The 115,343-nt window shown below is 46.9% G+C and carries 96 protein-coding genes and 1 tRNA gene (1 of these 97 running past the window's edge); 85 read left to right on the top strand and 12 right to left on the bottom strand.

From position 1 onward, the window contains the following. The 32 genes from G7Y37_RS03220 to G7Y37_RS03065 all read left to right on the top strand — a co-directional run. Nucleotides 1–572 carry the final stretch of a 2-hydroxyacyl-CoA dehydratase gene (locus G7Y37_RS03220; protein ID WP_241155983.1) on the top strand. 4,336 nt of this gene lie to the left of the window's left edge, so the window shows 572 of its 4,908 coding nt (coding positions 4,337–4,908); its start codon lies off the left edge, out of view; it ends in the stop codon at nt 570–572. Nucleotides 573–778: 206 nt separating this feature from the next. After that, entirely contained in the window at nt 779–1,267 is a 489-nt protein-coding gene (locus tag G7Y37_RS03215; protein WP_165061692.1) for a hypothetical protein, read from the top strand. A 7-nt stretch (nt 1,268–1,274) separates the two neighbouring features. Then, on the top strand, nt 1,275–2,129 hold the full coding sequence (gene rsmI, locus G7Y37_RS03210) for a 16S rRNA (cytidine(1402)-2'-O)-methyltransferase (protein WP_165061689.1): 855 nt from the start codon (nt 1,275–1,277) through the stop codon (nt 2,127–2,129). Then, the gene (locus G7Y37_RS03205; protein ID WP_165061686.1) at nt 2,126–2,686 is read left to right on the top strand and encodes a M48 family metallopeptidase; all 561 of its coding nucleotides are present in this window, start codon (nt 2,126–2,128) and stop codon (nt 2,684–2,686) included. Before rsmI ends, G7Y37_RS03205 begins: the two co-directional genes overlap by 4 nt. A gap of 159 nt (nt 2,687–2,845) precedes the next feature. Next, nucleotides 2,846–3,526 carry a transaldolase family protein gene (locus G7Y37_RS03200; RefSeq protein WP_165061683.1) on the top strand — a complete coding sequence of 227 codons (681 nt, stop codon included), beginning with the start codon at nt 2,846–2,848 and terminating at the stop codon, nt 3,524–3,526. Further along, nucleotides 3,527–5,515 carry a transcription termination factor Rho gene (gene rho / locus G7Y37_RS03195; RefSeq protein WP_241155982.1) on the top strand — a complete coding sequence of 663 codons (1,989 nt, stop codon included), beginning with the start codon at nt 3,527–3,529 and terminating at the stop codon, nt 5,513–5,515. It begins immediately after the preceding gene. 10 nt (nt 5,516–5,525) lie between these two features. Further along, nucleotides 5,526–6,533 carry a signal peptide peptidase SppA gene (sppA, locus tag G7Y37_RS03190; protein ID WP_165061680.1) on the top strand — a complete coding sequence of 336 codons (1,008 nt, stop codon included), beginning with the start codon at nt 5,526–5,528 and terminating at the stop codon, nt 6,531–6,533. A gap of 10 nt (nt 6,534–6,543) precedes the next feature. Further along, nucleotides 6,544–8,565, top strand: a complete 2,022-nt coding sequence (locus G7Y37_RS03185; protein ID WP_165061728.1) for a class I tRNA ligase family protein — start codon at nt 6,544–6,546, stop codon at nt 8,563–8,565. A 204-nt stretch (nt 8,566–8,769) separates the two neighbouring features. Beyond that, nucleotides 8,770–9,612, top strand: a complete 843-nt coding sequence (locus tag G7Y37_RS03180) for an ABC transporter ATP-binding protein (protein ID WP_165061677.1) — start codon at nt 8,770–8,772, stop codon at nt 9,610–9,612. 137 nt (nt 9,613–9,749) lie between these two features. Further along, the gene (gene rpsB, locus G7Y37_RS03175) at nt 9,750–10,550 is read left to right on the top strand and encodes a 30S ribosomal protein S2 (protein ID WP_370514595.1); all 801 of its coding nucleotides are present in this window, start codon (nt 9,750–9,752) and stop codon (nt 10,548–10,550) included. 47 nt (nt 10,551–10,597) lie between these two features. Further along, nucleotides 10,598–11,458 carry a translation elongation factor Ts gene (gene tsf / locus G7Y37_RS03170; RefSeq protein WP_165061671.1) on the top strand — a complete coding sequence of 287 codons (861 nt, stop codon included), beginning with the start codon at nt 10,598–10,600 and terminating at the stop codon, nt 11,456–11,458. A 48-nt stretch (nt 11,459–11,506) separates the two neighbouring features. Further along, on the top strand, nt 11,507–12,787 hold the full coding sequence (murA, locus tag G7Y37_RS03165) for a UDP-N-acetylglucosamine 1-carboxyvinyltransferase (RefSeq protein ID WP_165061668.1): 1,281 nt from the start codon (nt 11,507–11,509) through the stop codon (nt 12,785–12,787). A 3-nt stretch (nt 12,788–12,790) separates the two neighbouring features. After that, nucleotides 12,791–14,149: an LCP family protein gene (locus tag G7Y37_RS03160; protein ID WP_165061665.1), complete on the top strand. Its 1,359-nt coding sequence runs from the start codon at nt 12,791–12,793 to the stop codon at nt 14,147–14,149. Nucleotides 14,150–14,201: 52 nt separating this feature from the next. Beyond that, the gene (locus G7Y37_RS03155; protein ID WP_165061663.1) at nt 14,202–14,480 is read left to right on the top strand and encodes a NifU family protein; all 279 of its coding nucleotides are present in this window, start codon (nt 14,202–14,204) and stop codon (nt 14,478–14,480) included. Then, nucleotides 14,480–14,770 (top strand): hypothetical protein, encoded by a 291-nt coding sequence (locus tag G7Y37_RS03150; protein ID WP_165061661.1) that lies wholly within the window; start codon nt 14,480–14,482, stop codon nt 14,768–14,770. The genes G7Y37_RS03155 and G7Y37_RS03150 overlap by 1 nt, the downstream gene beginning before the upstream one ends. Before the next feature lie 53 nt (nt 14,771–14,823). Next, a complete protein-coding gene (locus G7Y37_RS03145; protein WP_165061660.1) occupies nt 14,824–15,063 on the top strand; it encodes a UDP-N-acetylmuramoylalanyl-D-glutamate--2,6-diaminopimelate ligase in 240 nt (79 codons plus the stop codon). Nucleotides 15,064–15,065: 2 nt separating this feature from the next. Further along, nucleotides 15,066–15,911, top strand: a complete 846-nt coding sequence (gene lgt, locus G7Y37_RS03140) for a prolipoprotein diacylglyceryl transferase (protein ID WP_165061658.1) — start codon at nt 15,066–15,068, stop codon at nt 15,909–15,911. 150 nt (nt 15,912–16,061) lie between these two features. After that, nucleotides 16,062–16,442, top strand: a complete 381-nt coding sequence (locus G7Y37_RS03135; RefSeq protein WP_165061656.1) for a desulfoferrodoxin family protein — start codon at nt 16,062–16,064, stop codon at nt 16,440–16,442. 384 nt (nt 16,443–16,826) lie between these two features. Further along, entirely contained in the window at nt 16,827–17,168 is a 342-nt protein-coding gene (locus G7Y37_RS03130; protein ID WP_206214075.1) for a hypothetical protein, read from the top strand. Between the two features lie 220 nt (nt 17,169–17,388). After that, on the top strand, nt 17,389–18,576 hold the full coding sequence (locus tag G7Y37_RS03125; RefSeq protein ID WP_165061654.1) for an ATP-binding protein: 1,188 nt from the start codon (nt 17,389–17,391) through the stop codon (nt 18,574–18,576). A gap of 84 nt (nt 18,577–18,660) precedes the next feature. Next, on the top strand, nt 18,661–19,485 hold the full coding sequence (locus G7Y37_RS03120) for an ATP-binding protein (protein WP_165061652.1): 825 nt from the start codon (nt 18,661–18,663) through the stop codon (nt 19,483–19,485). A gap of 98 nt (nt 19,486–19,583) precedes the next feature. Further along, on the top strand, nt 19,584–19,811 hold the full coding sequence (locus G7Y37_RS03115; protein WP_165061650.1) for a hypothetical protein: 228 nt from the start codon (nt 19,584–19,586) through the stop codon (nt 19,809–19,811). Between the two features lie 175 nt (nt 19,812–19,986). Continuing rightward, nucleotides 19,987–20,391, top strand: a complete 405-nt coding sequence (locus G7Y37_RS03110) for a hypothetical protein (RefSeq protein WP_165061649.1) — start codon at nt 19,987–19,989, stop codon at nt 20,389–20,391. Between the two features lie 355 nt (nt 20,392–20,746). Further along, complete coding sequence (locus G7Y37_RS03105; protein WP_165061646.1) at nt 20,747–22,792, top strand: leucine-rich repeat domain-containing protein; 2,046 nt, start codon at nt 20,747–20,749, stop codon at nt 22,790–22,792. 183 nt (nt 22,793–22,975) lie between these two features. Continuing rightward, a complete protein-coding gene (locus G7Y37_RS03100) occupies nt 22,976–24,808 on the top strand; it encodes a hypothetical protein (RefSeq protein ID WP_165061643.1) in 1,833 nt (610 codons plus the stop codon). Nucleotides 24,809–25,267: 459 nt separating this feature from the next. After that, on the top strand, nt 25,268–25,441 hold the full coding sequence (locus G7Y37_RS03095) for a hypothetical protein (RefSeq protein WP_165061640.1): 174 nt from the start codon (nt 25,268–25,270) through the stop codon (nt 25,439–25,441). A 205-nt stretch (nt 25,442–25,646) separates the two neighbouring features. Next, entirely contained in the window at nt 25,647–25,820 is a 174-nt protein-coding gene (locus tag G7Y37_RS03090) for a hypothetical protein (protein WP_165061638.1), read from the top strand. Between the two features lie 141 nt (nt 25,821–25,961). Further along, nucleotides 25,962–28,889 (top strand): InlB B-repeat-containing protein, encoded by a 2,928-nt coding sequence (locus G7Y37_RS03085; protein ID WP_165061636.1) that lies wholly within the window; start codon nt 25,962–25,964, stop codon nt 28,887–28,889. Nucleotides 28,890–28,964: 75 nt separating this feature from the next. Further along, on the top strand, nt 28,965–29,612 hold the full coding sequence (locus tag G7Y37_RS03080) for a flagellar protein FliS (RefSeq protein ID WP_165061633.1): 648 nt from the start codon (nt 28,965–28,967) through the stop codon (nt 29,610–29,612). Nucleotides 29,613–30,066: 454 nt separating this feature from the next. Next, nucleotides 30,067–31,092 (top strand): hypothetical protein, encoded by a 1,026-nt coding sequence (locus G7Y37_RS03075; protein WP_165061630.1) that lies wholly within the window; start codon nt 30,067–30,069, stop codon nt 31,090–31,092. A 35-nt stretch (nt 31,093–31,127) separates the two neighbouring features. Beyond that, nucleotides 31,128–32,039 (top strand): hypothetical protein, encoded by a 912-nt coding sequence (locus G7Y37_RS09280; RefSeq protein WP_165061627.1) that lies wholly within the window; start codon nt 31,128–31,130, stop codon nt 32,037–32,039. Between the two features lie 113 nt (nt 32,040–32,152). Beyond that, a complete protein-coding gene (locus tag G7Y37_RS03065) occupies nt 32,153–36,442 on the top strand; it encodes a hypothetical protein (RefSeq protein ID WP_165061624.1) in 4,290 nt (1,429 codons plus the stop codon). A gap of 18 nt (nt 36,443–36,460) precedes the next feature. On the opposite strand, the gene G7Y37_RS03060 is transcribed toward G7Y37_RS03065, so the two are convergent. Continuing rightward, nucleotides 36,461–37,381 carry an NAD(+)/NADH kinase gene (locus tag G7Y37_RS03060; RefSeq protein ID WP_165061725.1) on the bottom strand — a complete coding sequence of 307 codons (921 nt, stop codon included), beginning with the start codon at nt 37,379–37,381 and terminating at the stop codon, nt 36,461–36,463. Between the two features lie 98 nt (nt 37,382–37,479). On the opposite strand from G7Y37_RS03060, the gene murJ reads away from it, so the two are divergent. Beyond that, a complete protein-coding gene (murJ, locus tag G7Y37_RS03055) occupies nt 37,480–39,105 on the top strand; it encodes a murein biosynthesis integral membrane protein MurJ (protein WP_165061621.1) in 1,626 nt (541 codons plus the stop codon). A 209-nt stretch (nt 39,106–39,314) separates the two neighbouring features. Here murJ and G7Y37_RS03050 read toward each other — a convergent pair whose 3' ends face one another. Further along, nucleotides 39,315–40,223: a site-specific tyrosine recombinase gene (locus tag G7Y37_RS03050; protein WP_206214074.1), complete on the bottom strand. Its 909-nt coding sequence runs from the start codon at nt 40,221–40,223 to the stop codon at nt 39,315–39,317. A 36-nt stretch (nt 40,224–40,259) separates the two neighbouring features. On the opposite strand from G7Y37_RS03050, the gene G7Y37_RS03045 reads away from it, so the two are divergent. Then, on the top strand, nt 40,260–40,445 hold the full coding sequence (locus tag G7Y37_RS03045) for a hypothetical protein (RefSeq protein WP_165061618.1): 186 nt from the start codon (nt 40,260–40,262) through the stop codon (nt 40,443–40,445). Here the strand turns inward: G7Y37_RS03045 and G7Y37_RS03040 are convergent. Continuing rightward, on the bottom strand, nt 40,442–42,046 hold the full coding sequence (locus G7Y37_RS03040) for a CTP synthase (RefSeq protein WP_165061615.1): 1,605 nt from the start codon (nt 42,044–42,046) through the stop codon (nt 40,442–40,444). The genes G7Y37_RS03045 and G7Y37_RS03040 overlap by 4 nt on opposite strands. 186 nt (nt 42,047–42,232) lie before the next feature. Here G7Y37_RS03040 and G7Y37_RS03035 point away from each other — a divergent pair, with 186 nt between their 5' ends. From G7Y37_RS03035 to G7Y37_RS02980, 12 genes are all read left to right on the top strand, one after another. Further along, nucleotides 42,233–43,714 carry a DUF1846 domain-containing protein gene (locus G7Y37_RS03035; protein ID WP_165061612.1) on the top strand — a complete coding sequence of 494 codons (1,482 nt, stop codon included), beginning with the start codon at nt 42,233–42,235 and terminating at the stop codon, nt 43,712–43,714. Nucleotides 43,715–44,041: 327 nt separating this feature from the next. Further along, nucleotides 44,042–45,097 (top strand): rod shape-determining protein, encoded by a 1,056-nt coding sequence (locus G7Y37_RS03030; RefSeq protein WP_165061610.1) that lies wholly within the window; start codon nt 44,042–44,044, stop codon nt 45,095–45,097. Between the two features lie 23 nt (nt 45,098–45,120). Beyond that, a complete protein-coding gene (mreC, locus tag G7Y37_RS03025; RefSeq protein WP_165061608.1) occupies nt 45,121–46,050 on the top strand; it encodes a rod shape-determining protein MreC in 930 nt (309 codons plus the stop codon). After that, nucleotides 46,043–46,549 (top strand): rod shape-determining protein MreD, encoded by a 507-nt coding sequence (mreD, locus tag G7Y37_RS03020; protein ID WP_165061606.1) that lies wholly within the window; start codon nt 46,043–46,045, stop codon nt 46,547–46,549. The genes mreC and mreD overlap by 8 nt, the downstream gene beginning before the upstream one ends. A 37-nt stretch (nt 46,550–46,586) precedes the next feature. Beyond that, nucleotides 46,587–48,719, top strand: coding sequence for a penicillin-binding protein 2 (gene mrdA, locus G7Y37_RS03015; RefSeq protein ID WP_165061604.1), 2,133 nt, complete (start codon nt 46,587–46,589; stop codon nt 48,717–48,719). Further along, nucleotides 48,719–49,984: an FtsW/RodA/SpoVE family cell cycle protein gene (locus G7Y37_RS03010; protein ID WP_165061601.1), complete on the top strand. Its 1,266-nt coding sequence runs from the start codon at nt 48,719–48,721 to the stop codon at nt 49,982–49,984. The genes mrdA and G7Y37_RS03010 overlap by 1 nt, the downstream gene beginning before the upstream one ends. After that, complete coding sequence (locus G7Y37_RS03005) at nt 49,968–51,035, top strand: YcjF family protein (RefSeq protein WP_165061596.1); 1,068 nt, start codon at nt 49,968–49,970, stop codon at nt 51,033–51,035. Before G7Y37_RS03010 ends, G7Y37_RS03005 begins: the two co-directional genes overlap by 17 nt. Further along, nucleotides 51,032–52,921, top strand: coding sequence for a TIGR03960 family B12-binding radical SAM protein (locus G7Y37_RS03000; RefSeq protein ID WP_165061595.1), 1,890 nt, complete (start codon nt 51,032–51,034; stop codon nt 52,919–52,921). The genes G7Y37_RS03005 and G7Y37_RS03000 overlap by 4 nt, the downstream gene beginning before the upstream one ends. 1 nt (nt 52,922) lies before the next feature. After that, nucleotides 52,923–53,567, top strand: coding sequence for a TIGR03936 family radical SAM-associated protein (locus tag G7Y37_RS02995; protein ID WP_165061594.1), 645 nt, complete (start codon nt 52,923–52,925; stop codon nt 53,565–53,567). Nucleotides 53,568–53,633: 66 nt separating this feature from the next. Beyond that, nucleotides 53,634–53,710, top strand: a tRNA-Asp gene (locus G7Y37_RS02990). Between the two features lie 918 nt (nt 53,711–54,628). Further along, entirely contained in the window at nt 54,629–55,657 is a 1,029-nt protein-coding gene (locus tag G7Y37_RS02985) for an epoxyqueuosine reductase (RefSeq protein ID WP_165061593.1), read from the top strand. Between the two features lie 226 nt (nt 55,658–55,883). Then, complete coding sequence (locus tag G7Y37_RS02980; RefSeq protein ID WP_165061592.1) at nt 55,884–57,197, top strand: ATP-binding protein; 1,314 nt, start codon at nt 55,884–55,886, stop codon at nt 57,195–57,197. Here G7Y37_RS02980 and G7Y37_RS02975 read toward each other — a convergent pair. From G7Y37_RS02975 to G7Y37_RS02965, 3 genes are all read right to left on the bottom strand, one after another. Further along, nucleotides 57,194–58,348 carry an SLC13 family permease gene (locus G7Y37_RS02975; RefSeq protein WP_165061589.1) on the bottom strand — a complete coding sequence of 385 codons (1,155 nt, stop codon included), beginning with the start codon at nt 58,346–58,348 and terminating at the stop codon, nt 57,194–57,196. The two genes, G7Y37_RS02980 and G7Y37_RS02975, sit on opposite strands and share 4 nt — an antisense overlap. Before the next feature lie 92 nt (nt 58,349–58,440). Beyond that, nucleotides 58,441–59,316 carry a hypothetical protein gene (locus G7Y37_RS02970; RefSeq protein ID WP_165061587.1) on the bottom strand — a complete coding sequence of 292 codons (876 nt, stop codon included), beginning with the start codon at nt 59,314–59,316 and terminating at the stop codon, nt 58,441–58,443. 112 nt (nt 59,317–59,428) lie between these two features. Beyond that, complete coding sequence (locus tag G7Y37_RS02965) at nt 59,429–59,905, bottom strand: Panacea domain-containing protein (RefSeq protein ID WP_165061584.1); 477 nt, start codon at nt 59,903–59,905, stop codon at nt 59,429–59,431. Nucleotides 59,906–60,391: 486 nt separating this feature from the next. Between G7Y37_RS02965 and G7Y37_RS02960 the strand changes: the two genes are divergently transcribed. From G7Y37_RS02960 to G7Y37_RS02950, 3 genes are read left to right on the top strand one after another with little or no spacing between them, the layout of a single operon-like run. Beyond that, nucleotides 60,392–62,506: a DUF4012 domain-containing protein gene (locus tag G7Y37_RS02960; RefSeq protein WP_165061581.1), complete on the top strand. Its 2,115-nt coding sequence runs from the start codon at nt 60,392–60,394 to the stop codon at nt 62,504–62,506. Between the two features lie 7 nt (nt 62,507–62,513). After that, nucleotides 62,514–63,395, top strand: coding sequence for a decaprenyl-phosphate phosphoribosyltransferase (locus tag G7Y37_RS02955; RefSeq protein ID WP_165061578.1), 882 nt, complete (start codon nt 62,514–62,516; stop codon nt 63,393–63,395). A 17-nt stretch (nt 63,396–63,412) separates the two neighbouring features. After that, on the top strand, nt 63,413–63,979 hold the full coding sequence (locus G7Y37_RS02950; RefSeq protein WP_165061575.1) for a haloacid dehalogenase-like hydrolase: 567 nt from the start codon (nt 63,413–63,415) through the stop codon (nt 63,977–63,979). Here the strand turns inward: G7Y37_RS02950 and G7Y37_RS02945 are convergent. Both G7Y37_RS02945 and G7Y37_RS02940 read right to left on the bottom strand, forming a co-directional pair. Beyond that, entirely contained in the window at nt 63,958–65,097 is a 1,140-nt protein-coding gene (locus tag G7Y37_RS02945; protein WP_165061572.1) for a glycosyltransferase family 4 protein, read from the bottom strand. The genes G7Y37_RS02950 and G7Y37_RS02945 overlap by 22 nt on opposite strands. Nucleotides 65,098–65,174: 77 nt before the next feature. After that, on the bottom strand, nt 65,175–66,182 hold the full coding sequence (locus G7Y37_RS02940) for a glycosyltransferase (RefSeq protein ID WP_165061569.1): 1,008 nt from the start codon (nt 66,180–66,182) through the stop codon (nt 65,175–65,177). A gap of 208 nt (nt 66,183–66,390) precedes the next feature. On the opposite strand from G7Y37_RS02940, the gene G7Y37_RS02935 reads away from it, so the two are divergent. Next, nucleotides 66,391–67,740 (top strand): LCP family protein, encoded by a 1,350-nt coding sequence (locus G7Y37_RS02935; protein WP_165061566.1) that lies wholly within the window; start codon nt 66,391–66,393, stop codon nt 67,738–67,740. Nucleotides 67,741–67,748: 8 nt separating this feature from the next. Here the strand turns inward: G7Y37_RS02935 and G7Y37_RS02930 are convergent, their stop codons facing one another. Beyond that, nucleotides 67,749–68,108, bottom strand: a complete 360-nt coding sequence (locus G7Y37_RS02930; RefSeq protein ID WP_206214073.1) for an Hpt domain-containing protein — start codon at nt 68,106–68,108, stop codon at nt 67,749–67,751. A gap of 279 nt (nt 68,109–68,387) precedes the next feature. Here G7Y37_RS02930 and thyX point away from each other — a divergent pair, with 279 nt between their 5' ends. Then, a complete protein-coding gene (gene thyX, locus G7Y37_RS02925) occupies nt 68,388–69,068 on the top strand; it encodes an FAD-dependent thymidylate synthase (protein WP_165061560.1) in 681 nt (226 codons plus the stop codon). Between the two features lie 46 nt (nt 69,069–69,114). Next, nucleotides 69,115–70,338 carry a DUF1385 domain-containing protein gene (locus tag G7Y37_RS02920; protein ID WP_241155980.1) on the top strand — a complete coding sequence of 408 codons (1,224 nt, stop codon included), beginning with the start codon at nt 69,115–69,117 and terminating at the stop codon, nt 70,336–70,338. Nucleotide 70,339: 1 nt separating this feature from the next. On the opposite strand, the gene G7Y37_RS02915 is transcribed toward G7Y37_RS02920, so the two are convergent. After that, on the bottom strand, nt 70,340–70,795 hold the full coding sequence (locus tag G7Y37_RS02915) for a hypothetical protein (protein ID WP_165061557.1): 456 nt from the start codon (nt 70,793–70,795) through the stop codon (nt 70,340–70,342). A 128-nt stretch (nt 70,796–70,923) separates the two neighbouring features. Between G7Y37_RS02915 and G7Y37_RS02910 the strand changes: the two genes are divergently transcribed. The 22 genes from G7Y37_RS02910 to G7Y37_RS02805 all read left to right on the top strand — a co-directional run bounded on the left by G7Y37_RS02910 (nt 70,924) and on the right by G7Y37_RS02805 (nt 98,371). Next, nucleotides 70,924–73,404, top strand: a complete 2,481-nt coding sequence (locus tag G7Y37_RS02910) for a DNA topoisomerase I (RefSeq protein WP_165061554.1) — start codon at nt 70,924–70,926, stop codon at nt 73,402–73,404. 281 nt (nt 73,405–73,685) lie between these two features. After that, nucleotides 73,686–74,306, top strand: coding sequence for a hypothetical protein (locus G7Y37_RS02905; protein ID WP_165061550.1), 621 nt, complete (start codon nt 73,686–73,688; stop codon nt 74,304–74,306). Between the two features lie 206 nt (nt 74,307–74,512). After that, on the top strand, nt 74,513–75,358 hold the full coding sequence (locus G7Y37_RS02900; RefSeq protein WP_165061547.1) for a class B sortase: 846 nt from the start codon (nt 74,513–74,515) through the stop codon (nt 75,356–75,358). After that, on the top strand, nt 75,351–76,994 hold the full coding sequence (locus G7Y37_RS02895) for an LCP family protein (protein WP_165061544.1): 1,644 nt from the start codon (nt 75,351–75,353) through the stop codon (nt 76,992–76,994). Before G7Y37_RS02900 ends, G7Y37_RS02895 begins: the two co-directional genes overlap by 8 nt. A 183-nt stretch (nt 76,995–77,177) precedes the next feature. After that, nucleotides 77,178–77,648, top strand: a complete 471-nt coding sequence (locus tag G7Y37_RS02890; RefSeq protein ID WP_165061541.1) for an ATP synthase F0 subunit B — start codon at nt 77,178–77,180, stop codon at nt 77,646–77,648. 2 nt (nt 77,649–77,650) lie between these two features. Further along, nucleotides 77,651–78,184, top strand: a complete 534-nt coding sequence (locus tag G7Y37_RS02885; protein WP_165061538.1) for a DUF177 domain-containing protein — start codon at nt 77,651–77,653, stop codon at nt 78,182–78,184. A gap of 111 nt (nt 78,185–78,295) precedes the next feature. Then, complete coding sequence (rpmE, locus tag G7Y37_RS02880; RefSeq protein WP_165061535.1) at nt 78,296–78,766, top strand: 50S ribosomal protein L31; 471 nt, start codon at nt 78,296–78,298, stop codon at nt 78,764–78,766. Between the two features lie 153 nt (nt 78,767–78,919). Further along, the gene (locus tag G7Y37_RS02875; RefSeq protein WP_165061716.1) at nt 78,920–80,266 is read left to right on the top strand and encodes a glutamine synthetase family protein; all 1,347 of its coding nucleotides are present in this window, start codon (nt 78,920–78,922) and stop codon (nt 80,264–80,266) included. Continuing rightward, nucleotides 80,267–80,941, top strand: coding sequence for a winged helix family transcriptional regulator (locus G7Y37_RS02870; RefSeq protein ID WP_165061532.1), 675 nt, complete (start codon nt 80,267–80,269; stop codon nt 80,939–80,941). Nucleotides 80,942–80,987: 46 nt separating this feature from the next. Beyond that, a complete protein-coding gene (gene polA, locus G7Y37_RS02865; RefSeq protein WP_165061529.1) occupies nt 80,988–83,615 on the top strand; it encodes a DNA polymerase I in 2,628 nt (875 codons plus the stop codon). 78 nt (nt 83,616–83,693) lie between these two features. Continuing rightward, nucleotides 83,694–84,248, top strand: coding sequence for a 50S ribosomal protein L21 (gene rplU, locus G7Y37_RS02860; RefSeq protein WP_165061526.1), 555 nt, complete (start codon nt 83,694–83,696; stop codon nt 84,246–84,248). Between the two features lie 3 nt (nt 84,249–84,251). Continuing rightward, on the top strand, nt 84,252–84,509 hold the full coding sequence (gene rpmA / locus G7Y37_RS02855; RefSeq protein ID WP_165061523.1) for a 50S ribosomal protein L27: 258 nt from the start codon (nt 84,252–84,254) through the stop codon (nt 84,507–84,509). A gap of 94 nt (nt 84,510–84,603) precedes the next feature. Further along, on the top strand, nt 84,604–86,007 hold the full coding sequence (gene obgE / locus G7Y37_RS02850; protein WP_165061713.1) for a GTPase ObgE: 1,404 nt from the start codon (nt 84,604–84,606) through the stop codon (nt 86,005–86,007). 15 nt (nt 86,008–86,022) lie between these two features. After that, nucleotides 86,023–87,144, top strand: a complete 1,122-nt coding sequence (gene proB, locus G7Y37_RS02845; RefSeq protein ID WP_241155979.1) for a glutamate 5-kinase — start codon at nt 86,023–86,025, stop codon at nt 87,142–87,144. Nucleotides 87,145–87,152: 8 nt separating this feature from the next. After that, nucleotides 87,153–88,451, top strand: coding sequence for a glutamate-5-semialdehyde dehydrogenase (locus G7Y37_RS02840; protein ID WP_165061518.1), 1,299 nt, complete (start codon nt 87,153–87,155; stop codon nt 88,449–88,451). Beyond that, the gene (gene nadD / locus G7Y37_RS02835; RefSeq protein WP_241155978.1) at nt 88,452–89,162 is read left to right on the top strand and encodes a nicotinate-nucleotide adenylyltransferase; all 711 of its coding nucleotides are present in this window, start codon (nt 88,452–88,454) and stop codon (nt 89,160–89,162) included. 9 nt (nt 89,163–89,171) lie between these two features. Further along, the gene (yqeK, locus tag G7Y37_RS02830) at nt 89,172–89,795 is read left to right on the top strand and encodes a bis(5'-nucleosyl)-tetraphosphatase (symmetrical) YqeK (protein ID WP_165061515.1); all 624 of its coding nucleotides are present in this window, start codon (nt 89,172–89,174) and stop codon (nt 89,793–89,795) included. Then, entirely contained in the window at nt 89,792–90,235 is a 444-nt protein-coding gene (gene rsfS / locus G7Y37_RS02825; RefSeq protein WP_165061512.1) for a ribosome silencing factor, read from the top strand. The genes yqeK and rsfS overlap by 4 nt, the downstream gene beginning before the upstream one ends. A gap of 153 nt (nt 90,236–90,388) precedes the next feature. After that, entirely contained in the window at nt 90,389–93,022 is a 2,634-nt protein-coding gene (locus G7Y37_RS02820) for a BTAD domain-containing putative transcriptional regulator (RefSeq protein WP_165061490.1), read from the top strand. Between the two features lie 141 nt (nt 93,023–93,163). After that, nucleotides 93,164–95,950 carry a preprotein translocase subunit SecA gene (gene secA / locus G7Y37_RS02815; protein WP_165061487.1) on the top strand — a complete coding sequence of 929 codons (2,787 nt, stop codon included), beginning with the start codon at nt 93,164–93,166 and terminating at the stop codon, nt 95,948–95,950. Then, complete coding sequence (gene prfB / locus G7Y37_RS02810; protein ID WP_165061484.1) at nt 95,940–97,025, top strand: peptide chain release factor 2; 1,086 nt, start codon at nt 95,940–95,942, stop codon at nt 97,023–97,025. Before secA ends, prfB begins: the two co-directional genes overlap by 11 nt. A 50-nt stretch (nt 97,026–97,075) precedes the next feature. Then, nucleotides 97,076–98,371 carry an amidohydrolase gene (locus G7Y37_RS02805; RefSeq protein WP_165061481.1) on the top strand — a complete coding sequence of 432 codons (1,296 nt, stop codon included), beginning with the start codon at nt 97,076–97,078 and terminating at the stop codon, nt 98,369–98,371. A 4-nt stretch (nt 98,372–98,375) separates the two neighbouring features. Here the strand turns inward: G7Y37_RS02805 and G7Y37_RS02800 are convergent, their stop codons facing one another. Then, nucleotides 98,376–98,909, bottom strand: coding sequence for a helix-turn-helix transcriptional regulator (locus G7Y37_RS02800; RefSeq protein WP_165061478.1), 534 nt, complete (start codon nt 98,907–98,909; stop codon nt 98,376–98,378). Between the two features lie 326 nt (nt 98,910–99,235). On the opposite strand from G7Y37_RS02800, the gene G7Y37_RS02795 reads away from it, so the two are divergent. From G7Y37_RS02795 to G7Y37_RS02765, 7 genes are all read left to right on the top strand, one after another. Next, nucleotides 99,236–101,311: a translation factor GTPase family protein gene (locus tag G7Y37_RS02795; RefSeq protein ID WP_165061475.1), complete on the top strand. Its 2,076-nt coding sequence runs from the start codon at nt 99,236–99,238 to the stop codon at nt 101,309–101,311. Between the two features lie 91 nt (nt 101,312–101,402). After that, the gene (locus G7Y37_RS02790) at nt 101,403–102,332 is read left to right on the top strand and encodes a SpoVA/SpoVAEb family sporulation membrane protein (RefSeq protein WP_165061472.1); all 930 of its coding nucleotides are present in this window, start codon (nt 101,403–101,405) and stop codon (nt 102,330–102,332) included. 8 nt (nt 102,333–102,340) lie between these two features. Next, entirely contained in the window at nt 102,341–102,634 is a 294-nt protein-coding gene (locus G7Y37_RS02785; protein ID WP_165061469.1) for a hypothetical protein, read from the top strand. A gap of 225 nt (nt 102,635–102,859) precedes the next feature. Further along, complete coding sequence (locus G7Y37_RS02780; protein WP_165061466.1) at nt 102,860–103,414, top strand: hypothetical protein; 555 nt, start codon at nt 102,860–102,862, stop codon at nt 103,412–103,414. A 156-nt stretch (nt 103,415–103,570) separates the two neighbouring features. Then, the gene (locus G7Y37_RS02775; RefSeq protein WP_165061463.1) at nt 103,571–104,776 is read left to right on the top strand and encodes a glutamine amidotransferase family protein; all 1,206 of its coding nucleotides are present in this window, start codon (nt 103,571–103,573) and stop codon (nt 104,774–104,776) included. Then, complete coding sequence (locus G7Y37_RS02770) at nt 104,769–106,274, top strand: glutamate synthase-related protein (protein WP_165061460.1); 1,506 nt, start codon at nt 104,769–104,771, stop codon at nt 106,272–106,274. The genes G7Y37_RS02775 and G7Y37_RS02770 overlap by 8 nt, the downstream gene beginning before the upstream one ends. Further along, nucleotides 106,261–107,019, top strand: a complete 759-nt coding sequence (locus G7Y37_RS02765; protein ID WP_165061458.1) for a glutamate synthase — start codon at nt 106,261–106,263, stop codon at nt 107,017–107,019. Before G7Y37_RS02770 ends, G7Y37_RS02765 begins: the two co-directional genes overlap by 14 nt. A gap of 106 nt (nt 107,020–107,125) precedes the next feature. Here the strand turns inward: G7Y37_RS02765 and G7Y37_RS02760 are convergent, their stop codons facing one another. Then, nucleotides 107,126–108,379, bottom strand: a complete 1,254-nt coding sequence (locus G7Y37_RS02760; protein ID WP_165061455.1) for a glutamate-cysteine ligase family protein — start codon at nt 108,377–108,379, stop codon at nt 107,126–107,128. A 307-nt stretch (nt 108,380–108,686) separates the two neighbouring features. On the opposite strand from G7Y37_RS02760, the gene G7Y37_RS02755 reads away from it, so the two are divergent. The 4 genes from G7Y37_RS02755 to tyrS are packed head-to-tail and all read left to right on the top strand — an operon-like array spanning nt 108,687 to nt 115,174. Beyond that, the gene (locus tag G7Y37_RS02755; RefSeq protein WP_165061453.1) at nt 108,687–110,888 is read left to right on the top strand and encodes a transglycosylase domain-containing protein; all 2,202 of its coding nucleotides are present in this window, start codon (nt 108,687–108,689) and stop codon (nt 110,886–110,888) included. 34 nt (nt 110,889–110,922) lie between these two features. Then, nucleotides 110,923–111,423 carry a hypothetical protein gene (locus G7Y37_RS02750; RefSeq protein ID WP_165061449.1) on the top strand — a complete coding sequence of 167 codons (501 nt, stop codon included), beginning with the start codon at nt 110,923–110,925 and terminating at the stop codon, nt 111,421–111,423. Continuing rightward, entirely contained in the window at nt 111,420–113,912 is a 2,493-nt protein-coding gene (locus G7Y37_RS02745; RefSeq protein ID WP_165061446.1) for a DUF3656 domain-containing protein, read from the top strand. The genes G7Y37_RS02750 and G7Y37_RS02745 overlap by 4 nt, the downstream gene beginning before the upstream one ends. 50 nt (nt 113,913–113,962) lie before the next feature. Beyond that, the gene (tyrS, locus tag G7Y37_RS02740; RefSeq protein WP_165061443.1) at nt 113,963–115,174 is read left to right on the top strand and encodes a tyrosine--tRNA ligase; all 1,212 of its coding nucleotides are present in this window, start codon (nt 113,963–113,965) and stop codon (nt 115,172–115,174) included. The last annotated feature ends 169 nt before the right edge of the window (nt 115,175–115,343 follow it).

The raw sequence follows: 115,343 nt of genomic DNA, 5'->3' as shown, positions 1-115,343 counted from the left end.
AGTTTTTCCTGTTCGGCATAGCTGGTGGCATATTCCAGCGTCAAATTGGGAAATCGGCGAAAAGTGCGCTTGGCAGTCGTATAGGATTAGCTGCCATAGCCAAGCTGCGCAAGCCCGTTAACGATGCGCTAAAGCGCAGCCAACGTTTCCATCCGCCTGCCGATATATACGAGCTTGCCGAGTACGCAAGCCAAATACTTAGCCTCTGCAACTCTATGGGCGAGGGTTGGCTGCTTACAGCTGAAATGGTTGAACTTATTCGTTCGGGTTGCCCCAATATAGTGTGCACGCAGCCGTTTGCGTGCTTACCGAACCATGTAGTTGGGAAATCGGTTATTAAAGAGCTGCGCCGCCAATATCCAGAAAGCAATATTGTTGCGGTTGACTACGACCCGGGCGCTAGCGAAGTGAATCAGCTGAACCGCATCAAACTGATGATAGCTGTGGCGAAGGCAAACCTTGCCGCGAAAGAAGGGCAGGCTCGCGCCGTTCGCAAAGCTCATGTGCAGCCACAACCAAAAACTGACGATCTAGCATCTGAGGTAGCAATAGAGGAAGAGATATTGGCTTGAGTGAGTCGGTATCGCCTGCATCTAAACATTCGCGCACCGCGCACACCCGTGTCCATTTCGGGATAAGATGCAGGCTTCCTCTGCGCGACCTTCGGCTGTCTAAACGAAATCTAATATACAAAACCGGTCGCGGTAATTATCTATTTAAAGACAAGTGGCTTCGGTCTAACCGCAGGTTGTGGGCTAGTCACAAAAAGCGCTGCCTTTTGAACTACGATTTGTCCATGGCGTATTTCAAGCGCCTTTCGCACGAAGATTTTAATAACGCTCTCGAAAGGCTGCTAGCTAACTTTGCTCAATTACAGCCGGTATACGATTTGCGGGAACTTGACGGAGTGCAGGGCGTATACATGATGATTTTGGATAAATATTGCCAAATCTATGTTGGCAAGGCTTGCGGAAAACACGGCATAAAACATCGCATTCTTCGCCATTGGCACAATGCGGTTCCACTAGATAGGTTGCTTTCAGGCGAGCCAGAGGAATCAATCATGCCAATAGATGCGTTTCGGGCACTTGATACAACTCGTATATACGCTGCCGCTGCTTCTACGGCGGCAAATGCGGGGTCGCTTGAGCGCGCCCTAGCCGATGCGGTACCAAATTGTTACAGCTTAAACCGCACCAAAGCAGGCGATTTGGCAGGCGGCTTGCACGAAGCTATTCAGTATCGCCGCACGCGTTCTCTTCTATAATAAAGTCATGAATTCTGACGGAAAAATAACTATAGTTCCTACACCTATAGGGAATTTGGGCGATATAACTTTGCGCGCGCTTGAAACTTTGCGCGCATCCGATCTTGTGTGTGCTGAAGATACCCGCATAACTGCGAAATTACTGGCTGCATACGACATATCAAAGCCGCTTATGCGCCTAGATGAAAATTCGCTTTCCAAACGCGCTTTAGATGTAATAGCGCGCGCTGCACAAGGCGCAAACATAGCTTATTGCAGCGACGCGGGAATGCCGGGCGTGTCTGACCCCGGCTTGCGTCTTGTAAGGGCGGCGCGTGAAGCTGGTGTTTCAATAGAAGTGCTGCCGGGGGCAAGTGCAGCACTTGTTGCTTACGTTGCAAGTGCCACGGTATGTCCGCGTTTCTATTTCGGGGGCTTTTTTCCGCGCAAAGAAAACGAGCGCCAGCGCACGTTGGAAAATCTGCGCACACTAGATGCTGCACTTATTTTTTATGAAAGCCCAAACCGTCTTGTTTCGGCGCTGACTTCAATAGCGCGCACAATGCCTACGCGCCGAATGGCAGTTTGCCGCGAATTAACTAAGCTGCATGAAGAAATAGTTTGCGCAACTGCCGAGCAAGCGTGTAACATTTTTACAAAACGCGAAGCTGCCAGCTCTATAAAAGGCGAGATAGTTCTTGTTATAGATCCGCCAGATGAATCCGAAAATAAACCTAGTGCTGCCGATTTAGAGCAGCGTGCATCTGAGCTAATCAGCCAAGGTGCGCGCACGAAAGAAGCGGCAAAATGCCTTGCGACAGAATTTGGCATATCGAAAAATACCGCCTACGATTTGGTTATGAAGGCGGCAAATAGCAAATGAAAGCTAAGGAACAAGCGCAATTAGTTAATGTGGCAGGTTTTGATATATGGCTTAGTCGCAAACGAATTAAAAATATGAATCTTCGCATAAAACCACCTGATGGTCGCATAGAAGTATCTGCACCAATGCATATGCCTATGCGCGATATAGAGCGCTTTATTACCCAAAAACAAAACTGGATACGCCGCCAACAGCTGGCTGTTGTAAATTCGCCAGCGTTTCGTGCAGAACAAGCTAGTGCAGAAGAGCAGAAAGAATGGAAGGCGGTGGTTAGCGCCTGTGTGCCGCCGCTTGTGCAAGCGTGGGAGCCAATAATGGGGGTGCGCGCCACCAAATTGGTGTATCGAAATATGAAAAGCAGATGGGGTAGCTGTCAACCTGCTACTGGTCGTATTTGCATAAATACCCGCCTTGCGCTATATCCGCCGGAATGCTTGGAATATGTGGTCGTGCACGAATTGTGCCATTTGCTAGAGGGCGGTCATGGTAAACGCTTTCATAAGCTAATGGATTCTTTTATGCCTGATTGGCGCGACCGTCGCGCAAAGCTGCGCTAGCGGCTTAAAGTTGGTAAGCGCATAGATTTTCATTGAGGCTGGGCTTAACATGTGATATTGTGTTCGCGTTTCGAATTTCTAAAAGAATCAAACGATCAATTCATTCGATTCGCCTATAAGGGTCAAATTTACCTAGGCATTCATGACGAAGGGAACAATGTGAAATTCTTTCTCGATACTGCGGATTTGTCCGAGATTGAAGAAGCTGCGGCTTGGGGAGTGCTTGCAGGAGTTACAACTAATCCAACACTCTATTCTCGCATCGGCGGCAAATTGGCTGATTTTCCGAACCACATAAAGCGCATTTGCGAAACGGTAGGACCAGATTGCCCCGTATCTGCTGAAACTGTAGCTATGACGCGCGATGAAATAGTGCGCGACGGGCGCGAGCTTGCAGCTATAGCTCCTAATGTTGTTGTGAAAGTGCCAACTATTGTTGAAGGTTTAGCCGCTACGCGCACTTTGGCTAATGAAGGCATTCGCGTAAATATGACACTTTGCTTCACAGTGCCGCAAGCCATGTTAGCAGCGCGTTCTGGTGCGCGTTATATTTCTCCATTTATTGGTCGTTTTGACGATATATCGGAAGATGGTATAGATCAGGTGGCGCAGATTGTAGGAGCCATCAACAACTACGATTTTACGGGAAGCACCGTAAACGGTGAGCAAATAGAAGTTATAGCTGCCAGCATTCGCAGCGCAAACCATGTAACAAAATGCGCATTAATGGGTGCCGATGTAGCCACTGTTCCTTTTGCGGTGTTACAAAAAATGGTGAAGCATCCGCTTACTGATGCGGGTATACAAAGCTTCCTGAACGACTGGGAGAAAGTAAAGTAGATGGCAGACGAAACAAAAACTACAGAAGCACCGGCTGAGGCTCCTAAAAAGAAACGCGGTCGTCCTACGAAAGCGGAAATGGAAGCGCGTAAGGCGGCTGAAGCTGAGGCAACAGTTGTCGATAACGGCGAACAGGCAGCACCGCAGAAGAAAACTCGCACTAGAAAAACCGCTGCAAAAAAGGAAGAAGCAGCGCCCGAACCCGAAAAGAAAAAGACCACTAGAAGGGCGAAGGCTGCAACTAAAGAAACCAAAGAAGCTAAAGAGGCTGCGGAAGCTAAAGAAACTAAAGAAGCTGCGGAAACTGTAGCGGAAGTTGAGGAAAAGCCAAAGAGACGCGGTCGTCCTCGTAAAGCAGAAGCAGAAACAGAAGCAAAATCAACCGAAACCAAAGAAGCCAAAGAAACCAAAGAAACCAAACCCGAAGATAATTCCACTCAGGTTCCAGCAGAAAAACCTGCCGAAGCTGAAACTGAAGTTGCAGTTGCAGCAGAAACTATTGAGCCTGAGCAAAACCGCGAAGCAGATCAAACATCAGATTCAAGCGAAGAACGTTCTCCCAAGCGTTCTGTAAAAGCTGATAGCACACAGCAAAATCAGCAGAACAGCAATCAGGCAAACCACAGCAATCATAACAATCGAAATAATCGCAATCGCAATCGTCGCCAGCGCGACAATCGCCAGCGCGAATATACTCCAAGCGTTAGTCGCGAAGATTTAGAAGAGCTTAAACTTCCCGAATTGCGCGAAAAAGCTGCCGAGTTGAATATAGATGCATCCGGTATGAAAAAAGCCGATATGGTGGAGACGATATACAAAACTCTTGCCATAGCTGAAGGCTTTTTGGAGGTCGGCGGCATTTTGGACATACTGCAAGATGGCTACGGCTTCTTGCGCACCGATGGCTATTTGCCAAGCGAACACGATGTCTATGTTGGTCTTTCTACAATTCGCCGCAATGGTCTTCGCAAAGGCGATTTTGTTACCGGTCAGACACGTCCAGCTCGTGAGGGCGAAAAGTTTGCAGCCATTCAAAAAGTTCTAACTATTAACGGAATTCCTATTGAAGAGATTGAGCGTCGCCCGAAATTCTCAGAGCTTACGCCGGTATTTCCCGACGAGCGCCTTCTTATGGAGCACGGCAAAAATACAATTACCGCACGCGTTATCGATTTAGCGGCACCTATTGGCAAAGGTCAGCGCGGGCTTATTGTTTCTCCGCCGAAAGCGGGTAAAACTACCGTATTAAAAGACATTGCAGCTGCAATAACGGCGAATAATCCTGAAGCTCATCTGATGTATTTAGGCATAGATGAACGCCCCGAAGAAGCAACCGATATGGAGCGCTCAATTAAGGGCGAGGTTGTCTCTTCCACATTCGATATGCCTTCCGAAAACCATATTCAAGTGGCTGAACTTGTTATAGAACGCGCTAAGCGTTTGGTAGAGCAGGGCAAAGATGTTGTTATCTTGCTAGACTCTATTACTCGTTTGGCACGCGCTTATAACTTGGCTCAACCTGCAAGTGGGCGCGTGCTTTCCGGTGGCGTAGATTCCACGGCATTGTATCCGCCAAAGCGCTTCTTAGGCGCAGCCCGCAACATTGAAAACGGCGGTAGCCTTACTATTTTGGCATCGGCTCTTATTGACACCGGTTCTAAGATGGATGAAGTTATATTCGAGGAATTCAAGGGCACCGGCAACATGGAGCTGAAGCTAGATCGTTATTTGGCAGATCGTCGCATATTCCCGGCAATCGATCCTGTGTCATCTGGTACACGCAAAGAAGAATTGCTGCTTGATAGCCAAGAGGCACCACTTATTTGGGCTGTACGGCGCATACTTGCCAATATGAACAACACCGAGCGCGCGATGGATATGCTAATCAAATCGCTCAAGCAGACCGATACAAATACAGAATTCTTGCTGCGTACTGCGAAGAAAGCCCAGATGCATCAAGGCAGAACAGACGAGAACTTCGAATTCTAAGTGGGTTTATATGGAAACCGAAAACCGCAATCCATACAACGAGCAATACGGCGTACAACAGCCAGTTAAAGCCAAAAGTGGCAAGGGTTGGATAGTTGGCATAGTTGTAGCACTTGCCATTATGGTTGTATGTATTGTTTCTGTAGTGTCTTGCTCGGCTGCTATAGGAACAATTGCAAATCCGTTTTCATCGTTAGCATCTTCAAGCCCTACAGTTTCGATAAACAGTCCTAGCGTAGCTGTTATCGACATTGATGGAACAATTCAATACGACGGCACGTCTTGCAGCCCTGAGGGTTTGAAAGACATGCTTGATAGAGCTGCCGAAAACAACAATATAAAGGCTGTTGTTCTTCGCGTTAATTCTGGTGGTGGCGTGGCTACTGCCGGCGAAGAAATGACTGAATACGTGAAGAATTTTGAAAAACCAATAGTGGTTTCAAGCGCTGCCACAAATGCTAGCGCTGCATATGAAATAAGTTCGCAAGCCGATTACATATTTGTAGATAAGACTACTGCAATAGGTTCTATCGGTGTAATTATGCAGGTTACAGATTTGTCGGGTCTTTACGACAAGCTTGGAATCAATATAGATAACATTACGTCGGCAAATTCTAAAGATGCTGGCGGTGGTTCGCGACCTCTAACTGAAGAAGAGCGTAATTGGTACCAGTCAATGGTTGACCAAATTAACGATTTATTTATTCAAACGGTTGCCGATGGGCGCAACATGGATGAAGACGAAGTTAGAAGTTTGGCAACTGGTCTTCTATTTACGGGTGTAGATGCTGTTGAAAATGGGCTAGCCGACGAAATAGGGCTTTTTGAAGATGCTATTTCAAAGGCAAGTGAATTGGCTGGCTTTGACCATGAATTGCCAACCGTTTCGCTTGAGTCCGACACAAGCGATTTGATGGAGCTTCTTGATATGCTTGGAGCATCCGAGAAAAGCAACGACAGCGCTGTTGCGCTTCGCGCTATAGCTGATAGATTGGAAGTGAACGGTGCACTGGGATAAAGATGTCGAAATGGTGTGGCCGCATCGCGCTGTTGTAACGGCGGGCATGCCTTATGGCAATAAGCCTTTGCATTTTGGTCATATAGGTGGAGTTTTTATCCCTGCTGATGCTTTTGCGCGCTTTTTGCGCGATCGCATTGGTGCTGGCAATGTGCGTTTTGTCTGCGGCACCGACTGCTTTGGGTCGCCCATAAACGAGGGTTATCGAAAAGCGGTGGAAGCGGGCACTTTTAGCGGCACGATAGAGGAATATGTGCAAGCTAACCACGATGCTCAAGCTGATATTCTCAATAAATTCGATGTTTCTCTTGATATATTTCAGGGCTCAGGCATTGGACATGCAGGAGAGGTACACCAAGAGCTAACATATGCGTTTATACGCGGATTATACGAGCGGGGCACTTTAAGGCTTTTGTCCACATTGCAGTTCTTCGATACGCAGGCAAACACATTTCTAAATGGCAGGCAAGTGCAAGGGCATTGTCCTGTGCAGGGCTGTAAGTCGGAACACGGTTATGCCGACGAATGCGATTTAGGGCATCAGTATCAGCCAACCGATCTAATAAATCCTGTTTCTACTTTAAGCGGTACAGTTCCAGAAATGCGCCCGGTCAGCAATTGGTACTTCGACTTGCCGGCATTTCGCAACTTCCTTAAAGAATATGTTGCAGAACTTGAACTTGACGATGAAATTCGCAGCGTTGTTCCGCAAACTATAAAAGAGTTTCTCGGTGCTCCTGTTATTTTTATCAAAAACGAACTTTATTCCGAATACGAATCCGTTGCGGCTAACCTTCCTAAGCACGTTATGCATGAAGCTGAAGGTAACAAGCAAAGTTTCAGCTTAGAATTTGAAAACATTGAAGCGCGCGAGGAAGCTTGCGAGAAGCTGTCTGGTGCTGGTATACGTTTTCGCACATCTAAGACACTTGTACCGTTCCGTATAACTGGCAATATCGAATGGGGAGTTAAATCTCCTGTGCTAGAGGGTATTGAAGGGCTTACGGTTTGGTGTTGGCCCGAATCTTTGTGGGCACCTATTTCATTTACAATAGCTGCCAATGATGCGATGGGTCTTCCGCGTAATACATGGCGCGATTTTTGGTGCAGCGAAGATGCGCAAGTTTACCAATTTATCGGGCAAGATAATCTATATTTCTACGGCGTTGCGCAGCCAGCTATGTGGAAGGCATTGGGTTCTCGTGGCGTTTTTGGTCTGCCCGATTCCAAGCCACTTTGTCAAACAAAACTAATAGCGAATCATCATTTGCTATTTGGTAAGACGAAGGCATCATCTTCGGGTGCGGTTAAACCACCTAGCGGGGAAGATTTGCTGGAATATTACACTGTAGAGCAGCTGCGGGCGCATTTCTTAGCGCTCGGTCTAGATCAGAAATCGGTAGCGTTTGCACCAAAGCCTTTCGATCCCAAGCTTACAGACGAACAGCGTGCCGATACACGTGTGGCTGATCCTGTTCAAAAAGAAGGTGCGTTGCTGACAAATGTTTTCAATCGTTTGGCACGCAGTTGTCTTTATGAGGCGGCACGCAGTTTCGATGGCTACATGCCTGTGGGTCATGTTACAGAGGAATATAGGCTGCGCGCGCAAAGCACTATACATGAATACGATGCGCTTATGCATAAAGTTGAACTGCATTCTGTGATGCAATTAGCAGATGAGTTCATACGCTGGTCACAAAAGATTTGGGCGGATGGGGCAAAACGAGTATCTAGTATTGAAGGCGAGGGTGCAAGCACCCCAAGCAAAGAGCGCACCCAACTTCTTTGCGATTGCTTCTATTTATTGCGCGTAGCAACATTGTTAATGCATCCTATATGTCCAAAGGGCTGCGAGACTATATGCGACTATATGGATTTCGATGCGCACGAATTCTTTAGTTGGAACTTCGATTTCGATAGCAATGCAGAGTTATGTGAAGCGCACGAAATTGATACCGGGTTTCATAAGGTGCATTCGCTTCCACCCCGTTTCGATTTCTTCCCAAAGCATTCTTCGCAGATAAAGGGTTGAGCGCACCATTGGTTGAGCGCACCATTAATGGTTGCAGGCGAATCAATACGGCTGGCATAATGTTTCAATTGCAAGACATGCCATTGGGAACTGGGTATTGCTCTTCGAATAAATTATGGTCGTATGCGCAGCAATTTTTTAGCTGCAAGCGCGTCGGCGCGTGCGCTATGCGATAACCTGTACAATTAATTTGAGGTGTTATGTATGGAATTATCGCTAGAAAATATTGGGCTTCGGCTAAGCGGAAAGACAATCCTAGACGATGTCAGCTTCACTGTGGGCGATGGGCAGTTTATGTCCATCTTGGGCGAAAGCGGAGCGGGCAAATCTACCACGCTGAAAGTGATATCGGGGCTAATTTTGCAGGACAGCGGGCGCGTGCTTTTCGATGGCTGCTGCGTCGATGATATGCCTACGCACAAACGCGATATAGCCATAGTGTTTCAAGATATACGGCTTTTTCCCAACATGGATGTGGCGCAAAATGTTGCCTTCCCTCTAAAGATGCGCAAAGTGGCGAAAGCCGAGCGGATGCGTGTGGCTGAGGAAATGCTGGAAGCTGTGCAACTTGGCGGATATGGAAGTCGGCGCACTTACGAATTGTCGGGCGGACAGCAGCAACGTGTGGCGCTGGCGCGTGCTCTGGCGGCAAAGCCGCGTGCGCTTTTGCTAGACGAGCCCTTCAGCGGGCTTGATGAACAGCTGCGCGAAGAGATGCGCAAACTGGTTTCATCTTTGCACGAGCGCTTCAATATTACTTCTTTAATGGTTACGCACGACCCAGACGAGGCGCTTACCATGAGCGACTCTATAGTTTTTATGCGCGATGGCAAACTTGTGCAGGTGGGCACCCCGCGCGATATGCTTTTGCACCCAGCGCATAAGGCTGTAAAAGCTTGTTTCGGCGAAGCATCCGCAATAGAGGGCAGCGTAGAAGCTGGGGTTTTCACCAGCGGAAAACTTGTTATCCCGGCACCAGATGTGGTTGACGGCGCAGCTGTTCTTGTTCGCGCGCCAGACACGCCGCCATTTGTTCATTCGCTATAACTTTAACTTAGTGTTATAATTCTGCGGTTTCTACTATTACACATGCGTGTGCGACCTGCTGTCGCTAGTGGCCGCTTGAAAAAGGCTGCGGCTTGCGGGGAAGACCATACGCAGAGGACTAACGAATGGAGAAAAGTATGGCAACGCCTACGAAGGTAAGTATTCAATCGCTACTTGATGCCGGTGCACATTTCGGTCATCAGACTCGCCGCTGGAACCCTAAGATGAAGCCCTACATCTTTGGAAGCCGTGGCGATATTTATATCATCGACCTAAAGCAAACTCTAGTTGGGCTAGACAAGGTTTACAGCTACGTTTCCGAGCTTACTCGCAAGGGTGGCACCGTTTTGTTTGTGGGCACAAAGAAACAAGCTCAGGAATCTATTGCTGATGCGGCTAATCGTTGCGGTATGCCGTATGTAAATTCTCGCTGGTTAGGCGGCATGCTAACCAACTTTGCTACTATCCGCAGCCGCGTAAGCTACATGGAAGACCTTGAAGCGCAAGAAGCCGATGGTCGCATGGCTATGCTGCCCAAGAAAGAGCAAATCTTGAAGCGCAAAGAGCTAGCCAAGCTGCAAGCAAACCTTAATGGTATTCGCAACATGAAGCGTGTTCCCGAAGCTGTGTTTGTTATAGACACATGCCGAGAGGAAATAGCCGTCCACGAAGCTCATCGTTTGAACATTCCTGTGGTCGGCACTCTTGATACCAACTGCGATCCTGATGATGTAGATTATGGCATTCCTGCAAACGACGATGCCATTCGTAGCGTGAAGCTGCTGTGCGAATTTGTTGCCGATGCTGTTATAGCTGGTACAGGTGCCGATGTTAGCGCTGTGGAAATGGCGGCGCAGCCAGCCGATGCGCAAAACGCTGACGCGCAAACTGCCGACGCTCAGGGTGTCGATGCACAAGCTGCTAAGGAAGAGAAATAGTAATGTAGTTGGGCTTTTCTTGCCCAAACGATAGACCGGAGGAAACAATGGCGAATATAACCGCCTCTATGGTTAAAGATTTGCGCGAGATGACTGGCGCAGGCATGATGGAGTGCAAAAAGGCTCTGCAAGAAGCCGACGGCGATATGGATGCTGCTGTTGACGTACTGCGTACCCGCGGCTTGGCTGCTGTAGCTAAGAAAGCAGGTCGTGCCACCAACGAAGGCACCGTTATGGCTATCGTTGATGATTCTTGCACGAAAGGCGCTGTTATAGAGCTTAACTGCGAGACTGACTTTGTTGGTATGAACGAGAAATTCAAGGGCTATGCCGAGCGCATTGCTAAGGCTGCTCTTAACAACCCCGGCTGCGATGTAGAGCAACTAAAGGCAAGTGATGCCGATGGCGAAACGGTCGAAGCCGTGCTAACCGATTGCATTCACGTAATGGGTGAAAATTGCCAGCTTTCCCGCGTGGGTACAGTTGAAGCACCTGCTGTAGCAAGCTACATTCATGGCGGTGGCAAGATTGGCGTTTTGGTTAACTTTGAGGTAGAGGGTATAGATCCAACCTCTGAGGCGTTCCAAGTTTGTGGTCGCGATGTTGCAATGCAGGTTGCTGCTATTAACCCGGTTTCTGCTACTCGCGAAAGCGTTCCAGCCGACGTAGCGGCACACGAGATGGAAATCTATAAGGCTCAGGCAGCTGAATCTGGCAAACCAGCTAATATTCAAGAGAATATTGCAAAGGGTCGCATGGAGAAGTTCTACAAGGAAAATTGCTTATCAGAGCAGGCTTTCGTAAAGAATAGCGATATCACCGTGCGTGAATATGTTGACAATTGCGCTAAGGAAATGGGCGGCACTATTAAGATTGCTGGTTTCCTGCGCTTTGCGCTTGGTGAATAGGCGCTGTACTTCTCGCTAGCTTGTCTGGATGAGAGGTCTTTATATTTTATGAGTTCAAGTAATGAAGTCATAATTGTTCACGGAAACGGGCGGCTTCAAGGCGAAGTCGCCGTTTCCGGAGCCAAAAATTCAGCGTTGAAGCTAATGGCAGCTTCTATCTTAGGGCACGGCAAAACCGTGCTTAAAAACGTCCCCAGTATTGACGATATTGATGTTATGTGTGAAGTCCTTGAATATTTGGGCGCGCACATACAACGCGACGGGCATTCAATGTCTATAGATACATCCGATGTGAAATGTAACGAAACTCCGTACAAATTGGTTACTAAGATGCGGGCTAGCATAGCTGTGCTAGGTCCGCTTATTGGGCGTTTTGGCGAGGCGCGTGTGGCAATGCCCGGTGGGTGTCAGATAGGGGCACGCAATATAGACATGCACCTAGTAGGGCTAGAAGCTTTGGGCGTTCAATTCGATGTGGACCATGGTGTTATAGTCGCACACACGCCAAATGGCTTGCGCGGCACCGAAGTAACTCTGGAATTTCCTAGCGTAGGCGCTACTGAAAATATGCTGATGGCGGCTGTGTGTGCGCAGGGCTGCACGGTTATAGACAATGCTGCCCGCGAACCCGAAATAGCCGACTTGTGCAACATGCTTAACGAAATGGGGGCTTGCATAACCGGTATAGGCACGTCTAGCATCCACGTGGAAGGCGTTCCTTGCTCTAGTTTGCACCCGTGCGACCACGTTACAATTGGCGATCGCATCGAGGCTGGCACATTTTTAGCTGGAGGCGCTCTTACCGGCGGACCTGTGCGCGTAAGAGGGGTAGACCCGGCGTATTTGCGCATGGCAATAACGAAATTGCGCGCGTTTGGCTGCATTGTGGAAACGGGGCAAGATTGGATAAGTGTGCGCCGCACTCAGCCTTTAGGGGCAATAGAGATACAAACGCTTCCGCACCCCGGCTTTCCGACCGATCTTCAGGCGCAGTTTATGCTGTTGGCAGCTTTGGGGAATGGGCTTTCCGTTATAACTGAAAATGTATTTGAGAACCGTTTTATGTTCGCTGCCGAATTAATGCGTATGGGCGCTAGCATTGTTTTGGAAGACCATCATGCGGTTATTCGCGGTGTAGATAAAATACAGGGCGCGCCTGTGTCTGCAACCGATTTGCGCGCCGGTGCGGCACTTGTTTTAGCGGGCATTGTGGCTGATGGCTACACTACGGTGCACGGTGTTGGGCATATAGATCGCGGTTATGAGAACTATGTAGGAAAACTCTCGGCGCTAGGTGCCGATGTAATTCGAAGATCGACCGGCATTTAGCTTATGGCTAGAAGAAAGGTCAAGTCGAAGGTTAGGTCTGTTTCCTACGGTCGCCACGCTAGCGGACCTAGCGTTTCTGCTAGGCGACCAACCGCCACGCTTGTAGAAGACGTGCGGCGCAAACGCAAGCATCAAAACATTTTCTTCGGCATTATTGCGGCTGTTGTAGTTCTAGCCATTGCAATAGGTGTGGGCGTTTACGCTTATTTCGCAAACACAAACGCTAAGTTAGACTTGGCGCCGTCGAACGCCAAAGAAGGGCTTGTGGCGGCGGAAGCCAACAAGCCCTACTACATACTCTGCTCAGCCAATCTTGGTATATCGCCCAGCGCCCCTAAAAGCTACGATACGCCCGAGCATACTTTAGGCTACATATTAGTGCGCGTAGACGAATCTGCCCACAGCATAATTTTCGCAACAATTCCATCAAATACCTTGGTGCGGTTTAGCAATGGCGAATATCACCCCTTATATAAGGCGCAAGAGAGTGGCGGTGAAGCCGAGCTAGTGCGTCGTGTGGCAGACTTCGCCGGTGTAAGCATTAATCATTATGTAACCACCACGGCGGGCGGCATAGAAGCTATGGTTGACATGATGGGCGGCGTTATGGTGAATTTAGCCACCGAAATTGACGACCCTTATTCGGGCACAAAAGTGCTACCTGCTGGCGAAATTAGACTAGATGGCGCGCAGGCGCTGCAATTTTTGCGCGCTATAAATGTGCCGGGTGGTCTATCTAGTGTGTCGGCGAATCGCGTCAGTTTCATCTGTACGCTAATTCAGCGCGCAACGGAAGGGCAGGGGCTAGACTTAGCCTCAATGGTTAGCGATGCTAGTAAATATATCGATACCGACCTAACAGCTTCCGATTTGTTGGAATTGTCTGAAACCTTCAGTCCGTTTAATGAAGCCAGCGTTTGGCAATGCGTTGTTCCCGGTAGCGATATGACCACATCGGATGGCTTGGCTGGATATAATCCGAGCACATCTGAATGGGAAAAGATGATGGAAAAAATAAAGTCTGGCGAAGACCCGAATGCACTTGATGCAGCGGTGCAAAATGTTGATACAGGTCAGACAACTGTAGAAGTTCGCAACGGTACGCTTACAACAGGTGCCGCATCTCAGATGGCTGACATATTGCGAGGCGCAGGGTATCAAGTAACCGGCGTGGGCAACACAAATGACAATACGATATATAAAGAAACGCTGGTTGTTTACACTTCGCCCGACAAAGCAAGCGCAGCCAAAGCTGTGGTAGAGGCGCTTGGATGCGGTCGCGTTGTGAATGGTGGCGACTTTTATCATTCCAGTGCCGATGTGATTTCCATCGTGGGCTCCGATTGGACTCCTGCGGCGTAGCCGTCTGTGTTATGATTCCCGAGAAAAGCATCTACATTTGATTGGAGTTAATATGCTAGATAGAGAAAAAGTTTCGGAAGTTCTTGACCAGATTCGTCCCAGCCTGCAGGCTGATGGTGGCGATGTTGAACTTGTTGACATAACCGACGATGGCATTGTTGTTGTGGAATTGCAGGGCGCTTGCAAGGGTTGCCCCATGTCGCAAATAACGCTGGCTAATGGCGTTGAGCGCATTTTGAAGGATCGCATTCCCGAGGTAAAGGGCGTGCGTTCATCAGATATTCCAGCCGACTTTGATGCTGCGTCGTTTTTCGGAGGTCAGCCTGCATAGTGGCAGCTTGTTGGGAAATACGCGGTTGTGATGACGAAATGCAGGGCAGGTGCCCGCATAATATACCCGGAGAACCCTGCCCTGCCGATTGTCATTTTGCCGCATGTACGCGCCCGTCGCATGTTGTTTGCGACGATTTAGATTTACTGCTGAACCCAGATCGCGACTACGATTTTGCCAATAAGGAAATATGCCGGTTTTGCGAATTCTTTTTAAAGAATGGTCCCAATGTGGCTGACCGCCCAGAGGGCTATGTGCGCAAAGGCAATCCGAATCGGTTTATACTTTAGTAGTTGGCGTTTAGTAGTTGGCGCAATGCTGGCGTAATTAAGGAGGTGTGCAAATGGCTAACGAGATGTATTCTTTTGTATGTCCGCATTGTGCATCTGCGCACCTGAATATGTTAGATTACGAATCTTTGATGGTCTTGCGTGCCGGTTTAGGGCTATTTACAATTCATTGCTCTGCGTGCGGTCGCAAGATTTCTCTTTTGCGTCCCATTCCATCGTGTCTTGCTAATGAAGTTACGCATGCGGCTGAAAAAGTTAATGCCGGTATGGGTCATAAGCGTGCGCAGGGATAACTATGCTTAATGCCCTTTATCACGCTATAGATCCTATTGCTTTTCAGATAGGGCCTATTGCTGTACGTTGGTATGGTATTGCGTATGTGCTGGGTTTTGCGCTTGCTGGCTTTTTGATATATCGCACAGCTAAACACTGGAAGCTGAATTTCACTATTGAAGATATACTGACCATAATGTTGTGCGTGATGATTGGTATTATTGTGGGCGCTCGTTTGGGGTACTGCCTGTTTTATGGCGAAGGCTATTATTTCACGCATCCGCTAGACATTTTGGCGGTAAATCAGGGCGGCATGAGCTTCCACGGTGGGCTTATAGGTGCGCTTCTTGCGGGAATAGTAGTGGCAAAAATTACGCATATTCCTTATCTTACATTGGCAGACTTGGGTGTTATAGCTGCGCCTCTTGGTTTGTTTTTCGGCAGGTTTGCAAATTTCATTAACGGAGAGTTGTGGGGTGCGCCAACCGATTTGGCTATTGGTGTTGTGTTTGGTGGTGCGGCTGGCAATATTCCTAGGCATCCGACACAGCTGTATGAAGGTGTGCTTGAGGGATTAGTTATTTTTATTGTGCTGTTTGCTCTTTCGCGCAAGCTGCCGCCGCGTCCGCGCGGAACGTTTCTAGGTTGCTTTCTGGTAATGTATGGCGTTTTCCGCTTCCTAATAGAATTTGTACGACAGCCCGATATTCATCTCGGCTACATTTTTGGCGGCTGGCTAACTATGGGGCAAATTCTAAGCGTGCCGCTTATTTTGGCGGGTGTGATATTTCTTGTGTATGCCCGAAAGAAACAACTTGCGCAGCTGGGGTCGCAAGGGATGCCGGAAGAATCTGAGGAAGCCGCGTAAATTAATGCGTAATGCGGCAAATTTGGCGCTAACAAAGTTGAACGTGGCATAAATTAACACGAAGCTAACAAAGCTGAATGCATGCTGCATTTACGCAGACGTTCAGGATAAAATAATCAGGTTATTACATCAAAGCGAAAAGAGGCAGTTATGGAGATTAAATTTTATAAGTGTGAGCATTGTGGGAATATAGCGCTGAAAGCTGTAGATAGCGGAGTGCCGCTGGTCTGCTGTGGCGAGCCAATGGTGCTGCTTGTGCCTGACACTACCGATGCAGCGCTTGAGAAGCACGTTCCAGAGGTAAGCATTGAAGGTAATTGCGTGCACGTAAACATTGGCAGCGTTGATCACCCGATGACTCCCGAACATTACATCCAGTTCATTTGCTTGGTAAAAGATGCATCGTATGAAATTCATCCACTTGCTTCTAGCGATGCTCCTTGTGCAGATTTTTATCTTGGCGAAGGTGAGCGCGCTGTGTCGGTATATGAGTATTGCAACATCCACGGGCTATGGAAGAAAGACCTGTAAAAAGGCTATTTTTCATACCGCTTCAAACTACAACGACCACCTTCGGGTGGTCGTTTTGTTCTTTCTTGAGAAAACTTCTTGAAGGCATAAAGAATATTTTTATGGCGTTGTTGCTGTTGAGCAGGTTGCATATACAGGCCGCTTATGAAACAATACTTTTTGGAGGTACGAATAGTGCTTCTACCAAGTCGCCGAAGGTTATCCTTCGGCATCTTGCTATCTGAGAAGGAATTTAGTGCGAGAGCTATCAATATTTTGTGATGAATCAGGCGGGATGGGCGGTACATCTAAATATCGTCTTGTTACTCTTGTCTTCCATTTCGATATACATTCTTTGCATATAAGCGAAGTGAGGTGCAGGGGGAGAACAAGTATATTGCTCGTTTGAAAAAAGATCTTGTTGTTTTTCTTTCCAATAATCTTGATTATTTTCAGTCGTTCGACAAAGTAAAGATCTATTACGATGATGGTCAGCAGACAATCACCAATGCGCTGCATGCTGCGTTCGAATACGAACTTTCCAAGCAGGCTCTTATGTATAGAAATGCTTCGCCGAAAGAGTATAGGCTAAGTCAGGTGGCGGATTATTTGTGCACGCTTGAACTTACGGCTTTAAAGTTTGATGCTTGCGAAATTACCTCCACCGACGAGGTGTTCTTTGGATTATCTGCTACTACTTTCAAGCGTGATTACCTTAAAAAAGTTAGAAAAAAGCTTGCAAAATAAGCGAAGCCTTCCGTGTGATCGTCGTTTTCTATAATATATAAACAGTTACGACGGGGCGTGCGCGAACGGAGAGATACCTAAGCGAAAGCCCTATTTTTACGTAAAAAATCTTCCGCAAGTCTGTAATGCCGCGTGCTTTTTCAATTTTGTGCATCGTGTGTATACCCTATTGAACAAATTTGTTTTACTATTGAACAAATTTGTTCAATAGGAGGACAAAATGACGGTATGCCTATATGAACGTTCAGTCGTAAACACTTTGGTAGACCGCCTAGAAGCGCCTCGGCGATTCATCCAAATGCTTGTGGGACCTAGGCAAACCGGTAAAAGCACCGCTCTTCGGCAAGCTGTCAAAAAGATATCTATCCCTCAGCACATAGCACTTGCCAGTATCGATTCATCCAGTCGAGATTGGTTGCGAGCTCAATGGACGCAGGCGCGCAACATGATATCGCCTGATAATCCTGTCGCCTTATTAATAATTGATGAAGTGCAGTTGGTTGACCAATGGTCTGCAGTGGTAAAAGAGCTTTGGGATGAAGATTCTTGGTCGGGAATAGACCTTCGTGTTGCGCTTAGCGGGCCGTCGTCTCTTTTGCTGCAAAAAGGGTTAAAAGAAGGGCTTACTGGCAGATTTGAAATTATTCGTAGCACGCACTGGGATTATTTGGAATGCCGTTCTGCTTTTGGGTATTCTCTTGACGATTTCCTTTTCTTTGGGGGTTATCCTGCCAGTGCGCAGCTTATTTCGGATAAGTCTAGGTGGCTGGATTATATGAACGATGCCGTTATAGAGCCCAGTATTTCTCGTGATGTAATTTCGCTTGATGAAGTGCGTAAGCCGGCTCTTATGCGGCGGCTCTTTTATCTGGGCGCTCCTTATTCTGGGCAAGAGCTATCGTATCGCAAAATGCTTGGGCAGCTGGACGATGCGGGCAATGCGACCACACTTGCCCATTATCTCGAATTGCTAAACGGCGCAGGTCTTCTTTGCGGTTTGCAGAAATACGATCCAAAATTGCTGCGCCAGAAAGCCAGTTCGCCTAGATTGATGGTATACGACACTTCTCTTATGACTGCCGTTTATGGGCTTAATCGCGAATATCTATTAACCGATCCTGAACGCAGAGGTCATCTTGTTGAAAGTGCGGTAGGCGCCTATCTTTTGGCAAGGTCAATCAAGGAGCGCTTCGATGTTTACTGGTGGCGCGAGAATAACAGCGAAGTAGATTTTGTTTTACATAACGGAGAGGCTGTAACCGCTATTGAGGTTAAGAGCGGACGTGTTAAATCGCTAAAAGGTACAACCGAATTTCTGCGTCAATATCCACATGCAAAACTGATTGTAGTAGGTTCAAACGACGCGCCTTTAGAGCAGTTTCTTTTAGGAAATACTTCTCTTTTTTAGGAGACGAATTAAAATATTCTAATTTGCTATGGAATTATCTGATAGCATTAAAATAATTTAATACTATCAGGGAGGCGGCTGTGGTTGCTCGGGAGCTTTAACTTTCGCGAGTTTATGATGTATCGAGAGTGGGAACTTAGCGAAGGTGCGGTGGGTAATCAGCATCAGAGCAGGGAAGATCTTCTGCAGGAATATCTTATATGGGGCGGCTTTCCTTTGGTCTGCGCTCAGCACGAGGACGAGTCGCGGCGAGTGGTCTTGGATAATCTGTACAGTTCGATTGTTCTGCGGGATATTATCCAGTGCAACCATATCGCATCGCCGACCGCATTGGAGAACGTGCTCGATTTTTTGATTGGTAACTCTTCTGCGACGGTATCGGGAAACAACATTGCCAAGGCGCTCTCTGATTCTGCCAGAAGCGTTTCTGCTCCTACGGTTTACGACTTGCTAAGGGCGATTGAGGAATCGTATGTGGTGAACAGAATCGAGCGCTACGATATTCGCGGCAAGAAAAAACTGGCTTTCGAGACTAAGGAATACGTCTGCGATCTGGGTTTCTTTCACATGAGAAAAAACCGGATTAAGGATGAATGGAGTTGTGTCATAGAAACAGTTGTTCTTAACGAGCTTCTTTCGCGGGGTATGCGCGTTTATATTGGGAAGACCCACCGTGGCGAGATTGACTTCATAGCGGAAAGCGATGGTGGACGCTGTTATATTCAGGTGGCATATCTTATGTCAGATAAATATACGATCGAGCGCGAGTTCGGCGCCTACGATTACGTTAACGACAACTATCCGAAGTACGTTGTGTCTATGGATCCCATTGCGTTGAGCCGAAGCGGTATTGTTCATCTGAGATTGGTGGACTTTTTAAGCGATGAGTCGCTTTTGAGGTTCGGGTAAACAGGGCGCAACCTTTTGCAGTTGCTTTAGGAAATTGGCAAAAGTGGTCAAAACTTCCGACTTTCCACGGTCGGATTGCCGTATAGCTGGCTTGAATTGTGGAGAACACTGGGCAAACAGCATTTGGTGATGCATCTATAGGGGCTATTTTGCGTTTTTCACAGTGGAAAGCTGGAAGTTTTGACCATTTTTCTAACTTTTTTGAACTAGGAAGCTTCAACCGACTTTATATTTGTATTTCTGCGGCGGAAGGGGGGCTTGGATTGCAGTTGAGCTGCGAAGTTTCTGGTGTTAATAACACACATATTTACGCTTTTCGTTTATGAGTTAATTATGAATTTGAAACTTCACTCCTGTCAGGAAAGGGCGGGGCGTGTTATTTTACGGACTGGCGATGCCTAGCATCGTTGAAGTATCGGGAAAAGCACCGCTTCATTTTTCGGGAAAATAGCGCTTCGGCGCAATGAAGCAGCGCAGCACATAAAAGGGACGAGTTTCACTATGCCTACCTTGAGTATGCCCTCTAGGGTCATATCTGGCATGCTTGCAATGTCGTTGGCATGCGGGTTTATGCCTATTGCAGCTTTTGCTGATAGCGCTGATTCTTCTAGCGAAGTTGATGACCAAAGGGTAGCGTCTAATGTCACGCTTCATCAGACCGACGCTGAACCTGAAATAGTTTCTGGCAATATTGCTCTTACCAATGAAGCCGAATTGCAGCAAACTCTGATTAGCTACAACGGTTTGAATTTTGAAATTAACCAAGATGTGCCGGATACGGTTTCATTAGTTGGCTGGTCAACAGCTGCGCCGAAGGGCGAATTTGTCATCCCGCAGGTTGTGAAATACGGCAGCAAGTCCTTTACGGTTACATCTGTCGAAAATTGCTGGGGGGGGGTTCAGTGAATTAACCTCTGGTCAGGTTGATCCCCAAAATTCCAAAAATTTTTCGACCGCTAACGCGGCAACTACCAATGAAGGTACGGGTGAAAATGCGCCCGCCGCAAATGTAACCGCTGCGAATGCGCCCGCCGCGAATGCAGCCGCCGCGAATGCGCCTGCCGCAAATGGCGAAAACGCTGCGGAACCCAATCCTTACACAACCGAATATTTCACCGATGCGGAAAAAGCACCTGAAGTAACCTCAATTACAATTCCGGCTACAGTCGAAGAAATCGACCTAGCTTTCTTCCAATTATTCCCTAACGCTCAGGCAATAACTGTTGCCGAGGGCAATCAAAACTACAAAAGCAATAACGGCATGCTGCTAGACGCAGCGCAAACTTGCCTCCTCCTTGTCCCAGAGGGTATGGAGGGCATCGCCGTGCTCCCTGAATCTTTGGCCGCTGTCCCTGCTTGCGTAATTACCCGTTGCATAAAGCTTTCTGGCCTTAGTTTTCCTGCAGGGAGCACGCTTGATGCGTCTCTGGTAACTCGAAATGGGATTTTATATAGCAAAAATATCAACTCTGCCGGCGCAACCGACGGCACGCTTACTTTGCTTGCCGTGCCCGCCGGTATAGGCACAAGCGTTGTAATAGACGCTAATTGCACTGCCATAGCTGAAGGCGCTTTTTGGGGTTGTCCCAATTTGGCTACCATCGTGGCTGGCGGTAATGTGGGCAGCATTTTCAGCCCGCAAGGTGGCGAAAATGGCGAAGGTGGCGAAGGCGCTAAAACCGGCGGAACCAGCGAAACCGGCGAAGGCATCCCTGCGTTCAACTCGCAAACTATAGAAAACGCCAACGTTGCGCTAGGCGTTTCGGCAGACAATTTTGAATCCGCAGCCGCTGCATGGCGCGCTGCAGGCTTTACCAAGTTCACCGAACCCGCCCAGCCCGGCGACACCATTGTGCCAGAAGACGGGCAGTCGGGTTTCGCGTTCACAATGCTGCCCGACTACACGCTCTCTGTCGGATGGGTGGGCGAAAGCAAGCCCGATGCAGCAATGCAAGTGCCTGAATACGGCATCTTAAACGGCGTGGAATATACAGTGTCGGCTGTGCAGAACGCCGCATTCCAAGGTTGCGAAAACTTGGTAACGGTGAACCTGCCGGCAACTGTAACCTCTATTGGTGCCTCTGCCTTCGAGAATTGCGCCAGCTTAGCAACAGTGCAGTTTCCGGGCGGTCTTAGCAGCATTGGCGCAAACGCATTCGCGAATACTGGGCTGTGCAGCGTAGTGCTGCCCACGGGCCTTGAGACTGTTGGCAGTCAGGCGTTTGCGGGTCTTGCCGACACGGTAATTGTGGCTCTGAATAACAACGCGAAAGATGTTGCTGCCGATGCGCTGGCTGGGTGCCGCAATGTGTCGGTTTATGTGCCGCACAGCACAACCGGCGAATACGCATGGAAGACCGGCTTAACTGCAAGCGGCAATCATCTGTATCCGTATGGCGTGAAGTTTTCCGATTCGCTGTCTAACTTGGCGGTAGGAGATCAGCTGCCAATGTTTGGTGAAGATGGCTACTTCGAAGCGCCGGGCAATATAGAGGTTGCGTTTAGTTATAAAGCTGCCGCTATCAGCATAGATACTGAAAACTACACGGTGTCTGCCAAGCGCGAAGGCGAGTGGCGCATAGATATCGACTTGCGCTTGCAGGTGCCAGAAGTGGTGGCTGGTCAGCAGCAAATGCGCAACTTGCAGCTGTCTCCTGCGGCTTTACGTATGGGGCAGGATGCAACCCGCGCCGCAGCACCAGCGCCAACATTTTCTACCGTGCAGCGCCAGCTAAAGAATTTGGGCGCAGCGCAAGAAACAGGCACTTATTCTGTTGGGGGTACAGTTCGCTCTGCCGCACAAATTACTGTGGCTGTGCCTATGCGTGCTGTGTTTGACACAACTGCAACAAGCACCAACGGATACGATGTAAACGCCAACACAGATACTGAAGGCGCCGTGCTTGTTGCCAATTGCTACTTTGAAAACCGCTCGACCGATGGACAGAGTGTCCAACTTACAAATGTGAAATGCGAAGGCACCGATGAAGGTGTTGGCGCAATCTTGCAGCCGCGCACCGGTACGGCGCTTAACCAGACAGAAATGTTTGGCTTAAGAACTGCCGATAGCACTACCGATGCAATCACATTTGGCTACGGCGACACCGTTAATTCTAAACCTGTCACCGCCGGTAGTTTCGTGGTTCCATCGGGCGAAAACAACAAGCTAGACGTGCAATTTACGCTAGATCTTGCAACAAAAACCAAGCTAACCGAGCCGTTCAAAAGCGGCATAGACGCGCATACAACCGAGCACGACATCGTGAAGGTCATCTATACATTCCAAGCTGATAGTTCTATAGGTTAGGGGTTGCCATTGGTAAATAGCATTTTTCAGCGGCGCAAAAGAAGCCGCGCAGCTCCAATGTGGCTGCTTGCAATCCGCCGGCGGTAATGGCGGGTTCGGAAATTTAAGCATCGGGAAAAGTTCGATTGTATCGCTTGGGAAATTGACATAAGTCAAGGCGTAACTTTCGAAGAAGGGAACAAGATGAAAGCAACAGCAATACCAAAGAAAGTGGCTTGCATAGCGTCAGCGTTGGCGTTGTCGCTTACTATGGTGCCCGTGGTGCCTATGGTGGGCGGTGCAGATACGCAAGCGCTAGCTGCCGAAGGTGGCACGGACACACCGCCTGTAATAAGCGTTACTGCGCCTTTCAAAGTTACATTTGGTAGCAAGGAAAACCCATACGACATTAATAACCCTACCAACTTCATGAGTACTACCAGCTATTTCCAAAATGGTGGCACACTGGGGCTTAGCGTGTATGAAGTTGAGTGTAATGCGCCGGCAAATTATTCAAATAATAAAACTGGCGGTTCTGTAGTGGTGACAACTAATGATAAAACTATAGACGACGCAAGCCAAAAACTGTTCAGCGTGTGGGATGCTAACGCGTCTGATACCGAAGCCATAAACTTTGGATACGCGAACAATGGTGCTAGTAAGTTAAGCATTCAAGATTATTCATTAAACAAGCTTATTGCTGTTCCTCAAGGCAGTACTACAAATGTGAACTATCGTTTGAACTTGGGATACAACGGTTTATCTAATGCCAAGATTGATGAAAATGCTGCTCAAGATTATGACAGCCGTGTCCGTCAAGACCTTGGCACAGTAAAATTCACATTCGGTCGCTGCGCCCCAATTGGTGATGAAACATTAACTAAAGCTGCCATTAATGTTGGTGAATCTGTTGATAATTATCAGGGTACACTACTGAAAGATAGTACGGTATTTTACTTACGCGACGCTGCAACGAAACAGGTTTATTCACTTGATCAGGTAAAAAACTCTGCAACTCAGCTGTCGGAGCTAAATGCTAGTGGTGGAAAAGAAAAACAGTCTCCATATTACGATATGTATCAGCAATTTATTGAAAGCGACGAAGGCGAAGACTACGAATGCCGCACTAAGTGGACAGTGCCTGAAGATGCTCCACTTGCCGATTCTACAAAGACTGGATTTGTTGTTGGGGATACTCTTACAAAAGAAAAAGAATCAGTTTATCGTTTACGTATTCTTGATACTCTTTACGATTATGATACTGCCAACAACAGAAAAGCTGGCATTACTTTCCAGTTTAGAAATGCGTATAACAAACTGCTATTAAATTTGCCTATGTATAAATCGCCTCAAGCAGCTATTGATAACGGTTATCTAGGATGTTGGATACGTGCAATTATGAATCCGGGTGCCCAGTATGAAAATGAAAGTGACTGTGGTACAGATACTAATGAAATTTGGAACACAATCCCAGAATCCATGCAGTCTAAAATTGCACAAATTGGAAAGCAATATAGTACAACTTGCGAAGCTACTGATCAAAGTGCGGCTCCAAGCGCGATGTCTGCTTTGAACAATGAGCGATTATTTATGTTGAGTTATGCGGAAACTTTTGGCAATGGAAATAGGTATCTATTATGTGGAAATATTTATACAGATGATTATGCTTGGTTGAGTTATGAGGGTGCTGTCGATGGCGCGGGCTCTCCATCGAAAGTGGAAAAACCTTATAAATTCTATAGCGGCATTGGTGAAATACCTGAAGACAGTGGATCTGGCGTTGCTCTAGAATGGTATAACAAAAATATAGGACTATTGAGTTATGATAGCCAAATTACCGTCGTTAATAATGGACTGATGTTGAGAACTCGATATCCGTTTGTTGCTGGTGACAATACTGGGTACGGATACGGATACGTGGGTGGATCCGGGGCAGGATTAATGAATTTAATCCCGAATGAACCACGTATTATTATTGATGATACTAATTTTATTGGTGATTATGGCAGATCGTTATATCCCTGCTTCTGTTTCTAAAGGTGGCAACAACAAGTAGCAATTTAGCAATCTTATAAAAATTGAACCTATCGGTCGGGTAGGGATGGGTTAGTAAAACTCTACCCGACCAACAATCTAATAACAGTGCTCTAGCGGGCATTTTAGGTAAACACATGCATGTGGGTAGGGCAAAGTGCGCCAAAATCCAACCTTCGCCCACCCCGCATCGGAAATGTTTCACATGAAACATTTCAACAACAAGCACTTTGACAATCGAATAGAAGATTTCGAATCAAGCATAAAAGTAAAGCACCGACCCAAGGGAAACTACATCCCCATGCCAGTGCTTCACTAAATATTACCTTATTGCATGCATGTCTTCTATTCGGTTGCCACATATAAGCACTTTGACAATCGAATAGAAGACAAGGTTTAATTTGTCCGTTTTTCGCAAACTATCTACAATGTGGGTAAGCATTCGGAATCAAGGAGTTAATCATGACGCAAACTGATGAATCGCGAATGCGGGAATCTGAGTTAAAGAGCGAACCGGAAATCAATTGGGATGACCCTGCCATGATCAGACCGGATGAAAAAACTGGCATTACCATTCTTCCAGCAGAATTATATTTCCCTGAAGATGATGGTTTATATGACGACTTAATAAAATAATGCCTGTCGCGTAGTTTCTTTAACTAAATATTTGTCTTCTATTCGGTTGTCAGAAATGGCAGCCGTTTTTGTTGCGCGGTATTGGCAACAAAGGCGATGCCAAAAGAAATGTTTCACATGAAACATTTTGACAACAAGCACTTTGACAATCGAATAGGCATGCAAGTAATCTTATGCAATAAGCTAGGCATGAGAGGTGGATACAATGGAGCCAATTAAAACTATGGACGGCAAAATAGTTACCGAAGAAATGCTTGACGGTTTTGAAGCTGCATTAAGTCAAGACGACTGGGCGGATAATTGGCAATTCACCGGATCAATAATAGAGGGTGCACCGCCTCTAAATACTGCTAATGAAATGCTAGCTGAAACTGTTTAAGTAAACTCAATATATTAAAGCGTCGCGCTGCGGCGCATATGTCCTTGCATTCCTATTCGGTTGTCAGAAATGGCAGCCGTTTTTGTTGTGCGGTATTGGCAACAAAGGCGGCATGGGAACACCAAGCGGGCTAGGTGCCCGATGACGAAGGAAGCGAATGGCATGTTAAGGACAGCAACCTTGCACGATATTCGAAAACCGATAGCGGCCGTTATTGCAAGCGTAATTGCGCTTGTTTGCGCATTGGTTGTGGTGGCTTGGGCACCATCGGGCGCATTTGCAACGGAAATAGAATACACGCAGGACTTGGGTGTTTTTGTTGGCGCTAACAAAGTGGAAGATGGAAGTGCGGGGCTTGACGAAGAGCATTTCCGCGACCCGTCTAGCGTGGGCGCTTCTGCCAATGTTGACTTAGGCATTTATGTTGGGTCGCCTTCTGAAAGCGAGCAGATAACCGGTTCCGACAACAAAGATACCGACCATTTCCGCGACCCGTCTACTGTTGGCGCTTCTGCCAATGTTGACTTAGGCATTTATGTTGGGTCGCCTTCCGAAAGCGAGCAATCGACAGGTGCCAAAGACGAAGAGCATTTCCGCGACCCGTCTACTGTTGGCGCTACGGCTGATGTAGATTTGGGAATTTATGTAGGTGGCGCAAGTGACCCTGCAGATAGCCAGATGCAAAATGTTACCGACGGTGGCACTGGCGATGGCAACCCGTCCGAAGCCGGCAAAATTCAGACAAGCACCGACCTTGGCATATACGTTGGCGATAATGGCTTAACAATAACTCGCCCGGGCACAACGGATGCAAGTGGTAATACCAGCGTTGGCATAACTACCGACTTGGGTATATACGTTGGCAATGGCGCAACCGATACCAATATCACTGGCACCGATACTCCGAATTTGGACGAGTACAGCACAACAACAGATTGCAATGTTGACCTTGGCATATATGTTGGCGAACTTAGCGGCGAAACTGAAGTTGGCACCGATACTCCGAACCCGGACGAGTACGGTACAACCATAGACCACAACGTTGACTTGGGTATATACGTTGGCGACGGCGCAACCGATCCTAATATCACCGACACCGATACTCCGAAGTTGGACGAGTACAGCACAACTGTAGACCGCGAAGTTAACCTAGGTATTTATGTGGGCGGCACCATTGATTCCGAAACTGGCACAGGTGCGGTTAACCCATCGACCACGCTGGCGATACGTGTTGTTAACCCCGAAGTTGAGCCTGACGTTACAGAAGCCGACACGGCGCGCACAACTTGGCAGCTTGGCGATGCAAGCGGTGCCAAGTGGGCTGACAATACAACTAATGTAAAGAGCAGCTTTGTGAAAATTCCCGCTGGCGGCAGCGTGGCGGCTGGCTCTGAACTGCCGGGTGGTGGCAACCCTGTGGCAACGTATCAACATGTGTCTGGTTGGCAGGTTGTAGATAAGAATGATGGCGCTACCAACACTAGCACGGTTGCGGCTGATGGATTAGGTACATTAACACTTCAAGGCAAGCACGACTACACATTTACGCCGCTTTGGGAAGGCAAGGAATACAGCGTTACGCTTAACCCGAACGGTGGCAATGTTTATGGCTCTACATCTTCTGTAACCAAGACATACAAATATCCTGATGCGTTCACTACTCCAGCATACCCGGATGTGTGGCGTGCGGCTAAGGATGCTAATACCGCTTACGAGTTTGCGGGTTGGTATAAGTCACTTGACGATTCTGGCAAGGGTGTAGGCTCTGCTGTTACCAGTGTTACAGCTGAAAGTGGAATAACCAATCTGCATGCAGCTTGGAATGAGATAACTATTAGCCCGGATGATCCGCCTACTTCCGGGGAATACGCAATGATTAAGTTCGTAATAAGCGGCGGACCAGCCGGCGCACCAAGCGCGCCGCCGGATATGTATGTGAAATATGGCAACAAACTTGCTGTAAGCAGTTTGCCGCAGCCCGCATCTGTTGAGGGCTATACATTCAAAGGCTGGTATACAAACGAAGCTTGCACGGCGGATGCTGTAGATATAGATAGCGTTACTGAAAACATCACTTTCTATGGTAGATGGCAAAATAACAGCAATGCAACAGTTACATTTAATGCAAATGGCGGAAGTTTCGATGGTGGTGCACCCACTACTACGGTTGATGTTCCTATTGGTGATGCGCTAGACAGCGTTGTGGGCTTCACTTATCCCAAAGTTACGCGCACAGGTTATCTGTTTGCAGGTTGGTACACAGGAACGCCAAGCGATGGCGGCGTGCAGCTTGGAAGCGAATGGGATATTTCCACCCCAATCAATAGCGATTTAACCCTGTATGCCAAGTGGATTGCGCTTGTAAATGTAGATGTTCCGGTAGAAGCGCAGATACAGCTGGTGCATACAGGCACCGGGGCTGCTGGCGATGAGTTTGTGGTTAACGCAAAGACATTCGGTCAGTTCCAGAACAGAAGCGATGTGAACATTGGTATATACGATGTGACCAGCGTGGACGACACCGCTGCTGCGTTAGCTGAGCTGGATAAAGGCGCAACGAATGCTACCGACGCTAATAGCAACTACAGCAAGTCGTATCTGACCATACTTGCTAAGAAGGATGGCAGCGCGGTTGTGTCGGGCGAATCCGGCTTTGCGGAATTGAAAACGACAACTCTTGAAGACAAGCTGACTTATACGGACGAGGTTGGCGAAACTCACACTGTCGATCTACCGGCTTCTGCTTACCAAATAAGCACCGATTTAAGCCAGTTCAGCGACAACTTCTGGATTTACAAGTACCAGCTGAATGCTGAGATGGCGAATGGCCCCGGCGACTTGCGCTTAACTTCACGCAATAGCGAAGTCATGTACATAGAGCCTGCCACTGGCGAAGGCACGGCGCTTGTGCCCGGAGTGTTACCGGTGTACTACGGCGTAACTTTCGACACCGGTTTCGACATTACGAAAGCCGATTTGGAAGATTTGAACGGTCTGAAAAAGATTGCAACTTTGAAATACACGATAGGCGTATACGAGCCGCCGGCTTCGGCAGGATCCGGCAGCTAGGGCTAGCAACTGTAGGGCGCTGTGGGCGCGAAGAATGTAGAAGCGCATTGCGCTAAGACAAGAAAAAGGACAGAAATGACAAACGACAACAACAATCAGCGACTAAGCGGAAAAGTGAACATGCGGGTGCCCGGCGGGAATTCCGAGCAGGCTCCGGGCAGACCTAGCGCCAGCAGACGACCAAGTGCGCAGGGCGCTACTGCTACCGCTGCGGCATCTGGGGAAAATCGCAAGAAACGCACCGTGATTATTGTAATAGCGTGCGTTGTGGTGGCGCTGGCTGCATGGTTGCTTATCTGGCTGTTCGCGTGCAACGGAAACAGCTTGCTAGACCCGAATGCGCGGACTGGTCAGGCGCCTTACAAGAGCCAAGAAGAAATGCAGGCGGAAATTGACCGCGTGGTTGAGGAAGGCATGTTCAACATTTCTATTGCCAGCGTTATTGAGTTTGCCGACGGCACATCGAACGGGACGGCATACATTGAGAACGTGCCGGGCAATCAGTACAACATGCAGGTTGTGATAACTGACGATACGACCGGTGAGGTGCTCTACGAAAGCGGAATGCTGCAGCCGAATCAGTACATCGAGAACATTACGCTGACAAAAGATTTGGACGCTGGCACTTATGCTGCGACTGCCACATTCACGGCGCTTGACCCCACAACATACGAGGAAGTAGGGCAAGCCGCCGCAAAGATAACGCTGAACGTGGCAGCTTAGGGACTGAATGAAGGGAGAGAGCGGGGATATGCTTAGTCGCGCAATGTTTCACGTGAAACATTTTTGAAGTCACCAAGAACGTAAGAGCAGTTAGGGGTGGCTGCGGAATGCTCAGTCGCTCTGCAGTCCTCGCTCGGCAGAAATGTTCACAGAACATTTCTGTTCGCTGCGGAACTCGCTTTGTGAGCACACCCCCGCTCTCTTCAGTTCCTTGGAGCAACTGAAAGAAAGGTTTTAGAAGAGATGCATTACAGGCAAAGACAGTGAGGGCTTCTGTGACGTTTCAGATTGGCGCGAAAGACATGCACCGCACGCCTCTGTGCGGCGGTGTATGGCTTGAACGCCAAGGTGAAATGTCACAGAAGGTCGCAACGTCGGCCCGTTCCGGACGCCGATAGGCGTGCGGAACACAAAAAGCAGGACGAAATGGCTGATAACTAAAGGAGGAAAAGCCATGAAGAAGACTAGTAAGGTTTTGAGCGCTATAGGGCTTAGCGCTGCGCTGGCTGTAGGAACCGCACTGCCGGCATTTGCTGTTGCACCAACAGACCCGTTCGACGAGATAGGTGAAAGTACTGAAGATAATCCTGCACCAAAGGTCGATGAATACGGTCAAGTGGATAATGGTGCAATAGAAAACTTTAAAGACAAAAACGATGGTGACGATGTAGAAAAGAAAGAAGCTACAGCAAGCACGGAAGCATATCTGGGTGCTGTCACCTATCAGATAGATGCAACGCTTCCTCTGAAGATAGTTATGGTGGGAGATATGGGTGGCGGTAACCTAATGACTCCGCACCCGGGTATTTATACCATTACCAACAATAACGATCAGGCTGGTCTTGTAGTTACTAACATCGCAACTGAATTGTATGCAGGCAAAACTATTGCAACTGACATTACTTCAGTTGACTGGTTACCAAGTAAGTTGGCATCTGACGGAAAATCTGATGGCGTACAGGAAGATCCAAGTACTTTTAGCGCAAATATAAAGAATCCATCTGATGTTAGTGGTAGTGACTTTATTCAGACTGCTAGTGCAGTTTCTGCAAATTATGGCATTATTGAAGCTAATATGACTGCAGGTTATTTTGATAGTAGCGCTCCTCATTCTAATGCTACTGAAAAGGCAGCTCGCGAATTTGTAAAAACCGAAAATGCTGTCAATATTGTTGGCAGTGATAGTACAAATAATATTGTATCGACAATGAAATCCGTTCCTGTGGCATATACCATTCCGCGCGAGGGCAACAATAGCGATAAAGTTACAGTTAGCGGGAGTGAAAAAGTATTGGCTAATGAGTTAGGTCTACGGCTTGATGCAGCCAATTCGAAGCTACTAAATTATAACGAGAAAACAGGATTTGTTCAGGCTTTCACAATTACGTTCACCGTGCGTGCGCCGCAATATAACGCAGATATGGCGGATGGTAATCCTGACGGTTTCTTCGATCAATGGAATATGTACAAAAGCGCATAAGCCACTAACGCCCTACAACAAAAGGAACACTCGATATGGCACCGAATAGCAATAACTCGCAAAACCCTTACAACGACCCAAATCTTGGGGCGACGTGCGGCGATGCGCAAAACGGTGCCACTAGGGTGCATGGCTATGGCATGGGGAGAGGCGCTAATCAAGCGCCTCAACCCGGCTCTTTGCCGTATGGGTATCAGCCGCAGGCAGGTCAGCCGCAAGCAGGTGGTCAGCCCTACGCTGGTCAACCTAGCGCCGCCAATCAGCCCTACGCTGGTCAGCCACATGCGGGTCAGCCCTATGCGGGTCAACCCTACGCTGGTCAGCCGTACACACAGCAAGGCAGTGCAGCGGCTTATCAGCAGTACGCGCCGCAGTATGCGCAGTACATTGCAGCGCAACAAATGGGCTATCAAGCGCCGACCACAAGTCAAACCACAAACGACAACGGCAAGAAACGCAAGCGCGGACCCGTATTCTGGATTGCAATTGTGGTGGCAATACTTGCTGTTATAGCGGCTGTGATTATAGGCATGCAAATGTGCAACGGCGGCAAAAATCGTGCGGGCGATTTAGGTCAGCTAGAAGGCAAAACAGCCGACGAAATTCAGGCAGAACTTGATAGAACTGTAGATGAGGGAATGTTCAACATATCCATTGCGTCAATAGTGCAGTTCCAAGATGGCACAAGCGCAGGCGAAATAAAAATAGAAAATGTGCCCGGAAACAGATATTTGATGCAGGTTGTTTTAACGCTAGACAGCGATGGACAGCAAGTGTACGAAAGCGGAATTATAGAGCCGAACCACCACATACAAAGCGACAAGCTGGCTGTAGATTTGCCCGCGGGCACTTACCCGGCAACAGCCACTTTCACAGCGCTAGACCCTGAAACCGAGGAAGAAATAGGGCAGGCTGCGGCGAAAGTAACGCTAGTGGTGCTGAGTTGATTGCTCGTCATTCCAAACAAAATTGGTGGGCGTGGCATCTAGTTTAAGCCAGACCTATCGCGCGTAGGTTTTGTTCGGAATGGCGATCTAAAGGGATTTGCTGGGAAAGGGATTTGGAAAAGGAATTCGCTATGAAATGCTTCACGAAAAAGATTCTGAGCGTGTTCGTTGCGGTGGCACTATGCGTTGGCATGGTGCCAATTATTGCGAATGCGTCCACGGCGGACGGCTTGGACAAAACTGCCGACGAACAGGCTGTAGACGACAGCTTTGGCAGCGTAGGCGGCAACTCGGTTGAGGAAACGCAGCAGCAAATTGACGAGTTTGCTGCCTCGCCATCGAATGCGGGTAGCACGCCGGCGGGTGCCGAGAAGCATGACCAAATTTCCACAACAGCATACATTGCAGCCACCGAGCTTGGTTTTCGGTTCACCCAGATAAGCAACGACGTGGTGTTTACGGGCGCGGATACGGAAACGTTGCAGTTCAGCACCGAGGGCGCGTCGCTTTCCGGCGATAAATATTTGTACAGCTATGTTTGGTATGTAGACAAAAACGACGGTGCGGGCGCAACGGAAATTACCCGCGCCTCTACATTCGACGGCACCGACAAAGATGGCAAGCACACCTTCGAGCTGCCTATAAGCAGCGCTGGTATGCAGCCAGATGACGTATGGACATACTGGTTAGAGGTAACAAACGATGCCGGTTCGCTTTCAAAAACGCTGAACGGCGAGGCGGACACTAGGCGCGTAGTTAGCGTTTCTTATAATCCCGAATTGCGCACACAACCGCTGTATTGGAACAAAACCGACAGGCAAGACGCAACTGAGGATAACTACATATGGAAAGCTGAAGGCAACATTCTAAAGGAATCTATTTTAGATGTGGACGAAGTTGCTGCCAGCAAAGAAATGGGCGATTTTGCAACCGGGCTTGATGCGGTAATAACTGAGGGCTCGGTGTGGCTTCCAAAAATTGTGAACGATTCAGAGAAAGACGTATATAGCGACACGCTTGCGCTGACTTATGACATATCTGGTTATGCTGTAAGTGATGATGGTGCCTCGGGCGCATCAATTTTGGATACTGTTAGCGCTTTAAGCGATAAGTCGCCCGAAAACATAGCCAAAACGCTTGACGCGGCGGGCGTTCATCTGCTGTGGCAAAAAGACGCGGAAACAAGCCCTGTGCTGGCATCTTCCGATGCAAGTTTAGATGGTGTTCAATATGTATATGAAAACGCAGTATCGGGTAAGCCGGCGCGCGTTGTTGCAGTAATTGGTGTGCCTGCGGGTGCGGGTCGCGTGTTTGGCACTTTCGCGCTAACTCATAAGGTTGTAAAGCCAAGTGAAGACGATGTTGCGTTTACATTCACGCCTGAAGTAAAGGTTGAAGGTGCTGCTGAAGATGCCGAAACCGATGGCAATGTGGTGCTGCCTGCCGAGGGCTATAAGCGCAATTTAGGTGCGACCGATGTTCAGTTCACCATGCATCCAAACATTAGTGCCGAGCCGCCGTACTACGTTAGCAATGTTGCAATCTTCAAAGGCGGCGCAGGCGCGGGCGGCGCGGGCACGGGCGGCGCAGGCGGCACGGAAATTTCGCTTACCCCCGAGCAGCTTACTATTCAGGGCAATGTAATCAAATTCGCCAAACTAAGCCGTGAAATGTTCGGCTTAGATGCAGACGACATTTCATGCAATATAACTGTGCAGGTTACTTTTGCGAAAAAGGCTGTCGCACCCGAAAACCCCGATGAATTGGTCGATGTAGAAATTATTAAAACTGGTGAAGAGCCAGATTTAAGTCAGGTGATGGTTTTAGTAGGCGGTGCGGAGGTTGCGCCTAAAGGCGGTTCTGGCAATACGTATCAAGTCCCCAAAGATGGCGCGTTTCAGCTTAGCTTCAACACCGACAAGGGTAAGCGCGTAGAGTCGGTTACGGCAACTCCCGTGAACCCGGATGGCAGCTTAAACGATGCAGATGCGAAAATTTACACTGTAGATGGCGACAACCTGTCCATTTCCAACTATTCAACGCCGCTTCAAATTACAGTGAATTATGTGGCAGGAACTATTGTGGTGCCCCAGCATACAGTTAGCGTTATGCAGGCTGGCGACACGAACCCTGTAGCGCTTAGCGCAGGCAGCGTAAATGGCGGCACCGGACCGTTCACCGTGAAAAACACCGATAACATAACTTTGAATGCTGCGCCGAATTTGGGATACGAAATAACGGGCGCAAAAGCCACCTTTGCTAGCGGAAACATTGTTAACTATTCCGCGGAAGAAGCGCCGTCTATTACATTGCTGAATGTTGTTGAAGATGTTGAGGTGGTGTATAGCTTCCGCGCGCTCGACTACAAAATAGACGTTGTGGTGGATGGCAACAGCACGCCCGATTCAAAAGGCAATGTGAGCGGCGGCGATTCTGCGGGAGATATAGTTGCCACTATGCCTAGCGTTAAAGGCGGTCAGACGTACATTTCCCACGACAACCAGCTTGTAATAAAAGCTTCGCCCAACAGTGGCTTCGATATCAAAAAAGATGCGGGCGGCAACCCTGTTATAACCCTGAAAGGGGAAAACGGTAATGTGTTAGACGTTACGGGCAAGCCTGCAGGTGATGGATATTCGTTTAGTGTGGGTTTGACCGAATTGCTGTCTAGCAACATTATCAGCAGTACCACGCCCGATGCCGCCCAAGAAATTGAGGTTCTTTACAGCTTTGAGCGCGTGCCTTCTTCGGTCAAAAGTTTTGTGGTAGAAACGAAAGTTGAGGGCAATGGCGGCAAAATAACGCCTACACAAACTGTAACTCAGGATGCTGATGGCGTTGCGTCGGCGCGAGTATATTTCTATCCGGCAGAGGCGCAAGATGGTAAATATTGGGCTGTAGATGCCGTTACGGTAGATGGCTTGGACGCAGCATCTTCCGACGCGGCGAAATATGGCGATGTATCTAGCGTAGATCTTACCGGCAAGCGCCCAAATATAGTTTTTGAAAACCTAACCGCTGACCATACGGTAGTTGTTAAGTTCAAGCAGGTTAGCGAAGACCCGGGCTATGACAGCAGCACCGAAATAAGCGGAGACGTGGGTGGTAACGGAGAAGGAACCATTACCGGCGGCGGTAGCGATGTCCCCGTTTGGAGTGGTGACGGCGACACATCGAACGACTTTGACGGCGAAGGTGATGGCGATGGTCGCGATTGGACCGCAATTCCCAAGCCCGGCAAAAATGAGGATGGCACATATAACGTAGTAGACAGCGTAGTTGTAAATGTTGACGGCACCGACTTCACCATTTACTGGACAGATCGCAGCCAGCCGGCAACAGGAGATGGGTTTAACCCGCACGACTATGTGTTATCGCCCGATGGGCTTGATAGGGAAGGCGCGGATGCGGATGGCTTGTACACGTACTACTATCCGAACAAGGAAGGCGCTACTACCATCTTCACGTTCGATCCCGTTACAAAAACGGTTAACTTTTTGCGGCTGGGGAATAGTGTTAAACCGCAGTTCGGAATAGAAAAAGCACGCCAAATACAGGTAGTTATAGATACTGGTGGCGGTGAGGGCATAGCCACGCATGGCGGGGTTTATTCGTGGCTTGTGGGCGATAGTGGCGCAGAGGATTTAATGATTGTTATAACGCCCTTAGAAGGTAGCGACTTAGATTATGTGCGTCTAAACGATAGCGAAGTGCCCGATGGATGGCTTGAAGACCGCACAGAAAGCGGGCTTTCTGAGAAAGGCAAGCAAACACTTGCTAATGCGGAAAACAAAAACATACGCGTTGCTTCCGTAACGCCGCAGGTTAATGAAAGTCGCTCTATAGCTGCACTGTTAAGCGGGGCTGAATATGCTTACGCTGACGAGGCGCAGGTGAAGCAGAAATTGTACGAGCTTACTGTTCCGTCAAAGAATTTGCGCGAAATGACAGACGATTTAATTGTGCATGTGCGATTCAAGTTGATGGGCGAGGATACTTTTACCCTTGTAGCTAGCGTGGCTAATGACAATTATGGTTCTATTGTTGAAGAGTCTGTGCAGTCTGTGAAGCGGGGAGGCGAATTTACATTCCATTTCAAGCCTAAGAATGAAAGCTGGCGCGTGGCTAACATTGTCGTTGATGGCAAAAAGCAAGATTGGAATATGTCTTCTTACACGTTTAGCAACGTGCAGGCAGACCATACTTTAGTTGTAGAGTTTGGACCGGTGCCGTATTCGGGCAGCAATACCAAGGCTTCGCGCGAAATACGTCGTTTGCAGGCGCTAGCCAAAACAGGAGACTTAAATGCGCCTGCATGCACGCTTCTTATGGCGCTTGCATGTGGAGCGGCTGGCGTAGCGGTTCTGTCTGGCAACCGTAGCCGCCGGCGCAAAGAAGACTAGCGCGTGTTGATAAGCCAGCTATCCTGCAAAGAAAGTTTTTGCAGCATAGTTGTAGAAGTGCCCTGCATCGGCGTATAGCAAGTTGGTAGGAGTGCTGCCTTTGCGTATGTAGACGCGCTTTATTGGGCATTCAGTTTCAAGTAGGTCGCCATCGGCTAATATGGTGGCGGCCTGCGCATCTACATCGCGCAGAAGTTCTATGCACACAACATCGTTAGGGTTAGTTACCACCGTGCGCGCCGATAGCGTGTGTGGCGCTATGGGTTGTGCGATAAGCCCGCTAAAGCTGGGTGCTACAAGCGGTCCGCCCGCAGCTAGTGCATATGCGGTGGAGCCAGTTGCGCTGGCAACCACTATGCCATCGCCGCCGAAATTTCCAATGCGGCTATCCGATATATCTAGCGCAAATTTTAGCGTGCGCCCCATAGCGCCGCGCGTAATGGCAATTTCGTTTAGTGCGAAAAATTCGCGCTCGCTGTTGGGGCTGCTGTTAGGGCTGCTGTTAGGGCTGGGCGTGCTATCTATATAGGGGTCGTTTTCGCCTTCGCACACCACTTGGCATACTAGATTGGCGCGTTTTTCGCATAGCAACTCGCCAACAAGCGCGCGCGACGTTAATTCCACAACACCAACTTCAGCGCTGTTTGCCAAAAAACCTAAGTGACCAAAATTAATTCCCAAAATGGGCGTTTCCTTATTTGCCAAAAGACGCGCTGTTCGCAAAATTGTGCCGTCTCCACCTAAAACCACAGCTAAGTCGCACGATTGCACAGCATCGCGCGCGGCAAGTTTTCCCTGCGTAGCGAAGTCTTTGCTATACAATTCGTCCGACGATAAAGTTGTGTAGTCAATTTTTTGCGACATGAAATAAGCCACCAGTAACATGGCTGCATCTATTGCATCTTTATTATTGCTGTTCTGCACTACTAAAACATGCATGTTGCACCTCTCGCTTGTAAGATAGCTAAGCGCATTTTGTATAGATAACATTATAAGCGTGGCTTATCTGAGTGCGTATACTCAGGTATCATATAAGCATGTCGCAAGCCGATGAAATATCTAACGGTCCAAATATAGGCACGTCGGCTGCCATAATAAGCATCTGCACCATAATTTCGCGTATAACTGGGTTTGCGCGCACGTGGGCTATGGCATTTGCGTTGGGCGCAACGTTTTTATCCAGTTCGTATCAGGTGGCGAATAACCTGCCAAACATGCTTTACGAGTTGGTTATGGGCGGCATGCTTACCACAGCTTTTCTTCCGGTATACATGTCTATTAAACGCAAGATGGGGCGAAGTTATAGCCGCAGATATGCGTCGAATTTGCTAACGATAGTCGTTCTTTTAATGGGCATACTTTCGCTTTTGTGCATTTTATTTCCGGCGCAAGTTATATACACGCAAACGTTTTTCTCAAATCAAGAGGAAATGTCTACATCGGTATTTTTCTTCCAATTCTTTGCCGTACAGTTGGTATTCTACGGTGCATCTTCCATTATTTCTGGGCTGCTAAACGCCAACCGCGACTATATTTGGGGCGCTATTGCACCTGTGTTCAACAATTTGGTGGTTATTGTTACATTTATTGCATATGCCTTTGTGGCACCAGAAAACCCCACATTGGCGCTTTATATAATTGCTATAGGCAATCCTGCGGGCGTTGCTATTCAGTTGTTTATTCAGCTTCCGGGTTTGCGTCGCAATGGTATTGTGCTTAAACCTAGGATCGATTTTCACGATCCGGGCTTAGGGGAAACTATAAAACTTGGTGTGCCGGCGCTGCTGAATACCTTTATAGGCTTTGCAGTAGTGTCGGTTGGGAATGCGGCGGCGTATACGTTTGCCGATAATGGACCTAGCGTTATAGCGTATTCGCGCCTTTGGTTTACGTTCCCGTATTCGTTTTTGGCAATTCCTGTGGCTACTGCTATGTTTACCGAGCTTTCAGCCATGCAAGCCGACGGCGACACTAAAGGTGTTGTGCGCGGCATATTAAGCGGGTCAAGCCAAATATTCTTCCTTATGATTCCCTTCGCGATGTATCTTATTGTGTTTGCAAGCCCGCTTGTTGGGTTGTATCGCATAGGCGCATTCACCGGCGACGCTGTGTCGCAAATTGCCAGCTATTTAGCTGTTATGGCTGTTGCGCTGCCATTTTATGGCGTGAATACATACATTCAGATGGCATTTTCCAGCATCCGCAAGATGACAGTGTGCTCGGTTATAGTTTTTGTGGCTAGTCTTTTGCAAATTGGCGTAATTTTGGCTTCTGTATTTTTGCGCGACACTCTTGGTCTTAGCATGGAAATGATAGCTGTTGGTACCATAGTGTCTTACCTTGTGGGCGATGTTCTATCTTTTGCGTATTTGTGTCGTTTTTACCGTGGCGAAATGCATATGCGCTGCGTGTATGTAGCGTGCGTGCGCGCGTTTGTTGTGGGGCTTGCTGGCGCTGTTGTTGGTGGCGCTGTTTACTATGCGCTTGATACGTTTGTTTTTGCGGCATCTGGAAATGTGCTGATTACCTTTATATATGTAGTAGTTGCAGGCTGCGCGGCTCTGGTGGTTACGTTTACGCCAGCAGTAAAGCGCGATTGGCATGAGGCTGCGTTTGTAACTAACATCTGGAACAAGGTGTGCAAGCTGTTCCGTAGGCGCTAAAGTTGCTACTTATTCCTTCCAAAGTAAATTTGGAAACTGTTTTTGGTCAAAACTTCCGACTTTCCACGGTCGAACACACCTAATAGCACCCGCCGAGGCGTCATTGAACACTGTTTGCCCAGTGTTCTCCATAATTCAAGCTTGCTATTGACCATCTTCACTGTGGAAAGCCGGAAGTTTTGACCATTTTTTCTAAATAAATGCACTAATTAAGCGCGGGGGTGGGCAGCGTAGTATTCCTCTTGCAGATGCGTGCGGTCTATATGGGTGTAAATTTGCGTGGTTGATATATCGGAATGCCCCAACATTTCCTGTATTGCGCGCAAATCGGCACCACCTTCAAGCATGTGGGTGGCAAACGAATGGCGAAGCGTATGCGGATGAAGCCCTTCAATGCCTACGCCTTTGCCCGCATTCGCAACTATTTTATGAATGCTTTGGCGGCTTATTCGTCCTCCGCGGGAATTTAGAAATACCGCACCGGCATCTTCGGGGCGCAACGTTTTTGCCTTCATGCTAAGAGGCGTGCGACCGTTTTCGATATATTCTGCTAACGCGCGCGCCGCCGCGCCTCCTATAGGCACAATGCGCTCTTTTGAGCCCTTGCCGAACACCCGTAAGAAGCCTTCTTCCAAAAACGCATCGCGTAAATTCAGGTTTGCCGTTTCGCTAACGCGCAAGCCGCATCCGTAAAGCACTTCAAGCATGGCGCGGTCGCGCAAGCCAGATGGCGACGGTGCATCCATCAGATCAAGCATTGCGCATACTTGCGATATTGTTAGCACGTCGGGTAGGCGCGCGGGCATTTTGGGCAGCGGAATTGCCGATGTGGGATTTACCTGCGTGAAGTCTTCGCGAATAGCAAATTTATGCAGCGCTTTCACAGCTGCCATGCGCCTTTTGCAAGTGGCTACGGAATAGCCCTGTTTCATAATGGAGGCTTCAAAATCTAGCACGGCGGCGCGATCTATATCTTGCAGATGCGTAATCCCCATTTCACGCAGATGCTCTTCATAAAGTGCAAGGTCGTGGGAATAATTCTTAACCGTAAGGGGAGATGCTCCGCGTTCTATGCGCAGAAACGAAATGTATTCCTGAATAAGTTCGTTTATCTCCATGCGCTAAGTTTAGCGCACAGCAGCGGTGCGTGGATAATGCGGTCGCGCGGCGGTGCCGTGTTGCTAATGCGGTCGCGCGGCGGTGCTGTACGGATAATGCGGTCGCGCGGCGGTGCCGCTGCGGCTAGCATCATCGCGCAACAGCGGCGTCGCGTGGCTAACACCATCGCGCAACAGCGGCGCACGCTAACCCCGTCGCGCAACAGCGCCGTTGCGGCTTAATTTGCTTGGTGCGCTATGGCTGCCCCCACGAAATCGCGAAATAGCGGATGCGGTCTGTGCGGACGACTCTTAAATTCAGGATGCCCTTGGCTAGCCACAAACCAGACATGTTCGGGCAATTCCACCATTTCCACTAGGCGCTCGTCGGGCGAAAGACCACTTATAACAAGCCCCGCACTTGTAAGAGCATCGCGAAAAGCATTGTTTACCTCATAGCGATGGCGATGCCTCTCATATACCAGCGCCTCTCCATATGCCGCCGCTGCTTTTGTAGACGGCATAACCTTACACGGATACGACCCAAGCCGCATAGTGCCGCCCTTGTCTTCCACATCTTCTTGCTCGGGCATTAAATCTATAACGCAGTTGGTGGCTTCTTCGTCAAATTCGGCAGAAGTTGCGCCTTCAAGCCCTGCTACATTGCGTGCGAATTCACATACTGCCGCTTGCAGCCCCAAACAAATTCCCAAATATGGAATGTTATTTTCACGCGCGTAGTGCGCAGCAGCTATCTTTCCTTCGAACGCGCGCTGCCCAAAACCGCCCGGCACAAGAATGCCATCCATCTGACCTAATGTGTCGGCAGCATTTGAGTCGCTTAGCGTTTCGCCATCTACCAAGTGCACGTTTACGTGCTTGCCATGCGCAACGCCTGCGTGTCTTAGTGCCTCTATAACCGAAAGATACGCATCGGGAAGGCTTACATACTTGCCCACCACGGCTATGTCAACTTCTCCGCTGCAGCGCTGCGCGGCATCTAGGAAATTGCGCAAATCGGACAGGTCGGCTCTGTGGGGAGAAAGCCCCATACGATTTAGCACCATTGCATCGAAGCCCTGTTCGTATAAGCTTATCGGCACCTCGTAAATGCTGGGCGCATCTACGCATGCCAGCACTTCTTCGGGGTTAACGTCGCAAAACAGCGCTATTTTTTCGCGCACAGAATCGCTTATTTCGTGGTCAGAGCGACACACTATGAAATCGGGTTGCACCCCAAGGCTGCGCAATTCCTTAACGGAGTGCTGGGTGGGCTTCGTTTTTACCTCGTGCGCGGCAGCAATATAGGGAACCAGCGTAACGTGTATAAACAAAACATCGCCCGGCGTGTTTTCCTTTTTGAACTGGCGCGCCGCTTCTATAAATGGCAGGCTTTCGATATCGCCTATGGTGCCACCAATTTCAGATATAACAATATCGGCACCCGACTGTTCAGCTATGCGGCGCAGGCGCTCTTTTATTGTTTCAGTTACATGCGGAATTACCTGCACGGTGCCACCCAGAAAATCGCCCCGACGTTCGCGGCTTATCAAAGTTTGATATATGCTGCCCTGCGTAAAATTGCTTTCGCGAGATAGGTTTTCGTCGATAAAGCGCTCGTAGTGTCCAAGGTCTAGGTCGCCTTCGTGCCCATCTTCAGTAACGAACACTTCGCCGTGCTGAAAAGGGCTCATAGTGCCCGGATCAACATTTAGATACGGGTCCATTTTCTGCATAGTCACTTTGTAGCCGCGCGCCTTCAACAGATGCCCCAAAGACGCCGCCGTAATTCCCTTCCCAAGCGATGAAACTACACCGCCGGTAACGAAGATATGCTTGGTCATATTCTTCCAATCCTTCGCTGCCTTCGCCTTATTTTGCGCGATTGCACACACATATGAGTTATACTCCCACTAGTTTGTTGCATAGATGTTAAGGGGTTGGCTTAAATTGCAGAACCGCTTCAAATGTCGCCTAGCCACTCCAAGCAACCACGTCGGCAAAACTCCGCTGCGATTTTGGGAGGCATAATGCGCGAAGGTTTTGACAATGCGAAATATATAACGATGCAGGCAGAGAGAATTCGTGAGCGTATATCGCATTTTGGCGGCAAACTATACCTAGAGTTTGGCGGGAAAATTTTTGACGATTTGCACGCTTCGCGCGTTTTGCCCGGCTTCGAGCCCGATAGCAAAATACGCATGTTGCAGTCTATGGTAGACGACTTAGAAATAATAATCGCGGTGAATGCGAACCACATAGAGTCGAACAAAAAACGCGGCGACTTGGGAATAACTTACGATGAAGACGTTTTGCGACTGATGGATGTGCTGCAAAGCTTAGGATTTCTTGTTAGCAACGTAGTAATAACGCACTATTCCAGCCAGCCTGCAGCCGATGCTTTTCGCCGCCGCCTAGATTCGCTTGGAATTGCGCACAGTTTGCATTACCCAATTGCTGGCTATCCCTACGATATAGACCACATAGTAAGCGACGAAGGCTATGGCAAAAACGACTACATTCCTACAACGCGCCCGCTAGTGGTAGTAACAGCGCCCGGTCCCGGCTCTGGCAAAATGGCAACTTGTTTGTCGCAGTTATATCACGAGCACAAACGCAACATAAATGCAGGGTATGCAAAGTATGAAACATTTCCCATTTGGAACTTATCTTTGCAGCATCCGGTGAACATAGCATATGAAGCTGCCACGGTAGATTTAGACGATTCAAACGCCATAGACCCATTCCATTTGGAGGCATATGGCACAACCACTGTAAATTACAACCGCGATATAGAAATTTTCCCCGTGCTTAAAACCATGCTGGAAAAGATTATGGGAAAAAGTCCGTATCTTTCTCCGACCGACATGGGCGTAAATATGGCAGGGCATGCAATTTACGACGATGAAGCTGTGCGCGAAGCCGCCAACTTAGAGATTATGCGTCGTTATTTCCATCATGCGGTCGAAGCCAAAGAAACCGGCGTTGGAACAGATACTGTGAAAAGGCTGGAAATGCTTTTGAATCAGTCGGGAATTGCGGCGAATAGCTTTCCTCCGCGCTCGGCAGCAATGTTGAAAGAGGAAATGACAGGTGCACCTGCCGGCGCTATGGTTTTGCCCGACGGGCGCATAGTAACTGGTAAAACGTCCAATTTGCTAGGTGCTGCAAGTTCGCTTCTCATGAATGCGCTGAAGACGCTAGCTGAGGTGGATGACGAAATAGACGTTATAACCGATGAGGCTATCGAGCCGATATGTCATTTGAAGACTGGTCACTTGCATTCTAGCAACCCGCGCCTACATTCGGACGAAACGCTTATAGCCTTGTCTATTTCCTCTGTAACAGAACCTTTGGCTGAAAAGCTGATAGAGTGTTTGGATGAACTGCGCGGATGCGATGCGTTTTTCTCGGTTATAGTTTCGCATACCGATCGCAGGCTGTATCGCACGTTAGGCATCAACTTATGCTGTGAGCCGAAGTACGAACAGCACAGGTTCTATCACAAATAGGTGCTCGGGGCAGAATTTCTTACAAAATGGTCAAAAAGTTCGACTTTCCACGGTCGAAAGACCGAATTGCTTAACTGAATTGTGGAGGACACTGGGCAAACAGCATTTGGCGACGCATCAATGAGGGCTATTTGCCCTTTCTGACCGTGGAAAGCTGGAAGTTTTGACCATTTTCCCCAAAAAATTTTACCGACTGGGTTGTATTTAGTGGTTTCGCGCAAAACTCTTCATAAAATGCGCAAAGATGAGCCCGCGCAGATAGGCTATGGTAAAATCGTAATTTGCGTTTGTGCTGTAATAAGTAATTGACGAACGGGGACTTCCTCTATGTCGATATTTGATAGATTTGCAAATATTGGTGGCAACATGTCAACCGACATGGCAATTGACTTGGGTACTGCCAATACCCTTGTGGCTATTACGGGCGAGGGTATCGTAATAAACGAGCCTTCAGTTGTAGCTATTGAGAAAAGTACACATAGGGTGCTTGCCGTAGGGCATGAAGCGAAAAACATGATTAACCACACGCCTGATGCTTTTTCGGCTGAACATCCGCTGAAAGATGGCGTTATAGCCGACTACGATGTTACGGAAGCTATGCTTTCTGCGTTTATCAGCAAAGCAAGCGATCGTAAGTATCCGTGGCAGGCGAAGCCGCGCATTGTTATATGCATTCCGTGCGGTGCCACCAGTGTAGAGAAGCGTGCGGTTTTTGAGGCTGCCATTCAGGCGGGCGCGCGTCAGGCGTATCTAATAGAAGAGCCTATGGCGGCAGCTATGGGTGCCGATCTTCCAGTTACAGAGCCAACAGGTAGCATGGTGGTAGATATTGGAGGCGGTACAACAGAGGTTGCTGTTATATCGCTTGGCGGTATTGTTTCGTCGTCTAGTTTGCGCTTGGCGGGCAATAGGCTAGATGAAGCTATTGCGATGCATCTGCGCGATCTTTTGGGCATAAAGATAGGCGAGCGCACGGCCGAGGTTATCAAGATAAAAATTGGTAGCGTTTTGCCTTTTGAAGACGGGCGCGAACGCGACATGATAATTTCTGGACAAGATGTCTATACCGAGCAGCCCAAAGAAGTAACTATCCAATCGGAAGATGTGCGCGCGGCGCTGCAGGCACCAATTGAAGAAATGGTGCTGCACATTAAAGACACTTTCAAGACTACAAACCCCGATCTTGCAAGCGATATCATTCAAAACGGTATTTTGCTAACCGGCGGCGGCGGCTTGCTTTCTGGCTTAGACAGATATCTGACAGATCAGCTGGAAATACCTGTTTGGGTAAGCGAGACGGCTTTGACGAATGTAGTTTCGGGTTGCTTGAAGGTACTAGAGACACCTACTGCGCTGCGTCAGACATTAATGCGCTCGAAATAGGCAGCAGGAGGGTTAGTGGCTTAATGGCACTACAATTCCAAGACATGAAGGATCCGCGTCTGACACGTGTGGTTCTTATTGTGTTGGTGGTAATTTCATTTGCAATGGTTACTGTGTATTCTCGCGAAGGTGAAAGCGGACTTTTGCATAGCATTCAGTCGGCTGCTCATGCAGTATTTGCGCCGCTTGAATTGCTAAGCGCACCCGCTGGGGCTGCGGTTGAGGATGCAGGGGAAGCTATAAGCGATGCAAGCGCTAGCGAAGAGACACTTTCAGCTCTGCGTGAGCGCAATGCCGAGTTGACAGAGCTTCTTACTCAAAGCGAAGAATACAGGCAAGAGGCTGAGCGTCTGCAGGGTTTGCTTGAGCTGAAAGACACCTATGAAATAGAGGGTGTAAGCGGGCGTGTTATAGGACGCTCTACCGATGCTTGGAATCAGACGGTAACTGTAGATATTGGCTCTAATAACGGGGTGGAAACTGGTCTTACTGTTGTGGGACCGGCGGGCGTTGTCGGGCAGGTTATATCTGTGCAGCCGGGCTCTTCTACTGTGCGTTTGCTGACCGATCCGAAATCGGGTGCGGCGGCGTTAGTGCAATCTAGCCGGGCTGAGGGCATTGTAAGAGGCTCACTTTCCGGGCAACTAACGCTTCAAAATATTGATGCGTCGGTTAATCTTCAAGTGGGCGATGTGGTTTTAACAAGCGGACTTGGCGGCAGCTACGTAAAGGGCTTGCTTATTGGCACTATAGTGCGCATAGAGGGCTCTGCAGGCGATGGCTCAAGAACTATATATGTTTCCCCGAACGAAACATCGCAAGTGCTAGAAGAAGTGACAGTTATATTTAATGCTAAGGGCGATTCGTCGGCGAATCGTTCATCTGGTAATAACAGCAGCGGCAGTTCTGCATCTGGTTCGGCGGGCTCAAACGGCGGTGGTTCAAATGAATAACAAGCCGCTTATCGTGTCTATAATTGGTGCCGTTATAGCTGTAGTTTTGCAAGCAACTGTAGCGCCTGCAATGGAGATAGCTTCGGCGCTGCCAAATTTCATACTGGCATATGTTTTGGCTTTGGCTGTGTCGCGCCCTGAAAGCGGTCTTGTTATGCCGTTTTTACTGGGGCTTATATTCGATCTTATGGGTACAGGACCAGTGGGCGCTATGGCGCTAATATGTACGCTAATGGCATTTGCGTTGTCGCGTTTGTCAGTTGTGTTAGATAACGATACTTTATTTATGCCTATTGTGCTTATTATTGCAGGGTCGCTAATATCCAATATTGTGTACGGCATACTAATTATTGCGTGCGGAATGGATGTTAGCATTTTGGAAGCACTCGTAGGGCGTGCGCTGCCTTGTGGCATATACGATGCTGTGTTGGCGCTAGTTATGTTTCCGCTGCTTTTGCGTTTGATGCAGCTTGGCGAAAACCAGATGCGCATGCACTAGCTTGTGTGCTGTGCGCCGATGGAAGTGGAGTTAAGACGTGCTTGTTGCCGTTTTGGCAGGAATAATTGCAGCAGTAATAGCGGTATGTATAGTAGCCGTTATTGTTGTGCTGCGGCAACGCTATGTCGAAACGCATGCCACTACTGTATCCGATATGTCTACCTTAGATACTGTCGGTGTTGGCGCAGAAGATGATGAAGACATACGTGTAAAATCGGGTGAGGCAGCAACCGCAAAGCCATCGGATGGGTTGTCTAAGCGCTTCGGAGTTCTGGGCATTTTGGCTGCAGCAATATTTGCTACTCTTGGGGCAAAACTGTGGTCTATGCAGATAATGAACTCGGGCGAATATTCCAGCGAGGCAGAGAAAAATCTGTATACGACCGTGCGCACACCGGCACCTCGCGGAAGCATTTTCGATCGCAATGGTCGCGTGCTTGTAACAAATCGCGCCAGTCAAACGGTGCTAGCCGAGTCGGAAGTATCCGATTCTTACGACACTATACGCAGGTTGTCTTCAGTTCTAGGGCTGCCTGTGGGAATTGTGCGGCAGCGCCTAGCGGACACTTCGCACGGGGCGCAAAGTCAGCGCATAATAGCATCCGATGTTCGCTTGCGCGACGTCGCTTTCATTTCCGAACACGCAGATGCCTTTCCGGGCGTTAGCGTTGAAACGCGCACAGTGCGCGCTTACCCGAATGCTGCGCTTGCAGCACACGTGCTAGGCTACACCGGTTCTCCCACCGAAGATGAATTGTCAGTAACGGTGGAAGGGCGCGAAATAGATTCAAATGACATTCTTGGGAAAAGCGGCATAGAAGCGTTTTACGACAATGTGCTTTCTGGTGAAAAAGGTCAACGCAACGTTATGGTTGATGCGTCGGGAAATGTTGTGTCGGTTACTAGCGAAACTGCACCAACGCAAGGTTCAGACATATATCTAACGATAAATTCCGCAATACAGTATGCCGCCGATCAGGCGCTTGCAAAAATGATAGCCCCTACAGGCGAGATAGGCACAGGTAGTGGTGTTGCCGGTGCGGTAGTTGCGCTTGATGCGCGCGATGGTGGTGTGCTTGCTATGGCAAGCTACCCAACCTTCGATCCGTCGAATTTCACAAACGGAATTCCGCAGGATATATGGGATTTATACAATACCGAAGAATCGCACGCGCCCATGCTTAATCGCACTATTAATGGGCAATATGCTGCGGCATCTACATTCAAAGCCTTTACATCTATGGCTGGAATGGAATACGGCTATGCTACCGAAAGTTCTTATTGGACATGCACTGGCAAGTGGGACGGTTTTAACACGGGCGCCCCGCAATGGTGCTGGGAACATAAAGGTCATGGCACGCTAGATCTTAGTGGCGGTATTATTCATTCATGCGACACCGTATTCTACGAAATAGCTAAGGCGTTTTACGATCATGGTCCCGATGGTACGGGCGAAATTTCCGCTACGGCACTTCAGGAATATGTCGAGAAGTACAATTTTGGTAAAGCTACCGGTATAGATTTGAAGAATGAGTCGGTGGGGCGTGTGCCAACGCCTGAATGGAAAGCCGAGCATTGGCGAAACGTTCCCTCTGAGGCGACATGGCGCGGCGGCGACTACACTAATATGATTATTGGACAAGGCGATATATTGGTAACGCCGCTGCAGGTTGCTGCAGGTTATTGCGGAATATCTACCGGCAAAATTATGAAGCCGCATCTGCTGAAAGAGGTGCGCAATGCCGCTGGCGATGTGGCTATGACGTTTGAACCAGAGGTGCTTGCCGAACCCGATGTTAACTTGGACGATTTGAATTATGTACGCAATGCTTTGCGCGGCATGATTATTTATAACGATAAAGTTCGCGACATGTTTGACGAAGAAGGTTTGCAGGCGGCTGGTAAGTCGGGCACGGCAGAACACACCGACAGAGCAGACGATGCTTGGTTTGTGGCATATGCTCCCTACGATAATCCGAAATATGTGGTGGCTTGCATTCTTGAACAGGGTCGTAGTGGCAGCAAAACTGCGGCGAAGGTTGTCGCGCAAGTGCTAGGTGCGGCTATGCGTGCCGATGCGGGCGAAGATGGAGAAGTTGGGCGCGTGGCTGGTTCGTCTGGCAAGTCGCTCGTGTTGAATTTCTCGGCTGATGAAGGGCGTGAGGAATAATGCCGCTTCCTCAGATTGACTCGGTCGGTATTGCTGCGCCGTCTAAGGGCAAGCGTGGGCGCGAGAAGTATTCTGCACCAAAACCTTCGAACCGTCGTCCGCTGCCGTTTTCAAACATAATACCTTGGTCTTTTGTTGTGGTAGTTATATTGTTGGTGGGCTTTGGTTTGGTTGTATGCTGGTCGGCTGTTCAAGGCTACGAACGCTACAGCTTCACGCGGCAGGCTGCCGGAGTTTGCGCAGGGCTAATACTAATGGCTATAGTGTGGGCTTTCGACTATCGAAAACTTGCCGGCGCATTTGTGCCTCTTTTGGTTATAACCGTTGTGCTAATTTTGTCGCCGCATCTTCCGGTTATAGGTGTTACCACTATGGGCGCAACCTCGTGGATAAACATAGGCACGCAAATACAGCCGGGCGAATTTGCAAAAGTTACAGTGGTGCTGTTTGCGTCCAGTTTGGTTGCCCGATACGGCGGCAAATTGGACGATTTTAAGGAATACTGCAAAGTTGTAGGGCTACTTGCCATACCGTTTTTGTGCATTATGACGCAGCCCGACCTTGGCACTGGTTTGGTGTATATGTTTATAGCAGCCACGGTGCTTATTATGGGCGGTGCGCGTGCGAAGTATATAATTGCGACCATTGTGCTGCTTATTGCGGTTATAGCGGCAGTATTTTTTGTAGACGAGTTTTTGAAATACGAAACCGACGACGGCACCATAGAATACAGACTTTTGAAGAATTACCAGCGCAAGCGCCTGTTTGTGTTTATGAACCAAGGCAATGCCGATTATAGCTCTGATGCTTATAACTTACAGCAAGCCATGATAGCTATAGGTTCAGGTGGTCTTTTCGGAAAGGGCTTGGGTTCTTCCACCCAATCTTCGCTAGGCTTTTTGCCTGAAGCGCCGACAGACTTCATCTTCTGCGTGCTGGCTGAGGAATTGGGCTTTGTTGGAGTATTGGTACTTATAGCGCTTTATGCTTCTCTTGTGTTTGTTTGTATTCGAATTGCCCGCAGTTGCGGCAATTTATTCGGAATGCTTATCGTATGTGCCATTGTTGGTATGTGGCTGTTCCAGATACTTGAAAACATAGGAATGTGTTGCGGGCTTATGCCTATTACCGGTATTCCGCTGCCATTCGTTAGCTACGGTTCTTCGTTCATGGTGGTGAATTTCATCATGTTAGGGTTAATAGGTTCAGTGTATTGTCACGAATCTAAGTTGGGAAGGGGAATGCAATATGGCTCTGCCCGTTGATGTAGGAGCTTTGCTGAAGGCGGCAACGAATACTGAAGATGCAGTAAAGACACCTATTTCGGTGTCGGTTTATATAGATGATACGGCTGCGGGTGAATGTGTAGCATTTGTACGCGGGTTGTTTGCTGGCGCTACTGGCGATAATGCTCGTGTGTCTGTTTCTTATATAGACGAGCATATAGAGCCGCATCCTCGCGATGATATGGCTGTTATTGTAGGCGGCTTAAACGATTGCATAGGTAAAGATGCAGCGTCTATTCGAGACGCAGGTGTGCCGGTAATGGTGGCTACCACTATGCCTAAAATAGTAGAAGATATAACGCGCGCTAATGGTTACCCCATTCCTACAGGCGATCTTATTTCTCCTTTGCGCACGCCTTCCAAGATGTCGTTTCAGAAGGGCGGCGCCGATGCCTTCGCGCTGCCTGCAGGTGAGATAATTGAATTAACTGAAGATTCTAAGAGCGAATTTGTTTCAAATATTGGGAACTGGATTATAGCTGCGTGCCCCGATCGCAAGCTGGCGTTTGCGCATGCGTTTCCGTTCGTTAGGCGACCGCTTGCGCGCGAAGCTATAACGTCTACGTCGCTTCAAAATGCTGGCGTAGGTTTGCTGCCCATAATACCCGGTGCCGACATGCCTATAATGACGCTTAATCAGGCGAAAATGCTTATGCAAATAGCGGCGGTATATGGTCAGCCACTAGATAAAACTCGTCTTCCCGAATTGGCGGCTTTGGTGGGCAATGCTTTTCTTTGTCGCAGTTTGGCGCGCAGTTTTGCGAAGGCGGTGCCTTTTGCGGGATTTGCCATAAGCGCTGCTGTTGGTTTTGCGGCTACCGAAGCTGTAGGCAGGGCGGCTATAGAATATTTCGAAGTGGGCGGCAATGCTGCTGGTCTTGCTAATGTAGTGAAGCAAGCCACTGGTGAGGCGGTTGATATTGCGCAAAAAGCCAGTGCAACGCCTACTGGCAAAGCAGTTATACGCGCAGCTAAAAGTGGCGTTAAAGGCGCGGCTGGCATGGTTTTCGGTAAAGCGGCTCGCCGATGATAAAGACTAATTTATGGCAGCGCCTCCAACCTCTTCTGCGCCAAATTGAACGTCCTTCTCGCTATATTGGTAGCGAATGGGGCGCTTTTGAGCCCCGCGCCAACAGCGATTTTGCGTTTTGCATGGTTTACCCAGACACTTACGAGCTAGGGCAGCCAAATCAGGCTATTCGAATACTGGTAAATGCTGTTGCTAAGCTTGAAAATGTGGCTTCTGAGCGCGCATTTCTTCCCGCGCCCGATATGGCTTGTGCAATGCGCAAGGCAAACATTCCAATGTTTTCGCTAGAAAGCTGTGCGCCTTTGCACGAATTTGATGTTGTGGGAATAACGCTTCCTCATGAACTTGCGGCAACAAATGTGCTGGAAGCGCTAGATTTGGCAGGCATTCCGCTGCGTGCAGCCGATCGCGCCGAAGATGCCCCTATAGTAATAGCTGGCGGACCGTGCGCTATGAACCCCGAGCCTTACGCGCCGTTTTTTGACGCTATTTCTATAGGCGAGGGCGAAGAATCTGTACCCGAAATAGTTCAAACGGTGCGCACGCTGCGCAGAGCGGGCGCGCGGCGTAAAGATATATTGCGGGCTTTAGTTGATATTCAGAGTACATATGTGCCTTCGCTTTATAGGCAGCTAAATGAACAGGATGCGCAAAAGCAGGGCGCGTGGGTTGTGCCTGCAGAAGATGGCGTGCCTGCGCAAATTGTGCGGCGCGTGTTTGAGGGTTTTGCCGAATCGGATGCTTGGGAGCCCTGCATAGTGCCCTATGTTGAAGCCGTGCACGACAGATTGAATGTTGAAGTTTTGCGCGGGTGTGCTAGGGGGTGCAGGTTCTGTCAGGCTGGAATGATGTATAGACCTATACGTGAGCGCTCGGCGGACAATATTGTTTCGGCGGTTCTGCGCGGGCTTGAACAGACTGGCTACGATGAAGTGTCGCTAACGTCGCTTTCGACCACCGACCATTCTCAGATAGAGGAAATTTTGCAGCGCTTGAACAAGGCATGCGAAGGGCGTGGAGTTCGCATATCGGTGCCTTCGCAGCGCTTAGATTCTTTTGGTGTGAAAATGGCTGATTTGGTTGCCGGGCAGAAAAAGGGCGGTCTGACATTTGCTCCAGAGGCAGGCACGCAGCGCCTTCGCGACATAATAAACAAAAACGTTACTGAAGACGATTTGTTTTGCGCAATTGATGCAGCTTGTGCAGCTGGTTGGCGCAGATGTAAGCTCTACTTTATGATAGGTCTTCCCGGTGAGACAGATGAAGACGTGCTTGGTATAACCGATCTGGCTGATAGGGCATACGAGCGCATGAAGGAAGCCACGCCGCCCGAACAGCGCGGGGCGCTTGCTATGACTGTCAGCGTTGGAGTTTTCGTGCCGAAGGCGCAGACACCGTTTCAGTGGGATGGGCAGATTACCTGCGAAGAGGCGCTTAGGCGCGTGGGGCTTTTGCGGCATTCTGTTCGACACCGTGCGGTTCGAATTAGTTATCACGATCCGCAGGCGAGTTTTGTTGAGGCTGTAATGAGTCGCGGCGGGCGCAATTGTGCTGATTTGGTTGAAGCTGCATGGAGACATGGTGCATGCTTTGATGCGTGGACTGAACTTTTCAACGAAGGCGCTTGGCGACAGGCGGCTGCCGACACTGGCATAGACCCCGAGCAAATAGCCGCTGCGCAGTATGAGCCTGAATATGTTATGCCGTGGGCGCATATTTCAGCTGGGGTATCAACCAAGTATTTGCAACTTGAGCGAAAGCGCGCGTCTAAAGGGGAAACAACGTCCGACTGCACATATGAAAAATGCACGGCTTGTGGTGTTTGCCCGGCAACCAATACGCAAAACGTGTTAGCTAGAGCGCGCGGTGTGGAAGGCGTGATGTAATATGGCTGACCCTAGACTGTTTCGCTTGCGCGTTACTTATTCGAAGTCGGGCAGATTGGCAATGCTTTCACATTTGGAAGTGGCTCGCGCACTTGAGCGTACAGTTCGACGCGCCGGGCTTCCGTTTGCAGTAACTAATGGGTTTTCGCCGCATATGCGCATAGCTTTTGGTGCGGCACTTCCTGTGGGCGTGGGTGGCAATGCGGAATTTTTCGACATCTTCCTTACCAGCTATTTAGCGCCAAAGAAAGCTTTGGAAGCGTTGCGGAATTTTAGTGCACCGGATTTAATGCCTACCGCTTGCGAATACGTGGAACCTAGTGCAGCTGCTGCATCGGTGGCTTGCCCGGTTAGCACTTATGAAGCATTACTTAGCGCCAGTGTTGGAGGCTTGGAAATTCCCGACACGGTAGAGGTGGTTCGCAAAAAGAAGCGCAAAGTATTAGAGGTACGCGAATTTCTTGTGGGAGATGTGTGCGTATCGGGTAATTCGGTTGTATTTACGTTGCAGGCGAAACCTACCGGATCGTTGCGTGCAGATATATTTTTGGATGCATGTATAGATCTTTTGAAAATAAATGGCGTTGCGCCGAACGACCTTTGCATAGTGTCCATAAACCGAATCGCGCAAAATTCGTCAGATTAAGGGTTGTGCGATTTTTATATATTGGTATAATTATCGGGCTGCGCAAGGCGTAGCAACCGTGAATGCGGGGTGTTAGCTCAGTTGGTTAGAGCGCCGGCCTGTCACGTCGGAGGTCGCGAGTTCAAGTCTCGTACATCCCGCCATTAAAACTCCCCTCAGAGCTCTTTTCGACTCTGGGCTTTTATCAAGCAAATCTTTTTATCCTGAAGTGTAATTCCAAAGTGCAAACGAGGTCGGCAACTTGGAACAAGCGATACGTATCAGGCTGAACAACCCTGAACTCAACGTTGCTCATATTTGCATATAGGCAGAAAAGTGTGTAAGGCTCAGTCCATCGCAAATGGGTAAGAAGTGCTGTTGTGGAACTCTGACCAAACCAGACCGTGTGTTGCCTTCGTCACTTTTTAGGCGAAAAATGGTCAAAACTTCCGACTTTCCACAGTCTATAATGCCAAATTACGCCAATTACGAATCAAAATAGAATTGAAGAACCCTGTTTGCCCAGTGTCCTCCACAATTCAAGTTAGCTATGTGGCACTATGACCATGGAAAGCTGGAAGTTTTGACCATTTTTCTAACTTTTTTGAACTAGTATGCGGATGAGTTGAATCGTAATCTAGCGGCAGCTTTGAGAGAGTTTACCTAAAAGCCATCCAGCAAACACTTTAAGCCATCTTGCGGAGGTGTCGTTTTTCCTAACACTAGAGCCTCCGCATAAGGTGCATCTTCACTTTTGCTTTTCTGCTTTAGTGAATTTGTTCTTTGACATTTTGCTGCCGCAAATGCTGCATTTTGAGATAGACACTGCTCACACCTGTTCATAACTGACTTTTTCCTAGAAAAAGCTTGCCTGAACAGGAATGTCAAGTGAGAATCCTACATGCTTTTCTGCCTATATGCCCTCATATTTGCACTGAAGATGATTTTCAGCCTATATGCCATATTCTTAGGTTCGTTAACTTGACGCGGACTCGGATTCGTCTGCATCGGAAATTGCGATTGGAGATAGCAACTCACCTATAATGGCTACATTAATGCTAGGCGCGAACTCAGGAGATGCCATGTCCAGCATAGAGAAGCAGATAGTGCGAAAGGGACTAGAGCTTGGATTCTCCAACGTCGGCTTCTCTGCTCTTCGAGATTATCCCGAGTATCTCGAAGAAGCTCGATCGCGTTCCAACTACGAGATATTTGCAGAGGCTGACGATGCCCTGATAACTCGCCTTAGCAAAGCGAAAACGCTTAACCCTTGGGCGAAAAGCATCGTTTGCGCCACGCTAGGCTTTTCTTCGATAGACTACCCGGAGATTTTGACTCGTTCTGTGGCACGTACTTATTTGGCTCGCGTGTATTCGCCGCAGCCCGGCACCGTTCATGCTTTCCAAATCGAAGCGCTGGCATCGTTTGTTGAGGGATTGGGCATGCGCATCGAACGCAACCAGTTTGTTGTACCCCAACGCATCGCATGTGCGGAAGCAGGCATTGTGACGTTCGGGAACAACAACTTCGCATACACTGAGCAAGATGGCTCTTTTGTTATTCTCGTAACGTTTTTGGTGGACAGGGAACTTGAACCCAGCGGTTCGGAAGTGCGCAATGGCTGCCCTGAGGGATGCAGTTTATGCGCCAAAGCTTGCCCTACCGGCGCCATCATTGGACCGAGCAAGCTCGACCTTGATCGCTGCATCCTGTTCAACAACCAACGTTTTGCCCCCGGTGCGCAGGAAGATATCTGGATCGATATGGGCGAGCGTATACACGGATGCGATGTGTGTCAGGTGAAATGCCCGCGCAATCATAATGTGCTCAAGCGCGCAACCGAGAAGGATCCTTTTCTGGAAATTCTTGCCGAGGAATTCGACCTTGAGAGGATCCTTGTGTTGGATGAGGTGTACTACGAAAAAGTCGTGCGCCCCATCATGTACAACTACATCAAAGACATGGATATCTTTCGTCGCAATGCCGCCGTTGCGTTGGGTAATACGGGCGACCCTCGTCACCTTCCGGCGCTTCGCGAGGCGCAAGCTTGCATCGATAATCCTAATGTGCTGAAGGCTATCGATTGGGCCATTGCGCGACTCGAAAAGTAGTTCTGCGAATTAGAAAAGTTTCGGATATATACACGATGACCCGAAGACCATTGTCGCTTGTACAGCCCGCCATTAAAAGTCGAGTCAGGGGTATTTTGGCTCCTGTTTTTTGCAAAAACGATGTGCCGCAGAAAATGGTTTTCTCGCGAAACACTGCATTTTGTTACAAAACGCTATAATGAATTCATGTATTTTGTCGCAAAACTAACCTTTAAAAGGATGCAAAATGCTCAAACGTAAGGTTTACCAGCAACTTATCGATTGGAAGTCAAGTCAGCAGCGAAAGCGCAAAGCGCTTCTAGTAACGGGAGCACGCCAGATAGGCAAGAGCTATATTATTCGCCATTTTGGCATGATGCAGTACAAGGCGCTAATCGAGATCAATCTGCTTGAAGACCGAGCCGCCCAACAATCGCTATCCCGCGCAACGGATACGCAGGATTTCATAAACCGTTTGATGCTTATTGCTCGTACCGAGCCTGTCGATGGCAGCACGCTTATATTCATCGACGAGATCCAAGAATCGCCCGATATCATGACATATGCGAAATTTCTAGTGGAAGACGGTCGCTTCGATTACGCATTCTCAGGATCTATGCTGGGAGCCGCGTTTAAGGGGGTTAGATCGTTTCCCGTCGGATTTGTTACCGAGATAGAGATGCGTCCGCTCGACTTCGAGGAATTCTGCTGGGCTACCCTTCCCACTACCTCGCCGCTCGATGCGACCCGTCAAGCCTTCTTGGACCAAAAGCCGCTGGAAAAATATATCCACGATACATTGATTGCCGCTTTCCGTTCGTATGTAATTGTGGGCGGGATGCCCGAGATCGTACAGCAGTTTGCAGATGTGGGAACATTGGAGCACATACGTCCGCTACAGCTCGAACTCAATCGCCAGTACGCCTATGATATCTCACAGTACGCCGGACGCCGCGCCTTGCAAGTTCAGGCAATATTCGACGAATTGCCGGTGCAGCTTGAAGAGACGAATGTGAAGTTTGCTGTAACCTCGCTTGACAAAACCGCCCGCTATGATCGCTTCGAGCAGGACTTTATCTGGATTACCCGTGCGGGGGTTGGGCTGAAAGTCAACCGTGTAACCGAGCCGCGTCCGCCGCTTCGTCGCACGCAAAAAGCATCCAACTTCAAGCTTTACCAATCCGACACGGGCATGCTTGTTGCGCGCTTTTCGCAAAGCCTAGCACGTGCGATCTATGAGGATAGTCGCACCGTGAACATGGGAGGCGTGTTTGAGAACGTTATCGCGCAGGAGCTGGTGGCTGCGCAGTTCGAGCCGTACTACTTTATGTCACGCAAGGCAGGCGAGGTCGATTTCCTGATAGAGGGCGAGAATGGCATCGTTGCGCTTGAGGTGAAGTCAGGGCGCGACTACCTTACACACGCGTCATTGGCGAAAGCGATGCATGCGCCCGGATATGAGATCGACCGCGGAATCGTGTTGTGTCGATCGAACTTTGAGGTGCGCGACGGCATACTCTATGCTCCGTGGTATGCTTCGATCTGCTTCTCTCAACTCTAGCAGAAAGCAAGCAGCATCACGAAAAAGGCAGCGTTCATCAGCCCGAATAGACGAAGGAAGTGTCCCATCGTAGGCGCGTCGTCAGCGCGAAGGTGGGGAAACACCTTGCGCGCTAGGGAAAAATACCGTATAGCTATGAGGCTAGCTAGCGACCCTACGAACGTCCCGGCGCCGCCGATATTCACGCCCACGAGCAGCGGCTGCCATGCTTCCGTGAAATGGGACAGCACCACGGCTGCTGGGACGTTGCTTATCACCTGACTGGTGCAGGCAGAGACGAGCAAACCCCATCGATCCATCAGCGGACCGAGGAAATCACCCATGGCTGGCAAGCGCGACATATTTCCCGCAAAAACGAAGAAGCACATGAATGTGGCGAGTAGCGCATAATCTACTTCGACCAAGGCCTTGCGGTCGGCAATGGCGAGTGCGCTTGCAATCACAACAACGGCTGCGGCTGTGGGCACGATGCGGAATACAGCCATCAGGGTGACGACAAAGAGGAACCCGTAGGTCGAAAGGCGCCGCCGGTCAATTGACATTTGAGGGGAGAAAGGTTTTGTGGCTGGCGCTTGCGGCTCTTTCTTATTTCGGTTTCCTGTGGCTGTTTTGCCAGTTGCGAGTATAGTAGCGGCAATCACTCCAGCGAGTGAGAGCAGGAAAGGTGGAATCATTGTTGTTAGAAACTCGACCAACCCTAGATGGAAGTGCGAGTAGATGTATAGGTTTTGCGGGTTGCCGAACGGCGTCACCATTCCACACAGGTTGGCTGCTAGGGCTTGCAGCGCAAACACTGCGGGAACTAGCCGCGTCTGGTTGAGCTCTACCAACACTGACGCGGACAGCGGCAGCATAATAACTAGGGCAACGTCGTTGGTGAAAGCCATAGAAAAGGCTGCCGTGATGAGGACGATAGTAAGTGCTAGCGTCCGAGGGCTGCTCTGACGGGCTATAGCCATACGCGCTATGCGATCGAATGTCCCAATACGGCGCAGCGCGTTTGCCATAGCTAGCACGCAGAACAAACACCCTATGGTCTTCCAGTCGAAATACCCAAGGTAAGCCTCGTCGGGCGGTACCGCAAGCATGGATGTCAGCGCCGCCAACGCCGCAGCTGCTAGCATCCAATGCTCTCGAATGAAGTAAACCATGTTTGGGGTATGCCTCCGATTCACCGTTTGCCTTCGATGGGTTCAGCGTGCTGTTTATTGGTGCATGCTTGTGCGCTGCGCGCCGGGACATTTTACATCTTCGGCATTGTTTCAATACAGCTATCCAACCATCTAACAAATACAGAAATATCGGAATAGTAGTTAGGATAAGCTCGTCGCAAGTCTTCTAATGAACCAGCTCGGGCTAATAAATAAACTAGACCATCTTGTGCGCTGCTTTCTAGTTCGGTATATCTGGCAGCAGCATCATCTTCTTGATCACTTGGAAAAATCTCTAGGTTGATTTGCTGTACACCAACATCAACTGTAATTAGACAGCTATCTGATCTATTAATATCGCTCTTACTGTTATATACAACGTACATGGAATTCATAACTTCGCGTAATGAAGCAAGTATATTAAGCTTTTTATCTAGTTGTCTCAATTCATCTATAGATTCGTTTCTGTTGATAACAGCATCGTTCATAATTGCAGAAACAAGTTGGAAATAGCGTTTTTGCTCATTAGATCCGCTGCCGAATTTAAGATTAGCGTTGGATATCATGTCGTATATTTCGACGGCGGTTGCCCAATCGTGCTGCAGGAATGAACGAACCTGAACTTCTACATTAAGGTTTTCATAGCCGAAAGATTTGGCATCATGGCGACAGATCAGATGGATGCCGCGATAACCAGATGATTTTGGGTTAAGCATATAATCTTTGATGTCATAGTATTGTCCTGTTGCTTGGATTGCTTCAGAAATCTTGCGAACATCTTCCTCGTTTTTGACAATAAGTCTGCAGCCAGCTATATCTCGAAGTGTGCTTAAAGTGAAGTTGTATCTAGGTCGGCGCAGTTTATTGATAATTGTGTCAATACGCTTCATCCGACTAACCAATATAGTTGACTCATTTTGTCCGCAGACTTCTTCTAACATCGAAAGAGTTTTATGTAATGGTTCCATATGGGCAGCTCTCCAATGCCCGACCATTTGTAAAGCAGCATTCTTTTTGCGCTCAGAAAGAGAGCCGGCAGCTAGTGCCTCGCCAGCTCTTCTAATTTCTCTCTTGCTGTATCTACTCTTCATTTGGCTGGCATGCAATGGGATTTAGGCATATGGGCGATGTGTAGAAATCGAGCATTGCTTCTATTGTGATTTCATTATGGCATCGTTCATCAGGTTTATAACCTTTTCGCGCATTAGCCCAAGGCGCTTCTGAATGCGTCATCTCTCGAAGCTGTTCGCCAGAGTATCCTCCGAAGAGGTCAACTACTTTATCTGCCGCCAAACGTTGGGTGTTTGTCAGCGCGGATGTATGGTTCGACAGTATCAATTCTTCATGGCTAATCATATATTTGCCGGAGTGAACTCGAAATAAATCGGGGACAACGGGACCATTAGCCCATGCCTCTATACGGTTCTCAAATAGAGGAACTCCATTCATAATTAAGTATCGAACTTGCGTATAGTAAATTAATTTTTGGAGTTTCATGGTAGTGACATTACCGATTCGCTCTAAAATGTATGCAGCAACATCGATTACATTTGCCATGTTCACTCCTTTCTCTGTGTGAAAAAATATCTTACCTTTGTCAAATACTCCTACGCAATAGCCATTCAAAAAGAACTTGACAAACGCTATTAATGGTGCTTGATGTTTGATAATTGCAAGCTATGAGCTTGCTTGTCCACTTCATCTTGAATTTGGTTGCGGCAAAGAGGAATAGAAATGAAAAAAGACCTTGGAAGCGCAGGAGAGTTGTTTTCGCAATCGGTGTTTATTACGGGCAACTACAATGTAAAAGTTTCGGCTTTCTAATAGCTTCAAAACTATGTATGTCTTTCTCCTTTCGGTAAAGATAAAGACAATGGGTTAAAATAGGCATTACTCTGTCCGTTGGATTTTGGTAAATGGAAGTGCAAGATTTGAAGTGCTGGTCTTTCGCGCCTAAACTTGAAAGTTCAAGTCTCGCACATCCGCCACTGAATTGACTGTCAAGAGGTTTGCGCTTCTGGCATTTTGATAGTAGGAGTATTTATGTCAAATAACCCGCGTGCAAATCGCGATAATGCGAGACGTACAGCTACAGGTCGTCCTTATAGAGATTCATCTTCTACATCGCGTCCAAAGGTAAATTCCCGACCAGCCAGTTCAAGATCAACTAGTTCTAATGGGGCTGCGAATAGGTCTGCGAATAGGTCTGCGAATAGGACCACGAATAGGGCTGCTCAAAGTTCATCTGCACGCTATGGTCGCGTTGATGCAGCTAGCAGACAATCGCCCATTCGCACAAATCCGCGCTATGCCAACACTCGCGCAAATACTTACAATTCAAGTCGCATTCCGGAAATGCCTCCAAAAAAGCGCATGGGTAAAGGCAAGAAAATAGCCATTGTGGTGGTTGCCGTTGTACTTGTACTAGGGCTTTGCTGCGGTGGAGTTGCTTTTGCTGCGGCAGGTCAAGCAACCGAGCTGAAACAAAAAGCATCGCAGGCAATGACGGATATAAATTCTGTTATGGACAGCGTGAAAGCTCAGGAATATACGGCGGCTGTAAATTCTGCGATAGATGCTAAAAACACAGCTGACGATATTCAAGAGCAACTAAGCAATCCTATATGGAGTGCCGTTTCCATTCTTCCTGTGGTTGGCGAAGACATTCGTAATGTGCGCGTGGCTGTTAGTGCGTTGCAAATAGCCACAAACGATGCGCTTATTCCACTAACTTCTGCTTTGCAGGCAACACCGCTAAGCGCACTAATAGGCGCAGATGGCGCAATAAATATAGATGCTATGAATACACTTCTCGATTCTGTGGAAGCAGCTGCGCCTTCAATGCAGAAATGTACAGATATGATAGAAGGGCTTCCCGATTTCCATTTGTCGCAAATACAGAATAGTTTTGGAGGGGCGAAAGAAAAAATTGCTCCGCTGAACGACAAGTTCCAGCAACTTAGTTCGCTGGCTCCAATTATAGGCATGCTGCTAGGTTCAGAAGGCGACCGTTCGTATATGATAGCCGCTCAGAATTCTGCAGAATTGCGTGCGGCTGGTGGTTTCCCCGGCTCTATTGGCTTTATGTCAATTAAAAACGGTCTTATTTCTATGGAAGATTTCACGAATGTATACGACGCGCTTCCAGAATCTGCTATGCCCGCAAATGCAAATATTACCGATGTAGAGCGCCGCTTGTTTGACGACGAGAAAAATCACCTTAAGCGCACGAACGACTTAGGAGCTATTCCCGACTTCGAGCGTGTGGCATCTATTTGGGCGCAAGTATATGCCGATCGCGGCGATCCGGTCGATGGCGTAATTTCGATAACTCCTAGCGTTGTTCAAGATGTGCTGGCAATATCGGGTGCTATTACGCTGTCTGACGGCACCATGCTAGATGGCACAAATGCAACGAAGGTGCTAGAACACGACCTTTATTGGAAATATCTGGGAACCGATGAAGAAGCGGCTAAAAATGCTGAATTGATTGACTTGCTCTTTGCGGAAGCCGCCGCAAAAGCCATGTCTAATCTTTTTGCAAACTTAGGATCGGGTGGTTTGACCGAACTTGCAAAAGTAATTTTTGCCGATATGGAAACGCGCGAATTTATGGTTTGGTTAACCGACGAGGCTGAACAGGCACAACTTAGCGTGCTTAATTGTTCTGGCAGTATTGGTGGCAGTGTTCAAGCGCCAGAATTGGGGATATACACATCAATAATGACACCGTCTAAACTTGGATGGTATTTAGATATCGACACCGAACTTGCGTCTCCCGTAACAAATGCGGATGGTACCGTAACTTATTCAGCTACCACCACGGTAACAAATAGCCTAACTGAGCAAGAGTGCAAGAAAGGCAGCAACTACATCATAGGTCGCGATACCTATTATCCGTGGGCGGAAGGCGATATACATCCTTGGGTTTACTTTGTGGCTCCCAGTGGTGGTTCTATAACCGATTTGCAAGACGATGCCGGAGCAACCATCATTTCCGACACGTACAACGACGTGCAAGTAATAAGAGCTATATCTAAGCTAAATGTGGGCAAAAGCGCTACGTATACTTACAAAGTTACTATAGCGCCCGGTGCCGAAAGCGAGCTTTCTGTTACCGGCACGCCGCTTCTTACTGAATATAGATTAGCAGGGTAGATTTTTCGTGTGCGAATGGCTAAAACTACTTAGGGTAAAGCACTGGCTAAAGAATCTGCTGGTGCTTTTTCCTTTGTTGTTTTCGGGTCGTGCGGTACAACCAGACGCTTTAATACAGGGAATAGTTGCATTTCTTGCGTTTTGCTTTATGGCATCTGCAATATATGTTGTAAATGATATTCGCGATGCGGAAAACGATCGCGCACACCCTACAAAATGCTTACGCCCTATTGCAAGCGGGGCTATTAGTACAGCACCAGCAATAGTTGTGGCGTGCGTTTTTGCGGTGTTGGCTGTGGTGCTTTGCATTCCTTGTGCCCAGCAAACGCCACTTGCAATTTTGTTTTTGATAGCATACGCAGTTTTGAATATAGCCTATAGCTTTGGGTGTAAAAATGTACCTATATTAGATATAGCTATGCTTTCAGTGGGCTTTCTGCTGCGTATTTTGTTCGGCAGCGCTTTTTGCGGCATCGAAGTATCGTCTTGGTTATTCCTTACAGTGTTGTCGCTTTCGGTATTTTTATCTTTAGGTAAACGCCGCGGCGAAATAGAGCGTTTTGGAACATCTGCGCGCGCCTCGCTTATGCGCTACGACAAATCGTTCCTAGATAAGAACATGTATGTTTATCTAGGGCTTGGTCTTGTGTTTTATTCATTGTGGACTTTTCAAGGAATGGATGTTGCTTATCTCGGATACAGTATTGGTCAATTGGCGCTTGTGGCTGGAATCCCGTTAGCAATGTTTGCATGCATGCGTTATAGCTTTTGCATAGAGCGCACCGCATCCGATGGCGACCCAATCGGTGTGGTTTTGGGAGACAAGCCACTTCTTGTGCTAATGATTTTATGGGTTGTTGTTATGATTATTGGCGTGTATATGCCATAGACGCGCAGGAGCGCAGAATGCAAGTATTCGACTTTGACGGAACTATATATGATGGCGATTCAACGGTAGATTTCTATAAGTTTGCGCTGCGGAAATGTCCAGCATGCGCCTTTGCGCTGCCCACTCAGGCAGCGGCGGCTACTTTATATATAACAAAGCGCATATCGCTAGACCAATTTAAAGGGCGTTTCTACACATTTCTTCAACGGATAGATAATACAGATGCGCTTGTTGCGCAATTTTGGGATTCTCATTGGCACAAAATAAAAAAGGAAGTAGCCAGCCTTATAAAGCCGGGAGATATGGTTGCTTCGGCTTCACCAGAATTTTTGCTGCGCCCTGCCTGCAAGCGTTTAGGTGTGGGTCTTATAGCATCAAAAGTAGATTCAAATACGGGCAAATTATTAGGTCCGAATTGTCGCGACAAGCAAAAAGCACAGCGTCTTCGTGAAGCTGGGCTTGAAGGCAAAATAGAAGTTTTCTACACCGATTCTTCTGCAGATGAAGCATGTATTGCAATGTCTGATAGGGGAGTTCTTGTGTGCGGGCGCAAACTTAGCGACTATTCGCTTTCGTCTTCTTGAGAGCCGTCTTCTATAGGCTTCATGGTGCGAGGATTGTAGTGGTGCAACAGCACAGGGTCTAGTAAATGTAGCTTCATTATGAAGAAAATTGTAACTGCTGCAGCTAATACTATAACAGCTGCTCTGAAAAGTCCGTCTGTTTCTGCAATCATAATGCTGCATATAGCCAAAAGCGCTGTCCATCCCCACATTATTAATACTGTTTTCCGCTGACTAAAACCGGCGCTTAGCAGTCTGTGGTGAATATGCCCGCGGTCGGGTGCGTCTATCGGTTGATGCGCTCGTACTCGGCGAATTATTGCCATCGCCGTGTCTATAACAGGAACGCCCGCCGCCATTATGGGCACCATAAGCGATATGAACAGCGTTGAACGTGCAACAGCTAAAAGCGACACAATACCAAGAGTTAGCCCTAAAAGCAGGCTTCCAGAATCGCCCATGAAAATTGAAGCTGGGTTAAAGTTGTAGCGCAGAAACCCTATGCATACTCCAATTATTATGATTGCCAGTATCGCGGCATCTAGGCGGTGGGCCAGTACAGCAAACGTAAATATTGTGGCTGCCGATATGGCACTAATTCCTGAAGCCAGTCCGTCTAGACCGTCAATAAGATTAATAATATTGGCGAACGCCACTAAATAAAAGACGGTTATAGGGTAAGAAAACAATCCAAAATTTATGAATGCGCCTTCAATAAAAGGATTTTGTATATTCGACAGCAAAAGCCCCGACGCACTTACTAAGCATGCCGAAATAATTTGCCCAACTAGTTTCACCTTAGCCGATAGGTTTTTTATATCATCCACCAGACCAACTGTGAACATAAATATTACGCCGGCGCATAGCAGCCAGTAGTTAATATCGAATCCAAGATAGGAATAAAATGGGTCTATCCAGCCGAAAAACTCTGTACCTATTTTCAGCACCGCTATACTAACTATCATACCGATGAATATAGCTACGCCGCCCATGCGGGGAATGGGTTTAGTATTGATTCGTCGTTGGTCTGGATAATCTATCGCATTTGTTATGAAAGCGATGCGCTTAGCTAAAGGCGTGCATGCTATTGTGGCCGCGATAGCGACGGCAAGTAAAATGCCGCATTCCAGCCAATTCATCAGCTATGCCGTATTCCCTTCCTCAGCGCTTTTCGCACATGATTAAGACAGTAATGTTTAAGATTATACCCTTAGAGTTAGGCTTCTGTATGCGGGAGTGAACACACTTTGCTATATGGATGCCATTGCGCATCATGTTTTATCGCGCGCGAATCGCGCATGCCTCGGCGAAGTTCACGCAGACTGCTTCGTTTGTCAGCAGTACTGCCGCTGACAAACAAGCGAACTAGCTCTTTTGCGAGTGTATAAGCTGTACCTAGCTTAAAAAATAGCGGGTTGTATTGTCTGTACAATTTCAAGTAATTAGCCATATATCCGCGGTTTCTCATAATGTAATAACGCGACATATCAGATGCAGGGGTTAGCTTACGTGCGCTGCCTACGCGCATAGTTTGCATTGTGCGGGTACGAATAAGGGTGTAATCGTTTATGAAAAGCATTTTTGTATACTGCGAAAGCACGTATCCATAAATAGTGTCGTCGGCATATATAAAGAAGCGCGCATCGGGCAGACCAGCCTCTTCTACTGCGCGCCTGTGCACTAATCCACCTTCAAAACATAAGCAATTTATGGGTGTGCTTGGCTGGGATTGTACGTGCTTAGCGCTGGCTAGTGGGTTTTGCATCCCAAATTTAGTAGAGAATTTGTATTGCCAGTAGAAAAACGAACTGTCGTAGTTGCGCCTAGCAGGTTGAAAAGCGCCTACGGTTTGGCTAATTGGAATGCCGTTTGCTAAATCGGTATCGGTTTTTAAGGTCCACTTCGCCAACTCTTCAATGGCGTTTGGTAAAACGGCTACATCGTCGTCCATAAGCCAAAACCACTTGTGCCCCATTTGATAAGCCTCGGCTACTCCGCGCGAAAAACCACCTGCTCCACCGGTGTTGTTTTCCATAGCTACATAGCGCTCTACGCTAAACTGTGCGGCTATTGCCTCTGTTTCACTTGATTTTTCGTTATCTACCACCACTATGGCAGCAGGTCCTACTTCCAATTCGCGAATGCTTTGAAGAAGACCGCGCAAGAGTTCTTGCCGTTTATAGGTGGTTATGACTATTGCTATATCGGGGATGTATGCCTGCAAGGGTAATTCCTAGTCGGTTTGTTTTTTGTAATTGTAAACAATCATAATTGTAATGTCTGTTGCTTATGGCTGCATCTAAATCTGAAAAGTAATTCGGGGGCGTGGACGTTTTCGTAGTTTTTGCAAATAACCAGCTAATTACCTGCCATGGTCTATAATGGCATCTTAAAAATTCGCATCTTAAAATTAAAACAGGAGCAAATTGCTAATGTCTATTTATGGTTCGAATAACAATAACAGATCTAATCAACAGTATCAGATAAGGCAGGCAGCAGGGTCTGCTGGTCAATATGCCCGTGATGCGCAAGCGTATCATCAGGCATCGCGTATGGCGCATAGGGGCAAGCGTATTGCTATTGCTGTTGTGGCAGCTTTTCTTGTGGTTTTGTTGGGTGGAGGTACAGCTTTTGCGCTTTACATGAATCACATTAACAACCAGCTTACCCGCGGTGATAAAACAGATGAAGAACTGCTCAACATTGATGATGCGCTGGGATATGGCACATCGCTGGATAAGCCATTTAATATGTTGCTAATCGGTTCTGATAGTCGCGAAGGGAATTCCAGTATGGGCTCGCGTAGCGATACTAATATCGTTGTGCGTGTCGATCCGGAAAATAAGCAACTTACAATGGTTTCTATTCCGCGCGATACGAAAATTGAACTTAAAGGTCATGGCACTCAAAAATTTAACGCTGCTTATGCCTTTGGTGGTGCGGCTGCTTGTATAGATGCCGCAGAAAAGCTGCTTGATATAGAAATATCTCATTATGCTGAAGTGAACTTCAAGAATATGGCTGGGCTGGTGGATGCGGTTGGTGGTATTACCGTAGAAAATGAATCGCGCATTGATAACCATAAATGCGACGATGGCGATGGCAAGCACTACATCATAGAAAAAGGCACGCAGCACCTAAACGGGGGCGAAGCTCTTACATTTGCCCGTAACCGCGATTATCCCGATGGCGATTTCACACGTCAAAAGCATCAGCGTGCAGTAATTCAGGCTGTTATTGATGAAGTGCTAAAGACTTCAATTACTGGTATTCCCGGCGTTATAGATGCGGCATCAAAATGCGTTACAACCGATTTGGATGTTTTAGATGTTATTGGGCTTGCACAGATGTTTGCCGAATCCGGAGACATTACTATTTATTCAGCTATGCTTCCGTCCTACACGCAGACCATCAATGGCATTTCTTTTGTTATAAACGATGCTGAAAAGACGAAAGAAATGATGAAAATTGTCAACGAAGGCGGCGATCCGAGCGAAGTAGTATCCACTATGACCGCCTCTGACACAACTTCTTCCGATTTAGACACTTCGAAAGTGCTTTTGTTTGAAGACGATGATGAAGTAGCTTCAGGCAAGATGAAAAAGAACACAAAGAACAACGCATCTAATAGCACTTCTAAGAGCTCTAACAGTGGTTCAGCAAGCACCTTGGCAGGTTCTGGTACCGCTTCAGAAACCAGTTCCGGTAGTGGCGGCAACAATACCACCACTACCGATACTTCCACCGGTTCAGGTTCTAATGCGTCAGAATCGGCAGAATAGTTAATAGGCTACAATTCGTCGTCTGCCCATTTGGTTAGTCCGGCTATAACTTTGTCGTGCGCTGCCTTTACATCGCTTAGCATTTCCTCGGCAGCCTGATATTCGCCTTCGCGAAGTGCCTCAGATTCAGATGCTGAAATTTCGTACAACTCGTTAAACGAAAGATTGCCAGACGCGCCCTTTAAGGTATGTGCTGCTGTATATGCTGCATCGAAGTCTTGAATTTCCATGGCGGCTTGCAAATCGGCCATACATTCGTTGTCCAAATACTTCATCGCTAGTTTCTTATATAAATCAGCGTTGTTGCCCATGCGATCCATTGCATCGTTGTAGTCAATGCCGTATGCAAGAAGTTTATTGTTAAGCATTTCGCTCATTCCTCCTCTAATTAAAAGTCTATATGTAAAAGTCTAATCATATTGCGCAGTTAAACCCCGACATTGTTAAACGTGTTACCATTTTGAATTATTACTAAGCATTCGTTTTTGTGCGCAGCGCGTACTAAGCATTCGTTTTTGTGCGCAGCGCGAAAACTTTGCCGTAAAACCGCGCCTTTCGGCAATGCCTAAATGCGTAAGTACGTATTCGTCCATATACTGAAAGCAAACCAAACAGGCGCATCTTCGCCAATAATTAGGAGCAATCTTATGCAAGTAGAACTTCTGTATCATACCCCCGATCCGCAACGTGCTATAGCTACAGCCGCTAGACTATGCTATGCGCCAGTAGGTGCTGCTGAATTGATGGAAACTATGCCGGAAGATCGGGTCAAATCGGTACTTACAACCATAATGGAAAGCGGGCATTTCTCAACGCTTGAACACGCTAGTTTTACGTTTGCGATAGATGGCGTGTCGCGCGCTTTAACCCATCAACTGGTAAGGCATCGCTTGGCTAGTTTTAACCAGCAATCGCAGCGCTATGTGAAATTCAAAGATGGTTTGTCGCGCATAAAGCCACAAAGTGTTGCCGATGTGCCAGAGGCAGATGAGCTGTTTGAAAATGTTATGGAAGTGGTAGTAGATGCGTATTCTCGCATGTTAGAGCTTGGCATTCCCGCCGAAGATGCGCGGTTCATATTGCCCAATGCGGTAGAGACAAAAATTGTAGTTACTATGAATGCGCGCGAACTTCTGCATTTTTTTGAGCTGCGTTGCTGCAATCGTGCTCAGTGGGAAATAAGAGAGCTAGCGCATAAGATGTTGCAGTTGGTTAAACCTGTGGCACCGTTTATTTTTATGGATGCGGGCGCTCCGTGTGTTCGCAGCGGTTGTGTTGAAGGAAAGATGTCTTGTGGAGATCCGTATCCTCGCATAAAACGCGATTAAAATACCTAAAAACACATTCAGACAACGAAAAGTGGTTGATAGTAAAGTGACTGAGAATAAAAAGAAAAACAGCGATTTGAAGCGCGCATTTGCTGAAGACGGCGAACTGAAGACCCATGTGGGGGGTCAAGCTTTGCTTGAAGGCATAATGATGCGTGGTAAATACAATTGGGCAGTAGCCGTGCGAGAGCCAGACGGCAATATTTATCTTGAAGAGCACGACTTAGCTTCTGGAAAAGAAAAGCACAAATGGTTGCGCTGGCCGCTTGTACGTGGTTGTACGGCGCTAGTAGAGTCGTTGGGTTTAGGGTTTAAGGCGCTAGAAATTGCAGCTGAGCACGCATTTGGCGATGAAGATGCCGAAGAAGAAAAGCGTACGCAGGCAAATGAAATGGTTGATTCACTAGAGTCTCAGTTTGAACCGGAATCTACTGCGTTGGGTGCATCGGAAGTTGTTGCTGCTGAATTGGAGGCAAAAACTGCATCCAATAAAGATGCAGAATCAAGCGATGCACGCCCAGATTCACAAGATGGCATCGGCAAAGGCGCTATGACTTTCTCGATGATACTTGGTGTTGTGTTGGGCGTGGTGTTATTTATAGTAGCTCCGGCGGCTATAACAAATCTTATAGTGGGTGAATACGATAGCAACACCGTACTTTGGAACATAGTTGACGGTGTATTGCGCGTTGCTGTGTTTATTTTCTACATATGGCTGATTGGGCGCATGGAAGACATTAGACGCATGTTTATGTATCACGGAGCCGAGCATAAAACTATTCATTGCTACGAACATGGGCTTGCCCTAACGCCTGAAAACGCGCGGTCGTTTCCGCGGTTGCATGTACGTTGCGGTACGGCATTTCTGATAATGGTGCTAATAATTGCAATTATTGTGTACACCATAGTGCCCGTTAATGCTCTAATTAGTGCGTGGGGTATACCCGATGGGTTGCCGAAATTGGCGCTTGTTATAGCGGTTCGCATACTATTTTTGCCAGTAATAGCGGGCATATCTTACGAAATAACAGTGAAATGGGCCGGATCGCACCCAGATAATCCTTTGGTGAAGGTAATTCTGTGGCCCGGCATGCAGATGCAGTACTTAACAACTAACGAGCCAGACGATTCGCAGATAGAATGCGCTATTTTGGCTATGCAGCGGGTGTTAGAGCGCGAAACGGCAGAAGCGGAAGCAGAAGCGAAAGCGGAAGCAGAAGCAGCCGCCGCCTCGGGTACTAAAACTCCAGCAGCGGCGCAAGCATCGTAGCTTACAAATATCCTAAATAGCCAATGTAGTCTTGCGCGGAAGCGGGCACTTCAAGCGTTACTTCGCCAGCGCCTGTATCTACTGTGACAACTGACGGATCATCGTATGTAGTTACAGTAGCGGACACGCCATCATAGGTCATACTGGTAGTTCCTGTGGCTGTTGCGTCAGCTGGCAGGTTTGTTACTTGCCAGCTTTCAATATTCAAATTGTCTATCATGCTATTTACGCTAGACACCGGCAGTCCGGTTTTTTCAGCAATTTTGCTCGCATTGCTGCGCAGCGCTGAATCGACTTTGCTCTTTATGCCCGATGCATCTAGTGCTGTATTGGCAGCTTTATTTGCTACGCCAGATATAGGAGTTTCTATGCCGGCTTTCTCCAGCAAAATGCCGCCGCCTAAAACCAGCACTACCGCTATAACTAATACTGCCAATAATTTCAGAACTTTTTTCATGTGCGTTTGTCCTCATGTATTGTAAAGTGGTCATTCGCATGTAAACCAAGTTTAGCAACAACGACACAATCGACAAAATTGTGTATGCTTATCATCCGATAAGTTAGTGATTATACCTAAGGAAGCATATGAAGCTCATAATCACAGAAAAAAACGATGCAGCGCAACAGATTGCACGCCTGCTTTCAAATAAAGCACCGAAACAGGAAAAAGTGTACAACACCCCTGTATATCGTTTCGAATCGGGCGGAGAAGAATGCGTAACCATAGGTTTGCGCGGGCATATTCTAGAGCCCGACTTCACGCCACAGTTGGTATACAAAAAGAAAGGCGGATGGCAGGGCATTACTGCTGAAGGCGAAGCGGTGCCCGCCGAAATTCCCGACAGTCTTCCCAAGCCGCCATTTAAAAAGAAGAAACCGTTTTCTGTAGATGGCGTAGATCTGAAAGGCTGGAAGATGGAGGCGTTACCTTACTTGGCTTACGCGCCCATAGAAAAGCTGCCGAAAGAGAAAGACATAATCCGTTCGCTGAAGAATTTGGCGAAAAAGGCTGACGAGATAGTAATTGCTACCGACTTCGATCGCGAAGGTGAGCTTATTGGCTCTGACGCGCTTTATTGTTGTAGGGAAGTTAATAAGACATCTCCTGCGCTGCGCGCTAGGTATTCGTCGTTTACACGTCCTGAAATAGAAGGCGCTTTTTCAAATTTGGTAGACATAGATACCGCTCTTGCCGATGCTGGGGCAACGCGGCAAGATATCGATCTTATTTGGGGTGCTGCGCTTACTCGCTATTTAACTATAGTGAAATTTGCGGGTTACGGAAACGTGCGCTCGTCCGGGCGCGTGCAAACGCCTACACTGGCGCTTATTGTTACGCGCGAGAAAGAGCGCATGGTTTTTGTTCCGGAAGACTACTGGGTAATTAAGGGCTTTTTCGATGCTACGGCGCAAACAGGACCAACCGATGCGCAAGACGAATTTGAGGCACCGCATGCCACAGCCCGCTTCAAAAACGAAGAAGAAGCCAATGCGGTAATGGCTGCAGTAGATGGCGCTAAAAGTGCCATTGTTAGCAATGTCGAGAAGAAAAAACGCACGCAGGCTGCACCGGCACCGTTTAACACCACGTCGTTAATGGCTGCCGCTGCAAGCGAGGGAATATCGCCCGCGCGCACGATGCGCATGGCAGAAAGCCTATATATGGATGGCTATATTTCGTATCCTCGCGTCGATAATACGGTGTATCCATCCACATTAGACCTTGCGGAAGTAGTGCAGGCGCTGCAGAAGAACCCGGCATATGCGCCGTATTGTCAGAAGTTGCTGGCAAAGGGTAAGCTTGTTGCTACGCGCGGCAAGAAAGAAACTACAGACCATCCGCCAATTTATCCTACAAAAGGAGCCACGCCAGACGATTTGAAGCCAGCTGAATACAAGCTATACAATCTAATAGCTAGGCGCTTTTTGGCTACTTTGTCCGAGGGCGCTGTTGTTGAAGGCACCAAAGTAGTGTTAGATGTGCGCAACCAGCAATTTGTTGCCAAGGGAGATGTTTTGGTGAAAGCTGGTTTTCGCGAAATATATCCGTATGGCTTGAAGAAAGACGAGCAACTTCCCGCCATGGATGCGGGGCAAACTATTGCGTTTAATGGTGCCAGCATAAAGCAAGACCAGACAAAACCGCCAGCTAGGTATAGCCAAGGCAAGCTTATTCAGGAAATGGAAAAGCTGGGGTTGGGCACAAAATCTACTCGCCATTCAATAATAGAGCGTCTTTATAACGTGAAATATATAATGAACGACCCAATAGAGCCCTCGCAGCTAGGAATAGCGGTAATTGATGCGCTAGATCGCTTTGCGCCGCACATTACGCATCCTGAAATGACGGCTGAACTGGAAGCCGAGATGGACCACATTGCGGAAAGCAAACAGACAAAAGCTGAAGTTGTTATGGAATCTCGTAATTTGCTGGCGCACGAATTGGCGGGGTTGATGCCTCATTCCGACGAGGTTGCCGAAGCGCTAAAAGATGCGGTGGCAGCCGATGCATATGTTGGGAAATGCCCCAAATGCGGAAACGATTTGCAGATAAGGGCATCCAGCAAGACCAAGAGTATGTTTATTGGTTGTGCCGGTTGGCCCGATTGCGATGTAACGTATCCGTTGCCTAAGGGCAAAATAGAATCCGTAGAGGAAGTTTGCCCTACTTGCGGTATGCCTCAGGTGAAAGTAACAGCATTTCGATCGAAGCCGCGCATTGTGTGTATTAATCCACAGTGTGCAACAAACCAAGAGCCAGAGCTTGTGGTGGGCAAGTGTCCGGTATGCAAGGAAAAAGGCATAGATTCAAATATGATAGCGCGGCGTAATCCAAAAACGCTTAAGCGCTCTGTTACTTGCGAAAACTTTGATGAATGCAACACGCGCTATCCGCTTCCGCAATATGGCGATCTTATGGCTACAGAAGATGTATGTGAACATTGCGCAGCGCCAATGGTTGTGGTGAAAACTGCGCGCGGTCCATGGAAACTGTGTCCAAACTTCGATTGTCCGGCTAAAGATGAAGAAGCCGCCAAGAAGCCTATGCGCAAAACCAAGAAATAGAAACATACATAAATGCAGTCTTGTCTTTCTGTTTATTGAACGCCATATGCATGGCGAATGAAGCAGGAATTTCTGGGTGTATATTTTCGCGTTTGGCATAATATGTAAATATGTATTTACACTGGGATGTGTTGTTCAGGCTGCTAAATAGTGGCTCGGGAACCGCAAACCACAATATTTGGAAATCTCGGTTGACAAAAGTGCGCGCGGGGGTTTAGAGTCTTAGCTGCATGTGAATGTGCATCTTTCAAAAAATGTAAATCTAATGAAAGGTATGAGGGATGAAAAAGAAGATAACAGCTTCTGTTGTCGCCTTTGCTCTTGCTCTGGCTATGCCTACTGCGGCATTTGCTGCTCAGAGCATTAAAGCCCCTGTGGTAGATGGCAAGGCTACTGTTGAGTTTAAAGATGATACCAATGCTAAGGGTCTAGAAATAACAAATGTCAAGGGCGACATTACGGTTAAGACTTTTGATGATGAGTTCTATGGTGGCAGTTATGGCGCTGCCGCTTGGGATGTTGTAGATTCTGTTCTTGCCGCAGATCCTAATAACACCACTATCAAAGCTGCTGTTCAGGATTATAATGCCCAGTGTAGCAAGATTGAGCAAGACGGTGGTACCTGCATCACTGCTTTTGTAATCAACGGTGAAGTTGAGAAAGACAAGACTGCTACTGTTAGCGTTTACCTGAACGAATACTATGGTGGCAAGACCGTTACTTATGTAATCCTGCATGAGGATGGCAAAATCCAGAAGAAGACTGTTAAGGTCAATGCTGATGGCACCGTTAACATCAATGTGGATCAGTTCTCTGCATTCTCGTTCTTCCTGACCGAGGGTCTAGAGGGCTATGAGGCAGTGCCGCAGGATGGCGCTGTTTCTCCGAAGACAGGTTGCTAATTTAAGTTTTAATAAGTTAGAAAGATGCATGATTTCGCGATTTCATGTGGAGAAGGGGTTGAGTTGGTCAGCCCCTTTTTCATTATGAATTTTTTGCATCGTCTAAGCCACCAGATGTTATATGCGCAATTCATTCATTAATATGAACGCATGAATAGCACATATAACATCTTAGTAAGGCATGTTTAGAGCAGGAAGGCAAGGAAATGTCAGCTTTATCTAAGGCAAATATAAAATTAAAGGTATTAATAGGTGCAGTTATTGCTTTAGTGTGCGCCTTGTCTATTACCTTTTTATCGGGTTGTGCAGGGCAGGCTAGCGAATCTGATTCTACAAATATTGATGGCGGCGCGCAGGAATCGGAATTTGATGCGGGAATAGAAAACCCGGTAAATTGGAACGAATGGCTAAACCGCAACGACAATATATATGCATGGATAGTTGTTGACGATACAAACGTGAACCTGCCTATCCTGCAACATCCTTCTCAAGACAATTTCTATCTTAAAATGAATGTTGATGGTTCGTCCGACAGACTTGGCGCTCTTTATTCGCAGGGTAAATTTAACTCTAAAGACTTAACTCAAGACCCTGTAACAGTTGTGTATGGACACACGTTTACCGATAATGAAGAAATGTTTACCACTCTGCATAAATTTGAGGATGCAAAATTCTTTGAAGAGCATCCAACATTTTATGTATACACTCCAACGCAGCGCTATACCTACGAGGTAGTGTCGGCTTTTGAAAACGACAACAAGCATATCCTTATGAAATACGATATGTCTAACATTGCTCAGCGTACCGATTTCTTTAATAAGGTTCAAAACCCCGATTCTATGAATAAACAGGTGCGTACTTTAGAGACTCCGCTCGATCCAGAGAAGGATAAATTGCTAGTTCTTAGCACCTGCACACAACCTGCTAACGATAATGCACGTTATTTAGTAACTGCAGTTCTTCGCAATGTTGAAGACACTAATACTCAAGAGATTAATATAGAAGAGCCCGAGGTTATAGAGGAAGAAACTTTACGCGAAGCAAATGCCTAAAGCTAACGGAAATAATAAGAGTAATAAGTCGCTGACTAGCCGCCGCAAAGAAGAGGCTATAGCGAAAGCGTGGGAGCGTGCTAAGGCTGATTCTTTGAAGTTCGACAAAATGGGTATAGAGAGTACCTCTATACCCAAAGAGTCGCCAAAAAAGGCAGTTAATAAGCCAGCGACTGCTACTCATGCCAAAAAGCAGAAACCTGCAGCGCAAAAACCTGCAGAGCATAAGCAAAAGTCTAATTTTGAGCAGAAGCCAAAGAATACCAATAAAGCAGCTTCTGTTAAGAGTGATAAGGTTGTAAAAGCTTCTGCTAAAACTGCGGGCATAGAGGAATTTCATCCATATAAACCAAATCCAGCTCCAAAAAATAAAAAAGCTGCAGATAAAACTAAAGCAATAAAGCCTGTTCAGGATATCAAGCCTAACAAAAATCTCAAGGAGCCAAAATCCGATTCTACGGCTGTTTTGCCTGTAATGGCTACAAAGCCTAAGAGTGCCAATAAAACACCGAATTCTAAGGCTGTAAATTCTAAGGTTTCGCAAAACGCTAAAAAGCCCAAGAAAAAGCGCTCTAAGAAACGCATAGCAGCCGTAATAGCTGCATGCTTCTGTGGTATTTTGCTCTGCGGTGTAGGGGCTGTAGCTTTGGCACTTAATATGGGTAAATCTAACCTTGTTGAGCAGGGTAATATAGACGTTAATGAAAATGCCGTATCGTATGATAACGGTCAGACTGTTGAATATAACGGTGTAACGTACAAGCGTAAGAACGACATGACATCCATTTTGTTGCTCGGGCACGATGGGCGCGATGGTAAGAATCTAAATGGACAAACCGACCTTATTATGGTTCTTGCTATCGACACTAATTCTGGCAAGATGGATATAATTTCAGTTCCGCGTGACACTATGGTAGATATTCAACGCAATTACAACAAGAGCGACGAGTATGCCGATACTGTCCGAATGCAAATAGCTACCGCATTTGCCTATGGGTCAGACTTTGAACATTCAGCAGAGAATGTGTGTAATACAGTTTCTAGTCTTATTTATAACATTCCTATGTCTTATTACTATGTTTTAAACGTTAATGGTGTGGCTCCTCTTACAGATGCGGTAGGGGGCGTTGAAGTTCAAGCTTTAATGGACGTTCCGCCTGCTGGCATAAAAGAAGGGCAGACATACAATCTTACTGGTAAGAAAGCATACTATTACGTTCAGTATAGAAATACCGGCATTAGCAACTCTGCTGTAGGTAGGCTTGATAGGCAAAAGCAATTCTTAAACGCTTATGCCAAGAAAGCATTTGATCAGGCTAAGGGAAATGTTGGTGTTTTGGTTGATGTATTCAATACTGTGTCTGAGTATTCAACAACCAACATAGGTATACCTGAATTTACTTATTTGGCTTCTACATTCCTTAATCATGGTATAGACGATTTTGAAATAACCACATTAGAGGGTGAGCGTAGCTACAACAGCTCAACCGGATATGAAGAGGTGGAACTCAATCGCGACTCCGTATATCAAACGGTCTTAGATGTATATTACGAGCCGCTAGAGGAAGCTCAGAAATCCGAAGCAGAAGCTGAAGCCAACAAAAGCATCGACCACGTAAGCGACACTTCGTTTTAAATCTCTGTTTTTTGTACGCCGAACGCTTATGTTTTCTGAAAGGGTTTAGGGAAAATACTAGCATCGCTCTGGGCACTTTGCGTATATCTTGTACGCAATATTCATCCTTGTGTTAATATAGTACAGATTGTGCGCTTGTAGCCATTCATACAGTCTGAAACGTAGCCGACTAGGGAGATATATATGGACGAAACCGGAGTATTGGGTCTTCTCGAAGAACTTTCTATCCTTCTTGAAGATTCGAAGGCGGTCTTCGGGAAGAGCAATATGCGCCAAGTAGATATTACTGCGGCGTTTGAGATTATGGACGAAATTCGCGACTTATTCCCAAGCGAATTCGCTCAGGCACGTCAGATTGTGCGCGAAAGACAGGCACTTCTCGATGATGCGGAAGCTGAGGCTAACAGGCTTATAGAAGATGCACGCAGTCAGGCTATGACCATAGCTAGCGAACAAGAGATAGTACGTATTTCTCAGCAGCAAGCTGAAACCATCATGGCTGATGCCCGCGAACTAGAGCGCGAAACACGCGCCGGCGCTGAAGATTATGCAGACGAAGTGTTCAGCCACGTTGAGCAAAGTTTAGACAACGTACTTGGGCAAGTTCGCCGCGTGCGTGACAGATTGAATCAGAACAGCACAGTTCCTCGCTAATTTTGAATTCTATTCCCATTCATATTCCTAAGGATCTTTTTGAACCGGCGGCTATTCGGCACTACGAGGCTGAATTGTCGCCGTTTTGTCTATCTGTCGGTATAGATGAATATTCATTTGACAAACCTCTGCATTGGCAGGTTGATATAACAAACACAGGTGGCGCGCTGTTGGTGGCTGGTACGGTAGAGGGCACGGCACGTGGTATATGTGCGCGCTGTTTAGAAGATGCTGTGTTTGATGTTGTAGGTGAAATAGAAGGGTACTTCTTAATACCCGGCGTTGAGGCTGACCTAGACGATATTGATGAGGATGAGTTTGACACATTACCTGCAGACGATGTGCTTGATATGGTACCGCTAATAGAGGCGGCGCTTATTTTAGAAATGCCTCTTGTGCCGGTGTGTACTGAAGACTGCAAAGGGCTTTGTGCAAAATGCGGCAAGAATCTAAACGAGGGTGAATGCGATTGTGTCTTCGAAGACGCGCTGCCACTCAATCCGTTTGCCGCCTTAAAAGATTTCAAGTTTGAATAGTTTGCCATCAGATATGCTTTCTTGTATGTAAAAACTGCAATTTGTGTGTTAAACTTTCCAAGTTTGCTTATATGCTTTGGTCGGAAACCAAGGTGCCCATAAGGAGATGACATGAGAAAAGATATCCATCCTGAATACATGGATTGCACTGTTAAGTGCAGCTGCGGTAACACTTTCACCACGCGCAGCACCAAGCCCGAACTTCGTTTGGACATTTGTAATGTATGCCACCCGTTCTACACTGGCACTCAAAAACTGATTGACTCTGGTGGACGTGTTCAGCGCTTTGCTGATCGCTTTGGTAATGCTACCGATTTGGTGGCGTCCCGCGAAGCTGCTCGCAAGGCAGAGCGTGCCGCTAAGGCTGCCGAGAAAGAAGCTGCTCGCAAGGCAGAGCGCGAGGCTAAGGCTAAAGTTAAGGGTGAGCGTGCTGCGAAGTATGCTGCCGAGGCTGAGAAAGCCGAAAAAGCAGCCGCAAAAGCTGAAAACAATGAAGCGCAGGCTGCTGCAGAAGCTGCTCCTGCTGCTGACGAAACCGCCGCACCTGAGGCTAGTGCTGCAACAGAAGAAACTGCTGAATAGCTTTTTCGCGCAATTCGCATTCGAAACCCGGTATCAACTTAGATGCCGGGTTTTTATTTTCTGCAAAGGCGATAATTAACGCAGACGAAACATGGTCGATATAAGGTATTCTTAAAAAGTCGGTGATGGGAGCCTAGTTTGGAATTCTTAGATATGGAAAACCTGAACCCAGAACAAGATTTTGTGCTAAAAACGGTAAAAAGTCGCGATGTCCATTTTGTACGCTGCTGGTTTTCTGATGCGCTTGGAAATATGAAATCCTTCGCTATGGTGCCCGGCGAATTGGAAAATGCATTTGCCAACGGAATGGGCTTCGATGGCAGTTGTATAGATGGTTTTTCGCGTACTCAGGGTTCGGATATGTTGGCATTTCCGCAAGCTTCAACTTTTCAAGTGTTGCCTTGGCGCCCTGAATCAAACGCTGTAGCTCGTATGTTTTGCAATATATGTACACCTGATGGCAAGCCTTTTGCGGGAGATCCTCGCAATATTTTGGTGCGCACAGTACAAAAAGCTGCCGATATGGGCTATATGGTAAACATCGGCTCCGATTTGGAGTTTTTCTACTTTAAGGATGCTGAAGATACGCAAATTTTAGATAGAGGCAGCTATTTCGACCTTACTTCGCTAGACTATGCAAGCGATTTGCGCCGCGATACGGTTCTTGCGCTGGAAAAAATGGGTATACCGGTGGAATATTCGCATCATGAAGTGGCACCATCGCAACATGAAATAGATCTGCGCTATTCCGATGCGCTGTCTATGGCTGATGCGGTTATGACGTATAAGCTTGTGGTAAAAGAAATTGCTCTAAAACATGGAGTTCACGCTTCTTTTATGCCTAAGCCTTTACAGGAATATCCCGGAAGCGCCATGCATGTGCACATAAGCCTTGTTGATGAAGACGGCAATAATGCTTTCTTTGACGAAGCTGACCCCATTGGTTATAACCTTTCTTCAACGGCAAAAAGCTTTATTGCTGGAATTTTGAAATACGCATCCGAGTTTTGTTTGGTTACAAATCAGTATGTGAATTCGTATAAAAGATTCTTTGGAGTGGGCAGCGCGCCTTCTGCGCTGGCTTGGGCGCGCGGTAATCGTTCGGCTTTGGTGCGAATACCCGGCTATCGTCCAAATTCTCAGGAATCGTGCCGTATAGAGGTTAGAAACCCCGATCCTGCATCAAATCCGTATCTGGCATTTTCTGCGCTTCTTAGCGCGGGGCTTGCGGGCATACGAGAAGGCTTAGAGCCTCCTGCGCCTGTAGAAATGTCAGATTTGGGAACAAGTAGTCGTGAAGAACTTTTGGCTGACGGAATAAGCAGCTTGCCTGAAACCTTGGGTCAAGCGGTAGATCTGTTCGCCAATAGCCAGCTTATGCGAGATACGCTTGGCGAACATACTCACAGCTATTTGGTGCGCACAAAGCGTGCCGAATGGGAGGCTTATCAAGGCGCAGTTTCGCCGTGGGAACTTAACAGGTTTTTGGCGGTGTTGTAAATGGCCAGCAAAAAGGTCATATTCATAGCCGATTCTTTGGATAGTGCTCACAAATTTCAGAAAGTGTTTTCCGACATGGATGTTGAAGTTGCGGCTTCATCTTCGGCGCAATTCAAGCAGGTGCTATCTCAGAATTTGGGATACGATTTAGTTGTGTACGAAGCGGCACAATCGGCATCGGCAATAATAGAGCAAATGGAAAGCCAGCTAGCTGAAGATGGCAGCGCTGGGCTTCTTGCTATAGTTAGCGCAGAACAATTAGGAAGCTTTCGTCTGCCTGTACAGGTTAGAAGCGATTTTGTGGTATCTAGCGCTAGTGAAGAAGAATGCGCGGTGCGGGTGCGTCAATTGTTATGGCCGGGCAACGAAGCCACATCAGCCGATTATCTGGTTGTGGACACAATGGTAATGAATTTAGCTACTTATCAGGTAAAGGTTAATGGCGAACCGCTCGATTTAACCTATTTGGAATATGCACTGCTAGCATTTTTGGCAACGCATCCCGGTAGAACGTATTCGCGCGATGCGCTGCTTAGACGTGTGTGGGGTTTCGATTATTACGGCGGGTCGCGAACAGTAGATGTACACGTTCGCCGCGTTCGCGCTAAACTTGGACCAGAACTTGCTAACAGGCTTCAAACCGTGCGCGGGGTTGGCTATCTTTGGAGTGCTTAGGTAGGGTAGAATCGGATAAACATCCGTCAGCGCACAAAGGAACATTATGCCAAAAAAGGTAGCTGTCATTGATGGTAATTCTCTGATGCATCGTGCTTATCATGCTATACAAACGCCTATGAGTGCACCAGATGGAACGCCCACTAATGCCATATTTGGGTTCATGCAAATGTTCTGCAAGTTTATAGAGAGTGCAACGCCCGATGCTGTTATTTGCGCATTCGATGCTGGCAAGCCTGAATTTCGTATGCAAGAACTTCCTACTTATAAGGCGCAGCGTCCGCATATGGATGATGAATTGCGAGTGCAATTTCCAATAATTGAAGAACTGCTTGAGAGCATGTGTGTGCCCGTGGTGAAAGTTCCCGGCTGGGAGGGCGACGACATTTTGGGCACTATAGCTGCACGCGACGAAGCGCTAGGGTTTGAAACTTTGCTGGTTACTGGCGACAAGGATGCTTGCCAGTTGGCAACCAATCTTACGCATGTTATAACCACAAAAAAAGGTATATCAGATGTCGAAATATTAGGACCTGCGGAAGTTTGGGAAAAATACGGCGTTACGCCCCAGCAATTTAGTGACTATTTGGGCTTAATGGGCGACAAATCTGACAACATACCGGGAATTACTGGTATAGGTCCGAAGCATGCTTCCAAATTGCTTCAAAAATATGGCAGCATTGAAGGCATATACGAGAATATAGATGACCTGCGCGGTAAGCAGCGCGAGCGTTTAGAGGAAGAGCGCGATATGGCGTTTCTCAGTCGCCAAATAGCCACCATAGTTACCGATTTAGATTTTTCGCTCGACATAGATAGCCTGAAATTCCCTAGCTTTTCGGCTCAAGCGGTAACAAAGGCGTTTACGCGATACTCGCTTTTAAGTCCGCTTGCCCGCGTTCTGAAATTGACGGGCGAAAATATTACGATGCCGCAAATGCGAATAGATTGCGAACCGGTACTGCATGGAAGCGAGGCATTAGCTCTGCTTGATGATGCAATAAAGGCGAAAGATGTTGTAGGTGTGGCTGTTGATGCATCTGGGCAAGACTCTCTGTTTGAAACAAGTTTGCATGTAGCGGTAAATGCTGCAAGTGGTACTGCCATGTTTGAAGGCGAAGCGGCATGTGAAGCCTTGCGTCGCATAGTGTGCAATGCGTCTTTTTCTGCGCTGGACGTAAAAGAAATGATTCGAAATATCTATCCGGCAGACACATCGATTAACGCGCATGTTAATGCAAGCGACTTGGCATGTATGGACGCTTTCGATTTGGGTCTTGCTGCCTACATTTTGAATTCTACTGTGTCCACTTACACATACGAGCAGCTTTCGCAGCACTACTTAGGTGGGGAACTTCCAAAGCCAGAAGATGATGATATGCAGTTGGCGTATAAAGCGTGCGTTTCGCGACTTTTAGAGGCTCCGCTTCGAAAAGAACTTGCCAAAGATGGCTCTGATGAAGTGTACAAAAAGATAGACTTACCATTGGTTCCTGTACTTTTGCAAATGGAGCGCGTTGGAATGGCAATAGATTGTGCGCGTTTGTCAGAATTGGGCGAACATGCACGTACTGAACTAACGGCGCTGTCTGATAAAATTTATGACATAGCAGGCGAAACGTTCAATATAGATTCGCCAAAACAATTGGCTCACATCTTATTCGAAGTAATGGGCATACCGCCAATGAAGAAAAACAGGCGCGGGTATTCCACAAATGCTAGCGTGTTAAAAGAACTTGCAAAAACTCATGACATCGCCGCGTTAGTAATAAGATATCGCGAATTGGCGAAGATAAAATCTACTTATATAGACAGCTTGCCCAAAATGCGCGCGACAGACATGCGCGTCCATACGCAATTTCACGAAACCGTTACTGCAACAGGGCGCTTGTCGTCCTCTAATCCAAATTTGCAGAATATTCCCGTAAGAACCGATTTTGGGCGCAAGATAAGAGAATGCTTCGTGCCTCTCTCAGACAAAGATGTATTCTTATCTGCCGACTATTCGCAGATTGAGCTGCGTCTTCTTGCTCACTTGTCGGGGGATAAGCATTTAATAGACGCATTCAACTCCGGTGAAGACTTTCATGCAAATACAGCTGCGCGCGTGTTCGATTTACCTATTGACCAAGTTACGCCTCAATTGCGCAGCAGGGCAAAGGCTGTGAATTTCGGCATAGTTTATGGACAGCAGGCATTCGGTTTATCGCAGAATCTTGATATACCAATCGATGAAGCGCGGGAAATGATTGACAGATATTTTGATGCATATCCCGGCGTTCGTAGTTTCTTAGATTCCACTATCAAGCAGGCGGAAAAGAATGGATATGCCGAAACAATGTTTGGCAGGAAGCGCCGCATTCCGGAATTGTCTTTATCCAATAAGCGCATGCGGGGAGTTGGTGAGCGCACGGCTATGAATCATCCTATGCAGGGAAGTGCAGCCGATGTAATTAAGCTGGCTATGATAGAAGTTGCGCACAGGCTTACAAATGCGAAACTGGATGCAAAAATGATGGTGCAAGTGCATGACGAGCTAGATTTCTCTGTTCCTAAAGATAATGTAGAGGAACTGGCGGCTTTAGTTAGCGATGTAATGGAGAATGTTGTGCAGTTAAAAGTTCCGCTAGTTGCCGATGTTTCGTGGGGTTTGAATTGGTCAGATGCCCATTAACAAAATTAACTGTTGACGTGGCTGGTTTGCATTGTTAAAGTAAATCCTTGCGTTTAGTCACTTTCAAGGAGACATGTAATGTATGCGATCGTAAAAACCGGTGGCAAGCAATATAAAGTATGCCCGGGCGACAAGTTGAATATTGAAAAGCTCACTGCACAAGTGGGTGACAAGGTGAAACTGGATGCTATCTGCGTTGTAGATGGCGACAAGACCGAGTTAGATCCTGAGAAAGCTTCTAAGACTGCTGTAGAGGCTGTGGTTCTTGAGCAATTCAAAGATAAGAAGAAAGTTATCTTTAAGTTCAAGAAGCGCAAGAACTACAAGCGTCTACGCGGACATCGTCAGGAAATGACTCGTATCCAGATAACCGCTGTAGGTTCTGAAAAGTATGAGCCGAAGCCAAAGAAGGCTGCTAAGGCAGACGATGCTAAAGATGCTAAGGCTGCCGATGCTAAGCCGGCTGAAAAGAAGGCTGCCAGCACAAAGGCTAAGACTGAAGATAAGCCGAAGGCTAGCACGAAGAAGCCTGCTGCCAAAAAGACTGCAGATGCGAAAGAAGATAAGCCTGCCGCTAAGAAACCTGCTGCAAAGAAGGCTTCCAAAGCAGAAACTAAGGCTGAGGAGGAATAAGAGATGGCTCATAAGAAAGGTCTTGGATCTACACGTAACGGTCGCGATTCTCACGCGAAGCGTTTGGGCGTAAAAATGTTTGCCGGGCAAGAAGTTCATACTGGCAATGTTATAGTTCGTCAACGTGGTACGCATTTTCATCCGGGTGAAAATGTTGGTCGTGGCAGCGACGATACTCTGTTTGCTCTTTGCGATGGCACTTTGAAATTCACAAAGGGTGATAAGAGAAAGATTCACGTTATACCTGCCGTGGCTGAGTAGTTAGAGATTTGTGTTCGCTCAAGTTTCTAATCTATAAATCAGTTATTATTTAAGCCCTTGGGAATCAAGGGCTTTTTTATTGAGGTGACGCTTTATCTTTATAGACAAGGTACATATAAATGTGAAAGCCGGCGACGGTGGTAGTGGATGCATGTCTTTTAGGCGAGAAGCTCATGTGCCAAAAGGCGGACCGGATGGCGGCGACGGAGGGTGTGGCGGCAACGTTGTTCTTTTGGCAGACTCGTCAGTTTCTTCCCTGATAGACTATCGCTTTAAGCACCATTTTAAGGCGGGTAGAGGAATGCACGGCAAAGGTAGTCGCATGCATGGTGCAAATGGCGAAGATGTAATTTTGCGAGTGCCTGTGGGGACTGTTGTTCGTGAATACGATGACGAAACCCGGCAAGCAGGCGACACGATAGCCGATTTAGTTTGCGATGGGCAAAGTATTGTGGTTGCTCGTGGTGGTGCCGGTGGGCGCGGCAATGTGCATTTTGTCACTTCTACTAGACGCGCTCCTGCGTTTGCTGAATTGGGAGAACCTGCGCAAGAGTGCTCTATAGAATTAGAGATGAAACTTTTAGCCGACGCGGCGTTGGTGGGAGTACCTAGTGCTGGAAAATCTTCCATGATTGCACGAATGAGTGCTGCACGACCAAAAATAGCCGACTATCCCTTTACTACTTTAGTTCCTAATTTAGGTGTGGCTACAAGCGGCGATTTAAGCTTCGTTTTAGCTGACGTGCCCGGCTTGATAGAAGGCGCTCACGAGGGCAAGGGGCTTGGGCATGAATTCTTGCGCCATATTGAACGAACGGCGCTTATAGTTCATGTAATAGATATGACTGGCGGGTTTGAAGGAAGAGATCCTTTGGATGATTACATGATAATCAACAAAGAGCTTTCTCTTTATGCTGAAGAGTTATCCGCGCGCCCGCGTATTGTTGTGGCAAACAAAATAGACGTACTTGCTACAAGTGAAAATATGCAGGAAAACTTAGATAGATTGCAAGCGCAGTTGAAACTAGATTCCATCGATGCTGCTGGTGGAGATGAATTTGCGATAAGCCCTATAGACCCAAAGCTTTACAAGGTAAGTGCTCTTACGGGCGAAGGTGTCGATTCTTTGAAGGCGGCTATTGCGCAAAAAGTGCATGAGTTGCGCGAGCGTGCAAAGATTGAACAAGATTCACAAGAATGTGAATATGACAAAGTGTGGACGCTAAAACGCCAGACGAGCGATTCTGAAATTCGCGTAAATAAAGAAGAAGACGGAGTATTTAGTGTAGAAGGTCGTGCTGTTGAACGAATGGTTGTTCAAACCGACTTAGACAATGAAGAAGCGCTAATATTTCTACAGCACAGATTCCGTCGCATAGGTCTTGATGATGCGCTGCGAGATGCAGGAGCCCAAGATGGCGATGAGATCCGTATAGCTGAATTGGAATTTGAGTATGTCTCCGATGCCGCTGATGAATTTGCAGAACTTGATATATAGATAGGAAATATGGGCGTGGATACTGAAAAGCGTCTTGTTGTAAAAATTGGATCTTCAACACTGATGAGCGCGGAAAATGCCGTGGATAGCGGGCGTATAACCAACTTGGTTGATCAGGTTGCAAAACTTGTTGAAGATGGCTGGCAAGTGGTTATAGTTACATCGGCAGCTATAGCGGCTGGTTTAGGTGCGCTTTCAATAGAGAAACGTCCAAAAGATATGGCAACACTGCAGGCTGCTGCTTCTGTGGGACAGTGTGAACTTTCTGGTGAATATGCAAAAGCATTTGCCCGTCATAATATTTTGACATCGCTTGTATTGCTCACAAGGCGCGATACGGCGGATAGAACTGCATATCTGAATGCTCGTGCAACATTGGATAGGCTGTTATCGCTTGGAGTTGTTCCAATTGTTAATGAAAACGACACTGTATCCGTTGAGCAAATACGTTTTGGTGATAATGACACATTAGCTGCATTGGTTGCATGTCTTGTGGGTGCTAATCTGCTTGTAATTCTCTCTGATATTGATGGGCTCTACAATTCTAACCCTAGAGCCAATTCAAATGCTCAGCTTATTTCTGTAGTTAACAGAATAGATCGCAGTATAGTAGACGCCTGTGGAGGCGCAGGTAGTGTTGCCGGGTCAGGCGGTATGATTACTAAGGTTTCCGCAGCGCGCGTCATGATGAGCGCCGGAATTCCTATGGTTATAGCCCATGGGTGCAAGAAAGACGTTGTGCTAGACGCGGCTTTAGGTAAATCTGTAGGCACTCTATTTTGTCCGGGCGAAGCGCAGCATGAAATAACTTCCAGAAAGCTTTGGATAGCACTAGGAGACGCTGTACATGGTTCTATTGTTGTTGACGAAGGCGCAAAGTATGCTCTGATAGACACCGGCAGTTCTTTGCTTGCTGTGGGAATAATAGATGTGGAAGGGCACTTTGTTGAAGGCGATATTGTAGAAGTGCGCGATTCTCAGGACTATGTATTCGCTCGTGGCAAGGTAAATGTGCAAAGCGATGCCATAAGTTTGGTATGCGGAATGTCTACTGAAGAGATTCTGGAGAACAGCTTATTGGCTCCTATAGCTGAAAAGCCTGTCATACATAGAGATGATTTAGTCGTATTTGAGTAGAGGTATTAATGAATAACGCTATATATGATGATGTTCTGCACTTGGCTGAAAAAGCAAAAGACGCATCGGCAGTTGTGGCTAGAACAACAATAGATGAAAGAAACGGCGCGCTAAGCTGCATGGCTAGGGCGCTTCGCGATAATACATCTTCAATATTGCAGGCTAATAGTCTTGATATGAAAGCGGCTGAAGCTGCTGGGACAAGCGATGCCATATTAGATCGATTAATGCTTGATGAGGCTAGAGTTAACTCTATGGCTGATGCGCTTGAAGATTTAGTAAAGCTAGCAGATCCGCTTTCGCGCACTTTAGAAGCGCGCGATATGTATAACGGAATGCATCTTGAACGTGTTAGCGTTGCCATGGGTGTTGTTGGAATAATTTACGAAGCGCGTCCGAACGTAACTGCTGATGCGGCTGGAATATGTATCAAGTCGGGTAATTCGTGTATTTTGCGAGGCGGCAGTCTGGCGGCGCATTCAAATGAAGCTATAGTCAATGTGTTAGCAAGTGCTGCCACGCGCGTCGGAATGCCTTGTGGTTGCATAAGCGCCATAACTACTACTGACAGAAGTGCAACGGATGCTTTAATGCAATTGCATGGCATTGTAGATCTAATAATTCCGCGTGGTGGTGCGGGTCTTATTAGACACTGTGTTGAAAATTCGAAGGTTCCTGTCATAGAGACTGGCACGGGAAACTGTCATGTGTATATCCATGAAAGCGCTGATGTCGATATGGCTAAGCAGATAGTTCTCAATGCAAAATGTAGGCGTTATGGGGTATGTAATGCTGCCGAAACTTTGCTTGTAGATTCTACTTTTGATGCGTCTGGCTTAGCTTGCATAATGGATGCGCTTGTGGAAAAAGGCGTGCTTTTGCATTGCGATGAAAAGGCAATGGACATAGCTAAATCAGCAGGGATAAAGACTAGCGGCAACAATAGTCAGGCTGTATTAGCGACACAGGCTGATTGGGAAACTGAGTATCTTGCTCCTGAGATAGCTGTGAAAATTATTGATGGCGGAGTTGAAGAAGCGCAAGCTCATATTAACAAGTACGGAACGGGGCATTCGGAAGCTATCGTAGCAACAGACGATTCTGCGATTGAGCTTTTTTTAAGTGGTGTTGATGCTGCTGCGGTGTATGCAAATGCGTCTACTGCTTTTACCGATGGTGGTCAATTTGGTTTAGGCGCCGAAATTGGCATATCGACGCAGAAACTGCACGTGCGCGGTCCGTTTGCACTAGAGGCTCTAACTTCTTATAAATATATATTGCGCGGTAATGGTCAGGTGCGTGCATAGGTGGGCGCATTGGATGATACAGAAGAGTTGGCTTTTAACGGCGCTGTGCCAACAGGTGTGTGCGATGCTGTTGTAAGTAAGAAATTTGACCGGCTTGGCAGCGATGGGCGCGCAGCTAGGTTGGGCATTATGGGTGGCACGTTTGACCCTGTACACACGGGGCACTTGGCGTGTGCCGAGGCGGCATATAGCGAGTTTAATCTTGATGCAGTAGTGTTTATGGTTGCAGCTAATCCTTCGCTTAAACAAAAACAAGCGCTAACCGATATGACCGATCGTCTAAATATGTGCAAATTGGCGGTGGCTCATAACTCTCATTTTGATGTAAGTGCTATGGAGATGCGTCGCGGTGGTATTACGTATACATCAGATACTTTGCGTCAACTTCGCGAACATTATCCATCTAATGTTGAGCTGTGTTTTATACTGGGCAGCGATTCGCTTACCACATTGCCTGAGTGGCACGAAGCTGGCGTTGTAGCTGAACTCGCGCGAATAATCTGCGTGTCGCGTCATGGGTTTGAAGATGAAGAGCTTGTTGAAAGGGCAAGAGAAGCCGGATTTACAATAGATATTTTGCAAGCGCCATTGCTAGATATTTCATCAAGTGAAATTCGTCGCAGGGTGGTGCTGGGCAAGTCGATACGCTATCTTGTTCCGCTGTCTGTGTGCGATTATATTCGCTCACATGAGTTGTATACAAAGAGCTAGGCAGAGTTTATGGAAGATGTGTTCAGTCAAAAATTTTTAGATGCCCGAATAGAAGATCTAAAGGGGCGTGTTAAACCTAAGCGTTTCAAGCACATTATGGGTGTTGCTGATACGGCAGAGTTGTTAGCGAAAACATATGGCGAAGACAGAAATAAGGCGCGTCTAGCCGGTCTTCTGCATGACTGGGACAAAGGATATCGCGACAAAGAAATAAGGCAGCGCGCCTACGATTTAGGTGTAGATGCTCTTGTAGGCGAGTGGATGATAGAAAATATGCCTGAGGTATTGCACGGACCTACTGCTGCAGCTGCGCTTGAGAGGGAATTTCCGCAAATACCATCAGATGTGCTAAAAGCTATACGTTGGCATACGACTGCTTCGTTGGATATGAGCAACTTAGATAAAATAGTTTATATTGCTGATGCACTAGAACCATCTAGGAGTTTTCAAGAAGCTGAATTACTCAGATCGTATATTGGTCAAATATCCTTAGATGAACTCTACTACAGAGTTTACAAATTTTGGACACTTGCACTTATAGCTAGCGATAGAGTGCTGCATCCTGATACTATCAGTATATGGAATTCTATAGCCGCAGAGAAATCGAAGGCGAAGAAGGAGAAATACGCATGACAAAAGAGTGCGCAGAAAGTTCACGCCAGATAGCCATTGCCGCAGCGATTGCTGCTGACTCTAAAAAAGCTACAGACATAATGGTGCAGGAAGTGCGCGAACTTATTGGAGTGACCGATTATTTTGTAATAGTCACGGCTAAGAATACGGCGCAGGTAGAGGCAATCATAGATGCTATAGAGGAGAAATTGCGCGACGATTTCTCGGTAAAGCCTACACATCGCGAAGTGTCTGGCGACGGCTCTTGGTCGTTACTTGATTATGGCAGCATAGTTGTGCATGTTTTTCAGCCACAAACTCGCGAATACTACAGATTAGAAGCGCTTTGGAACGATGCCCCTGTCATAGATTTGGCTGCCGAAGCAGGCTTGAGAGATTTAGAGTATTCCGAGCGCATTGGAAAACTAATTCGCGATGCCGCATCTGCTACACAGAAGTAACAAATATTTTTTGTAGCCAATGTGCAAAATCCCACGTTTGACTTATGTAGTGCAAAGCCGCTTTATGTTTTGGGCTTGATGTTCAAATATTGTTGACACTATTTTGAACAGTGTTCTCTAGTCGAAGAATGCTGTCAGAAAGAGCTGATATGTATGGCATCTTTCGTGGAATCTTGCAGATGTAGTGGCGCTAGACCAGCTGGAATTGTCGGGCATAGGTTTACATCTCGCCCTGATATAGTCGGACGCCTTTTGCGCGATAGGCATGTAGTAAGGTTTGTTGTCGCGCCAACTGGTTTTGGGAAAAGCACTACAGTTTTCGAGTATTCAAACATAATATTTGGCTTTCGCGATATGCTTTGGATGAATTGCAAATCGCCGTGTTTTCTAAGAGATTTAGATGCAAACGTTTTACTATCTGCAATAAGGCATATTGAACCTGCGCTTAGGCTTGCTGTTTTTGAAGACGTGCCTTGTCTCGATGACGATCGCGCAATAGCATTTAGCAATGTCTTAGATCAGCTTTTATCTTTAGATTATGAAGTTATAGTGACATGTACACCATCTGCTGACACCTTTTCGCATTTACAAAGAGATCGCATGATGCTAACGGGCAACGATCTGCTTCTCTCCGATGATGAGCTTGTCACGCTTGCTGTAAGCAATAGATATAGCGAACAAGACATTTCTGCTATCCCTAGCATATCGCGCATTGCGGGAATGTATTGGCGTGATGAAGGCGCGCGTGCGCTTCTTCAGGGCGTATCCTTAGAAGAACTTCCGCAAGATGTAGTTTTGACAATGATTGTATTGCTGGTTCTTGGGTCGGGGAATATAGATGATATTCAGGCATTCTTAACGCCGGACAGAGCCAGAGAGGCTGGCGCAATAATTTCAGAGAGTTATCCATTTTTCGGATTGGACAGTAGAGCAGGCGTATATAAAACTGTAGACGTTTCAATTGCGCAGATTGCCGAGAATTTTGGGGCTAGAATGTCTCGGTTTGCTGCTTGCTCTACATTTGGCGATAAAGATGCGCTTGCGTGTCGTTTAGCCGACATGCTTATAGAAAGCGAACAATATCGCAGGGCATGCGAATTTATGTGCTCATTTGCGTCAAAGTCTGCGGCGGCGGGATGGTTGGTGCGCTCTTGTAGGTGTCTTATTCGCAATGGAGAAGCGTATGCTATAGCGAAGTTGCACGATGCGATTCGCCGAGGCGCAACTGGGCAGCTAGATGCGCTTTCAATTTGTAAATCGTGGGCATCTTTAATGATGGGTGATACTGATGCGGTTTTAACTTTCTCAAAACGAATCTCGCGCTCTGGTGCAGCAAGCGTTATGCAGAAGATGCAGGTATTTTGTTTTCTCATTCTATTTGGCGACAAACAAAGCGTGAAGAAAGCGGCTTTCAAACTAAGTCAGATATTGGATCAATTTGACGAGTCTGCAGCAAAATGCGAGGAAAGTCTTTACTGCGATACGTTGGTTATGGCGAAATTTGCCTTAGCGATAGAAGATGGGGGACTTGTCGCTGTTAAAGATTGGGATTTAATGCGAACGCAAGATTCGCAAAATGCAGCCAAGCTAGATGTATTGCTTTTTTGCGCGGGCATTCTGATGAAATGTATTGTTGCCGAATTATCTAAAGACGACAGTTCAAGCATCAATGGTTTCAAAGATGGCAGCATACAGTCAGATTTGTTAAACCGGCTTAGAACTATGCTTGCATTTTGCAAAAACTCTGTAGAAGCGCATGTGTCTAGCAATAATTGGTTTATCTTCTTTGCTGCTCAAAATATCTTAGATATTACAGATGCTTTACCTTTGTTCTCCGACTTAGCGCTGTCGGATAAGGCTGTGTCCAACTTTCAGCGAATGCGGGCATCAATTTCAAAACAATGCGAAGAATACGGTTTAGATGTGCGCAGAGCCAAGGCGAAACAGCATGAATATAATGTTACCAACCCAAGTATATTCCGATTTGAAGAAGACATTTCCAAAAATGAAAATGCCAGCACATCCATTCCGACGCTTAGTGTGAATTTATTTGGTGGCATGGAGGTGCGTTTGGGCGGAAGAATTTTAGAACCTAATAAATTAAGCAGGATGAAAACGAAAACGTTATTAGCAGTTCTTGTTATTAATCGTGGAAAAGAAATACCTAGGCATCGTCTAGCTGAAATACTATGGCCCGACTCTGGCATCGATTCTTATAGACGCAATTTCTATTCAATATGGTCACAGTTAAAGCAATCGTTATCCATTGATGGAACTTGTCCGTATCTTATTAGGTCGCAGGTTGGATGCAGCATAGATATGCGTCTTGTTACAAGCGATGTATATGAGTATGACAAAATTTGTCGAGCATTGCTTTTTGGCAGCGACGAAGCGAACGACTGGGAGTATCTCTATTCGCGTGTTTGTAACGAATATGCCGGAAAACTTATGCCGTGTGAAACAGAAAATAAGACTATAGTGTCGCTTCGAGATCATTATCATGCTCAAATGGTCGATGGATTAATTGCTACATCGGCTAGATTGGTCGCAATGAATGAACCTAGGGGTGCGCTATGGTTTGCCCGGGAAGCTGCTAGGCGCGAATCTAAGCGCGAAGACGTTTTTATTGCATTGATGGAGGCACAGATAGCAGCAGATCAACGCTCAGCTGCTTTGGAGACATATTTTGAGTGCCGTCAATTTCTAAGTGAAGAGTTAGGGATAGATCCTTCATCGCGTTTGGTGGGGCTATATCGGTCCATAATTGAGACTGAAGATGTCTTCTAACTGCCTTAATTTGTTTGTTGGTCGCGGATTACGTGTGAATTCTTACGCATATTCTTTGGCGTGTATTAGAATTGGCTAGATACATTCAATTTGACAATGTGTGATATACGTAAGCATGTAGAAGAGATAGGCAAACTAAAAATGGGAATACTCTCAAAGCTGTTCTCGGCTGGCGAAGGAAAGCAGCTTAAAAAGTACCAAGGCAAAGTGGATAAGGTGAATGCTCTTGAGCCTACAATGCAGGCTATGAGCGATGAAGAACTAAGGGGTATAACCGCTAAATTTCGTGAAAGATATGCCGCGGGAGAAACTTTAGACGATCTGCTGCCCGAGGCTTTTGCTGCTGTTCGCGAAGCTAGTGTGCGCACCATAGGGCTTCGCCACTACGATGTGCAGCTGATAGGCGGTATGGCGCTTAACGCTGGCGAGATTGCTGAGATGAAAACCGGCGAAGGTAAAACGCTTGTATCTACTTTGGCGGGTTATCTAAACGCAATACCCGGTCATAATGTTCACATCGTTACCGTTAATGACTACCTTGCCAAGCGCGACTCACAATGGATGGGTCAGATATATGAATTTTTGGGAATGAAGGTTGGTCTTATACAAAACGGTATGCGTCCAGCTGCGAAAATTCCTGCATATCAAGCCGATGTTACCTATGGTACTAATTCTGAATTTGGCTTTGATTATCTGCGCGACAATATGGTTACTCGTGCCGACGCAAGGGTTCAGCGCGGGCACCATTTCGCTGTGGTAGACGAGGTTGACTCTATTCTGATTGACGAAGCGCGAACTCCGCTTATTATTTCCGGTGCTGGAATGCAGGCAGCCGATACCTACAAGAAATTTGCTGCGGTTATGCCCGGTCTTGTAGAGGGCGAAGACTTCGATATGGACGAAGCTAAGCGTACTATTAATGCTACCGAAGTCGGTCTTGAGCGCATTGAAAGCATGCTTGGCATAGAAGACATATACAGCGATCCTTCCGGTCAGCTAGCCAATCATCTGCAGCAAGCATTGAAAGCGCAATTCTTATTCCATCGCGATATAGACTACGTTGTTATAGATGGCGAAGTGAAAATTGTCGATGAGTTTACTGGTCGTATCATGGAGGGTAGGCGCTATTCCGAGGGTCTACATCAAGCGCTTGAAGCGAAAGAGCACGTTAAAGTTTTAGATGAAAATCAGACTTTGGCTACTATTACACTTCAGAACTATTTCCGTTTGTATGAGAAACTTTCAGGCATGACCGGTACCGCTATGACTGAAGATGCGGAATTCCGTCAAATATATAAACTGCCTGTTTTTGCTATTCCGCCCAACAAGCCCGTTATTCGTGACGATTTGAACGATTTGGTTTATCGCACGGTAGATGCAAAGTTTAATGCGGTTGCGAATGATATTGAGGCTAGAAACGCCATAGGGCAACCCTGCCTGATAGGTACTGTTTCTATTGAAAGTTCTGAAAGACTGTCGCGTTTGTTGGATAAGCGCGGTATTAAGCATGAAACTCTGAATGCTAAAAACCACGAACGCGAGGCTCATATTGTTGCGCAGGCTGGTCGTGTAGGCGCTGTTACTATTGCTACCAACATGGCTGGTCGTGGTACCGACATTTTGCTGGGCGGCAACCCTGATGTGTTGGCGCAAGATATTTTACGCGATCGCGGGTTTGACCCCGATGCGCCAGAGTTTGACGAAGATGGTCAAGCAAACGAGCTGTTTGCATCCGCAGCCGAGCGAGATAAGGCTTTAGAAGAAGCGCGTGCTATATGCAAGCAAGAACAAGAGATTGTAAAATCGGCGGGCGGTCTTTGCGTTATAGGCACAGAACGTCACGAATCGCGCCGTATTGATAATCAGCTTCGTGGTCGTTCTGGTCGTCAAGGCGATCCGGGCGTAACGCAATTTTATCTTTCACTGGAAGACGATCTGATGCGTCTATTTGGCGGCACTCGCATGGATTCCATATCGAATATGATGCAAAAAACCGGTATGGAAGACGATATGCCAATTCAGGCTAGCATGGTATCGAAATCTATTGAAAGTGCTCAGCGCCAAGTTGAAAGCATGCATTTTGCAGCCCGTAAAAACGTTCTTGAATACGACGATGTTATGAATCTGCAGCGCAAAGCTATCTATGATGAAAGAAACGCTATCTTAGACGGCAAATCTATGCTAGAGCGCATTCCGCAGATTGTAGATGATTCTGTAGCAGCTCAGGCATCCGAGATGCTTGGCGATGCCGCAAGTGACGACTGGGATAAGCGTGCACTAGAGCTGTGGGCGGCAAATATGAGTGGTCGCAGCGATTTCAAAATAGACGAAATAGATCACGACGACGATCCAGAAGTTGTTGAAGATGCTCTGCGCGATTTCCTGATGGGAATCTACAACGAGAAACTGGGTGTTCTCGGACCAGATATTATGTCGAATCTGTCTAACCAGATTATGCTTCGCATAATGGATACGCGTTGGATGGCGCATCTGCAAGAGATGGATTATTTGAAAACTGGTATTGGTTTGCGTGCATTCGGTCAGCGCGACCCGTTAGTGGAATACAAAAATGAAGCATACAGTGCTTTTGAGAATATGACAGCGGGCATGTATGACGACTATCTGCGCACGCTGTTGCGTCTTGAAATAGCGGTAAAAATAGAACCTGTGCAGCAGGAAGATCCTACTGAAAAGGAACTTAGCTATTCGTCTCCCGAGGCTGCTCTTGAAGACTCTGGTGTGGCGCAAGCGCGTACTGCTTCCGGCAACGCTACTGTGCAAACAGCCACGCAGGCTCCACCTAAGCCTTCTGCAAGCAAGCCGCAAACTTATGTAAAAGATAAGGAAGACCCTTTCGCAAATGTGGGTCGCAACGATTTGTGTCCTTGTGGTAGTGGTCTTAAATACAAGAAATGCCATGGAAAGTAAGAAACTTGAAGAATTGGAAAGTCGGGTGCATGCAGCACACGACTTTCTTCATATAGAGAATATATCAGAGGAAATCCGAACGCTAGAAGCCGAGATGGCTAAGCCTGAGTTTTGGGATGACGCTGTTCATGCGCAGGATGTATCGAAACGTGCGGCTACAATAAAGGATACTTTGCATGCCTATTCACAGGCTGAATCTAAGCTAGGCGATATAAAGACGGCTTTAGAGTTTGCTTGTGAAGATGAGGCTTTTGAAGTTGAGGCGCAGCATGCTGCACAAGCTCTTGCTGCTATGCTTGATGTGCTCGAAATAGAGTCGTGGTTTTCTGGGCGCTTCGATTCAGGAGATGCAATTTTGTCGGTAAATCCCGGGTCTGGAGGACTGGAAGCTCAGGATTGGACCGAGATGCTGTATCGCATGTATTCGCGATATGCTGAACATCGGGGCTGGAAAGTTACCATTTTAGATATAGTTCCCGGTGAAGGTATAGGACTCGACAAAGTTACTATACAGATAGAAGGCAAGAATGCTTACGGAATGTTGCGCAGCGAATCAGGTGTGCATCGTTTAGTGCGCATCTCGCCTACAGATGCGAAAAAGCGTCGCCATACCACTTTTGCTGGTGTAGAGGTTATGCCGGTTATCTCTGACGATTTGGAAGTAGATTTGAATCCAGCAGACGTGCGCGTTGATGTTTATCGCTCTAGCGGTCCGGGTGGACAGTGTGTGAATACTACCGATTCGGCTGTGCGTTTGACGCATATTCCTACAGGTTTGGTTGTAACTTGCCAAAACGAGAAAAGCCAGTTGCAAAACAAAGAGGCTGCATTTCGTGTCTTGCGTGCCAAGCTCTATGAAATTGAGGAACAGAAGCGCCGTGCGGAAATGGAAGAATTGCGTGGCGAACGTATGGAAAACTCGTTTGGTAGTCAGATTCGCAACTATGTACTCTATCCCTACCAATTAGTAAAAGATGCAAGAACCGATATAGAGACTGGCAATGTTGATGCTGTTTTAGATGGCGATTTAGACGATTTCGTTATCGGATATCATAAATGGCTTAATTCGCAGTAGTTCTGCGTTATTATTAGACATTGTCCAATCTTTTCAATAAAGGAGTCGGAATGCTTCTGCGTGACATTGCTATTCTCGATGAGAATTTAGATTTTCAAGATCATCAATATGTCGGCATAATTGATGGCGCAATAGACTACATTGGATCAGAGCCACCTGCTGATGTTATGCGCTATGGTGATGTGTATAACGGTTGTGGCAAATTAGCAATGCCTGCGCTTTACAATGCGCATGCCCATGCTCCTATGACGCTTCTGCGCGGTTTTGCCGAGAACCTTCCGCTGGATAGATGGCTTAATGAAAAATGCTGGCCCTTTGAAGCGAAAATGACACCTGAGGATAATTATTGGGCTACATTGCTTGCGTGTGCCGAGATGTCGAGATACGGGGTAGTCTCGTTTAGCGATATGTATTATGCCACGCCCGAGCGCGCACGCGCTGTGGGTGAAGCGGGTATGAAAGCTAATTTGTGTGAAGGATTGTTGGCGTTTGAGCCAAAACCATATTCCGAATATCCTATTTGCCAATTAAATGAACAGTATGTGCGCGATTTGCATGGCAGCTATGATGGGCGAATTCTGATCGATTACAACATTCATGCGGAATACACGTCTAATGAACAAACCTGCAGAGATATTATAGAAATTTTGCACGGCAACAATTTGCGTCTTCATCTGCATCTCAGCGAAACTGAAAAAGAAGTTCAAGAATGTCGTCAGCGCCATGGTGGGTTATCGCCGGTAGAGTATTTCGATAGTATTGGAGCTTTTGATGTGCCGTGTACAGCTGCACACTGTGTATGGCTTAGTTCTAACGACATAGATATATTAGACCGTAAGGGCGTTTTTGTGGCTAATAATCCTGTTTCAAATATGAAGCTAGGAAGTGGCTTTGCGCCAATCCCTGAGATGCTTGAACGCGGCATGAATATATGTGTTGGTTCCGATGGTATGGCATCGAATAATAACCATAACTTATTCGGAGATTTGTACGTAATGGGTCTGATATACAAAGGCTCTACACTAGATCCATCGGTAGTTGAACCCAAGCAGATTCTTCGTGCAGCTACGCGCACAGGCGCGCTTTCGCAGGGGCGTAGCAACTGCGGCGTTATGAAAGAGGGAATGCGCGCCGACATATGTGTTCTAGATATTACAGGTCCGCAATGGTGTCCCATGGTACAGCCCGATTACAATGTTGTTTTTGCGGGGGATGGCAGCGATGTTGTTATGACTATCTGCGATGGCAAAATTGTGTACCAAAATGGTTCGTGGACAGGCATTGATATAGAGCAGGTGAAATTTGAGGTACAGCAACGCACGCAAAGGATAATATCTGAGCTTTAGAAACTTAAACTTTCTTGTTTGATTCATAAGTTGGCGAATCTTCTTGTTGTATGCGGGCGCGTATTAAACTGCGCAATTCTTGGCAATTTTTGGTGCCGGTTTTCTTGTAAACCGATCCTAAGGAGTGCCTAATTGTGCTTTGGGATACAAACATCTGCTTTGCTATCGATGCTGAGGATTCGCCTAAAACGGCTTTTGTGGCAATTTCTATTTCTCGTTCAGTCAACCCAAATCTTGCAAGCTGCTGTGCGTGAAGTGCGTAATACATGTGAATTATGGTTTGCGAATTCATGCGCGCCAAGTTACTTCCCGCTAAGCGTAACTCTTCTATACGCGCGTTATATTCCTGTACTTCCCGCTTCATTTTAATGACTATTCTATCGTCTGCTTTCTTAGACAATTTTGTTATAAGTGCCGACGATAAAAAGGTAGAAGCAGCTGCGACCATACTAATTACGATGGCAACTTTATACATTGAAAGATTAGATTTTTTCGCTTCATGCTCACGCATTGCCGTGGATGCAGCATTGTGATTCATAAAATTTAAGCCTTAATCTTGTTGCATTAAACCTTAACATCTTAAAAATTGATGCACTAATAGTGCATTAGTAATGCCGCCATATACTATTTATAAAAGGAGAATGAAAATAATATCAGCATCATCTAATCGTTGTATGGGTTCAACGATAAACGGTTGTTGGTTAGGTGTAGCCATCACTTAATGCCTTCTAGAAATCGATATATTATGTGCTCGAGATATTCAGGTATAGCTTCCATGGGGTAAACTAATCATGCATATTAATGCACATCTATTGTCGTGGCATTTGCTACAGATGTGTTTAGATCTTCGAGATGGAGGAAAAGATGGCAGCTCCTGCTACTGAGCATGTGCGCAATATTGTCCTTGTGGGTCAAGATGGCGCAGGTAAAACATCACTGGCTGAAGCCATGCTGTACGTTTCGGGTAAAACTCCTAGAATGGGTACAACGCATGATGGTAAGTCGTTTATGGACTACGATTCAGAGGAAATAAAGCGTAAGTTCACAATAAGCACGAGCATAGCTCCTATTCCTTATAAAGACTACAAAATTAATGTGCTTGATACTTCTGGGCATCCCGATTTTATTGGCGATACCTTAGCTACTATGCAAGCTGCAGAAATGGCACTATTTGTGGTAGATGCAGTTGCTGGACCGCAGGTTATGACTACTCGTCTTTGGCGTGAAGCCGAAAAAATGAGGCTTTCGCGCGCAGTATATATCAATCATATCGATCGCGAAAATGCTAACTTTGATGCTGCTATGGCTACTCTGCATGCACGTTTCGGATCGCGTTTGGGCGCTGTGACTATTCCTATTGGTGTTAATCGCGATTTTGAAGGCGTAATAGATGTTATTCGCATGAAGGCACGCTATCACAGAGGCGGCGGTACTGAGGAAACGGTAGAGGATATTCCCGCTGACTATATGGAAGCTGCATTAATGGCGCGCGATAAACTTTGCGATTTGGTTGCTGAAGCCGATGATGAGCTTATGATGAAATACCTCGATGGCGAAGAGCAGCTAAGTCAAGAAGAGTTAGAATCGCTTCTCGATAAAGCGATTGCCCAAGAGTTATTCATTCCCGTATTTGTTGGTTCGACCATTATTATGCAGGGCGTAGAGAGCCTCATGGAAGATATATGCACATACTTCCCGCACCCGCGCAGTCATGGTCGTTTCCGTCAAATGTCTGATGGATTAACTATTCCAATTGACGAGACAAAACGTCCTAGTGCGTTTGTTTTTAAGACTATAAACGATCCGTTTGTTGGGCGTTTAAGCTTCCTTAAAGTGTTATCCGGATATCTTGAGCCCGGACTAGAGCTGATCAACGCGCGTACCGGCAAGAAAGAGCGCTTGGGCAAGATTCAGGTAATGATGGGTAAAGAACCAATGGATGTAAAAAGCGCGAAAGCTGGTGATATTGTTGTTGTGCCAAAGCTTTCCGAGACGCGCAATGGTGATACGCTTTCCGTAGAAGGCGACATAGCAATTGAACCGCTTGAATTGCCCGAGCCGCTGTATCCGGTCGCAATAGAGGCTGTGAACAAAAATGAAGAGGACAAGCTAGGCACATTCTTGACACGTGCGGCTGAGGCCGATCCTACAATTCGCATTCAGCGCGACGATCAGACGCATCAAACTATAGTATATGCTATGGGCGATACTCAGGTTGATATGCTGCTCTCTCGCATGAAAGAGCAAGCTGGTGTAGATGCCAAATTGGTTGATGTTCGCATTCCTTATCGTGAAACTATTCGCCGCATGTCCGAGGCGCAAGGTCGCCATAAGAAACAAACCGGTGGCGCTGGTCAATTTGGCGATTGCTGGCTGCGCTTAGAGCCTATTCCAGATGGTGGATATGAATTTGTGGACGCTATTAAGGGTGGCGTTATTCCCAACGGGTTAATTCCTGCTGTCGATAAAGGCGTGCAAGAAGCTATGGCGGAAGGCTTTTTGGCTGGATATCCCATGGTTGATATTAAATGTACCGTCTTCGATGGCTCTTACCATGCTGTAGACAGTAATGAAATGGCGTTTAAGACTGCTGCTCGCATAGGCTTCCGCGCGGCATGTGAAAAAGCGAATCCGGTTGTGCTAGAGCCGATGGCTACGCTTGATGTTGCTGTTGATGAAGAGTATGCGGGTGCAGTTATGGGCGATATTTCGACACGTCGAGGTCGCATAATAGGTACTGACGCAGGTGCTGCTGGAGAGACAATTATTAAAGTGCGCGTGCCATATGCTGAAGTTATCAGTTACACGAAAGATCTTCGTTCAATTACGCGCGGCTCCGGTACATATTCAATTAAGTTGGAGGGCTACGAAGAGGCACCGAGAGAAGTGACCAAAAAGCTGATTGAAGCGCACGAGGCAGCACGAGCCGCGGGCAACTAAGGTTATAATCGCATGCGGCTTGCGCATCTAATGCGCAAAATACTAGGGGTCAGCTGTTTATTTGGCTGATAGATGTTTAATAGGGGAAGATATGAAACCGTACAAGACAGTAATCTACAGTTTTTTTGTAGGAGGAATGTTTGCGCTTATCGCTCAGGCTATATTAGCGGTTTGGCAGACAGTGCTTGCTGGCACTCCGATGGAGTTTTTCATAGGCGGCGCCACGCTGGTATCTATGGGTGTAATTGGCTGCATTTTGGGTGGTCTAGCTTGCTACCAATACGTTGAGGAATGGGCAACATTCGGAGCTTTGTTGCCGTTCTCTGGTTTTGCTATGGCGGTAGGCATGAAAGCTGTTGGACCGTGGACCACCAACAATGAAAAAGCTGGAAAGTGCGTTATTAACGTTGTTTGGTTTGTACTGTGGTTCAATGTGGTTTTTGCGGCTATATGTATAGTCATAGGTTTCTTGTTTGGTATGCTAGGTGTTGAGCCAGCATTTACTATAGAAAAAACTACTGGCGCAATGCTTTTCCCGCTAGCTTTCCTTATTGGTGGTGTACTTGCGGCACTGTTCCAAATCCTTTTTGTTGCTCTGAAGTCAATAACACCGAAGGTTACTCCGCTTCATATATTGATGACAGCATGGATGTGCGGCGCAATATTTGCGCCACTTGGAGTTTCTGGTGCTTTGGCGAATCTCTCTGGGGAAGGTTTCTCCGTAATGATAACCGTTGGCGGTTACAACATGTACAATGTTGGATTCGATCTAGCCATGGGTGAAACCGGAACAGCTCTTCTGCATCTTGGTTCATTTGGACTGGCTGTATTCGGTCTTATGATTACCGCGCTGTTTACATGGATAATTTACAATGCGGTATTCGGACGTAAGCCTATTCATCAAGTTCACATAGATAAAGCACAGGCATCTATAGATGGTCTAACAAAGCAGGTGCCCGCTTCCGATAATGTTGAGGGTTTCGATTACGAAGTAAATCCGTCTTCAGCCACTAGTGCATAGGTGAATTTATGTCTCGCAACTCCAAAAATAAAGCCAAGATAAAACAGCAGATATATGAATTGAAGCTGAAAAAGCGCAATGGGTTTATGCGCTGCATAGCGGCAATTGTGGGTTTTGCTGTACTTATAGTTATCAAAATATCGCTTTCATCTAATGGTGTGGAGTGGGCGAGTACAACTGTGGCTAATGCTATCTTTTTCATTATGGCGTTAGTGGCGGCTGGTTTTGCCGGTCTAGGCAGTCGTGATTGGCGTCATGCGCGCGACGAGATTTTAGCGCTTAATCAGAAGTTGCATAAATAGCCACTACTGGCTATATAAGCATTTGAGAAGGCATCTACTGTTAGTGGATGCCTTCTTTTTATGAATTTATAAATAATATAGAACAAATGTTTTATTTATGATATAGTGAAGAAAATGAGCCAGTGCAAGTGCCTCTTTCAAAAAGAGTGTCCGCGCAGGTACCGTATTTCCCGCGGTACCCATACAACGCTTGCAAGATCCTCGCCGTATAGGGAATTAAAGAGAGTGGGTGCTACTATGCGTAAAGGCACGCTTTATTTTCCTGCGCAATTTTGCTCTTCTGATTTCATCGTAGAAGAGCCAGATATTAACACTGTTAAACATTTTCTTTGCATGTCTAATCCTGCAACTATAGCTGATCGCATTCTTTTAGATCGGTTTGATTGGTCGCCCGAGGCGCTGTCTGCGAACGAATCAATTAGGAATGCATTTGTGCATAAGGTTCGGTCAGTGTTGTCTCTTATGCAGCATATAGAAGAGAATTCAATTTCAGAGCCCTTACATATCGTAGTTCCTTGGCAATGGCCCAACCTATCTGATAAAGAAAAAGAGTCGAATTGTTTTATTGGGGCTGCGCTTGTTAACCTAGAAAATTCTAAGGTCACTGATATATCATCTTTGTCCAGCATGTCTTGGACTGACATGCTTAGCTATCGTATGTGGTTGCCAAATAGTCTTTCCTGCATCGATTCAGTTGCAGTTATCAGCTATGTCTTTTGGTGTATTACACACGATGGATTTGGATCAGATTTAACAGAATTAATACGTGCTGTCGTATAGCTCCATTTTTACGTTACGAATCAGGCAAATATTAGGAGTGCTTAACACGATAGAAACATGCAGCACATTCATGCGTAACATATCGATGTTAACATTTTTCTAATATAGATATACGTGTATGCAGATTATTGATCTCCACTTAAAGAGGTGCAGAATATGGCGGTTAAACCCATACCTAGAGAAGGTGACGTTAGAATCCCTTCCGGATGTGCGATATCTGCCGTTATGGATAAAAGCGGCAAACGTCATGACGGCAACGACATTCTTAAATCTATTGCGCTGATGCACGATAGAGGCAATGGATTAGGTGGCGGCTTTGCGGCGTATGGAATATATCCTGAATACAAAGAGCTATACGCATTTCACATTATGTATGAAACTCACGAGTCGCGAATACAGACAGAGGCTTATATTGATAAGTATTTCATGATAGAAAAACAGGAGCGCATTCCTACCGAAAGCGTTGCCTCAATAAAGAATCCCCCTGATATTTGGCGATATTTTGCTGCTCCGCATCCTATGCGACTCAATATGAGCGGTTTAGATGAATCCGAATACACAATGCGTCATGTGGTGCATATTAATTCTTGTATTGATGGGGCATTTGTGGCTTCTTCTGGGAAAAATATGGGAGCTTTTAAGGGTGTGGGCTATCCGGAAGATATTGGTGAATTCTATAGAATAACCGATTATTCTGGTTGGGCATGGACTGCTCATGGTAGGTTTCCTACCAATACCCCGGGATGGTGGGGAGGCGCACATCCGTTTACTTTGCTTAACTGGTCTGTAGTTCATAATGGAGAAATTTCAAGCTACGATGCTAACCGAAGATATGTTGAACAATTTGGATATCTCTGCGATCTTCAAACAGACACAGAGGTTATAACGTATTTGTTCGATTTGCTTTCAAGAAGACATGGCTTGTCACAGGAGATGGCTGCTCATATTATGACGGCTGCATCTTGGGAAGAAATCGACAAGATGAGTCCTGAAGATGCGGAATTTGAAACAGCGCTTCGCATAACGTATGCAAGCGCCCTTGTGAATGGACCGTTTTCAGTTATTTTAGGCTCCGAAGAAGGTCTTCTGGCTTTGAACGATCGTCTTAAATTAAGAGCGCTCATGGTTGGAGAAAAGGGGAGCATGGTATATATGGCAAGCGAGCAAGCTGCCATAGAAGTGGTTTGCCCCGATGCTCAAAATGTTAGATCTATAGAAGGTGGTGTGCCATTTGTTGTACAGCTTGACGAAGTGGCACAGCGCAAGATGAATGAATCCGCCGAAAACATTGCAAAGGAAACGCCTCTGGCGCACGAAACAGGAGTATTGCCTCCACGTAGAAGGGAGGCAACACATGCTTGATCATAGCCTTCCCAAATACAGGGTATATCGCGATTTAGAAGTGTGCAGCAACTGTGGAGTGTGCATACATTCTTGCTCTAACGGAGTGCACTATAAAAGCGCCGATGGAGTTGCCATAAAAGCCAGTCATAAAAAATGCGTTAATTGTCTAAGATGTGTTGTTATGTGCCCAGAAAATGCTCTTGCTATTACTGAGTGGCCCCAAGTTGGCGTTGGGTCATCTAATTGGACGCTTGGATATATGCAAGACATTGCAAAACAGGCTCAGACGGGGGCGGTGCTTCTATCGTCTATGGGTACACCTAATTCGTATCCGGTGTATTGGGATCATCTTCTATTGAATGCAAGCCAAGTAACAAATCCATCCATAGATCCATTGCGAGAACCTATGGAAACAAGAGTGTTTCTAGGCAGCCGACCAAACATGCTAAAAATTAACGAACGACAACGCAAAGTGGTTTCAAAAATGCCACCGCAACTTAAAATGAATGTTCCTGTTATGTTTTCTGCAATGAGCTTTGGGTCGGTATCTCTTAATACCCAAAAAGCGCTAGCTATGGCAGCTCGCGAACTCGGTACTTTTTTCAACAGCGGCGAAGGTGGTCTTCATCGCGACTTGGAAGATTATTCTGACAATACAATCGTTCAAGTGGCTTCGGGAAGATTTGGGGTAGATCCTCATTATCTCAATAATGCGGCTGCTATAGAAATTAAGATTGGGCAAGGGGCAAAGCCCGGCATTGGAGGGCATCTTCCGGGCGAAAAAGTTACAGCTGAGGTGTCCGGTACGCGAATGATTCCACAGGGTTCAGATGCAATATCCCCTGCACCTCATCATGATATTTATTCTATTGAAGACTTGCGCCAGCTTATTTTTTCATTGAAAGAAGCCACTTTATACAAAAAACCAGTATTGGTAAAAATAGCTGCTGTGCATAATGCCGCTGCAATAGCTTCAGGTATGGCTCGGGCTGGAGCTGACATTATTGTTATAGATGGTTTTCGAGGCGGAACAGGTGCTGCTCCTAAGCGCATCAGAGACAACGTTGGTATACCAATCGAGCTAGCACTAGCGGCTGTAGACCAGCGTTTACGAGACGAAAGTATACGCTCTACGGTTAGTCTTGTCGTTTCTGGCTCTATTCGCAGTTCAGCGGACATAGTGCGCGCTATAGCACTTGGTGCTGATGCTGTATCTATTGGTTCTGCAGCTCTTATAGCTGTAGGGTGTCATCAGTGTGGCGATTGCTATCGCGGGCGTTGTAATTGGGGCATTGCTACCCAAGATCCGAGTTTAACAAGGCGCCTTCATCCAGAATCAGCTGCAAAAAGGATAGTGAATCTTGTTAGAGGCTGGAACAAAGAAATAGAAGAGATGATGGGCGGAATGGGGATAAATTCAATCGATAGCCTTCGGGGAAATCGTTATATGTTGCGCGGAGTAGGGCTAAATAAGAAAGAACTCGAGATACTCGGGGTGAAACATGCTGGAGAATAAAAAGCACTTTGTTTGCGACAATAATAAGGAAGAGCTAACACTGGGAACGTTGCATTTTCATGAAGCGAATGAACTTATTCGCCAAAAGCTTGCCAAATGTAGCAGTCTTATACTGCGTAACGTTTTTGCGCAACGCTATATAGGATGCGCAATGCCCACAGGTAAAAGCATATATGTATTCGGTACGCCGGGAAATGATATGGCCGCTTATATGGATGGTGGCAGTATAGAAGTTTTTGGAAACGCACAAGACCAGATAGGTAACACAATGAATGATGGCGTAGTTGTCATTCATGGGCGCTGTGGAGATGCAGCGGGTTATGCTATGCGAGGCGGTACCATTTTTATACGCGATGATTGCGGTTGGCGTGTTGGCATAAATATGAAGCAATATCAAGATAAATGTCCAACTATAGTTATCGGTGGTAATGCTGGGAACTTTCTAGGTGAATACATGGCAGGTGGCATTATTTTGCTTCTGGGCAAAGCCGGATCTTACTTAGCTACAGGTATGCATGGGGGCGTTATATATCTAAGAAAAAATATTGATTTGTCTGGCATTACAGATGATCTTTCAATTTGTCCCCTAGATGATAGTGACGAAACAAAAATAACAGGTTTGCTTAACAGCTATTCAGAAAACTTTGGAGACGAATTAGACAAATTTACATTACCCGATATAGAAGAGTTTGTAAAAATTGTTCCCAAGTCAGCTAGGCCTTATGCAAATATGTATGCAAATTAAACTTTGCATTGCATCGTATTGCATCGCTAAAGCCGGCAAGGCGTATTTAGAACTGCGAAATTCCTGAATACACCCTTTCCGGCATTGCACATCTAAAGCGTACCTATTATATGTGCTCCATCTCTGCGATATCTGCTAGCGTTTTGCGATGCTCAACTAGTTCTGCTATTGGGGCAATAAAATGTTTTTCCTCTTCCGATAAACTACTAGCCGCAATGCTTATCAGTTCATCGGCAATTTCAGACACTGGGCTTCCATACACGTCGGACGCATATCCTTTTTGCATTAAGATTGTTTTTGCATCTGCTATATCTTCATTAGATACATTATCAAATATTAATTCCATCTGACTAAGAGCATTTGCGTTATAGAAAAGCCCTTTAATAAGCGCCGCATAAGCAACTACGTATTCTGATGGCATTGCATCTGCGGGTCTTATTTCTATATAACGTTTCAGGCGAACATCATTGAAAAACATTGATAAAGCGTGCTCTATATCGTCAGTAGACATAACTTTATCAGCAAATAATTCCCCAAATGTTTTTTTACATGGCTTATCGATATCGTCTATTTTTGCAACAAGTGCCGGTGTGTCCAAAATATAGGCAGCATATGCATCTAAAGAGAAATTCTTATCCATTACCTTTGGCACTATTCCGCACCGATCAGGGTCGCACTTCTGCCATATTTTCGTTCTTACCATATTGTGTGTTCTTGGTTTGGCTTCAAATATGGGCGAGTTATCGCATATCAGAGAAAATATAGGTACGCATGCATTAGAAAGGCGCAGTTTTTGTAGACAATCTTTTTCAGAGGTGTAGTCGATCGATATTTGCGTAGAAGCGCTACCGCGCATCATACATATTCCAAACATAGATATGGCACCCAAATATTCATTCATAATAGCGTAGCGTTTTTTAGGTATTATCTTTAAATCTATTGCGCGCATTGTGGGGTGATATCCCGGTGTTAAAACCTTTATTCCGCAGTCTTTCCCGGCGTCAAGCAACTCACTTTCAAAATTATCAATACATTTTTTCGCCTCAAACAAGCTATCGAATGGTCCAGCGGACAGTTCTACCTGTGCTGCTGGTTCTAGCGTAACGGTTTTATCTTTTCCGACCATGCCGATTATATTGTTGCCATCGCACATAGGTTCCGGGAAAGATCCAGCTAGTTTTTTAAGCAACTCTTGTGCGCCGCAGTCGCCCTCATATGGTACTTGGCTTCCGTTTGGGTATACCAGCGTATGCTCAATTTCTATTCCAATTTTGGGTGTAGTATCTTTAATGCCGCTTCTGTAATAGTTGGCTATAGCTGCTATGTTTTCACTGCGCATTTCTTGATCGTGTCGTCCCATCAAATATCCTCCGAATCTGTGCGCATCATTGACGTATGTTTATACGAATTATTTATTATTGAAATCGTATCACTAGCACGTTTGTATAACGGTCAATATAACCGAACGAATACAAAATGTGATTTTTCAGATAAGTTGCGATATTGTTTTACACATGGATAAATACTTATCCATAATTACTACTGACAAGACGATATTGTATTGCCGACGTGGAGAAATAACGCATAATGGCTGGATTTAAATTAATAGAAATCAATCTAGCATTTTTCCGATGCTAGAATATCCAAAAACGTAATAAGGAGCATGAGTGAGTTCACGCGCCGTAAAGGGACGCTACAACATCAAAAAGAAGAATGGAAAGGTAATCGCACTTTCTATTCTTGCGGTGTTTGCAGCTATTATTATTTCATTTGCATTTGGTGTATCGGCACTGGCTAATAGTTGGCTAGAAGATCTTCCCGACTATACCGATTCAGATGCCTTCAACACCTCTGCAACCTCTGTAGTTTATGCATCCGATGGCACTACTGTTCTTGCGGAATTTCAACTTGAAAATCGCGAGCCTGTAGAGATGGATGCTATTTCTGATTATGTTAAACAAGGCACCGTAGCTACCGAGGACGAACGTTTCTATAACCATAACGGTTTTGACGCTATGGGTACTGGTCGTGCACTTGTTAACAATCTTACAGGGGGTGCCCTAGAAGGTGGCTCTACCATAACGCAGCAGTTAGTTCGCAACACTATTTTGTCTGAGGAAATGACAGACATTTCTTTCAAGCGTAAACTTCGCGAAGTTTATCTGGCTTTGAAGATGGAGGAAATATACAACAAAGACGATATTTTGTTGATGTATCTAAACACCATTAATTACGGTTCGGGCGCATATGGTATACAGGCGGCATCGGAGCGATATTTTTCGAAAAATGCTAGCGATCTTACACTTGCTGAAGCGGCTACGCTTGTAGGTATTCCGCAATCTCCCACCTACAACAATCCAATCAATAGTCCATCGAATTGCCTTGCGCGCAGGAATTTGGTTTTGGATCGCATGACATCTAACGGCTACATAACGCCTGAAGAAGCCGAAGCTGCTAAGGCAGAAGAACTAGTTTTGAATCCAACCGAGCCTTCTATGACAGGCATAAAAGCATATCCGTATTTTACGAGTTATGTGCGCAACCAATTGCTCAATCAAAGTGGTAAATATGCATTTAGCACAGCGGATGTATTTTCTGGCGGTTTAGAGATAATAACAACACTTGATGTGAATGCTCAAGCAGCTGCCGAGAAGGCGGCTGCCGAAAAAGAGAAGCAAGCAGGAGAGGGATTCGAGGTTGCTCTGGCTGCCATAGAGCCAGACAATGGATATATTCGCGCTATGGTTGGCGGCAATAGTGAAAGCTATGAAGCCCAGCAGGTGAATATGGCAACTGGTGAAGGCGGTTCTGGGCGGCAGCCGGGTTCTTCTTTTAAGACATTCACTTTGGTTGCAGCTTTAGAGGAAGGCATTAACCCTGAAACAATAATAGATGCTGGCGAATCCTATAAGGTTGAGGGTACCGATCAGCTGGTACACAACTACGACAACGCAGACTATGGCATTCGTCCTATAGATTCAGCATTCGCGGTATCTTCAAATACAGCTTTTATGCGCCTTATTATGTCTGCTGGGGTTGATAATGTTATAGATGTTGCACACCGTCTAGGCATTAAGTCTGATATTCAAGAAGTTGCTGGCATCACCCTTGGCATTTCTTCGGTGAACCCACTTGAAATGGCTAACGCATATGCAACCATCGCCAATGGTGGTACGCACTACGACCCAGAATGTGTCCTTACCATAAAAGACCGCAAGGGCAATGTTATAGTTGACAATTCTTCACCCGAAGGAGAGCGTGTCATAGATGAAGAAATAGCCGTTGCTGCTCTAGATGTTATGGAAGGGGTTATTTCAAACGGAACTGGCAAGCAGGCACGGCTTTCAACGAAGCAGCCCGTGGCTGGTAAAACTGGCACTACTGACGATAATAAGGACAGCTGGTTTGTAGGTATGACTCCGCAAATGGCTGTAGCTATTTGGCTTGGTGATAGAGCTCCTACCTACGAAGAGGCTCGCCCTGTTAAAACTACTGCTGCAAGTGCATTTGCATCGTTTATGAATAGCATTCTTGATGGGCAAGAGATACGTCAGTGGCCCGTTGCCGACGATCCCGACTATCAGAAAAACTATATTGATGAAAAGAATCATATAGGCAAAGGTTCTTGGGTTCGCTACGAGGAAGAAAAGAAAGAAGAGGAAGAAGCGGCCGCTGCTGCTGCCGCTGCTGCTGAAGCGATTCCCGATACTTCTACTGGTCGCAATCCCTTTGACGATTCTTCCGATAGTAGTGGAAGTAGTGGAAACAGTGGCGGTAGTGGAGGCAGTGGAACTTCTACTAAACCCCCCAGTGGAGGCAGCTCTAACCCGGGTTCTGGTGCGGCACCAACCCGGCATGATGGGGTATAATCGCCGTTAAACTAATTAACTTGATGGAGGCTTAATGTCCCGCTATTTTAGAAATTTTATTACAGTATTTTTTTCACTTGCTTGCGTTCTAGCTTTAGCTGGATGCACTATGCCTCAGCAGGCAAATAATCAAACGGATGCAGTTGCTAAAAATCGCCAATATATGTCGGCATTAAATCAAATGTCTGACGATTTGTCTCAGCGCTTAGACGGTTTTGCCGATGCGGTATCAAGAAACGATACTGTGGGTATGCGAACTCAGGCAGACGATGCCTTCCAGCTAATCGACAAAATGAAAGAGCAAGAGGCTCCAGAAGATCTTGTGGAACTTAAAGACGGATACATGCAGGCATGCGAGAGCTTAGAAGATGCCTTAAATTCATACATCAGTCTTTATGAAGACGTTTCTGCAGTTGGGTCTTCATTTGACTATTCCACTTATTCGGACAGAATAAAGGAAGTGCAAGAAAGCTACGATAAAGCAGCTTCTCTCTTAGATGAAACCGATCAGAAAGCTGCTGAACTACAAAAATGACGCATTTAGAACTGCTAAGTCCGGCTGGAAATGCCGAGGCGTTGAACGCTGCGGTTCGTGGAGGTGCCGATGCGGTTTATTTAGGGTTGGCATCGTTTAATGCTAGGCGCAATGCAGACAACTTCACACCCGATTCTTTGCAAACCGCTTGCGATTACGCCCATTTGCGGGGCACTCGGGTATATGTAGCATTAAATACAGCCATTTTGCCCTCTGAGGTAAAATCGGCTCTTCAATGCGCCAGTGATGCTTATGAAGCAGGTGCTGATGCGCTTATCATTCAGGACGTGTCGTTTGCGCATGCCGTATCATCGGCTTTCCCCGGATGTTCCGTGCATCTATCTACCCAAGCCAACATTCATGATTCTTGGGGAATACGCGCTGCGGCATATATAGGTGCAAAGCGCGTCACGCTGGCCAGAGAGCTTTCTCTGCCCGAGATAGCAAACTTATCCGCGCTAGCAGCCGAGTATGATATACAAACAGAAGTCTTTGTCCACGGCGCTTTGTGCGTTTGCTATTCCGGACAGTGTCTTATGTCTTCAATGATTGGTGCCCGTTCGGCAAATCGTGGGCTTTGTGCGCAGGCATGTCGTTTGCCTTATAAGTTGTTGTGCGAAGGCGAAGTTGTGGCTGAAAATACGGGCGATTATCTGCTTTCTCCTAAAGATTTATGCGCAGCCGATTTGCTGCCCGAACTTGTTAGCGCAGGTGTTACCTCTTTCAAAATTGAAGGGCGCATGAAATCTTCGGAATATGCATATGAAGTAACACATGTATATCGCAATGTGCTCGATCGTATTGTTTTAGGCGAGCAGGCACATACTAGTGCGGCAGAGCAGCATTTGCTCAAGTCTGTTTTTTCGCGCGGTTTCACAACAGCTTATCTTGAAGGCAAGCGCGATAACGACATTATGAGTTACAAGCGTCCAAATAACAGGGGAGTTTTTGTAGGACGTGTTAGCAAAATTCAAGATGGTGTTGTGCAGGTTTTGTGTGAACACGACTTACATGCCGGCGATGTTGTGGAATTCTGGACCGGAAAAGGCAGAACCACTCAAACTCTGCATGCCGATTTTGTTATGAATGGCAAAAAGGCATACATCCCTATAGACGATAAAAGTGCGCGTGTGCGCATATCGGATAGGGTATTTTGTGTGCGAAATGCTAGCGCTGCGTTTGCCCCCGACATTTTCAAGCCGCGAGTGCCTCTTAATTGCTCTGCAGAACTTTCTCAGGATAAGCCTCTCAAAATTAACTTCTGTGTTTCTGCGCCAGATTCTTGCGAAGGTGTTCAACGGTCTATAGCCTCTCGTTTGCTTGAATCTTCAAGCCCCGGCAAGCTTTGCGCTTCGGCAGAAGGGGTAACGGTGCAAGCTGCGCGTTCCAAGGAAATAACCTTCGATGAGGTGTGCGAACACATAGGCAGAACTGGACAAACACCGTTTCATGTAGCATCTTTTGATGTGGGTATTCAGTCAGGTGTCGGAATTGGGTTTTCTCAGCTGCACCATACGCGCTCCGATGCGCTGGCATCTTTGGAAAATACTATCCTTTCGCGCTATCGCTTTAGAAAACCTTTCGCCGTACATCCTCATTTTCCGCAGGCTGCGCTCAATAATTCAACTCCGTCTGTTTGCGTTCTTGCTTCAAATCCAGAATGCGTCAGAGCGGCAAAGCGCGCACGAGCAAATTCAGTATACGTTTCGGTGCTGAATTATCGCAGGGGGCAATCTACATACAATGGCGTTTTGGCTAAAGATGTAGCGCAGGCTTCATATCCAAAAGACTGCATATTGCAGATGCCAAACATTTCTCACGATGCGCTCGGCACTTCTCGCGAAGCTAAGTTGGGTGTTAATCTGTGGGAATACGTATCGGCTGACAAGCCAGTTTTAGTAGAAAGCATAGCAGGTCTTGTACGCGCTGTTTCTCTTGGTGCTATTCCGCAAGCTGGTTTTGGCATGTCTATAACAAATGCGCTAGACCTAGGTTTTGTTGCAGAATTGGGAGCTAGTAAGGCGTGGCTTTCGGCAGAACTTAATATCGATCAAATAGCCGAGCTGGCTAAATCTGCTCCAATTCCTATTGGGGTTAAAATAGCCGGTGCCCAAGAGCTTATGGTTACAGAGCATTGCCCACTAATGGTTCACGGCAAATGCAACCAAGAGTGCCTAACGTGCGGCAGGCGCATGCATGCTCACACATTGCTCGATCGTAAAGATTTCGAATTTCCAGTAGTATCCGATTTGTTTGGTCGTGGGCATATTTACAACAGCGTTTCTATGGACGCTTTGCCTGCCATTCCGAAACTTATCCGCGCTGGTGTCAGCATGTTTTTCGTGGACGCTACGCTAATGAGCGTAGAGCAGACCGCGCAAACTGTAGGTCGCATTGTGCACGCGCTTAACCATATCAACAGCAATATTGATGCGCCGCAAAAGATGTCCGGTACAACTAGCGGGCATATGTTTCGTGGTGTTGTATAATTTTGCACTCTGTTTAATGAAATATATCTAATCAAGGAAATGGGGTTTATATGCTATCGCCCGAAGAACAACTGCACATAATAAAGTCGGGCGCCTCGCAGATAGTTCCAGAAGACGCTCTGCTAAAAAAGCTGCGCCGAGATTGCCCACTTAACATTAAGCTTGGAGTTGACCCCACAGCGCCCGATATCCATTTAGGTCATGCTGTGCCGCTTCGCAAGTTGCGTCAGTTTCAAGATTTAGGGCATCAGGTTACTTTAATAATTGGCGATGGAACAGCTCTTATTGGCGATCCGTCTGGTAGAAATTCAACTCGTCCCCAGCTGTCTCGCGAAGAGATAAAGCACAACGCTCAAACCTACGTAGATCAAGCTTTCAAAGTGTTGGACCCGAAGAAAACTACATTGCGTTATAACTCTGAGTGGATTCTAACGCTCAATATGGAAGAGCTGCTTCGCCTTATGTCAAACTTCACCGTAGCGCGCATACTTGAGCGCGATGATTTTACGAAGCGCTACAACTCTAATCAGCCGATCAGCCTACATGAATTTCTCTATCCCGTTATGCAGGCATACGATTCTGTTGTAATAAAAGCCGACGTAGAGCTTGGTGGCACCGATCAGCTGTTTAATTTATTGGCTGGGCGTGAGCTCATGGAGAAAATGGGCATGGAAGCGCAAGTATGCTTAACGCTGCCGTTGCTTGAAGGTACTGATGGCGTTCGGAAAATGTCGAAGTCTTATGGCAATTACATAGGTTTGACGGATACGCCGGAGGATATGTTTGGCAAAACAATGTCTATTCCCGATGAGCTGATGGTGAAGTACTTCCGATTAGCTTCTACGCTTGATGTATCTGAAATTGATTCTATAGAAGCCGGTCTTGCAAACGACGAATTGCATCCAAACAAAGTAAAGCGCCAGCTTGCTAGAAATATTGTGGAATCTTATTACAATTCTGAAGCGGCGGCATTAGCTGAAGAGCATTTTGACAAGGTCTTTAAAGCCCATGAGGCTCCCGATGATATTCCTGAATTTAGTGGTGAACTTCCATTAAATGATGATGGGGATGTATACATTGCGGGGCTTCTTCATGTTGCGGGATTGGCGGGAAGCGCTGGCGAAGCTAGGCGGCTTATAGATGGCGGTGGAGTAAAAATTAATGACGAAGCACTTGCTCCAAAGTCATATAACGTGCCTGTAGAATCTCTGCAAAATGCCGTTATAAAGGTCGGTAAAAGAAAATTTTTAAAAATTTGCTAATTTCTGCTTGACGTTTACGGAAAGTGCTGATATTGTATTTCGTCGCGCCGCAAAACGGCGCAAAGGTTAAACACCTTTGGCACCTTGACAACCGGATACTGTGGATGGGATCACACAAACAAAAATGTGTGATCAAAAAGACAGCAAAATCTTTGATAGATCCACATGG

The sequence above is a fragment of the Adlercreutzia sp. ZJ154 genome (assembly GCF_011039055.1).
GTDB lineage: Bacteria > Actinomycetota > Coriobacteriia > Coriobacteriales > Eggerthellaceae > Adlercreutzia_A.
This window is presented reverse-complemented; position numbering and strand designations above follow the sequence as displayed.

Bases quoted from the DNA above. Each gene is read 5' to 3' on its own strand.
- rsmI (WP_165061689.1), top strand. From the start codon at position 1,275: ATGAATTCTGACGGAAAAATAACTATAGTTCCTACACCTATAGGGAAT.
- G7Y37_RS03205 (WP_165061686.1), top strand. From the start codon at position 2,126: ATGAAAGCTAAGGAACAAGCGCAATTAGTTAATGTGGCAGGTTTTGAT.
- rho (WP_241155982.1), top strand. From the start codon at position 3,527: ATGGCAGACGAAACAAAAACTACAGAAGCACCGGCTGAGGCTCCTAAA.
- sppA (WP_165061680.1), top strand. From the start codon at position 5,526: ATGGAAACCGAAAACCGCAATCCATACAACGAGCAATACGGCGTACAA.
- G7Y37_RS03185 (WP_165061728.1), top strand. From the start codon at position 6,544: ATGGTGTGGCCGCATCGCGCTGTTGTAACGGCGGGCATGCCTTATGGC.
- G7Y37_RS03180 (WP_165061677.1), top strand. From the start codon at position 8,770: ATGGAATTATCGCTAGAAAATATTGGGCTTCGGCTAAGCGGAAAGACA.
- rpsB (WP_370514595.1), top strand. From the start codon at position 9,750: ATGGCAACGCCTACGAAGGTAAGTATTCAATCGCTACTTGATGCCGGT.
- tsf (WP_165061671.1), top strand. From the start codon at position 10,598: ATGGCGAATATAACCGCCTCTATGGTTAAAGATTTGCGCGAGATGACT.
- murA (WP_165061668.1), top strand. From the start codon at position 11,507: ATGAGTTCAAGTAATGAAGTCATAATTGTTCACGGAAACGGGCGGCTT.
- G7Y37_RS03160 (WP_165061665.1), top strand. From the start codon at position 12,791: ATGGCTAGAAGAAAGGTCAAGTCGAAGGTTAGGTCTGTTTCCTACGGT.
- G7Y37_RS03155 (WP_165061663.1), top strand. From the start codon at position 14,202: ATGCTAGATAGAGAAAAAGTTTCGGAAGTTCTTGACCAGATTCGTCCC.
- G7Y37_RS03145 (WP_165061660.1), top strand. From the start codon at position 14,824: ATGGCTAACGAGATGTATTCTTTTGTATGTCCGCATTGTGCATCTGCG.
- lgt (WP_165061658.1), top strand. From the start codon at position 15,066: ATGCTTAATGCCCTTTATCACGCTATAGATCCTATTGCTTTTCAGATA.
- G7Y37_RS03135 (WP_165061656.1), top strand. From the start codon at position 16,062: ATGGAGATTAAATTTTATAAGTGTGAGCATTGTGGGAATATAGCGCTG.
- G7Y37_RS03125 (WP_165061654.1), top strand. From the start codon at position 17,389: ATGACGGTATGCCTATATGAACGTTCAGTCGTAAACACTTTGGTAGAC.
- G7Y37_RS03110 (WP_165061649.1), top strand. From the start codon at position 19,987: ATGCCTACCTTGAGTATGCCCTCTAGGGTCATATCTGGCATGCTTGCA.
- G7Y37_RS03105 (WP_165061646.1), top strand. From the start codon at position 20,747: ATGCTGCTAGACGCAGCGCAAACTTGCCTCCTCCTTGTCCCAGAGGGT.
- G7Y37_RS03100 (WP_165061643.1), top strand. From the start codon at position 22,976: ATGAAAGCAACAGCAATACCAAAGAAAGTGGCTTGCATAGCGTCAGCG.
- G7Y37_RS03095 (WP_165061640.1), top strand. From the start codon at position 25,268: ATGACGCAAACTGATGAATCGCGAATGCGGGAATCTGAGTTAAAGAGC.
- G7Y37_RS03090 (WP_165061638.1), top strand. From the start codon at position 25,647: ATGGAGCCAATTAAAACTATGGACGGCAAAATAGTTACCGAAGAAATG.
- G7Y37_RS03085 (WP_165061636.1), top strand. From the start codon at position 25,962: ATGACGAAGGAAGCGAATGGCATGTTAAGGACAGCAACCTTGCACGAT.
- G7Y37_RS03080 (WP_165061633.1), top strand. From the start codon at position 28,965: ATGACAAACGACAACAACAATCAGCGACTAAGCGGAAAAGTGAACATG.
- G7Y37_RS03075 (WP_165061630.1), top strand. From the start codon at position 30,067: ATGAAGAAGACTAGTAAGGTTTTGAGCGCTATAGGGCTTAGCGCTGCG.
- G7Y37_RS09280 (WP_165061627.1), top strand. From the start codon at position 31,128: ATGGCACCGAATAGCAATAACTCGCAAAACCCTTACAACGACCCAAAT.
- G7Y37_RS03060 (WP_165061725.1), bottom strand. From the start codon at position 37,381: ATGCATGTTTTAGTAGTGCAGAACAGCAATAATAAAGATGCAATAGAT.
- murJ (WP_165061621.1), top strand. From the start codon at position 37,480: ATGTCGCAAGCCGATGAAATATCTAACGGTCCAAATATAGGCACGTCG.
- G7Y37_RS03050 (WP_206214074.1), bottom strand. From the start codon at position 40,223: ATGGAGATAAACGAACTTATTCAGGAATACATTTCGTTTCTGCGCATA.
- G7Y37_RS03045 (WP_165061618.1), top strand. From the start codon at position 40,260: ATGCGGTCGCGCGGCGGTGCCGTGTTGCTAATGCGGTCGCGCGGCGGT.
- G7Y37_RS03040 (WP_165061615.1), bottom strand. From the start codon at position 42,046: ATGACCAAGCATATCTTCGTTACCGGCGGTGTAGTTTCATCGCTTGGG.
- G7Y37_RS03035 (WP_165061612.1), top strand. From the start codon at position 42,233: ATGCGCGAAGGTTTTGACAATGCGAAATATATAACGATGCAGGCAGAG.
- G7Y37_RS03030 (WP_165061610.1), top strand. From the start codon at position 44,042: ATGTCGATATTTGATAGATTTGCAAATATTGGTGGCAACATGTCAACC.
- mreC (WP_165061608.1), top strand. From the start codon at position 45,121: ATGGCACTACAATTCCAAGACATGAAGGATCCGCGTCTGACACGTGTG.
- mreD (WP_165061606.1), top strand. From the start codon at position 46,043: ATGAATAACAAGCCGCTTATCGTGTCTATAATTGGTGCCGTTATAGCT.
- G7Y37_RS03010 (WP_165061601.1), top strand. From the start codon at position 48,719: ATGCCGCTTCCTCAGATTGACTCGGTCGGTATTGCTGCGCCGTCTAAG.
- G7Y37_RS03005 (WP_165061596.1), top strand. From the start codon at position 49,968: ATGGCTCTGCCCGTTGATGTAGGAGCTTTGCTGAAGGCGGCAACGAAT.
- G7Y37_RS03000 (WP_165061595.1), top strand. From the start codon at position 51,032: ATGATAAAGACTAATTTATGGCAGCGCCTCCAACCTCTTCTGCGCCAA.
- G7Y37_RS02995 (WP_165061594.1), top strand. From the start codon at position 52,923: ATGGCTGACCCTAGACTGTTTCGCTTGCGCGTTACTTATTCGAAGTCG.
- G7Y37_RS02985 (WP_165061593.1), top strand. From the start codon at position 54,629: ATGTCCAGCATAGAGAAGCAGATAGTGCGAAAGGGACTAGAGCTTGGA.
- G7Y37_RS02980 (WP_165061592.1), top strand. From the start codon at position 55,884: ATGCTCAAACGTAAGGTTTACCAGCAACTTATCGATTGGAAGTCAAGT.
- G7Y37_RS02975 (WP_165061589.1), bottom strand. From the start codon at position 58,348: ATGGTTTACTTCATTCGAGAGCATTGGATGCTAGCAGCTGCGGCGTTG.
- G7Y37_RS02970 (WP_165061587.1), bottom strand. From the start codon at position 59,316: ATGGAACCATTACATAAAACTCTTTCGATGTTAGAAGAAGTCTGCGGA.
- G7Y37_RS02965 (WP_165061584.1), bottom strand. From the start codon at position 59,905: ATGGCAAATGTAATCGATGTTGCTGCATACATTTTAGAGCGAATCGGT.
- G7Y37_RS02960 (WP_165061581.1), top strand. From the start codon at position 60,392: ATGTCAAATAACCCGCGTGCAAATCGCGATAATGCGAGACGTACAGCT.
- G7Y37_RS02950 (WP_165061575.1), top strand. From the start codon at position 63,413: ATGCAAGTATTCGACTTTGACGGAACTATATATGATGGCGATTCAACG.
- G7Y37_RS02945 (WP_165061572.1), bottom strand. From the start codon at position 65,097: ATGAATTGGCTGGAATGCGGCATTTTACTTGCCGTCGCTATCGCGGCC.
- G7Y37_RS02935 (WP_165061566.1), top strand. From the start codon at position 66,391: ATGTCTATTTATGGTTCGAATAACAATAACAGATCTAATCAACAGTAT.
- G7Y37_RS02930 (WP_206214073.1), bottom strand. From the start codon at position 68,108: ATGCTTAACAATAAACTTCTTGCATACGGCATTGACTACAACGATGCA.
- thyX (WP_165061560.1), top strand. From the start codon at position 68,388: ATGCAAGTAGAACTTCTGTATCATACCCCCGATCCGCAACGTGCTATA.
- G7Y37_RS02915 (WP_165061557.1), bottom strand. From the start codon at position 70,795: ATGAAAAAAGTTCTGAAATTATTGGCAGTATTAGTTATAGCGGTAGTG.
- G7Y37_RS02910 (WP_165061554.1), top strand. From the start codon at position 70,924: ATGAAGCTCATAATCACAGAAAAAAACGATGCAGCGCAACAGATTGCA.
- G7Y37_RS02905 (WP_165061550.1), top strand. From the start codon at position 73,686: ATGAAAAAGAAGATAACAGCTTCTGTTGTCGCCTTTGCTCTTGCTCTG.
- G7Y37_RS02900 (WP_165061547.1), top strand. From the start codon at position 74,513: ATGTCAGCTTTATCTAAGGCAAATATAAAATTAAAGGTATTAATAGGT.
- G7Y37_RS02895 (WP_165061544.1), top strand. From the start codon at position 75,351: ATGCCTAAAGCTAACGGAAATAATAAGAGTAATAAGTCGCTGACTAGC.
- G7Y37_RS02890 (WP_165061541.1), top strand. From the start codon at position 77,178: ATGGACGAAACCGGAGTATTGGGTCTTCTCGAAGAACTTTCTATCCTT.
- rpmE (WP_165061535.1), top strand. From the start codon at position 78,296: ATGAGAAAAGATATCCATCCTGAATACATGGATTGCACTGTTAAGTGC.
- G7Y37_RS02875 (WP_165061716.1), top strand. From the start codon at position 78,920: ATGGAAAACCTGAACCCAGAACAAGATTTTGTGCTAAAAACGGTAAAA.
- G7Y37_RS02870 (WP_165061532.1), top strand. From the start codon at position 80,267: ATGGCCAGCAAAAAGGTCATATTCATAGCCGATTCTTTGGATAGTGCT.
- polA (WP_165061529.1), top strand. From the start codon at position 80,988: ATGCCAAAAAAGGTAGCTGTCATTGATGGTAATTCTCTGATGCATCGT.
- rplU (WP_165061526.1), top strand. From the start codon at position 83,694: ATGTATGCGATCGTAAAAACCGGTGGCAAGCAATATAAAGTATGCCCG.
- rpmA (WP_165061523.1), top strand. From the start codon at position 84,252: ATGGCTCATAAGAAAGGTCTTGGATCTACACGTAACGGTCGCGATTCT.
- G7Y37_RS02840 (WP_165061518.1), top strand. From the start codon at position 87,153: ATGAATAACGCTATATATGATGATGTTCTGCACTTGGCTGAAAAAGCA.
- yqeK (WP_165061515.1), top strand. From the start codon at position 89,172: ATGGAAGATGTGTTCAGTCAAAAATTTTTAGATGCCCGAATAGAAGAT.
- rsfS (WP_165061512.1), top strand. From the start codon at position 89,792: ATGACAAAAGAGTGCGCAGAAAGTTCACGCCAGATAGCCATTGCCGCA.
- G7Y37_RS02820 (WP_165061490.1), top strand. From the start codon at position 90,389: ATGGCATCTTTCGTGGAATCTTGCAGATGTAGTGGCGCTAGACCAGCT.
- secA (WP_165061487.1), top strand. From the start codon at position 93,164: ATGGGAATACTCTCAAAGCTGTTCTCGGCTGGCGAAGGAAAGCAGCTT.
- prfB (WP_165061484.1), top strand. From the start codon at position 95,940: ATGGAAAGTAAGAAACTTGAAGAATTGGAAAGTCGGGTGCATGCAGCA.
- G7Y37_RS02805 (WP_165061481.1), top strand. From the start codon at position 97,076: ATGCTTCTGCGTGACATTGCTATTCTCGATGAGAATTTAGATTTTCAA.
- G7Y37_RS02800 (WP_165061478.1), bottom strand. From the start codon at position 98,909: ATGAATCACAATGCTGCATCCACGGCAATGCGTGAGCATGAAGCGAAA.
- G7Y37_RS02795 (WP_165061475.1), top strand. From the start codon at position 99,236: ATGGCAGCTCCTGCTACTGAGCATGTGCGCAATATTGTCCTTGTGGGT.
- G7Y37_RS02790 (WP_165061472.1), top strand. From the start codon at position 101,403: ATGAAACCGTACAAGACAGTAATCTACAGTTTTTTTGTAGGAGGAATG.
- G7Y37_RS02785 (WP_165061469.1), top strand. From the start codon at position 102,341: ATGTCTCGCAACTCCAAAAATAAAGCCAAGATAAAACAGCAGATATAT.
- G7Y37_RS02775 (WP_165061463.1), top strand. From the start codon at position 103,571: ATGGCGGTTAAACCCATACCTAGAGAAGGTGACGTTAGAATCCCTTCC.
- G7Y37_RS02770 (WP_165061460.1), top strand. From the start codon at position 104,769: ATGCTTGATCATAGCCTTCCCAAATACAGGGTATATCGCGATTTAGAA.
- G7Y37_RS02765 (WP_165061458.1), top strand. From the start codon at position 106,261: ATGCTGGAGAATAAAAAGCACTTTGTTTGCGACAATAATAAGGAAGAG.
- G7Y37_RS02760 (WP_165061455.1), bottom strand. From the start codon at position 108,379: ATGGGACGACACGATCAAGAAATGCGCAGTGAAAACATAGCAGCTATA.
- G7Y37_RS02750 (WP_165061449.1), top strand. From the start codon at position 110,923: ATGTCCCGCTATTTTAGAAATTTTATTACAGTATTTTTTTCACTTGCT.
- G7Y37_RS02745 (WP_165061446.1), top strand. From the start codon at position 111,420: ATGACGCATTTAGAACTGCTAAGTCCGGCTGGAAATGCCGAGGCGTTG.
- tyrS (WP_165061443.1), top strand. From the start codon at position 113,963: ATGCTATCGCCCGAAGAACAACTGCACATAATAAAGTCGGGCGCCTCG.